Below are 115,343 nucleotides of genomic sequence, written 5' to 3'. Positions count from 1 at the left end.
CAGCATCCGGCTGCGTACCCCTTCCCTCTTCATCCGTTCATCGAGCTGAACCATCGCCAGCTTGATGATATCGGCCGCGGTGCCTTGAATCGGCGTATTCATCGCCGTCCGTTCGGCGAACGAACGCAGATTGAAGTTGGAGGCATTGATTTCCGGCAGGTAACGGCGGCGCTGCAGCAGCGTCGTGACGTAGCCGTCCTGACGGGCTTTTTTGACAATATCGTCCATGTAAGCCCGAACCCCTTGGAATACGGCAAAATATTGCTCGATAAACTTCGCCGCATCCTTCCGGGTAATGTTCAGGTTCTGGGACAAGCCGTAATCGCTGATGCCGTACACGATGCCGAAATTTACAGCCTTCGCCTGGCGCCGCATGTTCGAGTCGACCTCGGACTCCGTTACGCCGAACACGTCCATGGCGGTCTTCGTATGAATGTCCATGTCGTTGCGGAACGCTTCGATCAGCTTCTCGTCCTGTGAGATATGCGCCAGCACGCGCAGCTCGATCTGCGAATAATCGGCCGTCAGGATGCGCCAGCCCGGCTCGGAAGGCACGAACACCTTGCGGATCTTGCGCCCCTCCTCCAGCCGGATCGGAATATTCTGCAGATTCGGGTATTGGCTGCTGAGGCGGCCCGTCGCCGCGATCGTCTGTCTGTAATACGTATGCACTTTGCCGGTGCCCGGGCGGACCTCCTTGAGCAGTCCTTCCACATAGGTGGATTGGAGCTTCGCGAGCGTCCGGTAATGCAATATGTTACCGACCATCGGATGATACGGCTCAAGCTTCTCGAGCACCTCGGCATCCGTCGAATAGCCGGTTTTCGTCTTCTTCACAATCGGCAGCTCCAGCTTCTCGAACAAGATCTCGCCAAGCTGCTTCGGCGAATTAATATTGAATTCCATGCCCACCGATTCGTAGATCGACTGCATGATTTCTTCAAGCCGGCCCGCCAGCTCCTGCCCGTAGCGCTTCAGCTCCTCCGCGTCGACGCGGATGCCCTTGCGCTCCATCTCGGAGAGCACCAGCGCAAGCGGCAGCTCCAGCTCGTAGAACAGGCTGGCCATGCCGGCCGATTCTATCGCTTCCTTCTGCTTCGGAGCGAGCAGCTCCACCGCCGCCGCCTTCCGGCACAGATAGCCGCAGACTGTTTCGTCATCAGGCACCTTGAACTTCGCTCCCTTGCCGAACACATCCTCGTCGGCCGGAAGGGACGGAAGCCCGTAGCGCTTTGATAGGCCGCCCAGCGTCAGCGCCGAATCAGTCGGATCGAGCAGGTATCCCGCCAGCAGCGTATCGAACTTGACGCCCCCCAGCGTATAGTCTTCCCAGGAGAGCGCAACGAAGACGCGGTGAAGGTCATGGACGGCGATGCTTTTGTCTTCCGAGGCAAGCCATTGTTTCAGCGCGGCAACGCTGGTGTGAGCCGCCTGCTCCTTCAGCACCCGGAACGGCACATAGTAGCAAACCGGCTTCGCTGCCGCTTGCTCCGAGCCTCCTGTATAAAAGGCCAGGCCCAGCACCTCGCTGATATGCGGGTTATCCCCGATCACTTCCACGTGCAGGGCGCTGACGTCCTTAAGCGCCTCCGCCAGCGTGTCCAAACGGTTCGCTGTAATCAGCACCGGCTCGATGTCGAGTGCCTCTGAAGAGTCCTGGCCGGCCGCTCCGGCTCCCAAATCCATCTTCTCCAGCAGCGATTTGAACTCCAGCCTGCGGAACATATCTCCCAAGGCATATCCTTCATAGCCTGTATACTTCAGCTCGTCCCATCCCAGGTCCAGCGGCACTTCGCGGAAGATGGTCGCAAGCTGCTTGCTCAGCCGGGCGTCACCGGCGTGCTGGGCGACCTTCTCGCCCATCTTGCCCTTGAGGCTTGCGGCATGCTCCAGCACCTGTTCTACGGAGCCGTACTCATGGAGCAGCTTAAGCGCCGTCTTCTCTCCTACCCCGGGAATCCCCGGAATATTATCGGAAGGGTCGCCCATCAGCCCTTTCAAATCGATAATTTGGAGCGGCTTCAGCCCGTATTTCTCGTCGATATGCGCAGGATCGAATAGCTCCACCTCGCTGATGCCCTTGCGCGTCAAGGCGATCGTCACTTGGCTTGAAGCCAGCTGCAGCATATCTTTATCGCCTGTCACGACGACGACTTCGAGGCCATTCTGCTCATCGGCCATTTGGGTCAGCGTTCCGATGATATCGTCCGCTTCATAGCCGTCCAGCTCGAAATGCCGGATACCGAAAGACGACAGCAGCTCGCGCAGCACCGGGAACTGTTCGGACAGCTCGGGCGGCGTCTTCTCGCGTCCACCCTTGTATTCGGCGTAATCTTTATGTCTGAACGTCGCCTTCCCGGCATCGAACGCCACCAGGAAATGCGTCGGTTTCTGTTCTTCCAGCAGCTTCAGCAGCATCGTGGTAAAACCGAAGAGCGCATTCGTATGAAGCCCCTGCGAATTGCTAAGCAGCGGCAGCGCGAAAAAAGCGCGATACGCGATGCTGTTACCGTCGATCAAAACTAATTTGGACATCCCTGCACCCCAATCTGGCATACTAACTGCTTATACCATGATAGCATAGGACGGCAAAAGAAAAAAAGCTTTCATCCTGTCCTGACGAGGGGTGAGGAGCGTTCCGCCCGCATAAAATGACTTATAACTCGATCCTTGGAGCCCATGCGTCCCGTCTTAGGAGATCGGAGGTAAGTCCCGATGAACGAAAGAACCCCCCTGCCAGGCAAAAGCGTTATTTTTTTCGATGTGAACCAGACGTTGATTCGGCAAAATATCAGTTTTGAGACGAGCTTCCGCGAAGTATGGAAGGATTATACGGCGAGATGGTATTCCGATTCCGTGCCGAGCCCGGAGGAGCTCTGGCAGCATTACTTGAACGAGTGGCAGCAGCGCAAGAAGCTGCGTACCGCTTTGCTCCCTCTCGATGATGTGCAGCATCAATGCCTTGTCGAAGCGCTCCGCCCGTGGGACGTGCCCGTTTCCGCCTCCATGCTCCGCAGCTTTATGCAAGAGGTTCGCCTGCGCCAGGTCAGAGCCAAGACGCCCGCCCCCGGAACCCTGGAAACACTGGATGCGCTGGCCGGCAAATACCGGCTTGCCATCATCAGCAACAGCCCCAGAGACGAGGTGCTGCTGCTGCTCTCCCGCTTCGGACTGACGAAATATTTCCCCGAAGCCTCCATCTTCACCGCCTCGAAGACTTCCGAGAAGAAGCCGGCGCCCGCCTTGTTCAAGGCGGCCCTCAGCGCGCTTCAGCTTCCCCCGAAGCAGGCTGTTATGGTCGGCAATTCATGGAAGCACGATATCGTCGGCGCAGTGAAAGCTGGCATGGATGCCGTCTGGCTGAACGGTTCGGTCGAGCCTTACAGCCATCCGGAAGCAAAAAAAGTTTCCCGGCAGAAGCTCGGGAAACGGTATGTTTTTCTAATACGGACATTGACTCAGCTTCCGTCGCTATTGTCGGAGCCATAAAGGTCCTCATCTTCCGGCTCGCTGCCGATGCTAGTCAGGTAATAGATGCTTCCTTTTTGAGACTTGGCCTGCTTCTTCAGCCTGGCGGAAGCCTTGGAAATCTGCTCGGCCGTGATCGCCGCCGACGTCCGGCAGATGACGAGAGATAAGGAAAGCGTCACTCCTTCGCTCTTGATGCGGTTGCCGCTGCGGTCTTCCACATAGCTCCATTCTTCCGAATCATAGAAGATTTCGACGCCTTGATCGAAGCGCCGGATAATTTCCTCGCACAGCTTCTCCGGAGAGTCGGTCGTTGACATGATAATGAAGTCGTCTCCGCCGATGTGGCCGATGAAATCCAGCGGTCTTCCGAGCACCGCAATCGATTGCTGCAGGCAATCCGCCGTGAACTGGATGAGCTGGTCGCCCTTGTGGAAGCCGTAGCGGTCATTGTACCATTTGAAATAGTCAAGGTCCGCGTAGATGACGGAAAACATCTTACGGTTCGTCAGACGCTTGTTCAGCTCTCTATGGATTTGCATATTGCCGGGGAGCCCGGTGAGCGGACTGGCTACCTTGGCCGTCTCCATCCGCGCATTGGTAATGCACTCCAGGATGCTCCGGATGGAAGCCGTTCCTTTCATTAGTCCTTTGCTTGTAATGACGACCAGATCGTACAGATTGCTGATCTCCCGGGAGGTTGCGAGCTGGGATACATGCTCCACGGGCGTGCTCTCGTCCACAATGAGCGGCTTCGCGTCCATGATCTGCTCGATGGGCCGGTTCCAGAAGAGGGAGAAGCCGTATTGTCCCGCCAGCTGTTGAAACAAACGGTCCCGCATGATCAAGCCGACCGGAACGTCAGCCGATACGATAACGGCGCCCAGCGCATTCAGATTATCCTTGAAATATTGGGCAACCTGCGAAATGGGGGTCTTGCGGTCGAACCTCTGGCTCGGAGCGGACAGATCACCGATGGACCAAAGGCTTCCCGCCGTATCATACTGCTTGCGGTAGCGCAGAATCATGTCCTGCATCCCTTCCGGCAGCACCGCCATGTCCTTCCCCGGCCGTCCGAGCAAATAGCCTTGGCCGTAATGAACGCCCATTCTCGTCAGCTTGACGAGCTCTTCGGTCGTCTCGATCCCTTCGGCGATCAGCGAAATATCCAGCTTCTGCGCGAAAGTAACGAGTGTTTCCAATATGTATTCTTTGATTTTCTTCTGATGCACGCCTTCGACGAGCGAACGGTCCACCTTAATAAAATCCGGATGGAGCTCGGCTATCGCCTGAAGCGATGAATAACCGGCACCGGCATCGTCGATCGCAATCCGGTAGCCTTGGCTCCGGTAATGCTCCAGAATTTTCTTCGCGGATTCGAAATCCTCAATCGAGCTTCGCTCCGTGATCTCGAATACGACCTGCTGCGGACGCAGTCCCCGGCTCTCCAGAAGCTCCAGCGTTCTCCCCGGGACGAAATGCGGGTCTTTCAAGATATGGGCGGAGACATTGATGAAGATCAGCTGATCTCCGCCGCCGACGAATGCGTTCTGAATCGCCTTCTGCCGGGCCAACCGGTCCAAAGGATACAAAAGTCCTGCTTTCTCGGCTTCCTCGAAGAGAGGAAGCGGAGAGTGCAGGACGCTCTGCTCCGGTCCCCGGGTGAGCGCTTCATAGCCGAGAATTTGACCGTCGGTTAAGGAAACGATAGGCTGATACACGGAAACGATACGCTGATGATCCAGAATATCCGCCAGCTCGCGCCGAATCGCCTCGGCACTATGCGTAAATGATGTTTTCAACTCCTGCTGGATTGCCATCTTGCATCCCTACTTCATCCATTTCTTTTTTACTACTATACCATAGGAAAATAATCCTAATGTTAACTTGCAAGTCCCGGATTATTAAATTTGTGTAAACAGAGGAGGCTTGGCAATGGACGCCAGGATAAACGGCTACGCTGTCCAGGCTGCCCTGGAAACCCATGAAATAGAGAAATCTGCCTTGGTACTCCGGTGGGGTATCCCCTTCCGGCCGCTGTTGTTACCCGTAAAATTTTCAATTTATTCGCTATGCAGCGGTCATTTTCCGATAACAAAGGCGGACGCTATCGCTCCTACAGGGGATATCCCACCTACCACCATTGCATTTTTCTACTTATCCGGGTTTCACGTCAATCTGAACGGCTACGCCTTCCTTGTCTTACAAGAACCAGCGCGTTTATCAAGGTTGATGCGAAGCTATAAGTTGCGAAAACTAATAAATTTTTATCAACTGAAAAAACCGAAGGACATAAATTCGTCCTCCGGTTCGGCCTGCTAAATATTCAAATCCTTCCGCTTTCCCGTCACCATGTAAATAACGCCTTCGCCGATATTCGTCGTATGGTCCGCCACCCGCTCCAGGAAATGCGCCGTCAGGAGCAGCTGTGTCAGCTGGCGGTTGACCGCGATATCGGAGCCCATCAGCTTAAGCAGATCGTTCGCGAGGCCGCTATACAGCTTGTCGACCTCATCGTCCTTCTCCGCCAGCGTCGCCGCGCGGTGCACGTTGCGCTCGGTATATGCGAGCAGGCTTTCCCTCAGCATCGCTTGCGTCAGCTCCGCCATCCGCGGAATATCCACGAGCGGCTTAACGAGCGCTTCCCCATTCAAGCGCAGACAGATCTTGGCGATATCGACCGCATGATCGGCGATACGCTCCAGATCCGTTGCAATCTTCAGTGCCGTGCTGATGATGCGAAGGTCGCTGGCCATCGGCTGCTGCAGCGCGATCAGCCGCAGCGAATTTTCTTCGATGTGAATCATCATCTCATCGATTTGGTCGTCCGCTTCGATCGTCCGGCGGGCCAGGTTCTCGTCTTGACGAGCCAGAGCATCCACCGCCTGAAAGATCATGCTCTCCACTTGCTTCCCCATATGCAGAAGGGTTTCTTGCAATTGATCCAGCGATTGATGAAAGTTAATCCGGTTATCCAATCGTTACACCCCTTTACTGTACCGGATCGACGATTAGCCGAAACGTCCGGTAATGTAGTCTTCGGTCCGTTGATCCGTCGGCGTTGTAAAAATTTTATCGGTTTTATCTGATTCTACCAGTACTCCGTTCAGGAAGAAAGAGGTATAATCGGAAATTCGTGCCGCTTGCTGCATATTATGCGTTACGATAATGATCGTGTATTTGTCTTTGAGCACTTGCGTCAGCTCCTCCACCTTGAGCGTGGAGATCGGATCGAGCGCCGAGGTAGGTTCGTCCATGAGCAGCACATCCGGTTCAACCGCAAGAAGACGGGCGATACAAAGCCGCTGCTGTTGTCCGCCGGAGAGCCCGAGCGCGGATTTGTTCAACCGGTCTTTAACCTCATCCCACAACGCGGCTTGCTGCAGACTGCGCTCCACGATTTCGTCGAGGACGGCCTTCTTCTTTTGTCCGTGAATACGCGGACCGTAAGCGATATTGTCATAGATGCTCATCGGAAACGGATTCGGGCGCTGGAACACCATGCCGACTTTTTTACGCAAGGAAACGACATCGGTGCTGCCGTCGTAAATATTTTGCCCGTCTACGAAAATATTGCCGTTGATCCGGACATTGTCGATCAAATCGTTCATGCGGTTCAGCGTCCGCAGAAACGTCGATTTGCCGCAGCCGGACGGCCCGATCAGGGCAACGATGGAATTGCTGTCTATGGTGAGCCCGATATTATGCAGGGCATGGTTATCGCCGTAATATAGGTTCAAATTTTCCACTTTAATTTTATGCGCTTCAGCCATCTTTATTTCCCTCCGGACAATTTTTTCTGCAGGTACCGGCTAGGAATGCCGATGAGCAGGTTGAATACGAGCACGACAAGCAGGAGCAGCGCGGCGCTGCCTTGAGCGATGTCTTTGGCATCCGGAACAAGCGCCTCGGATTGAATATACCACAAATGCGTGGACAGCGTTTCGCCCATACTAAAGATATTGAAATCCGGCGTTTTTCTGGAAACGGACAAACCCGCAGTATAAATCAGGATGGCGGATTCGCCCAGCGCGCGTCCGGCCACCAGCGTAATGCCGGTAATGAGTGTTGGCAGCGCGGCAGGAATCAGTACCTTGCGGATCGCCTGCCAGCGGGTCGAGCCAAGCGCAAGCGAAGCTTCCCAGTACGATTCCGGAACGGCGCGGATCGCTTCCTCCGTTACCCGTACGAGAACCGGCAAATTCAGCAGAGAGACCGTAGCCGCGCCGCCGATAATCGAGAACTTCCAGCCGGCCCAGTTCACGAAGAGCAGGAAGCCGAACAAGCCGAATACGATGGAAGGAACGGACGAAAGCGCCTCGACTGAAATGCGGACAAGGTCCGTAAATCGGCTCTTTTTGGCGTATATCGCAAGATACACTCCGGCTCCGACGCCGATCGGCGAGGAAATAAGAAGAGAAAGGAATAAGATATAGAAGGAGTTGAACAACTGCGGTCCTACCCCTCCCCCGGCCATCAATTCCTCCGGACGCCCGGTGATGAAATGCCAGGACAGCTTAGGAAGCCCGTCACCCAGAATGCGGATCAGGAACCAGGCCAGAAGCAGCATAATGATAATGCCTGATGCCCAGAAAAAGCCTGTAGCGATACGGTCGGTCGTTTTGCTGTTCATTTCACTTCGCTCCTCTTTGCAACGATTCGGATAACCAGGATCAACAGCAGCGAAATCAACAGCAGAACGAGAGCCATCAGGAAGAGGGCATTGTTCCATGTACTTCCGTAATTCGTGTTCCCCATATCTTTCACGATTGCGGTGGTTAATACCGTGGTAGAATCCAGCAGTGACTTCGGCATCTGCGGGGAGTTCCCGATAACCATGAACACAGCCATCGTCTCGCCGATGGAGCGCCCCATGCCAAGAATAACGCCGGTCAGAATGCCGGGACGGGCGGCCGGAATAAGCACGCGCCAGATCGTCTGCCAGCGGGTGGCGCCAAGCGCCAGCGAAGCCTCTTCCAAGCGGCCGGGCAATGCGCGGATCGCGTCTTCGGTGATGGACAGAATCGTCGGGAGAATCATGACCGCCAAAATAATGGCCGCAGGCAGAATCCCGTAACCGAGGCCATCATTGAATTTTGCAAGAAAAGGTACGATGATCGTGAGGCCGATCAGACCGTAAACGACGGACGGAATGCCGACGAACAGATCCGTAGCCGGACGCATAATTTCGCGTACCCAACTCGGAGCGATCTTTGCCAGGAATACCGCCCCGGAGAGCGCCAGCGGCAAAGACATCAGCACGGAAAGCAGTGTAAGCAGCAGGGTACTGTACAGAAATGCAAAAACTCCGAATTTATTTTGTGAAGGAGTCCAATCCGAAGAGAAGAAGAACTCCAGTGGTGTCACTCCCGTGAACGTCTTAATGCCCTGCCATCCGACAAAGGCGATGATCGAAAAAATAATGACCGACACGAGCACGGCGCTTCCGACAAAGATCCAGCGCATGAGGCGGTCGTTCCGATTCTGCCAGCGGGTCCAGCGGCTTGTATTGGAGTTATTCTTATGGTGCTCGTTACTATCCGTCAGCTGGTCGGCGAACGAATTCATTTGCAATTCCCCCTGCATTCATGATTTCCTTGTGAAACCGGAATTTGTAAATCTAGGTCCGGTCAATCCGCGGTCCTTTATCAGGACATACTTTATCATCATAGAGGATGATTGTAAGGGCAGCAACATAGAATTGTTAAGAGAATGTAAAAATTATTGAAAATACGACATCTACGTCGCCGTTCTTCAAAATTCTCCAAAGCGCACAAAAAAAGCAGGGACTTAAGCGTCTCTGCTTTTTTGTGTGTAATTATAGCTTTATGATTATTTCTTCAACAGGTTGGCCGGCAGGAAGCCTGCTTTTTCAACAAAGTTGTTTTGGAAATCGTCGCTCATCATGTAATCCAGGAATGCTTTGGCTGCGCCTTTCGGCTCACCTTTCGTATAAGAATGTTCGATACCGAACAGCGGGTATTGGCCGCCTTTAATCGAGTCTTTGCTGAATGCAACGCCGTCGAACTTAACAGCCTTCACGTCGCCTTTGATGTATGGCGTATCTACATAACCGATAGAGTTTTTCGTTTGACCTACAGCCGTTGCCACCGCGCCGCTGGAATCTTGCGTTACGCCGTCTTTAGTAAACTCTTGTCCGCCAAGCACGATTTGTTTAACCAATGCTTTCGAGCCGGAACCGTCCGGACGGTGAACGAGTACGATCTTCGCGTCGTCGCCGCCTACTTCTTTCCAGTTGGTGATTTTGCCCATGTAAATGTCGGCTGCTTGTTGTTTGGTCAGGTTATCTACTTTCACGTCTTTGTTAACGATCAGAGCGAAAGGAGCCACAGCCACGATGTGGTCAACCAGGCCTTTGTCTTTGTATTCAGGACCAGCTTCGACGTCGGAATTACCGATATCAGATGTGCCGTCAGCTACGTTCTTCACACCTTGACCGGAACCGCCGGCGGTAGGATTGATTGTCGCTTTAGGATTTTTCTTCATGAATTCTTCGCCAGCAACTTTAACCAGGGGAAGCAGGGCGCTGGAGCCGGAAGCCGTTACCGTTCCTTCCACCGGAGCGGCGGAATCTGCAGGCTTCGTTGCGCTAGTGCTAGGAGCCGGAGTGGAAGCGCCAGGCGTTGTCGTTTTATCACCGGCGGCAGGTGTTTGTGTTTTGCCGCAAGCAGAGAGTACCCCCACGGATAATACGGTTACCATTGCGATTGTAAAGCCTTTTTTCGACAGCTGTTTAAACATTTCAGCTTGTCCTCCCTTTTTTTGTTCGTTTGTTGTTTACTTGGACATCTTATCAAGCATTTGTAAAGTTTAAACCCGCGAAACGTAAAGCGAATGTAAAAGTTTTGGAACGACAAAATTTACGCATGATTTACATAAACCGTCCATTCCCTTAATACTTTGGACCTATGATGTAGGCAGTATTCATATATTCATTAAACGGAGGGCTAGTATGAATCGGATTAACAAATTAGACGGGTCTCTGTTGAAGCGTTCTTTGGAAAGAACGGGCGGCCGGACATTAAAAGGTAAGCTGATCGCCGGCTTATCTGGCATCATGCTGATGTTCCTGCTGGTCGGTATGTACAATTTAATGCAGGTACACACGGTAGAATCGGAGCTGCAGCAGCAAAACGACAAGGTGGAGCTAAAGCTGATGGCGCTGGAGCTGAAGGAAATGGTTCAAGAGCTCAATATTATCGCCTCCGGCCTTGAGATCTCCAAGAAAACCGAATACATATCGAAATACAACGAGAAACGAAAATTGTACGACAGCATGATCAAACGCATCGGCGAAACCGCCGATACCGATGAGAAGGCGTTATGGCGCAGTAAACTGCTCCTGCTAACGGGCGAATATACCAATACGTTCGATACCGCCTCGAAGCTGATCCAAGACAAGAATATTACGCCGAAAGATTTGGATACGAATATGGAGTACTTATATAATGAATCGCAAAGGCTGATGGGTGAAATCTTCACCTATGTTGACCAATTTTACGTTTCTTATTCCAAGGATTCGGAGACCGCGATAGCCCGGACGAAGGATACCTTGAACGCAACGGTCAATCTGATGATTGCGGCGTTTATCCTCGCTGCCGTAAGCGGAGCGGCCATCGGCTACGTGCTTATCCGTTCGTTCACAGCACCGATTCAAAGGCTGCAGCACGCCGTCGGCCGGATCGCTGCGGGCGATTTGACACATACGATTCAGAGCCAAGCGCAGGACGAGCTCGGGATGCTGAGCCGGGGCTTCGATCATATGGTCCGTGAAGTGCGAAGCATGCTCACGAATACGCAATCAATCGCCTCTTCCTTGTCCGAGCATTCCCGCTCCTTCCGCGAGTTCTCCTCCGCGACGGCTTTATCCAATAAGGATATCGTCCGGGCGATCCAGGAAATCTCAACCGGGGCGGAGCAGCAGGCCCACCAATCGGAACAAAGCTCGTACATTATCACCGAGCTGGAGGAGCAGCTGGCAAATATCTCTTCCTTTACCGATACGATGCAGCGCAAGAGCCGCGAAGCCGCCTTCCATACGCATACCGGCTCCACGTCCATGGCAGCGCTCGGAGACGCGTCGAAACATTCTGAGACCGTGCTGTATAAGGTATATGCCTCCATGGAGGAACTGTCGCGCAACTCCGCCCACATCGGCAAAATCGTGGCGAGCATCACGGATATCTCGGCACAGACAAATGTGCTTGCATTGAATGCCGCCATCGAAGCGGCCAGGGCGGGCGTCCACGGCCGCGGGTTCTCCGTCATCGCGGACGAAGTGCGCCAGCTGTCCGCCCAGACGAACGAATCGTCCAAGACGATCGCCAAGATCGTACAAACGCTGCAGAGCCAAATGTCCGAGCTCGACGCCGCGCTGTCCGGGGCCAAGCAATCGTTCGAGCAGCAGAATGCCAAGATGTCGGACAGTCATGAAGCGTTTCAGCAAATTCGGGTTTCCATGGACGAGCTGTCCGGCCATATCGATCAGATCCATCTTCGGATTACGGATGCGAAATCGAAGAACGCCTCGCTGGTGGAATCGGTACAATATGTAGCCGCCATTGCCGAAGAAACGGCAGCCAGCGTACAAGAGGTTAACTCCTCCTCCGTCGAGCAGGATCAGGCGATCCACCAAATTGCCCGCGAGTCCGATGATATTCTAACCCTGGCGCAGCAATTGTTCAGTCAAATCCAGCGCTTCCAGATCGCCGGGACGGATGAGGATACGAATGCGGGTGGCCATCCTCCGGATGCCGCTAATCCGCATCTAGCAATGCCTGCTGAATCGGAAGACATGACACAAGCATCCGACCGCTCTTCCTCCGCGGCACCGGCCAAGGCAAATTCCGAAAAATCCAAGGACGAAGAGCAGGCCTGCAAGCAGGAAAAGGAGAAAGAGCTTGTCCCGGTATAATGCTCGTGTAAAGGAACGCTAAGGAAACGTCATCCTTAGCGTTCTATATATATTAAATAAGGATGCTTTACCCTTCCGGCGAAGAGTAAAGCATCCTTTTTTCTATTTCGTATGAGAGCACGGTGGATTAATTAATGGTAATCGCATCTTTTTGTCAGGTCGTGCTGCTGTCTTTTCTCAGCTTGATTGTTGCCGCTCCGGATACTCCTGATTTGATTCGGCCAATCGATGCTTTTCACGTCTTTCATGGAAGGAAAAGCCGCTTCATTATATGTATTGTATTCTCCCCTGGCAGCTCCCGATTAGTCCAATTATTGGAAAAATAGTTATATGCTATAGTCATTATATAATATTCGACATAATTCAACTTATTTACAAGAAATTAACGTGAATATTCAATTTAACTCAGTATAATTTTACGGGATAAAACAAAATTTATCCAAATAGAAAAAGGAGGATTGAAATATAGTAGAAATGTACTAATCAAGTAGTACTTTAGAAGCTTGCACCTTTTTCAACCTTTTCATGTAAACTTTTTATTAAAATATTTTAAAGGCGGGTTATAAGCTTGAAAATGTTTCGAAAGACGCTTAACTTGTTTCTAGCTGCTGCACTTATAGTTCCCAATGTTAAGGCCTTACCCCAGGAGCTTAGCAGCACCGGCATCAGACTTATCGAAGCATTGGGCTAAGGATCAGATTGGCGCTTGGACAGCACTTGATTTAGCCGAAGGCTATCTGGACGGAACTTTTAAACCGGACAGCAGCATTACTAGAACAGAATTTATGGCATTAGTTAATAGAGTGTTTAACTACACTGCGAAAGCAGAAATTAACTTTAAAGATGTAGCTGCTTTAGGATCTGGAAAGCAGGGCTCCTTTCTTGACGGCTCTTGAAATCGCAGACAATACGTCAACAAGATGGGCCTAACTGCGCTTGGAAGATGGGCAGGTACCGTCATGAGACTCCTTCATTGCTTCCTTTAGAGCTCGGCATGATCCTTCTGGTGCTGCTTTGCTACCCGATTACTCGTCTATATCCAAATCTTCCTGTAAAAAATTGGACCCCATTCTCGCTGATCTTCATGCTGTACCTGCCCCTGCTTCAGCTATGAGCTCTAGCGGTACGGGACTGGATGCGAAGAACGGGCGTCGCAATAATCGATAGGTTCTACCCCTTCCGGGCCCGGACGATCATCAACCAATAACAAAGTACCGCGCCCAGATCCGCAGCGGCAATGACGACACCCATCGGTACGGCCGTACCGCTTCCTCCGATGCCGACCAGAGGAGCTACGAGTCCCCCGGTAATAAGGGACAAAAGGCCTTGAAGCGCGGAGGCGCTCCCCGCCGATTTCCCCTGCTTCTGCATCGCCAGCGAGAACGAAGTCGTGCTCACAATGCCTACGCTCGATACGACCATAAAGAGCGAGGGCAGAACGGCATACAACCCTGCGCCCGTCGAGATGGCCGTCAGGAGCAACAGTCCCCCCGCCGCCGCATAGATCAATCCCGCAACGAGAAGCTTCGTCTCGCCGACCTTACCGGCCAGCCTGCCCGTTATTTGCCCGGCGATGATGATGCCAAGACCGTTCGTGGCAAAGATCAAGCTGAACATTTGCGGGGATGCGCCGAATAAATCCTGAATGACGAACGGCGAGCCGGAAATGTATGCGAACATCGCCGCGGATACGAGGCCTTGCGATAAAGCGTAGCCCATGAAGCTGCGGTCGCGCAGCAGACGCCAGAAGGTGGCTAACGTGTTCTTCATTCCCGCTTTGGAGCGCCGCTCCGCGGGCAGCGTCTCCGGCAAGCCGAACCATACGGCAACCATCATGATTGCGCCGATGACGCCGAGGACAACGAATACGCCGGTCCACGGCGTAACCTTTAGCAGCTGGGCACCCGCAATCGGGGCCATGATCGGAGCCACTCCGTTCACCAGCATGAGCAGCGCAAAAAATTTGGTCAGCTCCGTTCCGGAATACATATCTCTGACCACGGCTCTGGAGATGACGATGCCGGCGGAACCGGCCGCCCCCTGAATGAAACGGAGCACGATCAACGCTTCAATGGAACGGCTCATGGAGCATAGGAAAGAAGCCACGGCATAAAGGATAAGTCCGAGCATTAGCGGCGCGCGCCGTCCGCGCACGTCACTGAGCGGTCCGGCTACGAGCTGCCCCGTGGCCAGACCGACAAGGCAGGCGGTCAGGCTAAGCTGGGTAAGCGAAGGATTGGCATGCAGGTCCTGTGCAAGCGTAGGAAGCGCAGGCAAGTACATGTCAATGGATAAAGGCCCGAAGGCAGCCAGCGAACCGAGCACCGCAGCCATCCAAAGACGGCGCGAGCGGGCGGGCGATTCGGTTTGCAGCTTTGCATTTGGAATCATTCAGCTATTCCACATCCTGTCTTTTATTAGTCAAATTGCTATTTTCGTGCTTCAGTTGCTCCAGCTCGTCATGCATCTGCAGCAGCAGCCCCCGGAGCACCCGCTTCTCGTCTGCGTTAAAGCGAGCGAAGCAGCGATCCTCAATATCGCGCAGCACACTTTTGACCGCGGTGGTCGCCGTGCGTCCCTTATCGGTCAAATAGACGCGGGATACGCGGTAATTGCCGGCGTCCGGCCTACGCTCCAGCAGCCCGGATTTCTCCATCCGGCCGATCATCACGTTCAGAGTGGCCGGCTGAAGATTGACTTTATAGGCGAGCTCCTTCTGGATCTGCCCATCCTGCTCGGTCAGCCGCATCAGCACGGGCGGTTGGCCGGGATAGACGCCGTATTCTTGAATCAGCAGATCCACGTTAAGCCGGTACAGCCGGTACACGTGGCTCAATAAGTGCGTTAATGCCTGGGAATAGTCGAATTCCACAGCAGCACCCCCTTCCGATTAGCTGGCTAATCGACATTATTGTAGTGTGCTTCCCCCAAGGATGTCAATGCTTTTGTAAGCAAAAAAAGAGCTGCTAGAAGCAGCTCTGTGAAACTAGGGTCCTCATTGGTTCGGAGGTTCGTTATAGCCAGTCACTTGGCCGCCGGCACTCCGCTTGTGAATCCAGGTTCATTAGTATTGAACCTGGATTCACTAAAACCCGGCCGGCAGCCGTTTTGCGCGCTGTAGTGATCCTCCGTTCGCTAGTAATGAGCCTGTGGGTACCTATACGGCCCGGAGGTTCACTACAGCCTGTCACTTGGCCGTCGGCACATCGGTAGTGAATCCAGGTTCATTAGTAATAAATCTGGATTCACTAAAACCCGGCCGGCGGCCTTTTTGCGGACTGGGACCACGAGCCTTCAACTTGGCCCGTCCTCCCGGCACTCTAGAACAAGCTTAGAGCGCTGCAAGAAGGAGCTCCTCCTTACCAAGCCGCTAACCTTTGAGTCCCGTGGTCGCAATGCCTTCTACAAAATGCCGCTGCGCCAGGAAAAAGACGAGCACCTGCGGTGTAATCGAAACCAGCGACATTGCAAGCAATTGTCCCCACGAAATGGCGGCCTGCGTATCGATGAACATCCGCAAAGCCATAGGCACCGTATACATGCTTACGGAGTTCAAGTAGATCAGCGGCCCGAAGTAATCCTCCCAGTGCCACAGAAAGGAGAAGATCATAACGGTGATCAAGGCCGGCTTCGTGAGCGGCAAAATGATCCGCCAGTAAATGCCGAACCAGCTGCAGCCGTCCATTTTGGCCGATTCGTCCAGCTCCAAGGGAATGCCCCGTATGAACTGCACGAGCAAGAAGATAAAGAAGGCTCCTCCCATGGCGCTCGGCACGATAAACGGCAAATACGTGTTGACCCAGCCGAACTGATGGAACATCGCATACTGCGGAATCAGCGTCACTTGGCCCGGCAGCATGATTGTAAGGAGCAGCACCGAGAACAAGTATTTCTTGCCGCGGAACGGAATCCGTCCGAAGCCGAACGCCACCAGGCTGCTCGAGATAACGGTCAACAGCGTCGTCGTAATGTTGAGCTTCAGACTGTTGAGATAAAAGTAAGTAAACGTATATTTGGGCAGCGCCACCCAGCCGTCGGAGAAATTATTCCACATCCATTTGCTCGGGAATAAGGCAGGCGAGCTGAGCTCCGCATTGGATTTCAACGCTGCGCCGATCCACCATAAGACGGGATAGAACATGACCGCGCTGAACAGCAGCAGCACGATATGGATGAGCCACTTCGAGCCTGTCGTCTTCATGACTTCCCTCCCGCTTCATTCTCGTAAAACACCCAGTACTTCGACGCTACGAAGTTTAAGGTCGTGGCCGCCGCTACGATCGCGAGCAAAATCCAGGCGAGCGCCGAGGCATAGCCCATGTGCAGCGTGGCAAACGCTTTTTGATACAAGTAGAGGGCATACATTTCCGTCGAATTCAAAGGCCCTCCGTTCGTGACGACAAAGGCGGCGGTAAACGTCTGGAACGAACTGATCACGCCCATGATAAGGTTGAAAAAGATGACCGGCGACAGCATCGGGAGCGTAACGGAGAAGAAGCGCCTCAACCTCCCCGCCCCGTCCACGGCCGCCGCTTCATACAGCTCGTTTGGTATTTGCTTAAGCCCCGCCAGGAAAATGATCATGGCCGAGCCGAACTGCCATACGCTCAAGGTGACCAGCGTGCCGAGCGCCGTTCCCGGGGTGCCGATCCAATTCTTTGCCCCAATGCCGAACAGCGGAACGATATGGTTGATAAAACCGTTAATGCCGAAGATGTTCTTCCACAGAACCGCTACCGCAATGCTGCCGCCGATCAGCGAAGGGAAATAAATGATCGTACGGTAGAAGGAAATCCCGCGGATCTTGTGATTCAGCAGCATCGCCACCAGGAGCGCGAATATCAGCCTTAGCGGAACGGAGGTTACGACGAATGTAAACGTCACCCGAAGCGAATTGTAAAAGAACCGGTCCTGAGCGATTTCCTCGAAATTGCGAAGGCCGATCCACTTAGGAGCCTCCAGCAAGGAAAAGTCGGTAAACGAGTAATATAGCGATTGAATCATCGGCCAAAGCGTAAGAAATAAAAATCCGATCAGCCAAGGTGATATGAAGAGAAATCCGGCGATCGTATTGGAACGCAGGGTCCTGCTGCTCATCTTGCTTCCCGTAACCCGGCTTCCGGCCGAAACTACCGTATCTTGTGCCATAGTTACCTCCATCCTGCCCGTAGTTTATTTCTCGTATTTTTTGCCGGCCTTCGCGAGCTCGTCGTACGATTGTTCCGGGGTGATCTTTTCAAACATAAGGCGTTCCTTGATATCCTTCTCATCCTTGCCGAAATCGCTCCAGCCCGGCGCGCCCGGATTGAAGGTCTGCGAAGCGACTGCGGTTTTATTGATCATCTCCACGGTCAGCTTATCTCCGACATTGAATTTAGGCTGCAGCTGCGATACGATTTTGTTCGCTATCGGTACGCCGCGGGTCGTGCCCGCAATTTCGCCGACCTCCGGGTCGTTGATGAACCAATCGATAAACTTCTTCGACTCTTCTTTATATTTGGAATCCTGATTGACGCTGAAATAAAAGGTTGCTTTCAGCCAGCCTCCGGGCTGAACCCCTCGGGGGACGGCGGTAACGCCGATGCTGTTCGGCTTTAAGCTGTCATAGGCGGAAACCTGGGCCGCATGAAGGCCTTTGAAGATCAATTGATTGTTCAGCAGCATATCCTGCGTCGGGTCCAAATCCTTGTCCGCCAGCTGCACGTCGGGTGGCGGCACGACGCCTTTTTTCCGAAGGTCGGCAAATTTCTTGGTCCACTCCAGCCAGGTGTCCCGATCGTAGTTAAACTTCCCATCCTGCGTAATCGGCCATCCCTTGCCTTTACTGAGCTGATAAGCCGAATACATCGTACCGTCGTTCGTGCCGTCTTTCGCCGGGTACTGGCCCTTGCCCATCTTAGCTTTCAATTCTTCCAGTATCTTAAAGTAATCGTCCCAGGTCCATCCGTCCTTCGGCCCGCTCACTCCCAGCTTCTCGAGCGCCGATTTATCATAGATCATGCCCCACGCGTTATTGCCCAGCGGTACGGCGGTCAGCTTCCCTTTATATTTGCCGGTCTCCAGCAGATTCGTATCGACGTCCTTCGTATTGATTCCGCTTGAGAGATCAGCAAGCTGGCTTCGGCCGTTCCAATCCGCAAGCCAGGGAGCGTCCATCTGAATAATGTCCGGGGCGTTACGAGCGGCCGCTTCCGTCGTCAGCTTATCCAAATAACCGTCGTAGCCGGAATATTCCGTCTCGAACGTAATGTTCGGATTTTTTTTCGTATATAAATCAAGGATCTTCAGAGTCGCGTCATGACGGGCCTGGGATCCCCACCACATCACTCTCAGCTTGATCGAATTGTTTCCTTTGGCATCCGCATTGGCGGCTCCGCTATTCGCCTTTGCATCATCTTTTACTCCGATGGAGCTGCAACCCGAGGCTAAGGAAGCCAGCAGCAGCAGTCCGGCAAGTGCGGTGGAACGATTGGCATAGGTTCTCATTTTCTGCATCTCTCCTTTTGAATTAAAACGCTTTCATGTTCACATCTTATCAATCACCCTCATGACCGTCCATATGGGAAATGCACGGTTTTCTTTCAAAATATTCAGATTTTCTACAAAAGTTTGAAAAACGAAGGACAAAAAAAGAAGACCTCACCCTGCTTTAAACGAAGGTCACCGCATCATTGCAAGCCTCAGTCCCGATGAGGAAGCCGGGGCAGCCGTTCCATCAAATAAGTTCTCTGATCGACCGCCATGAACCCGCTCTTCGGAACCGGAGGATGCCGCCGGAGCCGTACCCATTCGCCGACGAACAAGACGGACCGGAAATGTTCCGGACAGTCTTGTCCGCTGGTCTATTCTCTTGTTCAAAGTAAGGTCTTCGATGCTATTTCGACAGCTCCGTAGGATTCAGGCCATGGAAATATTTTTTGAACGCCGTGCTGAAATAAGGGACGTTCGTGTAGCCCACTTTATTCGCAATTTCGTAAATATGCCACTTTCCTTCAAGAATTAAGCGCTTTGCCTGCTCCATTCGGACCTTGGTCAAATAGAAGTGGAAGGTTTCACCCGTCGCTTTCTTGAAAATTTCATTCAAATGATTCCTGGAAATGAACACTTGTTCCGCAAGCCCGGCTAAGGTGATGTCTTTCGCGTAATGCTCGTGAATATATTGAAGCATGAAGTCAACGGTTGGCTTATGCTTCTTCCATTCGCCCTTCGGCCCTTCACCGGCCTCTGGCGGCTCGTATAATCTCAGCTTCGATTCCAGCTTTTCCCTTTCTTCTCTTTTGTGCGCTTCCTCCTGAAGAGCCGCAACGAGCTTGGATAGCACATTTTGAAGCGTCGTGAGCGAGATCGGTTTGGTTAAATAGTCATCCACCTGCAGCCGCAGGGCTTCACGGGCATATTCGAAATCCGTATAACCGCTGAGAATGATGATCTTGCCTGCATAGCCGTCTTTCCGAAGCGAACGGATCATGTCAATTCCGTTCATCTCCGGCATGTAGATGTCGGTAATCAGGATATCCGGGTTGGATGCACGTACAAGCTCGATGCCCTGTTCGCCGTCGAGCCCTTCACCGACGCATTCGGCCTGAAGAGCTTGCCATGGAATTTGGCTGCTGAGTCCCCGGATGACCTGCCGGTCATCATCGACAATCGCGAGCTTCCACATAATAAACCTCCTTGCTATTCGTTAGTGATGTGTCATGATACGGATTCTCTGTTGCCGTAAAGATCGGATTCCTCGGAGATCAGCGGGAGCCTGATCGTCACCCTGGCGCCGCCTTCCGGTTGATTTTCTAAAATAAGCCCGTATGTTGGACCGAACAACGCCCCGATCCTTTCACGGACGTTCCGAATTCCGTAGCCGCCCTTGCGCCTGCTGCCTTTATCCCGCCATGTCGGCTTCAGCCCTCTTCCGTTATCCGAAACCGTTATGCATAGGACCTGCTCCTGCAACTCCGCCCGGATCACGATCAAGCCGGAAGCCCGTCCGTGAAACCCATGCAGAATTGCGTTCTCGACAAACGGCTGCAGCGTGATTTTCGGAATATAAAACGCTTTCAAATCCTCTTGAATTTCAATCCTGTATTCGAGTCCCTCCTGCCAACGGATTTGCTGAATTCCAAGGTAGCATTCCACATGCTGAAGCTCCTGCTCCAGAGGAATCAAGCTTTCCCCTCCCGACAGCCCGATCCGGAACATCCGCCCAACCAGCTCCAGAATATGACTGATGCGATGCTGCCCCGACTCCATTGCCATCCAGTTGATTTGGTCCAGCGTATTGTACAGAAAGTGCGGATTGATATTCGCCTGAAGTGCCTTGACCTCCGCTTCCCGCTGAAGCCGGTGCTGAATCTCGAGACTGCCGTACAGCTCGTCGATCCGTTCCATTTGGCGCCGATAGCCGTTAAATAAATAACCGAATTCATTCCGGTAATCGCTCGGGAGCTGCACCTTGCTGCTATCCAGCATATATTTGCTCATCGCTTGAACCAGCAGGCGGATCGGCTTCATTAGCTGCTTGGCGATGGACAAGCTTAAACAAAGTGCGGCGAGGACCGTGGAGAAGCCGACGATCAGCATGATCCGGGCGAGCTCGACGCTGCCCTGCGTCACAAGCTCCCAAGGCGTCACCTCGATCAGAACGAGATTGGAATTAAATTGTCTCGACCAAACCATCAGCGACAGATCGTCTCCGTTCTCCCGTTGGAGCCTCCTGCTTCCGACTCCCGCCTCGAGCAATTTGGTCTGCTGCTCGATCCGATGCTTCACTGGAACGTCATTGATTTGAGCGAGCAAGTGTCCGGCGGTATCGAAGAGAAGACGGTTTCCGGTATGGCTTTGTCCCTCCAGCACCTGATGGATAACCGATGCCTTCACATTGATGAGGATCAGGCCTTTGTATTCGTTTTTATTGGAATAAATTTTGCGCGCGAAGCTCACCACCGGAACCCGGCCTTGAAACGTTTGGATCGTATGCTCTCCAATCCACGTGAAATCGGTATTTTGAACGGAAGCGTACCACGGCTCCCTGCTCAATTGCTTGAAATCGATAAACTGCACGGATCGCTGCCTGTCGGAAGACACCGGATGGTCCACGTAAAGATGGATCGAATATATGCTTCCGGTGCTGTTCGTAATATTCGTTAAGTACTGCAATATATCGTTAAATTTCTTAATGCGTGCATATTCGTCGCCGTCTAAGGAGAGGTAGTCCAGGAAATCGATGTTGCGGGAGGTCGATAGGGAGATTTGTTCGATCGTATTCAGCTGAAGGACCATTTCTTTATTGAGCTCGGCTAACAGCCCTTGCTGATAGAACGAGGTCGTTTTTTGCAGCTGCTGGGAGGATACGCTGTAAGCGATCCATGTAACGATTAGCGTCAGCACCATAATTAACCCGGCGAAGCTGGCAAAAAACATATGGTCCAGCCGGAATTGCTTAATGGGGTTTACCATTCAGGACACGCCTCCCAAGGAAGAGGTAATCTTGTTGCAATCCGTCGATAAAGCACATTGTACCAATTGAATCTTCGGAATGCAACGCATTCGCTCAAAAAGAAAAGCTTCGGCTCATCCCGAAGCTCCCTGAATATTTTTGAACTGATTATGGAACATCCGGTGATAGGTTCCTTGATTTGCAACCAGCTCGTCGTGGCTTCCCGCCTCGACGATACGCCCTTGATCGATGACCATGATCGTATCGGCATCCCTGATCGTGTTCAGCCTATGCGCGATGATGAAGCTGGTTCTCCCCTGCATCATATTCAGCAACGCGTCCTGAATATGAAGCTCGGTCCTGGTGTCGATGCTGCTGGTCGCCTCATCCAGAATGAGAATGGAGGGCTTTGCCAGGATGACTCTGGCGATCGCAAGCAGCTGCCGCTGTCCTTGGCTCAGATTGCCGCCGTTCTCCGACAGCACCGTATCGTATTGATTTGGCAGCCGTTTGATGAACACATCGGCATTGGCCGCGGAGGCCGCGGCCATCACTTCCTCATCTGTCGCATCGGATTTGCCGTACTTGATGTTTTCCTTGATGGTGCCGGAGAACAGGTACGTGTCCTGCAGCACGATGCCGAAGCAGCGTCTCAGACTGTCCCGGGAATAGTCGCGGATGTCTTTTCCGTTGATCAGGATGCGGCCCCCCGTCACATCGTAGAACCGGGTCAGCAGGTTGACGATCGTAGTCTTCCCCGCCCCGGTGGGACCTACGAGCGCCGTGCTGCTTCCTTGGTCGGAGACGAAGGATACATTTCTCAGAATCGGCACATCCGGCCTGTAACCGAAGCTCACGTTCTCGAAGACGACATTCCCCTTCGTCCCCTCCAGCAGAAGCGCTCCGGGAGCGTCATCCGGCTCCTCTTCCTCATCCAGCACCTCGAAGGCCCGCTCCGCTCCAGCGACGCCCGATTGAAGCACGTTGTAAATATTGGCCAAATCGTTCAAAGGCCGGACGAACTGCCTGGAATAGCTCAGGAAGCTCGCGATGACCCCGACGGTAATATGACCCTTGACCGCCAGCACCCCGCCCACGACCGCCACTGCCGTAAACCCGATGTTGTTGATCACCGCCAGGAGCGGCATCAGGAAGCCGGACCAAATCTGCGCTTTCAAGCCGACCTCATACAGCTTCGCATTGACGCTCTCGAATTCCTCGATCGCTTTGTCCTCGTGGTTAAAGGCTTTGACCACTTCAATGCCGGAGATCGTTTCTTCGATATGTCCGTTGAGCTTGCCGAGCTGGACCTGCTGTTCCTTGAACATGACGCTCGTTTTCTTCGTAATGGTACGGGCAAGCAAATAAACAAGCGGCACGGTAACCAGGCTCGCCAAGGTGAGGAGCGGGCTCAAGACGATCATCATCGTGAGCGAACCCGCTATCGTAATAAGCCCGGTCATCAGCTGCGTCGTCGACTGCGAGATCGAGTTGCTGATGTTGTCGATATCGTTGGACAGCCGGCTCATGACCTCTCCGTGCCGCCGGGTGTCGAAATAAGCGAGCGGCAGCTTCTGAAGCTTCCCGAACAAGGCCTGACGAAGACGGGCCACGATCCGCTGAGATACGCCCGCCATCAGCCAGCCCTGCAGAAAGGTCAGTGTACCGTCTGCTGCATAGGCCGCCGTCAGCGCAATCAACAAAATCTCCAATAGTTGAAAATGCACGCCGCCGGACGCGGTCATAGCGTCGATCGACCGGCCGATGAGATAGGGGCCGGAGAGCGTCAGCGCCGCATCGACCAAGATCATCAGGAAGATGACGGACAGCAGGCGCTTCTCGCTGCCGATATAGCTCCACAGCCGTCTCATCGTGCCCCGGAAATTTTTCGGCTTGACCACCGGACCTCCCCGTCGGGCGCCGAAGCCTCCCGCAGGTCTGCCGGGACCGCCCGGACCCATGATCTGCGGAATTTCGGGAGCCGGGCCTTGAGGTCTCCGGGCCGTATCGTTAGGCCTAGACATGGGGATGCAGCTCCTTTCCCACCTGCGATTGGAAAATCTCTTGATATACGCGGCAGTCTCTCATTAACTCCCCATGAGAGCCAAGCCCGACGACCTCCCCTTGATCCAGGACGACGATTTTGTCCGCATCCATCACCGAAGTAATCCGCTGGGCGATCAACAGGCATGTAATGCCGGAAGCGTATTGCTTCAAGGCTTCCTTGATTCGCCCTTCCGTAGCGACATCGACGGCGCTCGTGCAGTCATCCAGGATTAGAACGTCCGGCTGACGGACGAGCGCCCGGGCAATGGACAGCCGCTGCTTCTGGCCGCCCGAGAAATTGACGCCGCCTTGGCCCAGATAAGCATCGTAGCCCTCCGGAACCGAGCGGATGAAATCGTGGGCTTGCGCCATCCGGGCCGCCTGCTCGATCTCCTCGAGTGACGCGTCGTCTTTGCCCCAGCGGATGTTCTCGGTCACGGTTCCAGTGAACAATACCGTCTTCTGGGGGACGACCGCGATCATCTCGCGCAGCCTGCGCGGATCCGTTTCCTTCACGTCTACGCCGTTCACCTTCACAACACCGGCTGTTACGTCGTAGAAACGGGGAACTAGGCTGACCAGACTGGTCTTGCCGGAGCCCGTAGACCCGATAATGCCCACCGTCTCGCCGGGCAGGCAGCTGAACGTCACATGACGCAGCACCGGCTCTCCCGCCGCCCCTTCATAGGCGAACGATACGTCTTCGAAATCAATTCGCCCGCGAGCCGCGGGAGCTTCCTCCTCCACCCGCTCGCTCCAGGTCATTTCATTGTGCTCCTGAAACACCTCGCCGATCCGGCCCGCGGAGGCTTTGGCCCGGACGAACATATTGAGAACCATCGAAATCATCATCAGAGAGAACAAAATTTGCGTCATGTAGTTGATAAAAGCGATAATATGACCCACTTGAATGTACCCGCTGCTTACGCCGAGGCCGCCGAGCCAAATCACGGTGACAATCCCGAGGTTGACCGCCAGCATGATGAGCGGATTAAAGATCGCCATCGCCCTCATGGCCATGGTCGAGAGGCTCCGGTATTCGTCGTTCGTCCTGCCGAATTTCTCCACCTCGTAATCGAACCGGTTGAAGGCCTTCACGACCCGCACACCGGACAAATATTCGCGCATTACGCCGTTCACCTGGTCCAGTGCCTTCTGCACCTTGATGAACCGTGGAAAGCCGATCTTCATGTTAAGAGCGATCAATACCCCCACCACGGGCACGACGACCGCGAGCACGGCCGCTAGCTGAAGATTCAGGCGCACCGCCATGATCAAGCTTCCGATGCACAGCAGCGGAGCCTTTACAAAAATCCGCATTAAGCCGTTCGTGAAGTTCTGCACCTGCGTCACGTCGTTCGTTAGCCGCGTAACGAGGGAAGCCCTTTCAAACTTATCGATATTGTTGAACGACAGCGTCTGGATTTTACGGAACAGGTCCAGCCTGAGCTCCGCGCCGAATTTCTGCGAAACGCGGCTTGCCAGAATGTTGCGTGCCGAGGCTGCGAGCGCGCCCATCGCGGTAATGAGCAGCATCAGCCCGCCCATATGGAGCACGTAATCCAGCTGCCTTGCGGCCACGCCCACGTCGATGATTCTGGCCATAATGGTTGGCTGCAGCAGATCGGCCAGCGCTTCCAAGGTCAGAAACAGTACAGCCAAACAGAACAGCTTCCAGTACTTTCTAACGTAAGGCAGTAGAAAGTGCAAGACGAATTCCCCCCGTGTAGTCATCCTTCCTTCAGTCGATTGGCAATAAAAGTATTTAGCTTCGCTATATAAAAAATACTCCTTTCCGGCCATTTTGTCACGCCACAAAAATAACGGCGCCCGTGTTTGGACACCGCTGGTTTCGATGATTCGACAGGCTCCTTCGCCGGAGCCTGATGTCTCTCCGCCCATACTTCTCTATGACGTCGGCCTGGACGGTTCTCATGCCTTCCACTCCTCTCCGTTCCCGATTCGGAGGATATCTTTGTCATGGTTGATTACCCTGATCGGGCGAAGGTTCAAACGCGCAGGCCGCTTTTGCCGGCAGGAGCATAACGGAATAAGCTGGAGGGCATAATTGGAAGGATCTTACGAAGGCGGTGAAATGCTTCTATCTGATGCCGGCTTCCAGTAACACGGGGGAGGGAAAAACGATCGCGCAGGAAGAAGGGACAAAACCGGAGCTAAGGCCGACGGTCATTTGGAAATGCAAGGATGCGGCATGCAAGGCATGGGTTCGCGAGGAGTTCACGGAAGCTGAATATCCTGCTTGCCCGATCTGCCAAGGGCCGACCATCCGCAGCTTCAAGCATTTGCCGATCATCGCCGCGAAATCGAAGAGAAAGGGAAAGAAACCGAAATGAAACCCTTCGGCTTATCGTTACGCCAATGAAAGAGTACGGGGGAAGAATGAGGGACAATAAGTCCCTCAGGCTGTAGAGAAACCCGGATATGCAGAAAAAATGCTAAAGGTTAGGTGGGGTTCCCCTGTAGGAGCGATAGCGTCCGCCTTTGTTATCGGAAAATGACCGCTGCAAACCGATAACAACAGCGGCCGGAAGGGGATACCCAACCGGGTACCAAAGCTGATTTTTCTATCTCATGGGTTTCTCGTCAATCTGAGGAACGATAAGTCCCTTTAGCTTCACCCGTTCCTCGAATGTCCGAAATCCCGCAGGCTCTACTCGTTCCCCGCTTCCTTCCAATGCTCCCTGCAAAAGGCGTCAACCGCTTCCAGCTCTTCGTCTTCCAAGTCAAATTCAAGATACTTCTCCGTCGTACGCTCGAAAATATCGTATTTGACGATCCCTGTGCGCTCTTCGCCTACCGTGTAAACGACGCGGATATACAGGCCCTGCTCCGAATGCAGCTCATCGTCTTCCGGCACATCGATATCCAGCAGAAATTCGTACCGTTCTCCCGGCAAAATGCCGAACGGATCTTTTACCTGTTCCACGCTAAATCCCGTAATGGTCAACAATGCAATCCTATCCTTTCTGAACAACCGATCAACGGACTCTATTATACATGCATTCGTCCCGATTCCCAAACTACGGCGAGCCGGGCCGGTTACTGCTTGGCGAGCCTAGGACTCCGAACCGCTTCCGGGTAATCCTTGGGCAGCAGTCCCACCTTCTTCTTGAACATGCGGAGGAAGCTCGTATAGTCGTTGAAGCCGCACTGCAGGTACGCCTCCGTCACGTTGCAGCCCTCCGAGAGCAGCTTCTTCGCGAGCGAAATCCGCTTGGAAACGATATATTCGTGAATCGTGCTGCCGGTATATTTTTTGAACAGCTTGATCAGGTAGTACTTGTTGATATAGAACAGCTTCTCGAGCCTGTCCAGCGATAAATCCTCTTCCAGATGCCGCTCGATATAATCGAGCACCGGCGATAGCTTATGATGCAGATCCAGGCCCGTATCGGGCTGCTTGTTCATCGAGAACAGCGCGTTGATATAAACGAGCAGCTCCATGAAGCAGCTCAGCTTCAGAATGGCGTCGCCGGGCGACGGGTTCTTCTGCAGTTGCTCGTATCGCAGGAATAGGCCGAGAAGCGCCGATGTCTCTTTACTGCTGAGACTGAGCTTGTTGCGCTCCCCCTTGGGCCGGTCGTAAAAGCAGCTTAAGGGCTGAAATTCCGCAGTTTGATACAGCAGCGCCAGCGTCGGAGGAAACTCCAGCGTGATCCGCTCATAGACCGATTCCGAGGAAAAGGACGGCTTATGAATTTCGTGCTCGTTCGTTAGGATCAAGTCGCCGAAACGGAGCGGATACACGGTTTTTTCCACAAAATAATGGACGTCCCCCTGCAGGAGAAAATAAATTTCACATCCGTGATGCAGATGAAAATCGACGTTACGTACTTTTTTGGTCGCATGCAGAAATCGGATATGCTCATCGATATGATTCAAGTACGTCTCAAGCACCGGTATTCCCCCATTTCGTTCAAAACCAACAAACGCCATTTTTTCACCAAAAATCGCAAGGAACTCGCTTTAATTATATAATACGATCTTCTTGCAAGGAAAGATATCGTTTACATTACCAGGATAAACGGCTACGCCGTCCTTGTCTTACAAGAACCAGCGCGTTTATCAAGGTTGATGCGAAGCGATAAGTTGCGAAAACTTATAAATTCTTATCAACTGAAAAAGGAGCCATCGAAATGAATCCCAACTCCGGCAAAATCAAAATCGGTCTGGTCGGTCTCGGCAATATCGGCAAAACCCATGTACGCTATTTGAGCCAAATGGAGCAGGTCGAGCTGGTCGGCGTCTGCGACGTCGTGAAGGAAAAAGCGGATAAGTTCGCGGAGGAGAACCATACCCAAGCTTACTACCGTCATCAGGACTTGCTGGAGCAATCGGGCCTTGATGCCGTAATTATCGCCGTCCCCCATTATGACCATCCGACTGTGGCGATCGACGCTTTTGCACGCGGCATTCACGTCATGTGCGAGAAGCCGATCGCTGTTCATTTGAACGATGCCCAGCGGATGCTGGATGCTTACGAAGAGGCTAAAGTCCGCTTCCCGAAGCTTGAATTCGGACTCATGTTCCAGGAGCGCACTTATCCGTTCTACCGCAAGATCAAAGAAATGCTGAACGAGGGCGTGCTGGGCAAGCTCACCCGGGCTACCTGGATTCATACCGAGTGGTTCCGGTCCCAGGCGTATTACGACAGCGGAGATTGGCGCGCCACCTGGGCCGGCGAAGGCGGCGGCATCTTGACGAATCAATGCCCCCACACGCTCGATATGTATCAATGGCTGTTCGGCATCCCTTCCGAAATCACGGGACACGCGCATATCGGCAAATATCACAACATAGAAGTCGAGGATGAGGTAACCGCTTATTTCGAGCATGAGAACGGCATGATCGGACACTTGATCGTCACGACCGCCGAGCTGCCGGGGACGAACCGCCTTGAAATCATCGGGGAAAACGGCAAGCTCGTCCTTGAGAATGGACAGCTCGTTCTATACAAGAATCCCGTGTCCATGCTGAAATACAGCTTCGAGACGACCGAAGGCTTCCGCAAGATGGATTCGGAGCGCATTGAGATTGACATCGACAAGGATGTGCCCACAGGCCACAAGGTCGTAACGGAGAAATTCGTCCGTCGCCTGTTGTCCGGCGAAGGCGAACTGATTGCGGAAGGGCCGGAAGGCGTCGGGGCGCTGACCTTGGCGAACGGCATCATGCTTTCTTCGTTCCGGAAGAGCTCCGTTTCGGTACCGGTCGATGCGGATGCGTTCGAGGCGAAGCTGAAGGAGCTCATCCAAACGTCCAAATATGTGAAGAAAGCCGTAAGCGCACCAGCAGCCGACGAAGATATGTCGCAGTCCTTCAGCAGCAGCAAATAATTTTCGCGAGGTGCCTTAATGACAATGGTTAAAATCACGTGCTTTGCCGATGAAATCTCTAAGGATTTATCCGAACAGCTGAACGTGCTGGAACAGGAAGGCTTGAAGTACCTCGAGCTCCGGGGCGTATGGGGAAAAAATGTGCTCCAGCTGGACGAAGCGGAGCTCGGACGCGTCCGTACGGAGCTTGATGAGCGTGGGTTCCGGGTCTCATCGATCGCGTCGCCGATCGGGAAATATCCGGTGACGGACGATTTCGCCCCTCAGTTAGAGGCTCTGGACCGTGCCGCGCATGCGGCTCGCTTTTTCGGGACGCCATACATCCGCGTATTCTCGTATCATCTGCCGAAGGAGGAGCCGGCGGAAGCCTACCGTGAGGAAGTGCTGCGGAGAATGAAGCGGCTCGCGGATGAAGCGGAGCGGCAGGGCGTCATCCTGGTGCTGGAAAATGACAGCAACCTGTACGGCACGACGGACGACCGCTGCCTGGACATCATTACCCACTGCGATTCCAAGAGCTTGCGGTCAGCTTTTGACCCCGGAAACTATGTCGTGAACGGCATCGATCCGATGGCCGAAGCTTACCCTAAGCTGGCCTTCTCCGTCGATTACGTCCACGTGAAGGATGCGAGAGACCACCATTTTGTCCCTGCGGGGCTTGGGGACGGCAGTTTGGAGCAATTGCTTGGCGAGCTCAAGAGCAGAGGCTACGACGGATTCCTGTCGGTAGAGCCGCATCTGAAGCATTATTTGCCGGAGGCAAGCGATCCCGAGAGAGTCGTTACCGCCATCCGGGCTTTGAAGGATTTACTCTCGCGCATCGGTCAGACCTGGGAGTAGGTTGACAACAATATGATCGGTAAAGAGTCCGAAGCCTTGTGCTTGCGGACTCTTTTGTTTCGCCGATGCTTTCAACCCTATCCATGCCGGTCACATCCGTGCCTCTATGGCGGAATTGTCCAAGGCAAGATGCCAACATGAAAAAATGCGAAGCTATGCAGCGCCGCCTTCAGGTTAAAGCATGCAGTGCGGCGACGGATGCCGCAGCGATGAGCACGCAAGGGGCCCACCAGTTCCATCGGCCGAGCAGCTTCATTAAAGAAGGCACGAGCACGAGCCGGATGATCGTCGCATCGATGACAATGGCGGCGGCAATCCCGATGCCCAGCTGCTTGACGCCGACAACGCCGGCGAAGGCAAAAGGAACGGTCACCGCAATCAGGATGGCGGCGGCCGATGTGATGATCCGGCTTGAGGCGCTCATGCCGAGCATGACGGCCTTCCGGTTATCGCCCGTGCGCAGGTAGGCTTCATATATTCTCGACAGCAGAAATACGCCGTAATCCATGCTGATTCCGAACACGAGCCCGAAGATGAATACGGGAATCATCACGGCGATCGGATAAGGCTCGAGTCCGAAGCTTCCGCTGCGGAACAGCCATGTCAAGATGCCGAAGGAGGCTGCCAGGCTGAGCAGATTCATCACGATCGCTTTGACCGGCAGCAGCACCGAGCGAAAGGCAAGGAACAACACCGCATAATTCGATGCTGCGAGAAACATCAGCACATATGGAATGCGGCGGAATATTTCATCGAACACTTCCTGCTGGTATTTCGCCTCTCCGCCGATTTGAAAACGCAGCGGGTACGTTACTCCCTCCCACTCCCAGCGGCGGACCCAATCCATCGTCTCCTGGGAGCCGGGCTCCCCGCGAATCGTCACCTGAATCAGTATTCGGTTCCGCTTCACCCAAGGCTCGATAGCCTGTTCCACCGGCCAAGCCTCATGCGGCCGCTGCAGCTGAGCATAAATTTGCTCGGCCGACAGCGGCAGGTTCGCAAAGACCGATTCGACCCGCAGCACAGCAGGATCGAGCGTTAGCTGCCGGGTGAGCCGGCTGGCAAACCGCCACTCATCGGCTTTCAGCGCCGCCCCCTTTCCTTGCGCCAGGAAGAAGACCTTCGTCGTTCCCGTGCCGGCGAACCGCACAGTATAGGCTTCCGCCGCCAGCCTGGACTCCGTCCCGCGCGGCAGCGACGTTGCATCCGGGATCGCAAGCCGCATCCCCCCCAAGGGCAGAAGGCAGCCCAACAGCAGCAGCACGGCCATCGTCCCGAGCAGAACCGGGCGTTTCATGACGAATCCGGACCAGGCAGCCCATACGGGACTGCCCTCTTTTCCGGGTGCACGAACGCTCTCACGCATGATGGCAGGACGGAATATGGCGAGCAGGGCCGGAAGCAGGGTCAGCGAAACCAGAACGGAAGTGGTCAGGACAGACAGGGCGCCGTAAGCCACAGTAGTAAACATCGGCAGACGGATGAACAGAACGGCCGTTAGGCCGAGAAACACGCTGGCGGCCGAGTAACCGACGGCCCGGAAGGCGGTTTGCATCGTTACGGAAAGCGCATCCTCCGCCGAACCGGCCGACAGCTCCTCACGGAACCGGCTGACTAGGAGGAGGGCGAAATCGATGCTTAGCGCCAGTCCGACCATCGGAATAACATTGAGCACGAAGTTGGAAAGGGCGATGTGCGTGCCAAGCCAGTACATGAACCCCATCGCGGCGGTCACGCTGAAGATGCCGGCGAGCAGGGGAAGCATGGCCGAGACGAACCCTCCGAAAGCAAGAAGCAGGATGATGAAAGCGGCAGGGAGGCCGATCTTCTCCGCCTGCTGCAGGTCCTGACGGCTTAGCCGGTTCACGTCCGCCTGGACGACCGACTTGCCCGTCATCCTTACCGTCATTCCCGGCTCCTCAGGCAGCCGCCGCTTCAGCTCGATCAAGACCGGTTCTATGCCATACGGCTTCTGCCGGAAAGCAAGCAGTGCATAGGCGGCATGCTCCGAGAGCATCTCTTCGCTGTCCAGCGGCGACTTGACGCCGGTCAACCCCTCCAGCCCCTGGATGGCGGACAGCGTCCGGCCGACGAACCGGCGCAGCTGCTCCGGGGAACCGCCCGGGACCTGCTCAAATACCAGAATTACGGGGTCAGCCGGAATCCCGTAGTCGGAGGCCAGGATCTTCTCTACCCGGACGAACGCGCCGTCGGCGAGAAGCCCGTGATTCTGCAGCACGGAAGGCAGCCTGACAGCGAAGAATCCCGTCGTTATCAGGACGAGGGTCCAAACGGCAAGAACCGTTCGGGGCCATCGAAACGAGAGAATGGCAATGTGATGGAATACCATGGGCTCAGGCACCTCCGGAATGAATTCGAAGGCTTAATTTGCGGCCCGTTTCCTAGAGGCGCGTCGCCCGAACGATCGCCGCGGGCAAGGAAGGGATCAACCGGGACAGGCCTGCCAGCATCCCGGGCAGAACGGGAAGACCGGATACCTTGTGGATCAGGCGGCCGACGCGCAGCGGTCCGCTGAACTCCGTCGACAGCGCACGGCTATACGCGTCTCTCCACTGCTCGAGCGTGAGCTCGCCCCGCAGGTAAGCATCCGCCCAAGCCGAGCATAGGCTCGCCGATCGCAGTGCCATGGACATCCCGTCTCCGCAGAGCGGAGGCATCATGACGGCCGCGTCTCCGATGCAAGGCACGGTGTCCCAGGCTAGCGGACGGCTGTGCAGCCGGACGGGGGCAACGGCAGCCTGCGTGCCCGGAACGGGTACCGCTCGCTCCAGCAAATCTCGCAGTCTCGGGTTACGCCGGCCGGCCGCGCGGATCCAGCCCAGCACCGACGACTCTTTGTCCCGGAACGCATCCTGCTTCAGCAAGGCGGCCACGTTGACCCGTCCGTCTTCAATGGGGGATATGCCCATATAACCGCCGGGGAAGAAGAATAATTCTACGGCCGAGATCCCCTCTATACCCTCGTAATGCGTTTTTACGCCGATATACGCTTCATTGGGCGGACGCGGCTCCTTAGCGCCCGTACCTCTGCGTCCTCCCCATGCGGCAATGACGGCCCGTGCCCTAATGGCTTGTCCCGGGAAGCCGCCGCCTTTAGCCGCAAGGCGGTAGCCCCCGTCCTCTGCGCATACGGTCGTAACCGTTACGCCCTGGAGCAGCTCCACACCCGCCTCAATCGCCGCAAGCTGCAGCGACCGGTCCAGCGCATAGCGGCTGACCCCCCAGGCACCGCCGGGGAGCGCAGCTTCAACCGGCCGGCCGCGGCTTAACCAAAGACGCGCCCGGTCGATTTCCGCCGGGCGCAGCGACTGTACGGTGTCAATAAGGCCGAACGCCTCCAGCATCCCCCGCGATTCGGGAGACAGGAACTCTCCGCACACTTTATGCCGGGGAAACCGGCGGCCGTCGATCAGGACGACGTCCCATCCCCGGTCCGCGAGCGCTTTGGCGGCACTGCTGCCCGCTACGCCGGCGCCGATCACAGCCGCATCCCGTACTCGACTTGTGATTCCCGGTTCCATCAGCTCAATCTGCTCAATCTGCTCCATTTGCTCCACTTACTTCACCCGCCCCCGTCATGCTCTCACCCCCGCTTGGGGATGATTACGGCATAGCGGAAAAGCGGCATCCAACGATATTCAAGCTCCCCCTCTCCGAGTCCGTCCCGCAGCGCCTCCCAATCGTCGGACCGGAAGCCCTTGGCTACGGAGAGCGGACCGTCATGGCGGATATAGCGGTTGCGCGACATAAGCCGGGTCGTGATCCAAACCGCCGCCCACGGAACCGCGTGGCGATGAATATCGTTGATGACGGTACCCCACCGGGAAGCCCGCACCATGTGCCGAACCGCTCCTTCCAGCCGCTTGTCCGCAAAATGGTGAAGAAACTGAGTTCCCGTCACTACCTCCGCGCATTCCTCCGGGAGCTCGTACAAGTCGCCTCGCCTTACCCGTACCCGGGAATCTCCCCGATAATAAGCTCTTGCCTCTTCGCAGGCTTCTTCCGTAACGTCCACCAATGTAAGGCTTAATTCAATCCCGTTCGCCTCCGCCCAGCGCAGCAGCCGGCGGTTGACGTCTCCGGAACCGCAGCCGATATCCAGAACGGAGAATCTCCTCGGTCTGTTCGCCCGATGCCACAGCCGCTGCACCCCGTAGAGTGTAGGAACGGCCGCCCGGTAAATCCGGTTCAAGCGCCGCAAATGCTGCAGCGCCTCCCGCAGTTCGGCTCCTCCCGCGGATAGGTCGTCCATCAGCTCCGGCGGTTCGGCCCGATCGCGCAGCAGGCTAAACATGCGCTTTCTCCAGAGCGCCGGCTTCCGTCAAGGAGCCTGCAGGGCAATAAGTCAGCCGGATCATTTCCGCCGTCACCCCTGGTCCGAAGGCGAGCGCAACCCCGCTCCGGCTTTCGGAGCCCTGAGCCGAGGCCTCCTGCTCCCGCCGAATGGCATCCAGCACGAATAGGAGCGTCGCGGAGGACATATTCCCATAATCACGGAGCGTGCTTCGGCTCGGCCGGGTTTGCTCCTCCGACAGCCGGAACAGCTCCTGCAGAGTATCAATAATCCCCCGCCCTCCCGGGTGGATGGCCCACAGCTCGGGAAGCACGCCGTCCCGAAGCAGCAAGCTAAGCTCTTGCGGAAGGAAGCGGCCCAGAAGCTTCGGAATGTTCGGGGACAAATACAGATCGAACCCGGTATTGCCGACCTCCCACACCATCTCGTCCGCCGAATCGGGGAGCAGCGCCGTATGCTCTTCGCCAAGCTCGAACAGCCGCCGGTGCCTTGTCTCAGGGAGTCCGATGACGCAGGCCGAGGCTCCGTCGCCGAAGAAGGAAGCGCCGAACAATGCCTCCCTTGTGCCGGAGGGTTGGATATGGAGCGTGCAGAGCTCCACACAAACGACAAGCACTTTGATCCCCGGCAGGTCAGATACGAGTTGTTTGGAAAGGCACACTGCTCTCAATCCGGCAGCACAACCCAAGAATTGGAGCGGGATCCGCTGGAGATGGGGCGATAGTCCAAGCCGGACGGTCAGAGCGGCATCCAGACCGGGCAGAAACTGTCCGGTGCAGCTCACCGTAATCAGATGCGTAATCTCCGACGGCTGCGTATGGCTGTCTTCAAGCGCCCGCACCGCCGCTTCGAAGGCCAAAGGAATCGAAGCCTGCTTGTACTTCTCCATCCGCTCCCTCGTAGCCGGCACGCCATCCTTCGGCCCTGTCGGAAAATACCTGCACTGCTCTGCAGGCTCGAGCAAATCCGCCTCGCACGTGTAACGGGTGTCCACGCCGCATTGCTTGAAGATGCGTTTGGCCCAGCGCATCGAATCAAGATTGTCCCGCAGCGCGTCGCTTAAGCGTCCGGATACCTCGTGCTGATCCAACCGATAAGCCGGAACCGCCGTGCCAATCCCCAGAATGGCCGCAGCCCGTTTGCGCTCTACTGGTTCATTGTCCATCCCCCAGCCTCCTCTCCAGCGTACAAGCTGCTTCTCCATACCTATTCCGACAACAGGCGCAATATGCCCCCGCTTCTGCACTGCCGGACATCTGTTACCGTGAAAATAGGAAAAACCGTCCGGGTGCCCGAACGGTTAGATTATTGACAAGGAATTATATTCCAAGGATTCCATGAGCTCTGTTATTCACAATGGTCTCGGAAGTTCATTACACCTTGCCACTCTGCGGCTGACACTACGATACTTAGCGGCCGACACTCCGCTAGTGAATCCAGGTTCCTTAGTAACGAACCTGGATTCACTAAAGCCTGGTGGTCGGCCGTGTTTCGGGCTGTAATGAACCTCCGTTCGGTAGTAGCGGACCTTGGGGTGCGTCGTAATGCCGGTTATGCCTGCGCCGACAATGTCCACATCCGCATGAATGTTCCGTGTCAGTCTCGGAAAGGAAGGAAGGCTGGTCGAAGCCAGCCAGTACGATTCGGGATAGACCGGCAGCGCCGGCGGATGAACGGACGGCGCGGTCATGGAGAATCCTTCTCTTCCTCCGTTTCCGGCCGGATCACGGCGCACGTTCCGGGGTAACCGTCGTTCTTCATCGTTTCGTCCAGATGCCGGCGCATTTCGTCGTCCCCCGGCAGATCCGCTGTCAGCTTGACCGCAGGGGCCCTGAATTCGACATGTCCTTGTCCATGCTGCTTCTTTTCCGTCAATGATCTCACTCCGTTTCGCTATTCGCTTCCTCCTTATTATTCCTAGAAACGAAAGGAATAACCGCTGCGAAAGACTAGGCTTGACCAAAAGGATTCGTCTCATAAGGTCCGACCGTCGCCATCCGCATCAATTGGCCGGCCATATATTTGGGCGTGTAGGGCATATCGTTCTCCAGCCACCACGTAATTACCCCCAGGAAAGCTGCAGCAGTGTACCGCAGTACGATTTCCCTAGATACAGCGAGTAGGCTCTCCTCGAGCATAAAGATCAGCCCACGGCCGACAAAAGCGGTCACCACTTCCGTCAGCTTGCGTGACAGCAAGGGCAGACTTTTTTCCGTAAGCAGCACTCGGTAAAATACCCCGTTCGCCGCAATTTGCTCGAACAAACGAATGAACGTCGGATGGGGCTCATCGGTCCGAGCCTGGTTGTCGAAGGTCTCAAGCAGCGATGCCTCGAGCGCCTCCGTCATCTCTTCGACGCTTTTCTCGAGCAGATCCAGCTTATCCCGATAATGCAGGTAAAACGTCGCGCGGTTCACCGCCGCCCGCTCGGCGATATCCTGTACGGTAATCTTCTCGTAATCCCGTTCATGAATCAATTGAATCAGCGCATCTCTGAGCCATTGACGCGTGCGCGCCACCCGCGGGTCGGGCTTTGAGTCTTTATTCGACATGCGGCTCCCCCTTGTCTAAGATATCGGACTTCCGCATCAAACGATAGGAGGTTTGTCGCATATGCGGCAATTCCTCCGAAGCTGATGTTTGTAAGGAAACGGCGTCCTCGATATAATATTAAACGACATCATGATGTTTAAACAATAACTTGTCGATTTTACAGACGATTTTAAATAAAACTGACGATTAAGGGAGGATGATCATCATGGGACGTTTACGTTTGGATGGCAAAGTCGTGATTATTACCGGGGCCGCTATGGGGCAGGGCGCAGCGGAAGCTCGGCTGTTCGCTGAAGAGGGCGCGAGAGTAGTCGCTACCGATCTTCAGGCAGGACCGCTGGAGGCGCTTGTAGCGGAGATAAAGCAGGCCGGCGGTGAAGCGATCGCCGTGCATCACAATGTCACCTCCGAGGACGATTGGAAGCTTGTCGTCGACAAGGCCGTCGAATCGTTCGGCAAGGTCGATGTGTTAGTCAACAATGCAGGCGTCAGCACGGATGCCGGGCTCAGCCAATTCACGCTCGAGGAGTGGAACAAGGTGTTGAACATTAACTTGACCGGCTGCGTGCTCGGAATGAAATATGTACTTCCGGAGATGAAGAAGGCCGGCGGCGGCTCCATTATTAACATTTCCTCCATCGCTGGGATCGTTGCGCTGAATTACACGAACGGCTATACCGCGTCCAAAGGAGCGCTCCGCGCCCTGTCCAAAGCCGCGGCCGTCGAGCTGGCCAAAGACAGCATTCGGGTCAACTCCGTACATCCCGGCATCATTGAGACGCCGATGATTCAGCAGGCTCTGGACGCGGGAGCACGCCAAATGTTCGAAGCCGGCACGCCGTTGCCCCGTCTCGGCAAACCGGAGGATATCGCTTACGGCGTCATGTACCTCGCTTCGGACGAGTCTTCCTTCGTCACCGGTACCGAGCTGATCATCGACGGAGGCTGGACCGCCCGCTAATTTACGCTTCACCATTGGAAAAAAGGCAAACTAACTTTCGTAACGTTCAAAAAGCCGCTGCCTGAGAATTTCGTCCGGGCGGCGGCTTTTACATACGCAAGCACTTCCAGAAAATGGTATAATGCTTTTATAGGGAGGCTGATGCAGATGCTGAAAAAATGTCTAATTCTATCGGGACTCTTCTTGCTCCTGATTATCATGTGGATCGTCGCAGGTGCCTGGCTCTCCTCCGAATTCGGCAGCGCCGGCCTGGGCGGTTCACTGTTGATCGGCTTCGTTACCGTGCCGCTGGTTCTTCGGTTCGCCGTCATGAAGCTGTTCCACTCCCGCGAGGGTTCCGCCTAGTCAATCCCAGGCGGGAGTTTTCCTGCGCGGACGAAGCTGCTCGAAGGCGTACGCAAGCTTGATCAGCACCGGCTCCGCGAACGCCGTGCCCGTGAACATGACGCCGAACGGCTTGCCGCTGCTTAAATAACCGGCCGGCAAGGCGATGGAAGGATAGCCGGCTTTAGCGGCAATGGCGTCGCCGTTTCCTCTGGGAAACAACAGCGCATCCAGCCTGTGCCGCTTGAGCACGGCGTCGATGCCCTCCTCCCGCGAAAGCCGGAGGTCCTTCAGCCGGTCCAGAATATACCTCGGCTCCGTCAGCGTTCCGGTGGTTTCCTCCGCCCACTCCAGCTTGACTTGACCGTATTTCAGAGCTTGCTCCGTATGAGCTTCGTTAAACGCAATCAGCTCCCGCAGCGACCGAACGGGAAGCTCCGGAGGCAGCTTGCTTAAGTAAGCGTTCAAATCGGCTTTGAACTCATGGCGGAATACCTCGGACCGGTAATTCAGCTCCTCGGCCGTCGCAATGTCCGCCGGATCGACGAGCTCTGCGCCGGCATCCGCTATTTCCCGCAGCAGGCCCTCGAACCGCTCCCGCTCTTCATCTCGGAGTGTTTGGTGATAAACACGGCGCGGAATGCCGATCCGAGCTCCTTTCAGGCCGTCTTTGTCCAAATAAACGCGGTAATCATGAACTTCTCGGCCCGCCGAAGCTCCGGTAGACGCATCCTCCCTGTCCTTGCCGCACAGAATGCCGAGCAGCAGAGCCGCATCGGCGACCGTTCGGGCAAGCGGTCCTGCGGTATCCTGGCTGTGAGCGAGCGGAACGATCCCGCTCCGGCTGATCAGTCCGAGGGTCGGCTTAATCCCTACGACGGAATTGTTAATCGCAGGACTCAGAATGGAGCCGGACGTCTCGGTGCCAACGGAGGCGGCGGCAAATCCAGCGGCGACCGCCGCTCCGCTCCCCGTGCTGGAGCCTCCTGCGGGGAATTCCGCCCCATAAGGATTCAGCACCTGCCCGCCGCGGGAGCTGTACCCTCCCGGCATGCCGTCGGTCATATAATTCGCCCATTCCGTCATATTCGTCTTGCCCAGAAGGATGGCTCCGGCCTCCCGAAGACGCTTCACGAGGAACGCATCCTCTCGTGCATAATGACCCGCCAGCGCAATCGATCCGGCACTCGTATGCATCCGGTCCGCCGTTTGAATATTGTCCTTCAGCAGCACCGGAATCCCGTGAAACGGCCCCCATACGTTCCCTTGACGCCGCTCAGCATCGGCGGCTTCCGCCAGATGCAGTGCATCCGGGTTCAGCTCCAGCACCGAGTTGATGCAGGGCCCCTGACGGTCGTACTGAGCAATCCGTTCCATATACTGCTGAACCAGCTCCAAAGACGAGCTGCTTCCTTCTTCCATGGCCTGCTGCAATTCTTCGATCGTCGCTTCGTAAAAAGGTTTCAATAAGATCACCTCTCTTCATTGTGAACAACATGCGGCCGGCTTGTTCATCATTCAGTTTCCGTTCATGCCGTGTTCATCTTATTTTAATATGCGCATAGTAGAATGGAAGCAAGGAGTGATAAAATATGATTTTTATTAACTTCAACGAATGGCTGGACGAATATAACGACTACATGAGACTTTATCGGATGTTCGGCGACGAGGAATATTTCATCGAAGCGCAAGAGGTGCTGGACAGCTTAAGAGTCGCGGTCAACCGCATGCAGGTTTCAATAAAAATCCGTTCCGGCATCAACCAAGACACGCTTCGCAAGCTGAAGATGCTGTGAAATGGGTTAGAACGTACCTATCGATTTGCCGCTTGACCTTCACGTTACGTCAGAGCTTATGGTAGATCAGGAAAGCGAGACGATCACGCAGGAGGAATCATTCATATGCCGAATCACGATCAAATTTATGAGCACGGAGTCTTGAATTATCATTTGATGATCTCGAAGCAGCCGGAGCTTGTCCCTTTCATCGAAGAAATCAAGAATATAAGAGGTCTTGATATCGTTGACCTGGGAGCGGGCACCGGACGGCTTACCGTCCCTCTGGCCCCCTACGCCCGTTCGATTATAGCCCTCGATGCGTCGGAAGCAATGCTGAAAGTGGCCGCGGCAAGGCTCGCAGAGGCAGGTTTATCGAATTGGACGACCGCTGCAGCCGACCACCGCAGCCTGCCATTGGAAGACCGGAGCGCGGACCTGGCCGTCGCCGGCTGGACGATCTGCTATTTGGCGAGCAGCAATACACCGGACTGGCGGCAGAATCTCCGGCAAATGATCGTGGAGATGAAACGGATTCTTCGCCCGAACGGAACGCTCGTTTTATTCGAGACGCTGGGTACCGGGGTGGAGAAGCCGAAGCCCCCCTCTTTCTTAACCGCATATTATGCCGCTTTAACGGAGGATTACGGATTCTCCCATCGGGCGATCCGGACGGATTATGAATTCGACTCTCCCCGGCAAGCCGAGGAGCTGACCCGCTTCTTCTTCGGAGACGAGCTGGCCGATCGGGTAGCGGCCGGAAAAGCTTCACGCGTGCCGGAGTGCGCCGGCATTTGGTGGCTTCACGTCTAACGGCACGGAGAGTGCAGACGATACCTATGCCTCTCCCTCTCCCTCTGCTACTCTGAACCGATGACCATTCAAATCCCGGAACGGGCGTAAATGGCATCCGCATTCTCGACAAACCAGTAAGAATGCGCCCGGTAAGTCTCAAACCGCTCCTGCTGATCCAAATGGATTTCCAGCTCTCCGCAGCGTACGGCGGCATAACCGTCACCCTCCCAGATCCAAGCCTTCTCAAATCCGAGCTTATCACGGTAGTAAGCGACGGTTTCTTTCACATCCCGGACGGGGAGAACGGGAATCTGACAACGGATGTACGAAGCCGGCATGTGCGGCACCTCCAGGTTAATGATGATATTCTCCATTACTTTCCTGATGAAGATAACGAAGCAGCTCCACCAGCTCACGAAGCCGCTCAGGCCCGGCGGAATCCTGCCGTACAGGCTCCCTACGTTTGATGGCTATGGCCTCGGAGATCAGTCCGTGCCATCGGCCCGGCAGCCGCTCAAGGCCGTACTCGCCTGCGCCGATTTTACTCGTCACATCATGCTCTCTCAAGGTATACCATTGTCTCAGCATCCCGAGAACACACCACTCTACCGCCTCATTCACGGCTTCAGGGGCCGGATTGTGCTCCGAGTTTACAAGCTGCTGTTCGAGCCGCCCGATCCAGCCCGCCCAATAGGTGTTCATATTGTACAGCGTATATTCAGTCAGCTCTTCGGCCGTGGCCGAATAAGTCATCGGCGTATTGGAACCGTATACGCAAATTCCGTGACGGCGGAGAATCCACCAGGTAACGGGGTTCAGATCCGCCCCGGTTCCGTCAAGATGCAGCCGGTTGCTGAAGTAGGTCGGGAACGGACGCATGGTGTGTGCCGGTTTCCCCAGATCTTCACGGCGAATATATGCTCCCATAATGTCAGTCCCGGGCATCGTCTGTTCTAGCTCGTGATGCGCGGCGGCTATAGCCCGATACTCGGAATCGGTGATGCGGCGGCGAAGGACGGCAATAAAATCAATGTCGCTGGACCCCTCGATATAGGCCCCCAGCGCAACCGAACCGTAGACGTAAACGGAATCCAGATTATCCGGCAAGACGGATTGCAGCCCTGCGCACAGACGGCTCATGGTCTGCTCAACCTTGTCCGGCAGCATGAGCGCACCTCCCTTTCTACTTGTAGTTCTCCGCAGCAATCCCACTTCATCGTGTCACGCCCCGCATGTGCCTATACCCGCTCCTCACATCGTATGCAAGCGGGGGAACGGCACAACCGGACGGTTCACAGAGAGTGTCCGGCGGATCTCTTCTTGCTGCATGAGCCGGACGAACGGAGAAAACCGTTTTTCCCGAACCCGCTTATCCTGAACACAGCGAACCCTGCCATCGTTAGCTCGGCCGCAGCGCCAAGCGATTGCGCCAGAGCGCCGATCTGCGCGTTCCAATCCGGTATCAAGGCAATGCAGCAGCTTAAGGTGACGAGGACGGTAACGACATTGCTCAATTGAGACCAGACAAATACCCTGGTCTCGTTCTTCAGCATCAACCAGCCGTTTAAGCTGTCCAGCACAGGAAAGATAAACGTCAAGAGCATAAAAACCCGCATGGCCGATAAGCATTCCATCATCAGCCGGTCGTTCAAACTCATCATGCGGGTCAAGAACCAAGGCCCGAAGGGCGTATAAACGAAGAAGGCGATCAATAGGCCGGGGATGGGGGCCAGCATAAGAATAAACCGCTTCACCTTCCGTGCGTCCTTATAGTAAAAATTCAATACGATCTGATGTATGTAAGAGAAGAAGCTTTGCACGAGCTCCGTCAATCCGGCCGCAATCGCGAAAGAGGCGACCGCCAGCTGAACTCCGCTCGTATTGGCCAGGAACGCATTGATCGAAGGCTCGGTAACAACAGCCAGGAAGGAAGAATAGAGCATCGGCTTATAAAATGCAAAGATTTGTTCGGGCTTCTCCATCGGATGACTAGGCAGCTTCTCAGGGAGCGCACGGAGCAAAAGCTTACGGCCTTCCCGCCAGCTAACCCCCGCTTCGATCATCATGCCGAATAGAAAGATGAAAGCGCCTACCATTCCGCTGGTCACCTGATCCGAATATATAAAATAAAGCGATAGAAGGTACATCCCGAAGAGCCGGATGCCCATGCCGATCGTGAGCCATTTGGTCTGCATATGAGAGATGAGGATGCCGTGAAAGACGCAGCGGATGCCGGAGAAAACCGTTACCAGCATCAAAACCCTGTACACGTGCAGCATCGGATGTACCATCTCCGCCCCCGCCCCGAACCACCCTGTAAAGACGGCCGGGCCGAGCGGCGAGTATCCGATGAGCATATCCATCAGGAAGATGGTGCCAAGCACATAAAAAGTAAGCCGGGCCATCGCCCGGAACGACGTTTGATCCCGCACGAGAACCGAGCATGTCTGCCGTAGCAGCAGCGCCGGCCGTTCCGTAACGGCCATAATGCTCATCGGCAGCGCATAAGTGGCAATAAGCCATTCCGGGTTGGCCGACCGGGCGAGCGTACTGTTAATGATGACGTGAGAAATGCTCACGAGGCTTGCGGAGAACCCGAGCGGGATAAAAAAGGCGAGCATCCGCCTGAAGGTAAGTTGATCCGAATCGGTAGTGGACATCACGCCGCCGCCTTTCCTTCCCGCTCTGCAGGGTATACATTGTACATCCGGTGAACAAAGTATATCACAACGCACAAGTAGAAAGCTTTGCATTTCTAGACTTGGCTGAATTTCGAACGGAGCGCTTCGAGCACCGGCTGTGGCACCAGGCCGCTGACATTGCCTCCCAGTCTCGCCGCACCCTTGACCACGCTGGAGCTTAAGAAGGAATACTCCTTGCTCGTCATCATGAGCACCGTTTCGATCTCGGGATCCAAGTGAAGGTTCGTATTGGCCAGCTGCAATTCGTACTCATAATCCGACACGGCACGCAAGCCGCGCAATATGAAGGAGGCGCCCCGCTGCCTGGCGTAGCTCACGGTAAGTCCGGTAAACGAGATGACGGAGGCATTCGGAATGTGCGAGATGGATTTACCGATCAGAACCATGCGTTCCTCCAAGGTGAACAGCGGATTTTTCTCCGCGTTCACGAGAACGGCTACGATAAGATGGTCGAATAATTTGACGCCGCGCTCGATAATGTCCATATGACCGTTGGTTAGCGGATCGAAAGAACCCGGGTAGATCGCAATTTTCTCCATCATGCTTCACCTGCTCCTTTTTTTTGACATCGGGAATGGAAAGCCGCTCCTTTTTATATTACCATTGAATCTAAAGAAACCAAAAGAAGGAGGGTTCCTATGCCCCAGATCGATCTGCCTTCCGTTATTCTGCTCATTTTCGCGGCGCTTGGCATTATCAGCAACAACAGCTCCATCACGATTGCCGTCGTTTTTCTTCTGCTGCTCCGGGTAACTCATCTTCACCAGGCGTTCCCGTGGATCGAGAAATATGGACTTACGATTGGCATCATTATTTTGACGATCGGCATCCTGGCGCCGCTGGCCAGCGGCAAAATCACGCTGCAGGCCGTATACGAATCGGTACTGCACTGGAAATCGCTGCTCGCCATACTTATCGGCATCGGCGTAGCCTATTTGGGCGGACGCGGCGCCATGCTCATGACAAATCAACCGACCGTCGTTACCGGACTCGTGCTCGGGACGATTCTGGGCGTCGCTTTCTTGAGAGGCGTTCCCGTAGGGCCGCTGATTGCCGCAGGCATTTTATCATTATTTCTCGGGAAATCATAAACAACGGCAAAAAGGAGAACCCGGGATGTTCCCGGAATTCTCCCTTTTATGCTATTCCCGAAGCAGGGCCTGAAACCGTTCGGGCCATTCCATTTTCGGGTGAAAATTGTAAAGCAGCCCGCGGGTGAAAAGCGTCGCATTGACCCAAAGCGATTTGAAGAGCAGCGGCTTGCGCTCCAGGTAAGCTAAGGGATCTACCGGGACGGAGAAGTCGGTGTACTCTTCAAACGATCCATCGAAGCCTTTCGGCCAGTGCCGTTTAAGCGGATGGTCCGGAACCCGGCCCCCTGCTTTCACATGCTCATATGTCATCTTCATCCAGTCCAGGCCGGAAATGTCCTTGAGCGGGATCGTCAGCTCCTCCCATCCTTTCAGAAGCGAGCCGTGCTTCCCCCATTCAATTCTCACGATCGGCCTTCCGCCGTTCTCGCGTGCTTCCTCTACAGCGTCCTGCGATTCGATAACGTAGCTGTGGAAGAAAGTCAGCACTTTCGTGACCGTTCCTTCCGCGGGGTCGTACTCCACCCAAATCTCCTCATGGTCGCACGGCTCATAATCGTCGGGAAAATCGTAATCGTCCTCCCAGAACAAATGATATCCGATCAGCGGGCGGAATGGATGGTGGACGGCCACCACGTCCTTCAAGGGAAAGATTTCCTTCGAAGTGGTCAGCAGCACCGGGCAAAATCGGCGTATGTGCTCAAGTTCCGACTCTCTAAGCTCATGCGGCGGAACCAGCTCCAATACCTGCTTATACAGCTCGCCGGCGCGGCGCAAATTACCGTCCAGGTGATAATATTCCGCCTCCCAGGCGGTAAATTCCGACCGTTCCGGGCTTACTCCGCGAAGCAGCTCGAGCACAGGAATGACAGCTTGGTAGAAGCTGCTGCCCGCCTTGATATCTCCGCTCTGCAGGCGGTCCAGGAGGGCAAGGCTCGCTCTTCTCCATTCATCGGCATAAATTCTCAATCATGGCGTCAAACCGCTTTCCGTCGCGCTTTTTAACCGGATTAAAGGGAGAACGTTTCTCGCCGTAATAGAGGCCGCGCCCAGCTCCACGAACCGCTTCATCACGGCTTCGTCATCCACGGTCCATACGTAAACCGGCAGCCCCTCGGCGGCGGCATAATCCATAAGCTCCCGGCGCACCAGCTGGAAATTGATGTTAATACCGAAGCATGCTGCGGATTTCGCGTCATGACACGTTTGCGCCATGGCCGCCCCGTATTCCTTGGACAGAAACAGGTCGGCATCCACATTGAGCAGCTTCCGAAGCTCCGGATGCGTCCGCTGTACCTTCATCGCCCGCTCCTTCTGGCAGCCCGATAAGAAGACGTTCCCCAGTAAATCGTGCTTCTTCACCAATGCAGCTACCGGCTCGATGCTTTCATCGACCTTCAGATCCAAATTGGCCGTTTTTCCCGACGCTTTGATGAGGAGCAGCATCTCCTCCAATGTACAAAGAGGCTGCAGCTCGCGGATTTCCGCCAAGGTCATTTGTGAAACGCGGCATTCCCGGCCATCCGGCGCCGTCCATTCATCGTCGTGGGCCAGAACCGGAGTGCCATCCCGGGTCACCCGCACGTCCTCTTCGACCACATCCGCTCCAAGCCGGATCGCAGTCTCGATCGAATGAAGCGTATGAGCTGTCGTATCCATACATCCGCTGTGAGCAGTAATTATCGGAAAACGCACTCCCATGGTAAGCATCTCCTTTATTCGTCAAAATAGACGGCATTTGTAAAAGCGATCAGCACGCGTACGCCGCGTACGATTCCCCAAAGCTCCGCACGGGTCCAGCGAAGCCCCGCGCCGTTAACGTCCATCAAGATCTCCTTATCGTTTCCCGATACGGATCGTTCTCCCAGAACTCCGGTGTTCCCCAGGATGCGGAGGGAATAATTTTGCTCGGGGTGCTCCCATTTCCCGGCTCTCGCCGAAAAGTCCAGCGATACCTTCATCCTGTATTCCGCCACATCAGCCGCGCAAGGAACCGCGCTTCCAATCCCGTACGAAGCGCCGCCCGATTCAACCTCCATAATCAATAACGGACCTATGGTGACGGACACCCTGCCGGAAGCGAGCGCTTGAAACGCTCTGTCGGCAACCGGGGCGTCTCCTTCCTCCAGACCGAGATAGGTTACCGATACCGGTTCATCCGTCCCCTCCTGGACATGCCAGTCGCGTCCCGAGGTAGCCGCAATCCGGAAGCCTTCGTTCAGCTTATCCGTCCATAACCGGTAGGCGCGGTGGTTGTCGCTCTTGATGGGCGGGAACGTCCCCGACCATACCTCGATATAATCGGGCGCATTCCAGTCCTTGATCTGAAACTCCCAGAAGCAGCCCGTACAGATGGGGCTTCCGATGCGGAATGGGTGCGCCAATCCGGCCAGGCCCCCTTGCGCATGCACCCGCTCTATGCCTGCATCGATATCGCCGGGGCCGGCCGGCCGCCAATCCACGAACGTCTTGACCCCGATCGTCACCATATGCCCGTAAAATGTCGTCCATTCCATGCCGGGCAGGATGGCAACGCCGGTTGCAAGCTCGACCGCCTCTTTGTCCTGCAGCCCGGTCATCGTATTATGATCGGTCAAGGCGATACAATCGAAGCCGAGCGCTTTTGCCCCGGAGGCTAGCTCAAGCAGCGTCTGCCTGCCGTCGCTGTGAAACGTATGGGTGTGTAATTCGCAAGCAATCCACTGCATTCCCGTCACTCCTCCTCCTGCCATATTTCCAGCGAATAATTGCAGATGTCCGTAACAATGGCATGCAGACTAAGCGTGACTTCCCACATGCCCGCGGGAATCTCTCCCTTGACGAGACCGGGAGAAGCGTCCTCCGCGGATAGAAACAGCAGCTGCTCGGGATCGTGGCGATGGCCGGCGCCGCGGTGATTGTCGGGATCGTCGACGGAAACGGTGATCAAGTTTTTGAGCGGCAGATATGATTCCCATTTCGCTTGAACGAGCGGAATCCTGCTTGGTTCGGTATATTTCTCAATGCTATCATAGATCAGGCTTTTCGCCAGCTCCATGTCGTCCAAATTTTTCGGCCCGTAAACGAACCGGATCCACAGCTTTCCACCCGGCTCGCCGAGATGAAACTTATACGAGATATGACTTCGGGAGCAAACCGCCGTAACTTGCCCCTGTACATCGAGCAATGTGCGTTTCATGAGGACCTCACGCTCTCTTCCTTGATCATGGTGCGAATGTAGAAGTAGCCCATGACCGAGCAGAGAAGGAATGTAAAGAAGGCGGTGGCGGCGGCAAGCGGCTTATTCTGGAAGACGCCGAAGATTTGCTCCATCGATACGCCCAGCATTTGCGGCGCATTGGCGCCGAGCAGGAAGGGAGCCGTAAAAGAGCCGATGACCCCCATGAAAACAAACGTGGCCGCAACGAGCAAGGTTTTGTAGGTCAGAGGCAGCACGAACCGGAAGAAGATGCTCCATCCCCTTGCGCCTACATCCTTCGCGCTTTCGATGACCGAGTTCGGCACCGCGGTTAACGCAGAGCCGAGCAGCATCGTCGTAAACGGAATATTAAACCAGAGATTGGCGATAATAATCCCTTTCATGTCGAAAATGATCCGCGGCATCGATTCCACATGAACCAAAGCGAGGAACCGGGATACCCATCCGCGGTTGCCCAGCATCTGAATCAAGCCGTACGTGGCGATAACGGAAGGTATAAAGATCGGAATCATATACATTTTGCGGATCCAGCGGACCGCAAATCCGTTATTGAACCTCATATATACGGCGAGCGCGTAGCTGACGATCAGCACGAGAACGACGGAAATGATCGTAACCTCGAGCGTAAAGATGATGTTGGAGCGCATCAGCTTATCGGTAAACAAGTACATGTAATTGGACAAGTCATAGCCGCCGGACTTGTTCGTTAAGCTTTCCTTGAAGGAAGTTAGGATCGGAATGACTACGATGACGAACAGCACCAAAAAAGAGGGGAGTACCAGAAGTAACCCCAGTATCCCCATTTTTACCTGCTTACTCATTGGGCAGCAACTTCACTTTGCCAGCGCTGGGACATATCTTTGTCCAGGTCGCCGATATTGAACGAACGGAAGCCTTCCGACGCGCCTTTGAACGAGTCTTGAATGTCCTTCGGCATATTCGAGAGCTGGATGCCCGGGAAGCCTTGCATTTTGGTAACGACAACCGTTTGCGCTTCCGGAGAAAGCACGAAGTTCAGGAATTTGTTAACGGCATCTTTCTTCTCCGACAGCTTCGGCACCATCAAGTAAGTCGGGCCGCCGTTGAAGCCTGGCGTCAGCTGCTTCATCTTCGTCGATTTCGGAAGCTGTCCCTTGGCGAGCTGATCCAGAACCATATCCGACCAGGCCGGGATCATGTCCACTTCGCCGCTGGCCAGAAGATCGAGCGTGCCTTGGTTTTTCTTCGGATAAATGCCTTTGCCGTATACATATTTACCAAGGTCCTTCAGCAGCGCAAAGCCCGGATCCCACTGCTTCTCGATAGCCGGATCGGAATTGTGAATCGCCTCTTCCGGCAAGTTCTTGTACAGCGCCGTCATAACGAAGGAGTTCCCGGAGCCGCCGGTGGAAGGATCGTTATAAGCGAACTTTTGCGGGTGCTTGCGGATCCAATCGTACAGCTCGTCCAGCGTATTCGGAACGTCTTTTACTTTATCGCTGTTATAGGCCAGGATAACGGCGGAGGAGCGGTAAGGAACCGCCAGGTTGGAAATGTCCTTTAACGTTTTTTGGTCCACTTTGGCCAAATTTTGAATTTTATCGGCGCTTAAGCTTTCCCACAGGTCGTCCTTTTGGCCTTTCGTAACGTTAGATAATCCGTCCTCGTACAAGTCGATGTCGCCGGACCCTTTGCCTGCCTGCTTGGCCGCAAGAATGCGGTCATAGGTCGGTTGGGCTCCCGTACCGGAAGGAATGTACACAGGCTTGACCTTGACGTCAGGCGTTTGTTTCTCGAACATCGGAATCAGCGCGTCCCACAGATCCTTTACGTTCTGCGAGCCGGTGTAATAAAAGGTGAATTCAACGGGCTTGGCGGCGGATGCATCCTTTGCTGGACTGGAAGCCGAGTTAGCGGAGCTTGCGCCTTTATCGGCGCTGCCGCAGCCGGACAGGATCGTGGAAGCCAAAGCGGCGACAGACAGAAGCGTTACAGCCGTTTTCTTGCGAAGCATGAATAAATTCCTCCTAAGAATGGGTTTAGACTGCCGGATATGCCAATGTTTTTGCAAAGCTCACTTTCACCTGTTGACCGGGCCATAGGTCCTTGACCTGATCGCGCGGTTGAAACGATCGAATCGTACCGTGCTCCGGGACATCGACGGACACTTCCGCATAATGCCCGAGTACCATGACGTGCTTGATCGTGCCTTGGAGCCCGCCCCCTTCTTCCTCCTGCAGAACGACATCCTCCGGTCGGATGGCCAGACTCACGCTCCCCGAAAGCTTCTTCGGATTAGGGAATGCGAGCTGATCTATCGTCACCCGACCTTCCGCCACCACCCCCTTCAAAAAGTTCATTTTACCGATAAATTGCGCGGCGAAGTGCGTCTTCGGCTCATCGTATATTTCTTGCGGGGAAGCGACCTGCTCGATATGGCCCTGATTCATAACGACGATCCGGTCGGATATCGACAGCGCCTCTTCCTGGTCGTGTGTAACGAAGACCATGGTCAAACCGGTATTCGCCTGAATCTCCCGCAGCTCTTCCCTCATTTCGTGACGCAGTTTGGCGTCCAGCGCCGAGAACGGCTCGTCCAGCAGCATAACGGCCGGCTTCAATAACAGCGACCGGGCCACCGCGATCCGCTGCTGCTGCCCGCCGGACAGCTCGCTCGGAAATTTCCGCTCCGCTCCCGATAAACGGACGAGCTGGAGCACCTCCGCAACGGCTTGATCGATTTCGGCTTTTTTCTTTTTGCGGATTTTTAAGCCGAAGGCCAAATTTTCATAAACCGACATATGCGGCCACAGGTTATAGCCTTGGAAGACCATCGAGGTCGGACGCTTTTCCGGAGGGGCCTTCAGAACGCTTCGGCCCTCGATAAGAATATCTCCCGAATCCGGCTCCAGGAAGCCGCCGATGCTGCGAAGCACCGTCGTTTTGCCGCAGCCGGACGGTCCGAGCAGGGTGACCAGCTCGCCTTTGCGGACCTCCAGCGAGATGTCCGTCACGCCGTCACCCGTCTTATAGCGTTTCGTCAAGTTCTGAATCGACAATTGAGTGTTCATAAGGCCTCCTTATTGAATGGCTTGCTGAAGCTGTGAGTTATTTCAGCTGGAATCCGCTGGACATGATATCCGCACTGACAAAACGCTGCGCAGCCAGCAGCAGAATGACGGTAGGCGCCGTTAAGATGATCGAGAAGACGGCGCCCGCGTAAGCGGGATAATCGCTGATGATCGAGTACATGACGACCGGCATCGTTTTATAGTTGGGAATGCCGACCAGGAAGGTGCCCTGTGCTTCGTCGAGCGAATTCAGGAAAGTAAAGATCGAAGCGACCAGAATCCCCGGCATCGCCATCGGCAGCGTAATGCTGCGGAACACGCGGAAGGGACTTGCGCCTACATCCCTCGCCGATTCTTCTTGAGCCGTATGCACGTTGCGGAAGGCGGCTGTCGGAATCCAAGTCATGAACATAAGGACATTGATGATATGAATCAGCACAACGCCAAGCAGCGTATTCATTAGCCCAAGCTTGTAAAACAGCACCGCGATCGAGACATAAAGCCCCATCTTCGGAAAAGCGTGCGTCAGCAGAAACGAGAACAGGAAGAATCGGCTCAGCGGAAATCGGATCCGGGCAAAGGCATAAGCCGCCGGGATACACAGCACGATAGAAAGTGCGGTGACGATCGAGGCGATAATAAAGGATAAGCCGATCGATTTAGCAATGTCCTGCTGCTGGAAAACAAACTTCCACCATTTTAACGACCATTCATGGGGGATGATATCCGGATAACTCCATTTGCCTGTGAAAGCCAGTATCGCCAAGTTCAGCAGCGGTCCCAGGAAGAAGACGACAAACACGACAAGCAGAATAAATTCGATCACTTTCCGAGGACCTAACGCCTTCAAATACCAACGCATGTGATCTTTACGCTCCCTTTCTAGGAATGAATTTCAGTGGATTGCCTGACGATCAATTGCGGCTCATACTCGACGTTTCTTTCCGTCACCGGTTCCTGCTGGATAAGCTTGTCCAGCAGTATGAACGCTTGACGGCCCATCTCCTCCATGTTTACCCCGATCGTCGTTAACGCCGGCGAGAACATGGCCCCGTAATCGACGCCGTCAAAGCCCATCACGGCGGCTTGTTCCGGGATGCGGACGCCCCGGTCCAGCAAGCATTTCATGGCCCCCAGCGCGATCATGTCGTTGGTGGCGAAGATCGCCGTGTAGCCCCCTTGCCGGAAATGCTCCCACTCCCGCTCCATCGTCCTGAAGCCTTCATCGAAGGTCGACGTGGACGGATAAGCAATGGAGGAAGGGTTAAGCGCTATATCCAGCAGTGTTAAGCCTTGCCGAAACCCTTTCAACCTTAAGGAATGGCTGCGGTGCGTCTGCGGACCGGCGAGCACGAAGATGCGCCGGTGTCCCAGCCCTGTTAAATATTCGGCCGCCTTCCGTCCCCCTTCATCGTCGCGATTGACGATATGAATCACGTCGTCCACATCGGTCGAGCCGTTAACCATCAGGTACGGAACCTGGAAGTTATTGATATAATCGATTACGTTTTGCTGGAGACGGCTGATCAGGATAAGACCGTCGACCCTTTTCTCGAACATGAAATCGGCGGAACGCAGCGACATCTCATGGTCCGTCGTAACGAAGACCGAATAATTCATGCTGCTCGCGGCCGTCAAGATCGAATCGAGAATTTTACCGTAAAAAGGATGGGAAGCGATCGGATGCTCCCTCCGGTAGATCAGCACGCCGACATTGTACGTCCTGTTCGATACCATGGCTCTGGCGACGGCATTCGGCTTATATTGCAGCTCCTCGATAATTTGAAGCACTTTCTCCCGCACTTCCGGGCTCGTATACCCTTTGCCCGATATCACCCGGGATACCGTCGACTTGGATACGCCGGCACGGAGCGCAATTTCTTTAATCGTATGAACCATGCTTTCTTTAACCCCATTTCCAGAGTGTGGGACCGTTCCCACATCTCTAATTTAACGTTTCTGTGTTATTCGGGTGTTAACTGAATCTAAATAAAATGTAAAGGTCGCGTTGAGGAGATCCATCAAGTTCCATGCCAGGATTGACAAGGAGGAAATGCTCATGCAATAATCAAACGAGAGTGATAATCATTATCATACATAGAGGTCGAGAGGGGAAAATATGGTTATGTTTGCTTCAAAAAGTAAATCTGTGCTCCTTATGCTGCTTATACTAACCACTGCACTTTTAGGCTGCTCCAAATCGAATTCTGTACAGAACTCCGAAGCCGGAGCGGCGCAAGCTGAAAAAACGATCACGGTATCATGGCCAAGAGATATCGGTACGATGAACCCCCATGTTTACAATCCTTCGCAATTAATTGCGCAATCGATGATTTACGAACCGCTGGTCAGCTATAAAGAGGGAGGCAAACTTGAGCCTCATCTGGCGGAATCGTGGGATATATCGAAAGACGGGAAAGAGTACACCTTCAAGCTCCGTAAAAATGTTAAGTTTTCAGATGGAACGCCCTTTAACGCCGCTATCGTAAAGAAGAACTTCGATGCGGTGATGAAAAACTTTAAAAATCATAGCTGGCTCGGCTTTATTAATGTGCTCGACAAGACGGAAGCTGTGGACGAGAATACATTTAAATTGACGCTGAAGGCGCCCTACTATCCGACCATACAGGAGCTGTCCGTCGTCCGTCCGGTGCGCTTTCTTGGCGAAGCCGGATTTCCGGATGACGGGGATACCTCCAAGGGCGTGAAGAAGGCGGTCGGCACCGGACCGTGGATGCTGTCGGATTATAAGAAAGACGAATATGCGGAATTTACCCGTAATCCGAATTATTGGGGCGATAAACCGAAAGCTGGTAAAATCGTCATCAAAGTTATTCCTGACGGAGAAACACGTGTGCTTGCCTTTGAGAAAAAGGAGCTCGACCTGATCTATGGAGAAGGCGTTATCAGTTTGGATGCCTTCAAGCAGTTAAAAGCCTCCGGCAAATATGAAACGAGCCTTTCTGAGCCTATCGCAACAAGAGAGATCGTTATGAATACCACCAAGGATATTCTTTCCGATTTGCGAGTGCGTCTAGCCCTTCAACACGGCTTTAACAAGCAGGCGATGGTGGATGGGATTACGGCCGGCTTGGAGGAGAAAGCAGACAACATTTTACCTAAAAACCTTCCGTACACCAATATGGACGTTAAGCCGCTCGAATACAATGTGGACAAAGCGAAAGCTTATTTGGAAGAAGCGGGCTGGAAGCTGCCTGCCGGGAAAACCGTTCGCGAGAAAGACGGAAAACCGCTTGAGCTGGAATTGCTGTATGAAAAGTCGGATCAAGTTCAAAAGCCGATGGCGGAGACGCTGCAAGCCGAATGGGGAGCCATCGGCGTCAAGCTGAACATTAAAAGTCTGGAGATCACCGAACAAGTGAAACGCTTGAAGTCAGCGGATTTTGATTTGTACTTCTGGAGCAGCTACGGATCGCCGTACGATCCGCATTCTTTCATTAATATTGCAGCCGAGAAGGGCTTCGGCATCTCGGAATCGCTCTCGAGCCTGCCAATGAAAAAAGACCTGGATCAGCAAATAAAGCAAGCTTTTGTCTCAACCGATGAGAGCAAGCGCCAACAGCTGTACAATTCTATTTTGAAGACGCTGCAGGAGCAGGCATCCTTTTTACCGATCTCTTATATTAAGAAAACGGCAGTTTGTCAAAAAGGCGTGAAGGGCTTCGTATTCCCGGCCAATCGGGATGACAATCCGTTCTTCGGGCTCGACATCGTGAAAAAGTAAACGGCAGGGAGGTTATGATTTGCGAAGCTATATCGGGAAAAGGCTCCTTGCCGTCATTCCCATTTTTCTCTTTGCCACCCTTCTTTCTTTCGTGCTGATCCATCTGTCGCCTGTCGATCCGGCTGAAGTATATCTGACTGTAGCCCATATTCACCCGACGGAAGAGCTTCTGGCCCAGGTAAGACATGAATTCGGCCTGGATCAGCCGCTGCTTGTCCAATATATTCAATCTCTTATTAAGATGTGCCGGCTTGATTTCGGCACATCTTATGTTACAAAGGAGCCGGTTTGGCAGGAGGTCGCGCATCGGATGCCCGCAACGCTCCAGCTTGCCTTCAGCAGCATTTGTCTGGCCGTGCTGATCAGCGTGCCCATCGGATTTTTATCGGCAATTTATAAAAACAGCGTGATCGACCATTTCAGCCGGCTGCTTGCTTTTTTTGGCGCTTCCATCCCGCAGTTTTGGCTTGGGTACTTATTGGTTTATTTCTTGTCCGTCAAGCTGGATTTGTTTCCTGTGCAAGGAAAAGGGACATGGGCGCATCTGGTTCTGCCTTCGTTCACGCTGGCTTTGGGGCTGATTGCTATCTATACCCGCCTGCTGCGTACCAGTATGCTGGAGCAAATGCAGGAGTCATACGTGTTATATGCCAGAACCAGAGGCATTAAAGAGAAGGTCATCATGGGCAAGCATGTGCTGAAAATCGCAATTTCTCCGATGATTACGGGTCTAGGTATGAACATAGGCAAATTGCTTTCCGGTACGATTATTGTAGAGGTCGTCTTTTCTTGGCCCGGATTCGGCCGTTATTTTGTTGACGCGATTCTAAACAGAGATATACCGGTCATTCAATGCTACGTGCTGCTCGCCGCTTGTATATTTATCGTGTGCAACCTGATCGTGGATCTTCTACAAATGGCGATGGACCCGCGAATTTCCCGGAAAGGAAGAACCAGCCTATGATCGCGAGTATACGAACAGGCCTTAGGAGTCAGAAGACTGCTCAAGTATGCTTGGGTCTATTGCTTGTTCTCTTTATCCTTACCATTCTGGCCCCATGGATCTCTCCGCACGATCCGATACAAGTGAATTTGGCGCTCAAGCTGAAACCGCCTTCGATCGACTATCCCTTAGGTACGGACCATTTGGGCCGCTGCATTCTGTCTCGTCTATTGTATGGCGCCCGGGTTTCGTTAGGCTTTGCGTCCTTGATCTTCATCTCTTCTTTAGGAATCGGGTTGTTCGTCGGAGCGATTGCCGGCTATAAAGGCGGACTGGTCGATTTTGTGCTGATGCGGTTCTGCGAAGGGGTGATGTCGTTTCCGAATCTAGTGCTCATTCTCGGGCTGGTCGGAATTTTTGGGACTGGACTGGCGCAGGTTGTTTTGGCGATGATGCTGGTGCAGTGGGTGTACTACGCCCGGATGTTCCGAGGCATGGTTCTCAGCTTGAAGGAACGGAATTTCATCACCGCAGCCAGAATCAGCGGCTCCTCCCAATGGAAGATTATTACGCAGCACATCATTCCGAACGTGCTTCCCCCCATTGTCGTTATGGGAACATTGGAAATGGGCTGGGCGATCATGGATATCTCCGCTCTCTCCTTCCTGGGGCTCGGCATTCAGCCGCCTGCGCCGGAGTGGGGGGCGATGATTCACGAAGGAAAATCGTTCATACGCAGCAATCCGGAATTAATGCTGTACCCGGGCATCATGATTCTTCTCGTCGTCGTTTCGTTCAATTTGCTGGGCGAAGCTCTATCGGACCGGTTTGGCGTTAAACGACGTTTTGAAAAGGAATGAGATCATTGAGTGAAAAACCGAACCCTGTTTTGAAAGTAAGCGGCCTGCACATAAAGGTAACAACGGCTCAGGGAACGCTTCCCCTTGTCCACAACGTTGAATTCGAGCTGAAGCCTGGTCGCGTGCTCGGTCTTATCGGAGAAAGCGGCAGCGGCAAATCGGTTACCAGTCTGTCTATTTTGCAGCTGCTGGACCGGAAAACAACTCATGTGGAAGGCAGTATTCAATTTAACGGCCGTGAGCTGAACGGGCTTAAAGCCGAAGAGATGCGGCGTATTCGCGGAAAAGAGATCGCTTTGATTATGCAAAATCCGATCAACGCCTACTCTCCCGTCTTTACGATTGGCGATCAATTCGTAGAAACGATCCGTACCCATACCCATCTTAGTAAAAAACAAGCGTTCGAGCTGGCCGTCTCCTCTTTGCACGATGTGAATTTGCCTGATCCTGCCGCACTTATGAGGCGTTATCCGTTTCAGCTGAGCGGGGGAATGCTGCAGCGTGTAATGATTGCCGTTTCGATGTGCTTACGGCCGTCCGTGCTTATAGCCGATGAGCCGACCACGGCGCTGGATGCAGCCAATCAAATGCAGGTGCTGCGCCAGCTGTACCGCATCCGCTCGGAATATGGCACGGCGATTCTATTGATTTCCCATGATTTGGGGGTCATATCGGAAATGGCTGACGATGTAGCCGTTATGCAGCATGGACGGATCGTGGAAAAAGCCGACGTATTCGAACTGTTCGATCATCCGCAGCATGCGTATACGAAATTGCTGCTCGATGCCAGACTCTCGTTGCCGATCAACCAACATACCAAGGAGCTTGTACTGTCATGACTGCCACGCAGCCGCATGTTACGGTTCCGCAGGACCGTCCGTTTGGGTCGAAAGCGATCCAGATTTACCTCGTATCACTATTATTTTATACCACCAGCCACATCCTTCTGATTTTGCTGCCGCTGAATTCACACGCGCTTGGAGCAAACCCGGCACAGATCGGTCTCATTATGGGCGCGTATATGTTTACCTCCATGTTCTTGCGGCCCGTAGCAGGTAAAATTGTCGACAAGTTCGGCACGAAACGAATATTTGCCGCAGCACTGATGATGAATGTGGTTGTCATATCCATGTATCTCATTCATGAGCTTTGGGTTTTCGCTCTGCTCCGAATGGTTCAGGGAGTGATCCTTGCCTTCTTTTCTATGGTATCGCATCTCCTGATCATCCAAGTCTTGCCTGAGAAAGCACGCGGACAAGGTCTGTCCCTTTTCTCGCTTTCGTCCATGCTGCCCTACACCTACGGTCCCTTTCTCGCCCTATATTTTGCGGATAGAGTGCCTATGCCGTACATCTTTATGACCTTGATCCCGATAAGCTTGACAACGCTCCTCATTGGCCTGAACCTCCGATTGCCGGAGCTTCACAGGCAGGATCATTTGCAAACGACGAATCAACACAGCAGTGAACCCTATAACGGATGGAAGGACCGGAAGCTGCTGCTTCCTTCGGTCATCATGCTTCTGGCTTCGGCCGTGATCGGAACGATCGCTGCCTTCCTTCCGCTCTATCTGGAGAAACGCGGATTGCCTTTTGCCGGATTGTATTTCTTGACCGAAACGGCGGTTCTTATCCTGCTGCGCTTCTTCGGCCGAAAATGGATTCCGACAAACGGCCGCTTCCCGATTCTTATGGTCGCTGTCCTGATATCCCTTATGACGACAGCTGTAGGTCTGGTTCGAATGGCCGAATCGCTGCCTATTATTCTGCTTGCAGCCGTTTGCAACGGGATTGCCTTGTCGATGCTGTATCCGACGCTGCTGACGTATGTTTCGTTTATCGTGCCGGAAAGGTTCAGAGGAAGAGGGATCGGTCTCTTCATTGCGGCTGCCGATTTCGGAACATCCGCTGGCACTTGGGGGCTAAGTCTGATTGCGAACGCGTATTCTTACGAGGTCATGTTTTCCGGCTGTATTGTCATTGGAGCGGCTGCCCTGCTGCTTATCCTGCTGCAGTCTAAAAAGGGAGGGATGAGGAAGTGAGCTTGTTGCAAGTAAAGGACGTTACTCATGCTTATGCCTCCTCTACTCTTTTCTGGCAGTCGAAGCGGCATGCGCCGGTGCTTTCCGGCGTTTCCCTTACGATTGAACCTGGCAAGTGTCTAGGACTTCTTGGAACGAGCGGAGCAGGGAAAAGCACGCTGGGCAAAGTGATTCTGGGGCTGGAAAAACCGCAAAAGGGGCAGGTTCTTTTTCAAGGAATGAATCTCTATGATACGGACGCCTCTGCCCGCAGACGGCTTCGCCGCGATCTTCAAGTAGTATTTCAAGATTGCTATTCTTCCGTAAATCCGCGCATGACGGCGGAACAAATCATCGGGGAGCCGCTTCAAAACTACGAGTCGCTATCCTCGAAGGAGCAAAAACGAACCGTCGGAGAATTGCTCGAAAGAGTCGGACTAAACGCTGACGACATGACAAAGCACCCTCATCAATTTAGCGGAGGCCAGCTGCAAAGAATCAATATTGCGAGAGCGATTGCCTTAAAGCCTAAGCTGATTGTACTCGACGAGGCAGTAAGCAGCTTGGATATGGTGACCCAATCCCACATTCTGGCTCTGTTAAGCGATTTAAAATCGACGTATGGTCTTTCTTACCTTTTTATTACGCATGATATTAAAGCCGCTTACTCCATTTCCGATGCTTTAGCTGTAATGGAAAAAGGAGAAGTGGTTGAATTTTGTGAGGATAAAGCCCAATTTTTACAATCGCCGCACCCCGGTGTGAGAAATTTGGTTCAATCCATTCTTTCAGAGCACCCTCGCTATCGTTCTCTCTAAAGCTGGAGGAGATTCATTCCGCGAACGGTCTTTCCAGCAATATAATGGCATGATCGTCAGGAAGAAGTCGAACCCGCCCGCCGATCGGCAGGATGAGCTTCGGATCGGTATGGCCGAAGTCGACGTCTACGGCAACGGGCAGCGATCCGGCTCCGAATTCGCCATGTATCACATCGAGGATGACCCGGTTCAGCTCCCGCTTCTCTTCCTCCGAATAATCCTTGGCCCGCCCGAACAGTACTCCCTTGACTTGGCGGAAGATCCCCTGCATTCCGTAATTCCGCAGCATATAGCCGACCTGCCTTGGGGTCGGCTTCTCTTCCGACGTTTCGAAGAACAGGATGCGCCGGTCCCAGAACTCCGGCTCCGGCCAATAGGCCGTCCCCTTTAGAAATTCCAGAACCTCGATGCATCCGCCCCATAAGAAGCCTTCGGCAATCCCGCTTCCCTGCAAAAAGCGCCAGCCCCGCTCGTTATCCGAGAACGGCAGGCACTCTCCCAGCGTCTCCCGCACGCTCCAGTCCTTGTACCCGTTGGTCCAACGGGAGAACGGCTTGCAGGTGTACGGGTAATCGTCCCGGAACAGAATCGATTCCAAATGCTGCAGGTACTCCTCCGGGAGATGCTGAAGCTGGGCGATTCCCGACATGACGGAGGGGCCGTAGAACGTCACCATGCCGAGCAGATTGAGATAGGTCAAGAACGTGGTCGAATCGGAATAACCCATGATGAATTTCGGATGCTTCAGGATCGCAGCCGTGTCCAAATAAGGCAATATCCGTACGGATTCGTACCCGCCGATCGTCACGATCATGCCGTCGATCCGGCCGTCAGCAAAACCGTCGTTGATGTCCTTCGCGCGAAGCTCCGGATGACGGTATAACTCTTCCGAAGACATTCTTGCGGTCGGCATTTCAACCACATGGAAGCCTAAGGCGTCCTGCAGATTTCGCAGCCCCAGCTCGTAATTGTCCGGAAAGGCGTGAGCCAAGCCGCCTGACGGCGCCAGCACGGCAATGGTGGAGCCCCTCTTCAACCGCCGCGGTTTGATCATACCAGTCCCCCCCTTACGCCGTTGCTTTAAGCTTCTTGGATGCTTCCGCCGTCTCGCCTGCCACCTGGCTCCGGCTCATCAGCCACAGCGTCGACCAGATGAGAAGGAAGCCGGCCAGCTGCCCCACCGTCAACGCCTGACCGAACACCATCCAGTTAATGAGCACGCCGACTGCCGGGAACGACAATTCCGCGAGCGTCGCCAGAAACGCCTTGGTAGACGTGAGTCCTTTATAATACAGCAGCATGCTCAGGAGTCCCGGGAAGAACGCCTGGAACAGCAGGTTGACCACGATCAGCGTCAATTCCCCGGGTGTCCCGTGCATGTGCCAGACGTCTCCGCTGACCAGCAAAATGACCGTCAGCAGAGGAATCGCCAGCAGGAACCGGAGCGACGTGACGAAATGGAAATCCAGCTGCTTCGAGAGCAGGAATTTGCCCATGACGGTCGAGCCGCCCCACAGCACCGCGGCCAGAATCGAGAACAGGCAGCTGAGCGTGCCGAGATCGTGAAGCCTAAGCGACGGGGAAGCAAAGCCGAACGTCAGCAAATACGTGCCGGCCATGGCGAAGATGATATAGATGAAGAAGCGGGACGGCAGCTTCTCCTTCAAGAGCAGACGGGCCAGAATAATCGCGAACAGCGGCTGCAGCTTCTGCAGCAGGAGCACCGCATTGGCGCTGCCGTGAGCGAATGCCGAAGTGAAGAGCATGGTCGCGATGGCCGAGCCGCCCCATGAAATAAAGAGCAGCGCGCCGATCACGGCCAGCGTCAGCTTCCCGGTCAAGCCGGACCGGTGCTTGATCAGCAGGGGCAGCGCGTAACAGGCCAGCAGCAGATGCTCGAAGAAGACGATTTGGGCGGAGCTGAACGTCTTCAGCAGCAGAATGCGGAAGAGTGGGTCCACCCCCCAAAGGGCAGCCCCCAGCGCGACATACCAGATGCCGTGGACGCCGCGGGCGTTCCATGACTTCAAGCCGTCGCGATAATGCAGCGTATTATCCAATTCAAAAACCTCCAGTCGGAATGTTTATTGAATTGAACCTTCTGAAAAGTGACGAAAACCCCCGCTGACAAGCAAGCGGGGGCAACGACAAACAAACGTGTTAAAATGCAATGTTTTAACAAGCTGTTCTTTACCTTCTCCCATCCGGACTATAACCGTCGGCTTTGGAATTGCACCAAATCAGTCCCGTCTTAAGCAAGCCGGGAGTCGCGGGCTCGGATACACGAACGTATCATCACCGCCGGTAGGGAATTTCACCCTGCCCCGAAGGTTCATATTCTGTTAAGGTGAATCTTATCACAATCCGAGTTTGACTGACAATACTTATTTTCAGAAAATTTTCAGAAAATACATCGGCCCCTCTCTCCCGATGGTGCTTAGTCGGACAACCAAAAAAACCGAACCCATAAGGTTCGGTCGGCGGTTCGGGCACCGGTTGGCGAAGCTCCGCGGCTTAGGTCTCGAATATCGCTGCACCGTTCGCGTAGGTAATATTTTTGCCGTAAAAGATTTCATCCATTTCCCACTTCAAGCTCTCCGTGATCTCTCTTTGCTCATCCGGGCTCAGCTTGTCCTTCGTGTAACCGAACAAATAATTGTTCAGATCGAATTCCCTCAGCTTGCATTTCGTGTGGAAAATATTTTCCTGATATACGTTCACGTCGATCATATCGTACAGGCTTTTGACCTTATCGGGAATGTAATTCTGGATGGAGCTGATCTCGTGATCAATGAACAGCTTATGCCCGGTAATATCCCGCGTGAAGCCTCGGACCCGGTAATCCATCGTCATGATGTCCGTATCGAAGGAAGAAATCAAGTAATTCAACGCTTTGAGGGGCGAGATCTCGCCGCACGTGGACACGTCGATATCGGCGCGGAACGTGCTGATCCCTTCGTCCGGATGGTATTCCGGGTAGGTATGCACCGTAATATGGCTCTTGTCCAGATGCATGACGACGTTGTCCGGGAGCGGACCCGGCGATTCCTCGAACGATTCGGTGGCCGCTTCGTCGATCGGGCCCTCCGAGACCAGCATTGTTACGCTGGACCCTTGCGGCACATAATCCTGTTTGGCGATATTGAGCACGTGGGCTCCGATAATTTCGGAGACGTGATTAAGAATTTTGGTTAAACGGTCCGCGTTATACTGCTCGTCGATATATTCGATATAGGCTTCCCGTTCTTCCTTCGTCTTCGTGTAGCAAACATCGTACATATTGAAGCTTAACGATTTCGTCAGATTGTTGAAGCCGTGCAGGGTGATCCGCTGTTCCGGCGTCAGTTTCATAGGGGCCAGCCTCCTTCAAGATCAGTTCTAGTCTATCCTACTTCGGTACAAGCGATTCCTGCTCTTCCGCCATCTACGTTCTTACCCGATCTTTGGAAAGCACAAACGCCCGGGAAGCACAAAAAAGACGGATGCCCTGAGGCACCCGCCGAGTAACCTAATGATTTATTTTACTTTCGTAATGCGTCCTTCGAGCTTAGGAGCGAATTGATTACATCTCCATCAATGCCCTTCAGGGGGCGTCAAGAGCGGGCAAATGTGCTGCACCGGGACTTCGGAAGGCATTTACGGCTTGACATGGCGCTTCGTTGTAACTATCATTATTGCATCGAGAGGTGAGTCTCATGAAAAAGATCAGCAGCCGATTTTCCATAGCCGTCCATATTCTTTCCCTGGTGACCCTCAGCACGTCGCCCTGCACGTCGGATTACATCGCGGCCAGCGTGAACACGAACCCGGTCGTCATCCGCAGGATTACCGGGCTTCTGAAGAAAGCCGGGCTGGTCACCGTTAAAGCCGGCACCGGCGGGACGTATCTCCGGAGACCGCCGGAGGACATTACGCTGCTTGACGTGTACCGTGCCGTGGAGGTCGTGGAGGAAGACGATTTGTTCCATTTCCACGAGCATCCCAATCCGGACTGTCCCGTTGGCCGGAACATTGAATCGACGCTCCGCGCCGATATGCACAGGGCTCAGTCCGCGATGGAGCGGGAGCTGGCCCAAGTTACATTAAGACAGGTCGTCTCCCGGATCGGAGAGACCTCTAAAAACTAGTTTACAGGAGGTGCCTTAAACATGAAAGTGGAAGTTTGGTCGGATTTTGCTTGTCCGTTCTGTTACATCGGCAAGCGCCGGTTGGAGGAAGCCTTGGAGCAATTCCCGGATCAAGAGAAGGTGGAGGTGGTATACCGCAGCTTCGAGCTCGATCCGAATGCGCCGCGGAGCGTGGACCATGACGTGCACGAAATGCTCGCCTCCAAGTACGGCATGAACCGCAGTCAAGCGATCGCGATGAACGAGAACGTGACCAAACAGGCGCAAACGGTTGGTCTAGACTACCATCTGGATACGCTCGTATTGACCAATACGTTCGACGCGCACAGGCTTGCCCATTACGCCGCAGACAACGGGAAGATGAAGGAAATGACGGAGCGTCTGCTCAAAGCCTATTTCACCGACTCGAAGCATCTTGGCGACCCGGCAGTCTTATCGGAGCTGGCGGCGGAAACCGGGCTTGATCCGGCGGAAGCCGCGAAGGTGCTGGCCGGAGACGCTTATGCGGAGGAGGTCCGCAGCGACGAGGCTGAAGCGGCCCGGCTCGGCGTACGGGGCGTGCCTTTCTTCGTGATCAACCGGAAATATGCCGTTTCGGGAGCGCAGCCGACCGAGGTGTTCCTGCAGGCGCTGCAGAAGGCTTGGGACGAAGACCATCCTTTGACTGTGCTGAATGAGCCGGCCGGAGGCGATGCGGATGCTTGCGCAGACGGCGTCTGTACGCCGCCAGGCGGCAAGAAGTAAGTCAAGTCCAAAAAAAGCACGATCCGGATGCCTGTCAAGGGCTCCGATCGTGCTTTTTTCATTTTAAAAAACGCGTCTGGCTCCGATATACTTCGATCCCCAATACGAGCTGGACAGGCTGTCGATTTTTGTCCCCCGTGAGGTGGTGGCGGAGACGAACTGGTTATTGCCGATATAGATGCCCACATGGGACGCTTTATTGCCGATCGAGAAGAAGACCAGATCGCCCGGCTGCAGATTCGTTACGGCCGTCCCGGTGTAATACATCTCAAGGGATGTACGTGGAAGCCAAACGCCTTTGGGGCCGTAAACAAAATTCACAAAGCCCGAGCAGTCAAACCCGTCCGGCGTTTCGCCGCCCCAGACATAGGGGATGCCGAGCAGGCTCTTGGCAGAGTTAATAATTTGAGTCGCCAAGGGAACCGGTTCCGGAGCTATGGCGGCAGCCTTTACCTGAGGCTTCGGCTTGTACCATGCCGGCGAATGATATTGCCCGTCCGCGTCGATAATGGCGACATCATTCTGGTCGTCCCATTGAATGCGATTGCCGAACGTCTCGGTAACGAAGCGCAGCGGAACGTAAGTCCGCCCCTCCTTGAATATCGCCTTACTTCCGAAAGAGACTTTCTCTCCGTTTACGCTGGCATGTTCCTCGCCAGTCTTCATGTTCAAGGTTTTGCCGTCGCCTTTCAGCGTAACGTTGACTTCCTTGCCTTCAAACGACCAGTCCACTTGATTGCCGAGCTTCTCGGCTACAAAGCGAAGCGGGACCTGCAGCGTACTGTTCTCATCAATGAACGGCTGGGCGTCCGGGAACGAAACTATAGAGCTGTTGACTTGAACCTTTACATCGGTTTCTTGAGCGGACGCGTGGGCGCTTCCGCTGGCGTACCATATTCCACCAAGCAAAGCAACGGTTGACAATAAGACCGGTTTGTTCCATTTCATATGTACGTCTTTCCTCCAAATAGCCTCCGAGGTTAGTTGACGGGTTCGGTAGAAGGTTGCTCCCTAAAACGCTTCGTGCGCCAGCGTTTATTCACCCCGATGAAATCAGTCCCCCGTACCTGCCGTTGTGCTCGGCAGGATTCGGCATTCTATTTTTATACCAGAGACTATACTAGCACGGTTGATCGAACCATTTCAACATGACCTTCTCTTAGGACCTCCTCACAATTATCGGCCAGCCTCCGCACGAGACGGGGCTATTGTCCTGTTCATGCAACGGACCAAAACGCTTCGCCATGCAGCTTTTTATGGGGTGAAACCACATTCAAATGCGGTTAGAACAATATTGCTGATTTGCATGCGTCGACGCCTCATAACAAAAAAACAGACATTCCGCCCGAAGCGGTCTGCCAGATTTGGTAGATTTTTCATATAGCCCCGCACGACTTCCGGATTGAAAGCGTGGGGTTGATCTCGATGCATTCGGGTTCCTTCGAAGTCATCCGTTCCTGCTCCTCGATCAACCGGAACATCAGGCTGACGGCCTTCGTCGTCAGCTCCTCCCCTTTGTAGGTAACCGAGGTGAGCGGAACCTCAGCGTACTCGGCCGCCTCCAAATCATCGAAGCCGATCAAAGCGACGTCCTCGGGAACACGCAGTCCCCGCTCACGGCACCACCGGAGCGCGCCGAGCGCCAAATAATCGCTGGACGCCAGGACGGCTCGGACCGGGCCGTTCGCCATCAGCTTCGAGGCGGCTTTGTAGCCCTGCTCATAGCTGAAATGGCTCACACGGGCAACCAGCTCCTCTCGGAATTCAAGCTGCCGGTCCCGAAGCACCGCTTGATAGCCGTCGAACTTCTCCACGTTCGCCGCCCCGCCGGTAATGAAGCCGATCTCCCGGTAGCCTAACTTGGCCAGATGCTCCGTAGCTTGATACGCACCGCTGAATTGATTCATATAGACGGCATCGCTTGAGGGCTTGTAACGCCCGCCGGAGAGCAGAACGAGCGGGATGCCGGCGCTGCGGATCGACTTGATCTTGTCTTGATTGTGCTTGTTCGTCGGGAACAGGAAGATACCGTCCACTTGACGTGACAGCAAAATGTCGAGCGCTTGAGATTCGTAATTCTTGTCGCTGTCCGTCGTCATCAGCATCATGTTGTAGCCGCTGGTCAGGAGCTTGCGTTCCATCTGCTGGGCGGTCTCGATCTGAACCGGATTCGTCATCTTCGGGAGTATAAACCCGATGACGTCGGTTTTCTTCTGAACAAGCGAACGGGCGATCGAATTCGGTATATAGTTCAGCGCCTTGGCCACCTGCTGTACCTTGGAGCGGGTTTCTTCGTTAATGCGGCTGCTGTTCTTCAGCGCCAGGGATACCGTATTAATGGACAGCCCCAGCTCCTTGGCGATATCCTCCTGCCGGATACGCTTGCTCAAATGACTCACCTCTGCGGATAGTTGGCCTAATGCGTTTCTAATGAAGTATAATATTCCACGAAGGAAGTCCGATACCCTCTTTCCTCTATTCCCCGGAGTGCGATGGGAGCGCAAACTTGTTGATCCAGCAGTATGCCTTAAAAAGCTTTCATCAACGATACCACGGGGTTACCTTGGTGTTGTCGATATGGACGGCCGGAAGACGCGTCACCAGAAATAGCCAGTTCCATCCTGCATTACCTAATATAGCTGAGACAATTGTATTTTTAATTAACTCGCAGTATAGTCAGGTTAAGCGCTACCGGAAGGATGGTGGAATCATGCAACGGGAAACCGTCCGGCGTACGGACGACTTCGTTAACCGTCAGCTGTCGAATTTGCCGCTTTCAATGAAGACGATCGGCATTATGATGACCAATTTTCTGCTTCAGACCCGAATCCATCATGCTAAGCTGATGTTGCAGCACACCGCCATGCCCATCTCGGAAATTGCGGAAAAAACGGGCTTCAACAGCTTCTCGTACTTCGGGAAAACGTTCAAAACCTATACCGGTGCGACGCCCAGGGAATTCCGGAAGACAAAGAACAGCTAACCCGCAGCAGTTGTAACCATAATCATAGAAAAGAGGAATGGACATGGATCTTGGATTGCAAGGGAAGGTCGCCCTGGTGACGGGCGGCAGCAAGGGAATCGGACTGGAGACCGCCCTGGTACTTGCGGCAGAGGGGGCGCACGTGGCGATTTGCGCGCGGGATCCGGAAGGACTGGAGAAGGCGGCTGCCCGCATCCTCGAGCAGACCGGAGCGTCAGCGCTGCCGATTCAAACGGACGTCACGTCGGCGGACGACTGCCTTCGGGCCGTCCGTGAAGCAGCCGAGCATTTCGGACGGCTCGATATCGTCATCAACAACGCCGGCACCTCGGCTGCCAGACCTTTCGACCAGGTGGCCGACGAAGCGTGGGGGTATGACCTTGATTTGAAGCTGTACGGCGCCATCCGCATCTCGCGGGCCGCCCTTCCTTATCTCCGCCAGGCGGGAGGGGGCGCGATCGTAAACCTGACGACCTCCGCCGCCAAAACGCCGCCCGCCTCGTCGCTGCCCACGTCCGTCAGCCGTGCCGCCGGACTTGCGCTCACGAAAGCGATGAGCCGCGATCTCGCGGCCGATGGAATCCGCGTCAATGCGGTGGGCATCGGCATGATCCGAAGCGATCAGATCGAGAAGCAGTGGCAGCTGAAGGCTCCCCACCTGAGTTGGGATGAGTATGCGCAGGATCCGAAGCATCAAATCCCGCTCGGGCGCATCGGCGAAACCGCGGAAGCCGCCAAGGTGATCGCTTTCCTGGCCTCCCCGGCGGCTTCGTATGTGACAGGAACCTCCGTCAATATTGACGGCGGGAAGGGCCCCGCCTTGTAAGAAGCAAGCCGGGGGCGTCCCGCTGCAAAGAATAAGGCCCGCAAATGACGTTTTGGCGCGCAATCGGATGCCGGAACGTCATTTTGAGGGCCTTTTTTCATTTGATAAGACTTTATAAATTTTTGCAACTTATAGCTTCGCATCAACCTTGATAAACGCGCTGGTCCTTGTAAGACAAGGACGGCGTAGCCGTTTATCCCGGTTTCATATGGATTTAAGTTCAGCCTAAACATCCTGCCAAGAGCGTTCCGGTATAAAATAGATCGTGCCATCCGATCCCTGTACGGCATAGCTAATGTCCTTCAGTCGATAGCCCTGCCGCCCGGCCTCCTCCCGAAGCCAAGCCTCCGACCGTCCCATCCCCTTCAGCGTTTCCTTAACCACGCTTCCTTGAAGCACCAGTTCTACAGGTACGTGGCCGTTCTTCATAAAGGACTTGATTGTATCCGGAGTAAGCGGCCGATACTGGGGTTTCTTCAAGACGGACAGCTGCCCGCTCTTCTCCAGCACCGCCTTCTCGACCTCGCTGGGATCGAAGATTTGCTCCGACCGCAGCTGCTGCAGAAGCGAGTCTTTCGTGAATTTGTGCTTCTTCATCGTTTCCTCCAGCATGCTGCCGTTCTCTATTACGGTAACCGCCTCCCCTTCGATCCATTTTCTCGTTCTGCGAGAACGCATTTCTACGAACAGCAGGCCAATGGACATTCCCCCTAAAATGACGATGGATAAGGTGAATAAGAAACTTCCGATCTTTATGTTGAATGCCATGTTGCCGGCCAGCGTGCTGAGCATCGTCCCGGTAATATAATCGTGGACACGGAGCTGTGCTACCGTTCTCCTTCCGACCAACCGGGCGATGATCAGCATAAGTACAAAAGCGCCCACCGTGCGCAAAATGACCTCGATTGCCTCGTTCATCCGGCTTCCCCCTCTCCTATTTTCTGCTGCTTGCCTGAGAGCCAGGCATTAAACAGAACGGAGCCCCTCGGTAAGGGAGGGCGCTCCGCAATTTTTAGTATAGGAAAAAGATATTCGTTTTATACCGGACCCCAAAAGCCGATTAAGCAGAACCGACTTTGGGCAGGAAATCTTATGAACTTAGCTTCTCAGCCAATTTGGGCTTCCATACGCGTATGAACTGTAACAATACATAGGAGCCTACGACAAAGACAAAAGCAAAGGCTTGTGCAGCTAATGTTTCAACCGTTGGGAAGACCGAGAACCAAACTCCCATCCATTCAGGAATGTCCAGATTCAGTTCTGTCGTCGGAATCCAACCGGCCAGCTGCATTTCTTGGGCCGTCTCGCCTATCATTACTAACAGCACCAATACAAGCAATGCGCCTGTCAGAATCAGCATTTTCTTGTAAGGGAGCTTTTGGTGGGCGACGAAGGTCAATAATGCCACGATACCGGTAAAGAACAATCCGATTAAGGCGCCGAGCAAAATAACATGGTTACCCGCTTGTAATCGTAAGTTTTGAAGGAACAGCACGACTTCAAAGCCTTCTCTATACACGGACGTTAATCCAACCACAACGAGACTCCAATAGGATGTAGAGGCACTAACGTTTACCTCGACCGGCGCATCCGTAATCTGACGTCGCTTTTTATTGTGCAAAGAAATCCATCCGGTCCAATACAGCTTGTGAAAAAACCAGTTCATAATGATCAGGAGTACGATATTTGCCAAAAGGCCGGTTGCCGCCTGGATATTGAGCTCAGACGTTGTGTTTCCCACAAGCGAAATAATGCCCACGACTACAAACCAAGTTACAATCGTTAAAAAGAACGAAATCCCCGACCCGACAAAGATGGGTTTCCAGGAATCCTTTTTGCTTCGGACTAGACCTGCCGTAATGGCCGATAAAACAAGGATGGCCTCCAATCCTTCGCGGAAGACTAGGATCGCCGTATTTAAAATGGCAGTGGTTGGAGTTATATTGCTTGCGCTTGGATCGGGTGCGCCGTTCGCAGAAACCCCTTGCCACACTAAGACACCAACGATAATGAGTGCCAGAATGCCGAACGTAACATTTTTAAGACTTAAGGATTTCATTATGCCTGCCCTCATTTTCCTTTTAATATACGATAATGAAAATCATTATCAATAAAGCGATTATAAGGGATTTTTATTTGCCAGGCAATAGGATTTGAGCAAATTAGAATCATTCTCATTTAGGTATTATTTCAATTTTCATGTGTAAAAAAAATGGCCATTCGGCGATACCCGCCGATGGCACGCGATCAAGACGAGATCGGCGGCAGCCTCTCTCCCCGGCCGATCATGGCAACCCCTTCCTCGCAGAGTCCCAGAGGCTGCCATCGGCAGCTTGCACACAGCACGCGGATGTCGCCCGGAGCCACGGCAATGCCGACCCTCTCGCACAGCTCGGACCAGCGGACGCGGCTTCCGAGGCCCGCGCCGATTTGGCTAAGCACCGCCGCATCCCTTTCGTATACGCTCCCGTTCTCGCAATGGGGGTGCTGATCGGAAGGATAAGCCCGGCAAATGTCGTCCGGCCCCTTCACAATTTCAACAACGGTATCCGGCTCCTTGCGCAGCGTCTCGTAAATCGAGGTCATATTGACGCAAAACGATTCCGAGTACCCTTTGCCGCGATAGCCCAGCAAACAGAGAAGATGATGTCCCCGAAGTCGAATGGCCATACCGCTGCCTCCTCACAATGAATTGTATACTTGCTCTTTTCGACGGCAATATTGTAAACCCATTGTATCACTTCATAGTTAACATTTCATGCTTTTTCTGCTCATATTGACTTTCCGATTGCAATCGCCTTCCTTCGTTCTGGCTGTGTAATATGGTATGATTATACAAGAAGTACATTTCTATTGGACAAGGAGTGACAGTTGATGGAACAAAGAGCTTACGGCAAAACCGGCCGTTCGTTCCCGCTTCTCAGCTTCGGCGCCCAGCGCATTGTCGACGAGCATCAGTGTACCGAGGAGGAAGCCATTCGCATCGTAAACCGGGCGATCGACGAGGGCATCACGTATTTCGATACGGCTCCCAGTTACTCCAAGGGCCAATCCGAGGAGCGGCTCGGTAAAGCGCTCGGCGCCCGGAGGAAGGACGTCTGGATCGCGACCAAGACGCACGACCGTACCCGGGACGGTTCCTGGCGGTTGCTGGAGGAAAGCTTGAAGCGGCTGCAGACGGATCACGTCGAGGAATGGCGGCTGCATAATATCATGACGCCGGAAGAGCTGGAACGATGCTTCGCCAAGGGCGGCGCGCTGGAGGCGCTGCAGGAGGCGAAGGAGCAGGGGATCGTGAAATCGCTCAGCATCAGCGGACACACGAATCCACGGGTGCAGCTCGAAGCGATCGAGCGCTTCCCGTTCGACAGCGCGCTCGTCGCCCTATCGGCCGCGGACCATTTCATCTACAGCTTCGCCCATGAATTTCTGCCCAAGGCCAATGAGAAGGGCGTAGCCGTCATCGGCATGAAGGTGTTCGCCCTCGGCAAGCTCTCGCCTTGGTATGAGCAAGCGCTCAGATATACGCTCTCGCTGCCGATCTCTACCGCCATTGTCGGGATGGAATCGATGGAACAGCTTGAGAAGAACCTAGCGGTAGCCAAGAGCTTCAAGCCGATGACGGATATCGAGCAGCTGGAGTTTTTCAAGGAAATCATTCATCTGGCGAACCCGGAAGTCCTGCGTTGGAAGGCCAGCGAATGGATGTCGGGCCAGTGGTACCAACGCGCTTGAGCCCTCGGTTCAGGCGAAAATGAAAAGCTTTATATCGGGATCCTCCCGAAAGCAATCAAAGTCCCCGTCAGGCACCTGACGGGGACTTTGATTGCTTTCGGACCATCTGCTTCCGTTCGGATGCGGGCATTCCTTAGCCTTGAGCCGTGCCCGGATCTGAACGATACAGCCGCAAACCGAGCAGCTCGTGCCGTCCGATAGTCGCGGACAGGATGCGCAGCTCTGAAGCCGGAGCTCGTACACCTGTTCTGTCACACAAGCGTCCGGTTCCGGCCGGAAAGCCGCCATCAGCCGCTCCACCCGGTCAGGGGTGATTCGGTAGCGGTCGTCACAGCCCTTGCAGCGGTTAACCCCGCTCATGGGACTATCGTTCCGCAGCTAGCTTCAATACGGCGACGGACATCGGCGGCAGGACGATCTCTATTTCATTGCCCTCCTGCTTGAAGCTGTCGAAAGCTCTAGGGGCCACCCTTGACGGATGCTCGAACGTATTATGCTCCTGCATGCCCGCTGCGGTCAGCAAGCTGCCGGACAACGGCCTTGCCGCCCCCTCCTTACCTCTAAGCTCAATCCGTACCGGTGCGTCCGAGGTATGATCCAAGTTGCATAGACTGATATGGATATGACCTTTGCCATCCCGCGACGCGGAGGCCGATATTTGCGGCAGACGCTCGTCGCCGAACGCATAAAGCGAGGCGTCGCAGCGGCTCTCCAGCAGCTCCGCGTCCTGATGCACCTTGAACATATGCATCACGTGGTACGTCGGCGTCAGGAGCAGCTTGTCGCCCTCCGTCAGAACAACCGCCTGAAGCACATTGACGATCTGAGCGAGGTTCGCCATATGTATCCGGTCGCAGTGCTCATGGAAGATGTGAAGCGTAAGACCGGCGACCAGTGCGTCCCGGATCGTGTTCTGCTGGTACAGAAAGCCGGGATTCGTCCCCGGCTCCGCTTCATACCAGGTACCCCATTCATCGACGATCAGACCGACCCGCTTCTCCGGGTCATACCGGTCCATGATCGCTTTGTGCCGCTTAATCAGCTCGTCCATATGGAGCGATTTCTTAAGCGTCGCAAACCATTCCTCTTCACCGAATTCGGTAGCCGAGCCTTTCGCGGACCAGGTCCCGGGTACGGTGTAATAATGCAGGCTAATGCCGTTCATGAACCGTCCGGCTATCCGCATCAGCTCCTCCATCCAGGCATAATCCCCTTCGTTAGGTCCGCAGGCGATCTTGTAGATTCGGTTGTCTCCGTAATTCCTCACATAGGTCTGGTATCTTCGGTACTCATCGGCGTAATACTCGGGACGCATATTCCCTCCGCAGCCCCAGTTCTCGTTGCCCACGCCGAAATACTTCAGCTTCCAGGGGTCCTGCCGCCCGTTCTCTCTTCTGAGGTTCGCCATCGGCGAATCTCCCGGAAAGGTGATGTATTCCACCCATTCCGACATTTCCTGTACCGTACCGCTTCCAACATTGCCGGAAATATAAGGCTCGCAATCCAGCAGCTCGCATAACCGCAAAAATTCATGCGTGCCGAAATGATTGTTCTCCACCAAGCCGCCCCAATGGGTATTCACCATGCGCTTCCTATGTTCCTGCGGACCGATGCCGTCCTTCCAGTGGTATTCGTCGGCAAAGCACCCTCCCGGCCAGCGCAGTACGGGGATTTGAAGCGCTTTAAGCGCTTCCAAGACATCGCTCCGCATCCCTTCGGTGTTCGGTATCGGCGACTCCTCCCCAACCCAGATTCCTTCGTAAATACAACGGCCGAGATGCTCGGAGAAATGTCCATAGATATGCCTGCTGATCTTCCCTCGGGTGTGATCCGTCTGAATCGTTACCTTGTTCATCCAATCTTCCGCCTCCATTAATTAATAATTTTGTTAATTGAATAATTATTATATTAATCATAATTTCATATTAATTTCCGTATGCCATTTGCGCAACCTTTTTCTTTTTGCAAACTGCCTCGCAGGCTTCTTGAATCCGAAACAACCCAGCCAACCCAGGATAAACGGCTACGCCATCCTTGTCTTACAAGGACCATCGCGTTTATCAAGGTTGATGCGAAGCTGGAAGCCCACGAAAACTTATAAATTCTTATCAACGCAAAAACATCGCCTGCCGCAGCGGCAGGCGATGTCGGTTTTCTTAACTTCGGCTTACGGGTAGAACGTGCTTTGAGGCGTGGTGGAAGGGCACCACCGGGAATTGAACAGGAAGCGGATGAGCACATCCTTCGCGGCATTCGTGCCGATGTAGTACAGCGCTTCCGCCGCATGACCGCGCACGTAGCGGTTGTCGTCCTCAAGCGCCGCCTCCAGCGCAGGAACGGCGGCATCGGCCGCAGCGCCGAGTCGGGCCAGCGACAGCCCGGCCATGAAGCGCACCTGCACGTCTTCGTCCTGAAGGCAGCGAATCAGACCGTCCACCGCTTGATCGACCGGGACTGCGATCATCGACAGCGCCTCGACAACGGCCTGCCGCACGACAACATCCGTGGAAGGCTTCAGCAGCGCCGTCAGCTTCGGCAGCACGGAGGAGGCCAAGTGTCTCAGCTCGCCGAGCGCGAATACGGCATGCACAACCGTTTCAGGCCGCTTCTCGCTGAGCGCGGCTTCCAGCATGGGTACCGCTTCGGCTCCGGCCGCCGACAGTCCATAGGCTGCCAGACGGGATACCTTCACGCTGTCGTGCCGAAGCGCCTGCTGCAGCGCCTGCACGCCTGCCGTACCCATGCAGGCAAGAGCATATGCCGCGTTCAGGGCCGTCGGCTCAAAGGCATCCTCGAGCTGTCTAGCGGTTTCCTGTACCTTCTCGCTGTCTGCCTGTGCCGTATTCGCCAGGCTGCCGATCCGGCCCGACAGCCAGTTCCAGGTTTCCTTCCACATGTTCTCATGCTCCACGATCTTCGTGCTGAAGGAGGCAGGCTGCTTCCACTCGGGATCAATGCAGTCCCAGCTCGGAGCCGAAGGCGCTTCCGTGCGCATGAACTCGAATTTAAGCATATAACGAGGCTGTCCGATAATGTTCGGCGTAGACCGGTGCCAAATGTCGTAGTGAATCAAAGCGAACGTGCCCGCCTTGCCGCTGGCCACCTGTTCGCCTTCCGACTCGTCCGATTCGAACGTACGGGACTCGTAATTTTGTGTGCCGGGCATGACCCCCGTCGGTCCCAGCTCTACCGGCGTATCCTGCGGGAAGTACATAACCATGGCCCACCAAGGATGATGGTTGCGCATTCTTTTGTAGCCCCAATAGCTGTCCTTATGCCAACCGCCTGCCTTGGGCGATGCATTGAAGTGGCCGTGTCTGTGCGTATGCATCATATAATTGGGTCCCAGCACGCTGGTGAGGGCGCCGGTCACGACCGGATGATCGAACACCTTCTGCAGGTCGCGAATACGAGGAAGCAGATTGTTGCCCGGATTGCCTTCCTTCTCGTAGACCTCGTTGAGCTGCTCGGTCAACCGTTTATGAAATTCCTCCGGAAAATCCGTCTTCAGGATCAGGAAGCCTTCCGTGATAAACTTCCTCATTTGTTCGTCGGTCAGCAATACTTGTACTGGACTGCTCATGAACTCTACCTCCTAGGGTTTAATGTTCTTGACCCTAATTATAATGATTCGGAGAACAGAGAACATGGAGAATGCTAATCGGAGTTTGCACAATAGTAAGGATGTTTCACCTAAAATTACTTATCCCGGTCAGGCCGACCCGGACAGATTCGTAAACAGATAAACTCGCCATAGATGACGTCAGATGACGATCAGGCTGTAGAGAAACCCATGGAAAAGAGAAGTCTGCCATGGTGCCCCGGTGGGGTCCCCCTCCGGCCGCTGTTGTTACCCGTAAAATTTTCAATTTATTTAGCGGTCATTTTCCGATAACAAAGGCGGGCGCTATCGCTCCTACAGGGGATGCCCCACCTACCATTTTCTGCATTTTCAATATATCCGGGTTTCTCGTCAATCTGTCCGTCATAGATGTCGTCCTGATTTTTAACGTTACCCATTCCTGCAAGGCCTCACTCCTATTTGACGTAAATTACGTCAATTACACAGCGCGCAAATGCATGTCAAGGCACGCACGCCTCTATAATTAAAAAAGCAATTAAAAAGAAACCGCAGCAAAGGTTATATGCTAGAATAAAGAATGCAAGTTCTCAGGGCACGGCTGCGAAGCACCGCGCTGCTGCTTGCCGCAGCATTAAAAAAGGAGTGTTGAAGCTTGACTATGCATCAAAACACCGTCAAAGGCCCGAGCCTTCTCGGCAACCGTTTCATTCAAACAATACTTCTGTCAAACGTCTTGCTGCAAATCGGCATCTGGGTGAGGAATTTTGCCATTCTGCTCTTTATCGCGGAAAAAACAAATAACAATCCTTATGCCATATCCTTGATCAGCCTCGCCGAATTCGCGCCGATTTTCGTGTTCTCGTTTATAGGCGGCACTTTCGCCGACCGCTGGCGGCCGAAGCGGACAATGATCTGGTGTGATTTGTTGTCTTCAGCCTCGGTATTCGTTGTATTGCTGATGATTCAGTTCGGATCGTGGCAGTCCGTATTCCTGGTCACGTTCATCTCGGCGATTCTATCGCAGTTCTCACAACCTTCGGGTATGCGGTTGTTCAAGCAGCATGTTCCGGGAGAACAGCTGCAGCAGGGGATGGCGCTGCTCCAGTCGTTGATGGCGATCTTCATGGTACTTGGGCCGATGCTCGGTACGTTCACTTACAGCACGTTCGGCCTTATAACGTCAATTGCCGTTATGGGGGTTGCCTTCCTGCTATCCGCGCTGACACTGGTACGGCTGCCCAAGGACAAGGAGGAACAGCGGCCTGCATTGAAGAAAGGCCAATTCCGTGAGGAGTTCATCGAGGGGTTCCGTTACGTCTGGCAAAGTCCCGTGCTTCGGATGCTGGGAGTCGCTTTCATTTTGGCAGGCCTTGCCGTGGGCCTCGCTCAAGCGCTCGGCCTGTTCATTGTAACGGAGCGACTCGGCCGGCCGAAGGAATTTCTACAGTACATCCTCATGGTAAACGGTGCCGCAATGCTGTTAGGAGGCGGCATTGTTGCCGTTTTTGCAAAGAGGGTCGCGCCGCAATTGCTGCTGGCCGTCGGTATGCTGGTGGGCGCCATATGCACGATCGTTATCGGCTACTCGACGAATGTGGCCTTAACGCTGATTGTGCAGTTCGTGAACGGACTCGTGTTCCCGTGCATCCATATCGGGATCAGTACGATGATATTGAAATGGTCACACGAATCGATCGTCGGCCGGGTTAATGGCGTACTGTCTCCGATGTTCGTCGGCATGATGGTCATCTCCATGTCATTCGCCGGCATGTTGAAGGACGCGTACTCTCTAGTATCGATTTACACTGGCGCAGGTATCCTGTTCATACTGGGAATGTTAGCCATGCTCCCGATCATGAGCCAGAAAGCGCCGGAGACATCCGAGGGCTCCCAGCCGGTTTGAGAAACAAACGGGTTCCCTGGTATGATGTCTTAAAGAAGAATAATATGGGAGGCATCTAATGAGTCAGCGTTATCGCATTACAAGGGAGTTTCAAGAAGATGGGAATACGCCGCAAACCATATCTTTGGAAGAGTGCAAACGGTATTTTGCGTCCAAACCTGATTTTTCCTATACATCCGTGTTTACGGTGACAGGCTCTACCACCATGTCCATTGAGGGAGATTTTTTCATGTGGAGCTGCGGCGATACAAAAATCCCGTTCCGGCATTATCAAGGAGATATTTACGTATCCGGCACCAATGAAGCCGTGATCCCCAAGATGATTGAGGTTGCGGGCGAATTAGGTGCGGATGTAGTGGAAGGGTAAATGTTTCAATATTGCCAACCACGAGGCTGCCGTGGGGAATGATCGGCAGCCTTATTAATAGGAGTAATAAAAAATATTGAAAATGGATCTTTATAAAAGAATGGTTCGATTTCATGTTCTTTGTCCCCCTAGATGATCCATATTGTCATTTCTTCATTGATCGAAGCAGCCCCTCGGCGCCATGGTCTGTGGGAATGAACCGTTCCCCGCTCCAGGAATATACCTTCCGGTCCTGCAGCGGCTTGCCTTGCAGGAGATGCTCTCTTACCAGAGCGCGCGCCGTGTCCGGGGTCATGTCCTTGTACCAGACGCCTTCAGGATAAACCGTCACGACGCAGGCATCCTCGCATCGGCCGTTGCACCGGGTTCTCGTCGTATGGATTCGGTCATCCGCTCCCTGTAGGGCAATTTCCTCGCGCAGGGCCGCCGTTACCTCCTCTCCTTGCCTGCGCAGACAGCTTCCTCCGTTACAAATCAGCACATGATGCATCGTCTTCGATAAATCCCAAGTCGCCATAGCTATTGCCCCCTTCATATGGACTTACAGCTTAAAACGCGCACAAAAAAAGCATCTTCACCCCGGCAAAATGAAAGGTAAAGATGCCCTATGAACGCCATCAAAACAGACGCAGGCTGTCTCTAACACTTCCCTATCTACCGTAGGTTACTGCAGTGTTGTCAGAACAGGCAGGTCTCCTGGCTCCGGAATCGGCATCATCAGCAGCCTTCCCGATCTTGGCTCAAGATCAGTGGCATTGTTGCTGTGACTCCTCCGTTACAGTGGCGGGACCACGTCGGCATTGCACCGAACTTCCCTTTTAAGCTTTAGCAGCGCTAAAGCACCTTGTTCCCACAGATGTTCAATTGTGTGCAAACAAGACCGATCGTAACCTATCCTGCAGTTTTCGTCAAGCTTTCCGGTTGAACTCTGCCCGAATTGAATAAGTTATTTAATAGTAATTTTTACTATTAAACATCATACTTGAGCGCTTCCTTCCTGTCAACCGTATGAACGAAAAAATGGAAAGCCGTACCCGTCCGCCTTCCACTCTATTTGTACCAACTTCAAATGAAGCTTCCATTAGAATCGGCAGGCTTGTCCGAACCGGGCCAGGATAAACGGCTACGCCGTCCTTGTCTTACAAGAACCAGCGCGTTTACCAAGGTTGATGCGAAGCTATAAGTTGCGAAAACTTATAAAGTCTTATCAACTAAAGAAACCGTTCCCCGGCTAAGACGCCGGGGAACGGTCTTCAACCAACCGGGGGACATCTCCATCGCAGTAAACCGGAATAAAAGGAATTAGATCAGGATGGAACGAGATACGATGACGAGCAGAATGAACAGTACCAGAATCACTGCCGTGGACGTGAACAAGCCTGCACAAGAACAGGAACCGAGACCGAAACCCATGAATCCTCTCCCCCTTCCGCCTTAATAGTCCATTGTATGCCATATTCTAAGGAGAGGATTGGACGAATTTCACGGCTGGCCCCTCATACCGCTATCACCTATACCTATGGAAACGGATGCGGATACGGATTCAGCTCCTCCGGCGTCAGTCTGTGATTGGCGTAACCCAGCTTCATCGGTACCTCAAGTACCCTGTCCAGGCCCGCCAACCGGGTAAGCTGATGTCCGAACGTCATAGGCAGCATTCCCGGAATCAGCACTTTGACGCAGTGCAGCCCGTTGCGGAGCGTCTCTCCCGACGACTGGTCGATGACAATGACCTCCAGCTGCAGGCTGCGGAATACCTGAAGGACCTGTTTCAGATCCTCCGTCAGATCGTCGTTCGCCGGTACGGAGCGGAACTCTTCCGCGAAAGTCCGGAGAGGACGATCTTCATCCAGCAGAAAACGGAGCCTCTCCTCCGCTTGCGGCAAGCTGTACAACAGAGAATGATCTCCCATATGCTGCACCAGGAATGAATCATGAAGCATGGCCTCGCCATCCTCACGACGTTCCCTCCAGCTTTCTTGAACCATCGGGATCATGCCCGCCAGCTCATGAAGGGCGCTCTTGGCCGCCCGGATCGGGTCAAGATGGGCTCCCGCGGCACAGACGAGATTCGCTCCCTGTTCCATCCCGTTCTTCGCTACGGCCCAAATGCTCGGAATTCCGTTTCCCATCGTCGTATTGTACAAACTTACCTCGTACCCCGTTACCGCCCTTAGCCGTTCAGTCATTAGCAGCAACTCCAGATCTCCCGACGAGCGGTAATCGAGCCGCGGAACAGGCAATCGGGCGTACCATGTCATCAGGAACGAATCCCGTTCGGCCACTTCCATTATCCCATACAGAATCGCCTCCTCGAGGCTCCCTCCTATGGCGCAGCCGTTAGAGGTTTCGTATACGAAGCCCCCTCCGTAGCCCAGACTGTAGTAAGCCAGCAGCTCCGGAACGAGGACCGGGCGCTCCTGCAGAAACGAATATCCCCATACCCAAGCCATCGGGGTATCGGGATCAAACGGCAGGAACGGAAAGTCAGGCTGTTCCAACTGCTCCTTCGCATGGAATCCCACCTTCGACGGATCCATCGCAGACAGCTTCAGGCGGGAGAAGCTGTCGTACACGACTGTCCTTTTGCCGCGGGGAGCAAGACCGCAATTTCGCTCCAATCCCTCCAGGATTGCAGCCAGCTCGCTGTCCGCATACGAATGCGAGCGGCCTCCGGTCACCTCATCGGACGTGCTCAAAGGAAGATTCGCGACCGCTCCGGCAAAGGCCGATACGAGATCAGGCTGCTTGCCGTTGAACAGTCCGGTCCGGCTGTCCCAATAATCGCCGGCCAGCACCTTCCGCAAATCGCTCATCGAACGGCTGCGGTAGCTGTTCGGGCCAAGCTTCTTGCACGGTCTTAGCGTTATTTCGGCCGCTTCGGCCGAATCGTCCGGCAGCCGGCCGCAAACCTGACAAGTCGGATCGGGCAGAATGTAGTGGATTGTCGTATTCAGATGATCCAGATCGACCAAATAGACTCGGCCTTCCGAATGCGCTCTCCCGCCCCGAAGCACTTTTGCCGTTTCCTCAGAGAGGATAGTCGCCATATGCCGTAATCCGGCATAAGGAAGCTCTGCACAAGGATGAGGACCCGGATAATCGGGCTGGGCCAGCCTCAGAAGCAGATCGTCCATCTCTTTGCGGCCCCGGCCGGCCATGGAACGCCGGAGCTCAGCACATTGGGAGCAGCCGGCCGTCCCGGGACGGACCAGCGGTCCCACCACCCCTTCTCCATGCGATACACAGGCGAACAGCCAAGGAATGCCTTGGTTCCGAAGCATCTCTTCCGCTTGAAGCTGAAAGGAGGAGCTCGCATGATCCTGCAGCGCCAATACCAGCTCTGCGGCCGGCAAGCCTTCACTGAAATCCGGTCTTCGTATGACCCGATACCCGGTCAAATGCTTGCATACCGTATCCGCGAGCATGCCCTCTCCAACGATGACGATCGTATTCACGGGGATACCTCCTCTCTGAGCAGTACGCCGTATACGCCAAACGGCCCGTCTCTCAGAAAAGATTCGAACCGCATATCGTACACCTCAAGACGCTTGCGGCGCGGCCTCAATGTCTGAACGGCGGACCTTACCCAAGAAGGATGCCAAGCCGTCCCGGCTGAGGGAATGGTTATGCTTTGCGGCTCGCGATCGCTCCGAATCAAGGGAGACGAAGCGGCGCGTTCGGTTTTCATCAAGGCCATCTGCAGCGAGCGGCGAAGCGCGAAAGTCATGCTAAGACCTACGCTGCCGTACCAATCGGAGCCTGACCGGACCCACGCCACCGGAAAGCCGAGCAGCGGCTCGCCCGCGGCAATTAGAGGTTCTCCCTCCATGAGGCTTAAGGCTTGCAAATAAAACCGGCACCGGACATCTTCGATCCGGATACAATCGATGGGCGAGGCAATCGGTTCATGTCGAAGCGTCCGTTTACCCAGTTCTTTGGTTAAACAAGCGCTCAACCCACGGAGAGCCGCTTCGGCGAAGGTGCAGCCTGCCCCGATGCCGATATCCTCCCGGTCGAACGGGGGCAGCCCGGAAACCAGCAGCGGCGTCAAGCGGGCAGCATAGGCCTCAAGCCCTGCAAGCGCCGACTCCCGCCGCGCCTCTTCATGTGTCAGACCGCTGCAGACGATCGCCGGCAGAAGCTCCGCCGGTCCTTCCGACAGCGGGTCAACGGGTTCGACGAGACATTGTGCCAGCGGAAGCTGGCTTAGCTCTCCCTCCTCCCATACATGGAAAATGCCCGATACCGTCGAAGTCATCCGGCTGAAGCAGGTGAACCATTCCTCCGCATTATCCGTATTCTCCGTATTCTTTGTACCCTCCGTATCCACAATATCTTCCGTCTCCACGCCTGCTTCGAGTTCGAGTTCCATATCCGCCACCGGGACAGCCGCTTCATATCCCGATACGAGCGGATGAGGCAGGAAAGGATGCCAGCTTCCCTCCAGCGTGACCGGATCCAGAATATAACACTCCCTGCTGACATCCCGCTCCTGCTCTCCCGCAGCCGTTCTGCGCCATTCGTTCACGATAAGATTCGATAACGCGGCTGCAGCCGCGGCGGAGGAGGCTTGTGGCTCCCGCTTCCCATGAAAGACGGGCGAATGCACGCGCCGCCATGCCGACTCCCAGCAGCCTTCCCCATCCGGCCGAAGCAGCGGTCCCGCCATGCCTCTTCCTCTCAGCATCACGGCAGGCAGCATCGGCTTCCGCTCCGCCAGGCAGGCAGACTGAAGCTCCCGAAGCTCCTCCAGATCGCCATGCTGCGTGACATACAAAATAAACGGAAACGGCCGAACGGCGGCCTTCCAGTCCCCGTCTTCCGCTGCCGCAACGATATCCAAAGAAGCCTCCGGATCGCGGCGAAGCGCCTGTTCCGCCAACGTCTTGAGCGCCTCCGCATCCGTATCCTGCGCACCGGTTACCGCAACGGCAAGCTTGCTAAAGCCTGAATCGTACCACGCTTCAACAAGCGAGACTAGAATCGGGCCGGAACCGACCGCCAGCACACATTCTCCCAGATAAGACATTCCGCTCAAACCTCCCTCTTCGGTTTGACGCCGCAGGACGACCGATCATGCCGGCAATCCCTCTTTTCCGGCAAAAATCTATTGTAAAACTATGTCGCCGCCCCCTTTTTTATTACGCCGCCGAACCGGTTTCTTCGGATGAAATTCGGCAACAGTCATCCGAGAATATGCAGGATGGGCGGATTCATCAGTAACAAGTGCGGAGTCCGTTACATACACATATCTTGTTACTAGGCATTCCGCCGATTCCGGCAAAATGGTTCATACTTTGAATTTAAAGTTCAAAACAAAAACTAACGGAGGTTTTGTAAACATGAGTATGAATGGTTTCCAGGAAGAAATTCAACAGCTGCCGATTTCCGATTTCAATGCAGGCGAGCTGACTCCGACAGCGTTTCAAGGCCAACCTCAGCCGTTTGATGCCCGTTTATGCGTAGGTATCGGCTTTGGAACATGCTTCTTCGGCTTTGGATCGTGCTTCTTCGGCGGTTTCTGCAGCACATTTTGCAGCACGTTCTGCAGCACGTTCTGCAGCGGCTTCTGTGGCGGCTTTTGCGGAGGATTCCGCTGCGGCTTCCACCGTTGCGGCTTCCACCGCTGCGGCCGCTGCTTCTGAAGCACGCGACGCTAATGAAGGAAGAGAGCCCCTGCGGCCGGATATTCATCCGGCGCTCAGGGGCTCTCCTTTTTTCCGTTTCAACGGGCATGAGGGACAAATAGCCGTACATACGAATAGAAAAGAGGAAATGTCGAATGACGTATCGATTGAACGAACGTCAAAAGGAGATGATCTCGATTGGACCCTTCTATGCGCCTGAAAGTGAACGGAGACGTATTTTATCTCCCTGAGGCTGACGGCAGCGTCTATTTTCGCAATAATGTCGGGTCCTTCCGTATGGAAGGCCGTGCGATCGACCAGTGGATCGAAAAGCTGCTGCCGGCGCTGGACGGAAACCAGGCCATGTCGGAGCTGACTTCTGGCCTGCCGGATGAGTATAAGGCAAGGATTTATGAACTTGCCGACGTCCTGCACCGGAACGGCTTCGTTCGGGATGTGAGCCGGGACTTTCCGCATCAGCTCCCGGAGTCCGTTCTCTCCAAATTCGCTTCGCAAATCGAATTTCTCGACGGCTTAGGCGGGTCGGGAGCTTCCCGCTTCGAGACTTATCGCCGCACCAAGGTTGCTGCCGTCGGCTCCGGGCCGTTCGCCGTCTCGCTCGTCCAAGCTTTGCTGGAATCCGGACTGCCCAAGCTGCGTCTGATCGTAACGGATGACGCGAACACAAACCGGGAGCGAATCGGGCAATTGGCCGCCCATGCCCGCCAATCGGATCCCGATGCCGATATCGAGACGATCTCGGTTAAAGAGGCCGGAACGGCTTCGTGGCGGGAAATGATCCGGCCGTTTGATGTGGTGGTGGCCGTATCGGAAAGGGGAGACGTCAGCACACTGAGGCAGCTGCAAACTGCCTGCAGCGAGGAAAAGAAGCTATTTATCCCTGCTCTATGCATCGAGCATACGGGGATGGCTGGCCCGGTGATCCGTCCGGGCTCGGAGACGGACTGGGAATCGGCATGGCGCCGCATTCATCGGGATGCGCTTAACCGGGATCCGGCTCTCCACACGTTCTCCGCCACCGCCGGATCGATGCTTGCCAACGTGACTGCATTTGAAATGTTTAAAGCCATAACGGGCGTGAGCCGTGCCGATGCTCCGCCGGAGTTCTATCTTCTTAATTTGGAGACGCTGGAAGGCGATTGGCATACGTTTCTTCCCCGCCTGTTCACGAATGAAGCCCGGTCTGCGGAGCCGGTGGGCGAAGCAAGTTCCTTGCTTGACACAGGACCGGACGGGATGAATTCCAATGAGCTCCTGATTTTTTTCAGCCGGTTGACATCGCCTGTTACAGGCATCCTCCATCAATGGGAGGAGGGGGACTTAATTCAGCTGCCGCTGGCCCAGTGCCGCGTTCAACCTGCCGATCCTTTGTCCGAGGGCCCCGCCGACTTGCTTCCGGAATGCATCGTCCTGAAGCTGACGCACGAGGAAGCCCGACGCGAAGCCGGGCTAATCGGCCTCGAGGACTATGTTTCCCATATCGCCGGCCGGCAGACCACGGAAGCCTTCATCGCTGTCGGAGTCGGAGCGAACGCCGCCGAGAGTCTGGGCCGGGGTCTGCTTAGCGCGCTGACGGAAGAGCTGCGCTTCCGGTTTGCGCAGCAGCCTCCAGCCCTATACCCGGCGTATCTTACCGATCCGGATGACGAGCGATGCCGGTTTTATCTGCGTGCGTTGACTACTCTGCAGGGGGCTCCGGTTATCGCCCGGAGCGAAGACGTTCATGGTTTCCCGGTTCTGTGGGCCGGCACAACATCGGGATGGTACGGCAGCACCGGTCTCCACCGTACGGCCGCGCTTCGAAGCGCGCTGGAGCTGGCGCTCCTTCAGGCTCAGAATAAGGGAATTGTTCCTCTTGCGCGGCAGGGCTTCATTCTTCCTCCGTTCTCATTGAAGCATCCGGGGATCGGGCAGCTTGACGTTCCTCCCATCGGAACAGGGACGGAGAAGGAGACGGTGCATTCCGCTTTGGAAGTTTTGAATCGACATGCCGTAACGCTTGAGCCGTACCGGATGCCCATAGAGCCTTTTATGAAGGATCAGCCCATTTCCGTCATCGGAGTCGCTCTTCGGAAGGAGGGGGACCGATGAGTGCGGAAGTCGTAACGGTCTTTGGCGAAGGCCGGTTGGCGGAGATGGTGTGCAAAGAACTGGCACCGGAATACCCTATTGTTCGACGCCGCAGTTTCGGCTCGGGAGCGCCGGGTGCCGCCGGGCTGGCTCTGGTCCTTCAGGACGGCTGGAATCCAAACGCGGCGCACATGGCCGAAGAATGGCTCGCGAAGGCCGGAATACCTTGGCTTGGCGCTTTCATCTCCTTCGGGGAAGGGATGATCGGTCCTCTTGTCCGCCCCGGCGTACCCGGCTGCTCCCGGTGTGCGGACAGCCGCCGCCTGATGGCCGACGGCTCGCGGAGAGAGACATGGGGGCTTCAGCAGCGGTTGGCATCGCAGGGAGGAACGGACCGAGACGCTTGGGCCTCGCCCTCCGGATTGCTGCAGATGGCCTATCTGCTCGCTGCGGAGGTACGGAGCGTGCTCTCCGGCGGGAACTCCCGCCTGGACGGCCGGGTGCAGTATGTTAGCTTAAAAACGCTGAGGAGCTCGATCCACTCATTTTTACCCGATCCGTCGTGTCCGGTTTGCGGAGATCTGCCCGACGACTCCCGGACCGCCGCGTCCATCAAGCTGAGCGCCAGTCCAAAGCTTGCACCCGGAACCTATCGCTGCCGGTCCATGGATGAATTGAAGAAGGTGCTGAGAAAAGACTACCTGGATTACCGGATGGGTTTGTTGAACGGCACCATGCAGGACCTCGTCTCCCCGTTTGCGGATACGGCCGTCAATCTCCCGCTGCCGGGAAGAGACGAGGCCTGCGGCGGCAGGTCGCACTCTTATGCCCATAGCGAATATACCGGAATTTTGGAAGGCTTGGAGCGCCACTGCGGACTCACGCCCCGCGGCAAGAGAACTGTCGTTCACGAGAGCTACGCCAATTTGGGAGACCAGGCACTTGACCCCGCCAAGGTCGGGCTTCACACGAAAGAACAATACGAACAGCCCGATTTTCCATTTATTACCTTTTACCCGGAGAAGCCGATCAACTGGGTTTGGGGCTACTCGTTCCTCGAAGAGCGCCCCATTCTTGTTCCTGAGCGGCTTGCCTATTACAGCACAGGCCGCGGTAACGACTTTGTCTTTGAAACGTCCAACGGGTGCGCCTTGGGCGGCACCTTGGAGGAAGCGATTTTTTACGGGATGATGGAAGTCGTGGAGCGCGATTCCTTCCTTATGACATGGTATGCAAGGCTGCCCCTTCCCCGGCTTGACCCGTATTCCTCAAGCGACCCGGAGCTGGCTCTTATGGTCGACCGCATCGAGGCGGTGGCGGGATATGAGGTGATGCTGTTTAACTCGACGATGGAGCACGGCATCCCCAGCGTTTGGGCGCTGGCCAGGAACAAGAAGCCGGCCGGAGTTCATCTGATTTGCGCGGCGGGTGCCCACCCGGACCCGGTGCGGGCAGCGACGGGGGCCGTTCAAGAAGTTGCCAGCCTTCTGCTCACGTATAGCGAGAAGTTCGAGAAGAACCGGGAGCAGTATGTCAGGATGCTGCACGATTCTTCCCTGGTTCGGCAGATGGAGGATCATTCCATGCTGTATGCCTTGCCGGAAGCGGAACACAGGCTGAAGTTTCTTACCGAAGCCGGCCGTCCTTGCCATGCTTTTAACCAACAATACAGGTCAGCGGAGGAGAGGCTCGATTTAGCGGAGGATTTAAAGGAAATGCTCGAAGCCTTCCGAAAGCTGAATATGGATGTCATCGTCGTGGATCAAACCGGGCCTGAGCTTCGCAGAAACGGACTGCATTGCGTGAAGGTGCTCATTCCGGGCATGCTGCCGATGACGTTCGGCCATCACCTGACACGGCTGACGGGCCTGGACCGGGTACTGCATGTGCCGTGGGAGCTTGGATATGCGAGACAGCCGCTTACGCCGCAGCAGCTTAATCCTTATCCACATCCGTTCCCATAAGCGAAGATCGGGGGAGTTAGGATGAGCCTGGATGCGTTTCTTTACGAATTGCATTTCGATACGGACAAAACCAAGCCCGTGGAGTGGGAGCCGGATTGGCAGAACGCGCCGCTGACCTACAAGCTCTATCGCCACTTGCCGTCGTTCCCTCTGTGTCCGGAGGTTCCGTTGACGCTGGAAGGACGGGGAGCGACGGTCTATCCGGACCTCCGCCGTATCGGTCATTTCCTATGGTATGTGTACGGACTGACCCGAGTAAGCCATTCCGTCTTCACCTGGAACGCGGCGGAACCGTTCACAGGTTCAGTACAGCAGCTCCGGCGGTTCGCCCCCTCCGGAGGCGGATTATATCCAAGCGAGCTGTACGTGTACTTGAAGCTGGACGATCTGCCCGCGGGCCTATACCATTATGATGCGGCGCACCACCGGCTTGTATTGCTGCGGCCGGGCCGCTTCGATTCTTATTTGGAACAGGCGACGGGATATGTCTGCGAAGGACCGGGCTGCTTCGGCGCCGCATTCGTTTCGACCATGTTCTGGAAAAATTTCTTTAAATATTATAATTTTTCTTACCGTCTGCAAGGCCTGGATGCCGGGGCGGTTCTCGGCCAGCTGCTGGTGGCGGCGGATCGCTTCGGCTTCGATGCGAAGCCGGTCTATCTGTTTTTGGACCGTGCGATCAATCATTTCCTCGGTCTACATGACGGGGAAGAGAGCGTATATGCCGTCGTTCCGCTGTCGGCTGCTCCCTCTCGCTTCCCCTCCTTCCGATCCGCTTCAAGGAATAGGGCGACAAGCTTTGAATTATGCGGGAGCTTGCCTATGCTGCGGCACGAGCGATTCATCCGCTCCGGCAGCATCACGCCGCATCCGATGCTGACAAGGATCAACGAAGCGTCCATGCTGGATACGCTTCCGCCAGTCCCTCAGGCAGGAGAAGCCGGCCCGCAGCCCAATGAGCGCCTAGGCCCGTCCGTCTTTTTGCCCCGGGCTGATCGTAGCTCTTACGATCTCGCAGCCGCCTGCCGGCTGCGCCATTCCCCGGAGCATGAATTTATACTGGGTCAGGTCACCTTATCTCAGCTAGCCTTCCTATTACAGCAAGCCGGTGCCTCAATGGCTCATCGCAACGATGTGAATCAAACGACCGGCAGGTCCCCCGTTTCATTGTATGTTTGCGTTCACGGCGTTCATGACCTTGCGGACGGTGCTTACCGTTATAATCCTTCGTCGCACTCGCTTTCCCTGATTCGCCCCGGAGACCAGCGCCGCCGGCTGCAGCAAGCCTCGACGTCGCACAATATAAGCATGCTTCAGATTCCGCTTTGCCTGCATATCATCGGGGATACGGATCATCTCATCCCTGCATTCGGATATCGGGGATACCGCATCCAGCAAATGCAGGCCGGTATTCTCGTACAGCATATTTTGCTGGCCGCTGCAGCCCTTGGCCTCGGAGCACGCCCTCTTCTCGGCTACGATTCGCTTCTGTGCGACGACATTTATCGTCTGGCGCCCGAAGGGAAAACCTGCCTGATCCAAATTCCGGTAGGACCTTACCGCCAGCGGTTAAGGCTGGAGGGAGGCCTGCACGGGTAACGTGCTTTGCGGGCCGTCCTTGCCTTGCCAAGCCGTGCTTTCACGGGTACGGGACGGATGCGAAGCCTTTTGTTTTATCAACTAAGAAAAACCGTCCGGAATTTGAATCTGAACTGCTCCCCGTCAAGTAGACAGTACAATAAAATAAAAGTAAGCTAAGCGGCCTTAGTCCTAAATTCCATTGGACTGAGGCCGTTCAATTTAGCCTGTAAACGCTCGTAATTGTAAAAGTAGAATAGAGTCAATGTCTCTTTTTAATTCCTCAAAGGTCCTATACGACGCGAACGGCCGGCCAATGAGCGACCGGCGGATGTTGGGGGCTATCCTGTTCATTACGCTCTCTTGCTATCCGATAGCGGTTAAACCATTTGCCATCTTCTTCCTCACCTGAAGCGAAGCCGCGATGGATTCCTTACGCAGTATGTTCCGCCGGGCATGCGGATCGGCTTCGAAGAAGCCGTCGCTTCTTATCAGTCTGCACAAAGCCTGCTTCGCCGCTTCCAAGGCGGCATCCTCGCGCTGCAATAGGTAATGGCAATAACTGTAGCAGTCCGTTTCGTAAGCTTTCATAAGGGTTAAGCGTTCCTTCAGCTCCATCCGCATCATCCTTGTAACGGCATCATGGTACTTCCTATTGTAGAGCCGAACCGGGGTCCCGGATAGTACTATATTGATCTAGTACCCCCTATTCCCCAAAAGGAAAAACGCCCCCTGTAAGGGAGCGCTCGCGTACGCCTGCTCGTTCATTGTTCCTTCCGCCGATCCTTAAGCGGACAGGCTGTCATTCTTCTTAAGAACGCCGTCCAGCGAAAGCGTGTAGCTGCCGCTCACAGCCAGCTGAAGCGCCATGGCGAGCAGCGCCAGATCCAGCTCCCAGCCTGCCATTTGCCCGTTGCCTGTGAAGCCTACGGCCAGCTTCACCTTTACGATCGCTCCCAGCATCATAGCGGCGATGATGACGGAGATCACTCTTGTACCGAAGCCCAGAATTAATCCGATGCCTCCCAAAATTTCAACGGCCGTTACCCCGTAGACCATGAACGTCGGCAGTCCGATACTTTGGAACCAACCCGCAATATCGTTTATTGCCTGAAATTTAATGATTCCGTGAACCAAAAACGTAATGCCCAGTACGACCCGGACGATGAATAAGCCAGCTTGATTTCTCAACGTTGTTCTCCTCCTTGATGGTCCGTTATTCCGGCATCTTGATATAGCCAGCGGATAACGTCCTGTTGATTCGCACTCGTAATGCCGTGATCCGAAGGATACGTGTGAAAGGTCAAATGAGGCGTCCGCTCCTTAAGATAAGCGGCCGTCTCTTGACCGATCCGGATCGGAAACACCGAATCGAATTGTCCGTGCGATACGAATACCGACACCTCATGGAGGCTTCGCAGCGGATATTCGTTCTTCACAAAGTCGGGAATATAACCGTTTAGAGCGGCTATCCCTTTCAGCTGATCCCCCATCGTCAGCGCCAGCGTCATTGACAGAATGGAGCCTTGGCTGAAGCCAAGCAGATATCTTCTTGCCGGATCGATCGGGTACAGACCGCTGGCTTGCAGTATAAATTCCTGAAGCTGCCGAACCGCCCGGTCGAACGAGTCCCGCAGCGGATGGCCGAGACTTTTCAGCTCGTAGTATTGAAAGCCCGGCCCCAGAGGAAGATCGCCGCGGATCCCAATCACGATAAAGTCATCGCCGGCCGACTCCAGTAAATCGAGCATAGACTGCTCGTTCGAGCCTTTCCCGTGAAGCACGAATACGGCCGGGTAACGTTTATCCGGTTCCATGGGCTCCGGCAACCGGACATCATAGGGGTAAGCCCCGATATTTTGCATGCTGATAACCTCCTTTGATTTTCAAATTCGAATCAAGTGAATAATCATTGATTATTTACTTATTTTTATATAGCATATATTAAAAGTATAACAGAAAATTGTCAACCATTTTATTTTTAATACAAATTTATTATTTACATTACAAATACTGTTCAAAGCAAAAAAAGGACTCGCTTGGAGTCCTTCGGAGTTGGAATGCATTTCCGGCGCATAAGCCTGAAGTGATGGGCAGTCCGCTTCTTCCGCTAACCGATCGAAGAGAGTTCCTCTACGATCGATTCGATTTGACTGGCCGTCACCTTGGCGAACGGCGTTTCCGTCAGCTTCGAGAGCGTCAGCATCTTTACGAACTGCGTCGTCTGCTCGTTGCCGAAGCTTGGAACATGCTTGATCAGCACCTTCCTCGCTTCTTCATGATCCAGCAGGTCCATGATGACCGTATCTTCATTGAAAGCGCTGCGGACCAGAGCCGGGTTGTCGTACACAAAACGGTACGAACCTGACCCGACCTTGAGCAGGACGGCCCCGTTCTCCTCACGGATCGACTGAATGCCTTCCGCCAGCGCCAAAGCTTGGTTCCCTTCGCGCAGGCCTTCTGCCGCCGCCCCGCGCAATACGATCACAGCCGTCGTATTCGCCGGAATCTCCGTCTCGACCTCAACCCGCGCTCCTCCCACCCTCCAGCCGGATACGATGGTGCCGTGCATCGATTGATGAACCGCCCGGGCATAGGTCAGGTGGCCTCCGGCGAAGAACGGATCGATCCGGATCTCCTTATAGCCGGGCCGCGTCTCCTCCATGCCCAGTCCCGCTATGACTCTGTACATCCAATCGCCGATGGTGCCGTACGCGTAATGATTATAGGAGTTCATGTCGTCGCTCCAGAACGAACCGTCGGGCTTGATGCCGTCCCAATGCTCCCAAATCGTAGTCGCCCCCTGTGCAACCGAGTACAGCCAACCGGGATAGCTTTCTTGAACAAGCAGGCGGACGGCCGTCTGGTGATAACCGTTATTCGATAACGCAAAGCAAAGATAGGGCGTTCCGACGAAACCGGTCGTCAAATGGTATTCGTTCTCGATGATCATCCGGTTCAATTCGGCCGCTATGCGCCCCCGCACGGCATCCGGGACGAGATCGAACATGAGGGCGAGCACATGCGCGGTTTGCGTTGGCGAAGCAAGGCGTCCGAGCGGGGTCACGAATTCCCGGTTAAATTCTCCCTTTATCTGATCCAGCAGCTCTCCGTAGGCGCGTTCGTCCCCGGCTTTCCCAAGCACGGCCGCGGCATCTCTCAGCAGCCGGGTGGAATAGGCGTAAAAGGCGGTCGCGATCAGATCCCGAGGCGTCGCCCCGATGTAGCTTCCTTCCTTGGCATCCAGGCCGAGCCAATCGCCGAAATGAAAGCCGGTGTTCCAGAGGAGCTCGTTGTCGCCCTGGGCGCGGATGTACTCCACCCAAGCTTTCATGCTCTCATATTGCTCGGCGAGCAGACGCTTATCCCCGTAGCATTGATATACTGTCCACGGACATATGACCGCCGCATCTCCCCAGGCCGCTGAAGAGGCTCCGTCCGCCACATCGGGGATCACATAAGGCACCCCGCCGTCCGGCAGCTGCTCCGCCTTGAGGTCTCGCAGCCATTTTGTAAAAAAGGGACCTCCCTGGTAATTAAACAAGGCGGTACGGATAAACACCTGAGCGTCACCCGTCCAACCGAGCCGTTCATCGCGCTGAGGGCAGTCGGTCGGCACATCGACGAAATTGCCGCGCTGTCCCCAACGGATGTTGCTCTGCAGCTGGTTCACCAGCGGATGCGAACACTCGAAGCCCCCTGCGCTCTCCATGTCCGAGTGAATCACTTCGCCGATAAAACAATCCGGGTCAAGTCCCTTGTCTTGATCCGGATAGCCCTCGACCTTGACGTAACGGAAGCCCTGGAAGGTGAAGTGCGACGCATAAACCTCCGTCTCCCGCCCCTTCGCGATATATTCCACCGTCTGCTTGGCCGAACGCAGATTGCCGAAATAAATGTTGCCGTTCTTGTCGAGCACTTCGGCGTGCTTAAGCACAATGCGCGTACCGGCGGCAGCTCCGTTCAGCACGAGACTGATGCGGCCGACCATGTTCTGCCCGTAGTCCAACACGGTATCGCCTGCGGGAGTTACAAGAACCGCGATCGGACGTACCGTCTCGGTCACCCTGACAGGCCAATTCTCCTGTGCGGTTAAAGGCTCGAAGGGCAGATCCAAAGCCAGGACGCTCCTCCAGCCCTCCTCGTTCAGGTCCGCTCCGCTCCAGTACTCGATTTCCAACCGGGCGTCATAGGTTTCACCGTGATAAATCTCGGAATATCGTACGGCTCCCGTGGCTGCCAGCCAATCGGTATCTGTTCCGATCAGCTCTTCCGTTCCGTCTATGTAGTGGACATGCAATTGAAGAAGTGCGGCTCTCCGGTCGCCGTAACGGTGCCTGTTGCCGGTAAACCCGATCGTACCTTTATACCAGCCGTCCGCCAGCATGATCCCCAGCGCATTTGGCCCCGCTTGAAGGGCGGCCGTGACGTCATAGGTCTGGTACTGCAGCCGGTTCTTGTAGCTGGTCCAGCCCGGGCTTAACAAGTCGATCCCGACGCGGACGCCGTTTAAATACAGCTCATACAGCCCCGCGGCGGTGGCATAGATCCGGGCGGATGCAATGCCATTCCTCAGCTCAAAGCGCTTCCTCAGAAGAAACGCCGCCTCCGACAAAGGGTTGATTTCGTCCGGATCCGGCGTGATCCACCGGGCCTTCCACTCCCCGGAGTGGAGCAGCCCGGTTTCCCACCAACCGGCGTCCGCCCACTCGGACTCCCGTCCGAAGTTATCCCAAGCCTTCACACGATAGTAATAGCGTGTACGGGAAGCAAGTGCCGGACCGTCATAGCGACTCCTCGGAATCCACGATGCCGGTATCCCAGATCGGGCTGGCGAAGTCCGGGACCCGGACGGCGACCTGAATGCGGTAAGCTTGCTGCAGCGTGCCTCTCCGGTGCGATTCGAGCCGCCAGCTGATCCGCGGTTTTGTAACATCCGTTCCTAACAGCTCCGTGCGGTACTCGCATTTGACATGGGTTACCTTTAAGCCTAACATGGGACACCTCCAAAAATGATGATTGCGGATGATTTATCCTTTCACCGCACCGGCCGTCATTCCGAAAGCGAGGGAGGAATGGCGAGCGCGATCATGCCGCTGAGAAAGCGGTTACGAATCGTTTTGGGACGAAGCCGGAACAAGGCAAGCTTAAACCAAACGAGCATAGAGCTATCCGCCTCTCGTTTTTTTGTATGTATTCGCTGCCCGTTTCAGAATATCCTCCCGACCGGAGGAAGAGAGCGTGCCGGACCAGGATTAACATCTACGCGGTCCTTGTCTTACAAGGACCAGCGCGTTTATCAAGGTTGATGCGAAGCTATATGTGCGAAATACTTATAAATTCTTATCAACCCAGGATAAACGGCAACGCCGTCCTTGTCTTACAAGGACCAGCGCGTTTATCAAGGTTGATGCGAAGCTATAAGTGCGAAATACTTATAAATTCTTATCAACTGACAAAAACCTGACGGATTAAACACCGTCAGGTCCCTGGATTAAGCCCCGTAAGCGCGATGCTCCGGATGATTTGCTTCGGAAGAAACAGCCGGCGAGGAGCAGACTGAATAAAGCTTAAGCCTCGACAAAATGAAGGCCGGCCGCGCCCAGCAGCCCGGCTTCCCCGCCTAAAGAGGCGAGGCCGATACCCGTAATCTGGTTGTATAAGGCCGGAATACAGCGCTGCTTGATCGCTGCGATCACTTCGGGAAGAAGGAACGTCTCCGAGTCCATGACGCCGCCAGTAAACAAGATCTCTTCGGGATTGAACAGATGAATCAAGTTCACCACGCCCATCCCCAGGTAATAAGCGGTTTCCTGAATGATTTCCTGAGCCAGGGCATCCCCCTCCAGAGCCGATTGCCTTACCTCGACTGCGCTCGGCCAAGGCGCGGTACGGATGCCCGCCCGGCCTTCGGCCAGCGCGGCGACGCGTCTCTCTTCCGCCCGGCGGCCGATCGCCGTGCCGGAGGCATATAGCTCCAGACAGCCGCGGTTTCCGCAGCCGCACTCGGGGCCGTGGATGTCGACGGACATGTGGCCGATTTCGGAGGCCCCGCCGCCCACACCCTCAAGCAGTCTGCCGCCGCTGATCACGCCTCCTCCGACCCCTGTCCCGATGGAAACCAGCAGCAGGTTGGATTTGCCTTTAGCTTTACCCCACAGCCATTCGGCCAATGCCGCCGCATTCGCGTCATTGGCCAGACGTAAGGGAAGCTGGAACTTCTCCTCCAAGAGGCGGCCAAGCGGTACGTTGTTCCAGCCCAAATTCCCCGCATACAGCACCGTCTTCTCTCTGACATCGATAAGCCCGGCAGAGCCGATGCCGATGCCGGCGATAGCCGGAAGCTTCGCCTTATTGTCGTTAAGCAGTTCTTCAATCGCCGCTTCCACACGGCGGACTACATGCTCTCCGCCCTGTGCGGATTCCGTCTTGTGCACGGCTTTGGCCTGAACCCGGCCTTCCCGGTCCACCAGGGCTACCCGGATATTTGTTCCCCCGAGGTCTACACCCAAGGTAAGCTGCTTGTTCAAAAATGATCCGCTCCTTTTCTGCAATAACTACCGTTGGAATTCGAGGCTGCCAAAATAACGGGGAAGATGAAACTGAACGGCTCCCGTCGGCGACCAGGCCGAGTAGTGGCGTACGCCCTGCAGATCCTCGTCGATGCGATAAACGTTCCAACGCCACCGTGTTCCATGGGACGGCGCTGCTCCCAGGCTTGAAAAAGGCACCGCAAGCTCATACACGAGCAGCGAATCCGTTTCCTTCTTCACCGAGGTTTGCAGTCCAGCGGCATGCCAAGCCGTATCAGCCGTAATCCGGCCCTGAAGGTCATTGTGGACGACGGCGTCGAAGATCACGTTCCGCGGGCTGACCTCCAGCTCATAATAAACCTCTCCCGTGCCCGACAAATCAAGGAACACCTCGACGACATCCTCCAGATACAGCGGTTCGTCATGACCGCTCATCGTGGCGACGGTATGGTCGTCCTCACACTCGAATCGGATGTGAAGCGCTTCCGCAGTCCAGCAGGCTCTCACCAGGGTTTCAAGCTTGGGCCTGCCGCTGGTGACAACCTCCCGAAGAGGAATCGCTTTAAGCTCCGCCCATGGCACGGAAATCGCTTGTTCCCCAACATACTTACAATCATACTTCATTTATCGCCGCTCCTCTATAGTCATCCTGGAAGTTCCTAGGACTTCCCCGATATATAGATAAAAAACCGGCCCGATGAAGCTCGGGTCGGCCTAATTAGCCAGGTTCAGCCTATTATAGCTTCACAGTAATCCATTCGCCCTTCCGGTCCGCAGATTCAAGCTCCGCTTCGAGGATCCGGATGCTGTCCATCGTACTTGCCGGCGATGCTGTTGTGACAGGGCGCTGCTGTATCACCGACTCAACAAAGTAGCGCAGCTGGTAATAGTACCCAAGCTCAGGCGATAGTTCAGCGACAAACCCCGGCGCATCGTTCGGATTCACTTTCAGTTCGTTTGCGGAAAACACGAGATTGCCGCGCTCGAAATTGACCCGATATGCCATTTCAAACCCGTAATCTCCTTGAAGCGTCCAGTCCGCCTGCGCGTTGATCACTTTACCGTCGGCATATTTATAATGCGTCGATACGACGTCGTACCCGCTGCCCGGGATGATAATGCGCGCATGAGAGGAAACCTCCTGCGGCATGCCGAACACCCAGTTGATAACATCGGTGTCATGGATATGCATATCGACCATGGCGCCGCCGCTCTTCTCCCGCTGCGTGAGCCAGCCACCCCAGGTCGGCGTCGAGCCTCCCCGATAGAAATACCCGCTCATGGCCTGTCCGAAGGTTCCCGTATCCACGACATCCTTCAAATATACGTAAGCCGGCCAGAACCGCAGGCAATGTCCGATCATGAGCAGCTTCCCTTTTCGTTCGGACGCCTCGATCATCGCTTCGCAATCTTCCGAATTCAGCGCCATCGGCTTCTCGCAGAGCACGTGAACGCCGCTGTTTAAACATTGCACTGCAACCTCCCGATGGAGGAAGGTCGGCAGCGTAATATCCACCATATCCAGCTGCTCCTTCTCCAGCATTTCGGATAACGAGGTATATTTAACGAACCTGCTGAAATCAATGGCCGATGATCCTGCATCGAGGTTGCCCCCGGACGACTGTCCCTCCAGCTTCCCGGGATCGACATCGCACAGCGCGGCCACGTAAATGTCGGCCCCCTCCCGCTCCAGACGCAAGTAATTTTCCAGATGGGCTCTACCCATAAAACCTAATCCGATTAATCCGATTCTTAGCATTAGCGTACCGTCCTTCCCAAAATAGCATCCATCGATGCCGAAGTATTGAATACGATTTGATTGCCGTGATGCGTATAGCCGGGAATCATCTCGCCGATGACGTAGCCGTCATAGCCGATTTCCTGCAGCGCCTTGACGACTTCGGGGTAATTAACATCTCCGGCGAGCAGATCGACGAAACCGTACAAGCCTCCAGCCTCGCGGCGGTAATCCTTGAAATGCACCTTCTTGATCCGTTCGCCCAGAATCCGAATCCAATGTTCCGGGTAACCCGAGTACAGCACATTCCCAACGTCGAAGTAAGCGCCGACATAAGCCGAGTTCACGCTATCGATAAAACCGCGCATTTCTAGCGGAGAGAGAAGAAATTTATTCCATACATTCTCGATGCCGATCGAAACCCGATGGGCCTCGGCGTCCGCGGCCAGCTTGGAAATTCCCTCCAAGGCATACTCGTAGGCGGCGTCGTACGGAACGACCTCGGAACCTGGGATAAAGTCGACGCCGACGGCACCCGGAACGACCAGAATCGTATCGACGCCGAGCGCCTCCGCAAACTCCAGCTGCTTCTTTACGATATCCTGTGCTTTTGTGCGTTTGGCAGCCTCGCTGCTGGTCAGCGAGTACGTCCAATATAAACCGCTTGCCAGGCTAGTCATCTCGATGCCGGTCTCGTCCGCCAGCTTGCGGTAGCCCCGGACCTCCTCCGCCGAGCTTTCCAGGCTTAGCGGTCCGGTTTCATTCAGCGCGAGCTCAATGCCCTCGAAGCCGGCTTCCTTGGCCAACGCGATGCAAGAAGCGATATCCGTTCCGCCGGAGAACGACCATATATTGATCCCTTTTTTCATGCGAATTCCTCCTAGTTTTAACTAATGTTGTTTCTCGATAATGTGGCCCGTGGAAACGAGCTCTAAGCTCGAAAGCATTCATTACAGGTGGTTCCTTCTGTCCATATTATAAATGGAGCCGCTTTCTTCGCATTTAGCAAATAAGCCGATTTTTTTGCACTTTCATGGTATGATACAAGGAAATAACCTATATAGCTGAAACGATTCCAGCTTCTTTTCCGAAAGGATGATCCCCCATGATTTTCGATAGGACGGCATTGACCGAATCCTTGTCCATTCGCGAGCTGATATCCTTTCATTACTTTGAATTTGCCAAAGGCTACCGGTTTGAAGGGGAGCAGCATGATTTCTGGGAGTTCTTGTACGTAGATAAAGGAGAGGTGGAAGTCCGCGCAGACGAACGAACGGCCCTACTGAAACAGGGGATGATCATATTCCATAAGCCGGGGGAATTCCATACCGTCAAGGTGGGAGAGCAGCACAAGCCGCCTAATTTGTTCGTCGTTTCGTTTGTATGCGATTCCCCGTTTATGAAAGTGCTTGAACAAACAGTGCTGCAGCTGGGCAGCCCGGAGCGTGACCTGTTGTCGCTTATTTTGCAGGAGGGCCTCCAAGCTTTCACTCCGCCCTTCGACCACCCCATGGAGCATCGGCTGCACCCGAACCCGCATGCGCCGTTCGCCGCCGAGCAGCTGATCCGCGCCTATCTGGAGACGCTCATGATCCGTCTGATCCGGGGGCAGACAAGCCCTGCGGCGAAGCAGGACGTCCCGAAGCTGACCTCGATGCAGCAAGAGAAGGCGGAGCAGCGTATTGTACAGCAGCTGATTGCGTATATGAAGAGCAACCTCTCCTCCTCAATCACGCTGGAGACGCTCTGCCGCGAGGCCCATCTTGGAAAAAGCCGCTTGAAGGAAATATTCCAGGCGCATACCGGCCTCGGAGCACTGGAATATTTCAAGCAGCTGAAGATCGACGAGGCCAAGACGCTCATGCGGGAGCAATCGTACAACATGACGGAAATTGCAGCGCTGCTCGGATATGCCAGCATTCACTATTTCTCCAGGGATTTCAAGAAAACGACCGGCATGGCCCCTTCCGAGTATGCCCGCTCGGCTAAGGCGCGTAGCATGCGGTAAGTTGTACATGGATGCCGATTCATTCGTCAATGGGTGCGGGGCCTGAGGGAGCCAACAAATATTTTTGGATCACGGCTGCCACGCCGTCCTCGTGATAACTTGGAGCCACAATATCCGCGGCAAGCTTTACGGGTTCCTGCGCATTCCCCATGGCTACCCCCAGACCCGCGAAGCGTATCATCGGTATATCATTAAGACTGTCTCCTATGGCCACCGTATCCGACGCCTCAATGCCGAGCATCGCGCACACCTCCCGTAACCCGCTTGCCTTGCTGATTCCGGGAGGATTGCATTCGACATTCGAAATATGCGAGTTACTGAGCTCAAACCGCCGCCAAGCATCCAGCCGCTGCCGGATTTCCGATAAACGCGACACATCCTTGCTTTGGATTGCAAACTGGAGCCACCGGACCTTCCGGATATCCTCCGGATGATTGGCGCGAGTAATCAAGCCCTCAACGGTATGCGCCCAATAATTAAGGTCTTCTCCGTACTTCCCTATAAGCTCGAACATTTCGATCATGTGTTCCGGTTCCAGTTCATACCTTTGATGCAGCTTGTCAGGGTTGCTCCAGATTTCACTGCCGTTATTCACCACTAAAGGCAAATCCAGCTGCAGCTTTCGCGCATAGCTTCTGACCTCTCCGATGGGTCTCCCGGTCGACAAAATCACCTTGATCCCCAATTCCGATGCTTCCCGGATGGCCCGGATATTTTCTTCCGAGATGTCTTTATTCTTATTCAGCAGCGTACCGTCCATATCTACGGCAATCAGTTTATAAGACATGGCGTCCTCCCGGTTCATGGCTTCCGTTAAGCGAAAGGGTCACAATGCGGAATGGAGATAGGCTCAAACGCAATTCATCGCCGGATACATATGGCAGACGCTCCGCCCTTTCCTCGAGCACGCTGCTCATATATACGGACTGCGTTCCATTCGGGCAATCGAAAGCAAGCTGTTCCTCGCCGCCGGACATATTAAACCAGCGGACGATAAGATCATTCGTCTCTTCGCTGCATTTCAGAGCCGATAAACCGAGTGCGGAACCGGACCACCGAAACAGGCCGGCTTCTCCAGGAAGCGGTCCCGAGTGGACCCCTGTCTGCTTTGCGAACAAAGGCACCTGGAATTGATAGGCCTCCGCATAGGCATCGTATGCTGCCGCTTCGCCGCCATGAGGGATCAAGGCAAAGTGAAGCTCATGATTTCCGAGGCATTGGGCTTCGGGAGTAGGAAATACCCCCCAATCTCCAAGCTCGGCCACAGACCGCAGTAAGGTGAGAGCGATGGTATTGCGTCCGTCCCGCAGAATCTCATACTCGGGAAGTCCGCGGTTGGCTACAGCAAGGCCGGCTCCTTTCCCGCGAACATCAATAAAGGCCTGTTGATGCTGACAGTTGCTCGGATTGGTCCATTCGGGAGAAGGCGCGTTCGAACGCTCCGCGATCTCAAATATCGAATCGGCAAAATGCGTCTCCGATGACAGTTCGGTTGGAAGCAGTACCCGAAGACGATGATCCTTGGCCTGATTATCGAACGAAACGGAGATCGCGACGCTTTTCGCATTGTTTTCCAGCGTAACCCGGGTAATCACGGTAAACGGGACTTTTTGTTTGCTGCGCCCGCCCGTTCTTTTACGGAAAGGAACCATCCTCCGGATGTCCTCCTCGTGGCCCGCATGCGCCTGAGCCGGCAGCTCCCATTCATGAACGATCTCAAATACGGCCCGTACCGGCGAGCATTCGGCAAGGCGAATGTCGGCTTCCAGCCGCGCTGTCGTTAAAGCATCATCCTCGGTTTGCTTAAACATATATTCATTCCCGAGATCGCCAACATCTTCGTAAATGCACAAGTCTTTAAAGATGACACCGGTCGCTTTATCAAGCAAAGTCAGCGATCCGTTCCCCGCGATCGTCACCTTGATGTGCCCGTTTTCCATTTCCCGTTCGCGTGCCTTCAGGTGGATCCCGAAGCCTGCTGCCTCATCTTCCGGGCTTTCAAAAGGATGGAACACATACGACCGGTAGCCCATGGCCGGAATATCGTTAGCCTCGAACGCGATCTGCACTCGACGCGACCAGAATCGCTGCCTGAAACCGTTATCCGGGAGCTCGTACGAAAACTGAACTCCCAAATCCTCCATAACAAACGGCAGCCGCTCTCCCTTGGCGTCGGTGAGTACGCCTTTGTCCAAAAACAAATTTTCCAATTCGCTTCGTATCTCCGAAGAATCCCGGCCATCGAACCGGATCTTTTTAATATCCAGCTCGATGGTGACCGCGTTTGTTCTATTCCAGCCGGTGGAATTAAATACGGCGAAAGGCACCGATTTCGCAGAATCAGACGCAAATCCTGAAGTATTTATCTGTTCGGCAATGCATGTCATGCTATCCGAAATCACCAGCTCGGCCACTTGACGCGACTTCTCGAATCGGGTCATCATTTCTCGGTGCACTTCGTCGATGCTGCAGCCGCAAATGCTGTCATGGGGATGATTCTGCATCAGCGTTTTCCAAGCATAATTTAACAAATGATGCGGATACGGACGTCCATGACGTGCCGCTAGCGCCGCCAGCGGTTCCGCCACCTTTTCGAGCAAGGCCTGACACGTTTGATTCCGTTGTTTCATATAGATTCGTGCAGAAGCCGTGTTTACCAAGGTTCCCCAGCCGTCCGTCCGCTGGCTTCTGAGTTCGCCGGTAATGGTTGTCAAGCGGGCAGGCAGCCGTTCTTTTACTCGTTGGATGTATTCCTCAAAGTTGGAATGAACAAAATCGAGTTCGGGAAACAGCTCTCTTGCAAGCTCCAGCGCTTCGGCCAGATTCGTCTGAACCGGTTGGTGGTCACACCCGTTCATAAACAAAAGATGGGGGGTAGACGCATACCTTTCGGCTTTTGGGATACGGGTTTCCCAATAAGCTCTCACCGCCTCATTCTCTGCCGGAATTTCCATTCCGTTATGATACCAATTGCTGAACAATATGCCGAGAACGCTGCTGCCGTCCGGAGATTGCCACCGCATTTCCGAGTACGGGGATAGAAATTGTCCCCCGGCCTCTTCCGTTTGATTATTAAACCCCGTAGCCTTAACCCCTCTGCCGAACACCGCGCAATCCATGCCCGCCTGGCGCAAAATTTGCGGAGCCTGCCCGATGTTTCCGAAGGAATCCGGAAAATAACCGATCCTGCATACGGAACCGTATGCCTTGGCCATACGGAGCCCGGTTTGTAAATTCCGGAGGTTGGCTTCGCCGCTGGTTAAAAATTCATCTTGAAGTATATACCATGGGCCGATGTGCAGCTTCCCTTGCTGAATCAGACCCTTTATCTTCGCACTGTTTTCCGGCCGAATTTCCAAATAATCGTCCAACATAATGGTTTGCCCGTCCAGATGAAAGCTTTGAAACGCCGACTCTCCCTGCAGCAAATCAATCAGCGTATCCATCAATTGTACAAGCCGGGCTCTGTGCTGCTCAAATGGAAGATACCATTCGCGGTCCCAATGGCTATGAGAAATCACGTGTACGGTCGTCTTATCGTTCGTCAAGATTTACACGCTCCTTATATATGTCATTCTGCGAAACAGAGCTCGAATCGGATACGTTCTCCCCCTGTGATTTGAACGAAATTACTGGATCCCCAGCGGTCCCATTTATTTGTATTGGCGTAATAATCCGAAACCGTGCTGCGAACCCAGCCCTTTTCCGTTTCCACTTCCAAAACTATAGCGCCGATCGTCATCGGTTCGTCCGGCGTATGAATCGTAAGCTCGTTCTTGCCTTTCAGTAACGGCCAATGCTCCGGCGCAATCTCCAAATACTGGCGGGCATCGAAATATTCCAGTCTTGGGAATATTCCGATTTCCGTTCCGTTCAAGGAAACGCGGTAAATGTCCGGAGTTCTGCAGCTGTCCCCGGCGGCGCGAAGCCGGACGGATCGAATCTCCGCCAGCTCGGGCAGCGGCCGCCCGCCGGTTGCTTCGAACGGCGGCCTCTTCGTAATAACGACCTTCTCGCCCCGCTTCCAGCAAAGCTGTCCCTGCACTCCCTTGTTCAGCACATGCCAATCCGCCCGCACCTCCGGACCGGTAACTTGAATCACCCACCATCCGGGAGCGGAGTCCTCCAGATACCCCCAGCCATATTCTATGGTGTCCGGAGCCGGCAAAATCGGCCTCACGTCCGTCGCCTAAGACCTCTTCTCATGCTTGCCTTGTGCCTCCTACATAACTTGTATTAGTTATATTATGTAAGTCCTAACACTTTATAATACAACTATAGAAACATCCTCTGTAAGAGTCAATTTAATATATTGTAAATAAGTACAAGTATGGTTTACAACATCGCCGACAACTTGTTATATTAGTTGTATTACTCAGTCCATCTATAGCCAACAAATTCCATTAAAAAAGGTGAATGCCGTGAACCCGATCTCCTCAAATTCTAGGCCCCCTCTATATAAACAATTACGTCAGTATATCTTGGATCAGATCCAGCAAAAGGTTTGGCTGCCGGATCAACAAATTCCATCTGAAAATGAGCTTGCCGAGCAGTTTCAGGTAAGCCGCGTAACGGTTCGAGGCGCATTGAGCGAGCTTGTGGACGAGGGCGCGATTTATCGGATACGAGGCAAAGGATCCTTCGTGCAATCAGGCACTCTTACTTCAAGGTTACCGGATCCAATCGCCGGTTCGGAGCCGGGGTCCGGAAAAATCGTAGCTTTTCTCATGCCGCGGCTGGATAACCGGTTTACGGCCAACGTCGTAAGCGGCATCGAGAGCGAGCTTTCCAAGCATGGATACCATTTGCTTTTTTGCAAGACGCATGATTCGAAAGAAATCGAGAAGCAAAAGCTTCAAGAAATGATTTCATTTGGCGTAGACGGGATCATTGTGTATCCGGTTGCGGATGAAAGCTATAACGAGGATATATTAAAATTAAGCCTTGACCGGTTTCCGCTTGTCGTCGTGGACCGTTATTTGCGGGGAGTCGATACCAATTGCGTCTGCTCGGACAATATGGAGGGCGCCCGCCAAGCAACGAGCCATTTAATCAAATTAGGTCACCGGAGGATAGCCTATATCAATTCCGATCTTCAAACGACAAGCCTGGAAGATCGGTTGACCGGATATCAGAAAGCGCTTGGAGAAACCTCTCTTCCAATCGATTACCGGCTGCAGGTGAGTTTGAAAGGGAGGTCGGGGAAAACGGACCCGGGCAACGTAGAAATATTAACTCATTTTTTCCAAAGCAATCCGGATGTCACAGCTTGCTTCGCCGCCCATTACGCATTGGCATTTGATGTAATCCATGTCCTGAATCAGCTTGGAAAAAAGCTGCCGGAGGAGATGTCTCTGGTATGCTTTGATGAGTACGAATCGGCCGAGCATGCCGCCCTGCCCTTAACCTGCGTGGAACAGCAGGAATACCGGCTGGGTGAGGAAGCCGCCAAACTATTGATCTCCAACATGGAGTCCCCGGGACAAGAGCGTAAAATGACATTGATCCCCACCCGGTTTATTAAACGAAGTTCAACAGCACCTGTCTGATGCAATGATGATAAAGCCGACCTGCCCAGGTCGGCTTTGTGCTACATCTCGATCAACAGCGTTTTTATTTCGTACGGCTTCATTTGTATTATAAAGCTGGAACTATTTCGTATACGGCTCCGGCCGTCGTTTCAAAGGCCATTTCCCCGGAAATATTCGACGTGAAAGCAACCGGCTTACCTTCCTTCGTAACGTTCAGCGGAAGCTCCGATTGAAGCGTGCACAGCCCGCCGGCGAGCGAACGGATTCCCCCCGCTTCCAGCCGGTTATCGTGCCATCAAAGCTCAATCTCAAAGCCTCCTCTGGCGCGCAGCCCCTTCACATAGCCGCCGGACCACGAAGCCGGCAGCGCCGGGAGAAGCCGAATCCGACCCTCATGGGATTGAAGCAGCATCTCGGGAATGCCTGCAGCCGCTCCGAGGTTCCCGTCGATTTGAAAAATTTGCGGCGGATGAAGATCCAGCAGGTTATCAGCCGTGCTGACCCGCAACAGCTTTGTCATCATTTCGTTCGCGCGGTCGCCTTCCCCGAAGCGGGCCCATAAGCTGATAATCCAGGCAAGACTCCAGCCAGTTCCGCCGCCTCCGTATTCCAAACGCCGCTTCAGAGCGGCTCTTGCCGCATTGGCCCACTTATCCTCGCGGAGAAGCTGAAGAGGCCTCTAGCGATCTGGATATCCGAAGCAGGATTGATGCACAATCTCCCTGTTTGTCCGTTCGGCAGCTTAAATCCGTTCTCCGGCGATACGCTCGGCCCGAGGTTCAGCTGGCCTTGCTCGTCCTCGAACAAGAAGTCCAGAATGAACAGCGCCGCTTCCTTCATCAGCGGATAAGCGCGCTTAGCGAGGAACTCCTTATCCAGGCTGTACGTATAATGCTCCCACAGATGGAAGCAGAGCCAGGCCGCTCCCATTTGCCACAGTCCTGCCCAGGCAAAATCGGTCGGCGCGGTATCGCCCCACAGGTCGGTGTTGTGATGGCACATAAAGCCGCGGGCTTCGTAATTCACCTTCGCGGTTTCGCGGCCATTCGGCAGCATGGCGTCCAAATGGTCGAACAGCGGCAAATGCAGCTCGGACAGGTTGCATACTTCCGCGGGCCAGTAATTCATTTGAATATTGATGTTGATCGTATATTTGGAATCCCAAGGCGGAACGTAGCCGTCGTTCCATATGCCTTGGAGATTGGCCGGAAGGTTCCCCGGCCGGCTGCTGCCGATGAACAAATAACGGCCATAATGGAAGAACAGAGCCGTAAGCCCGGGATCCTCCTCTCCTTGCTTCACGCGGGCAAGCCGCTCGTCCGTCGGCAGCGCTCCGGTCCTCGCCATCCTTGCCGGAAAGCGCAAGCTCCATCCGTTCAAACCAAGCCTGGTGCTCCGAGACATGCCGGCTGCGCAAACGATCATAGGTCGTCCCACTCACTCTTTGCAACTGCTCCGCACAATGCTCCCGGTAATCCTGGCGGCGGAAGTCGGTCGATACGGCCAGGACCAAGGTAACGGCATCCGCTCCTTCCATCACCATGTGATCGCCAAGCGTTCTGCGGGTGCCTCCCTCTTGCAGCGTCCGCAGGCGGGCATGGAACTTTGTGCCCCGGGTGCCGCATTGCCCCTTCAGGCACAAGGTGTCTTCCCCTTCGATCTCGGTGAACGCATCCAGCTTGCGGAACGGGTTCACCCCTACGCGGATCCGGTTCGGCTTGTCCGCGGTAAGCCGCACGACCAGTGCCTGATCGGCCGCGCTGGAGAACACTTCTCTCGTTTAAACGGTATCATTTATACAGTAAGTCACTTTAACAATGCCGGTAGCCAAATCCAGCTCCCGGAGGTAGTCCGAAGCCTCGCCCTCCCGGTGGCTCGGGAACAATAGATTGAGCTCTCCGAGCGTCTGGTAAGGCGGCTGACGGCGCGAAACGCCCATCAGCCCCATATCCGCGATGTCGTGGGCCTCCTCTAGCCGGCCTTCCTTAAGCAAACGGCGCACTTCCTGTATCGTATTCGGAGCATCCGGATTGTTCCGGTCCTTCAGCCCCCTCGTCCAAACGGTGTCTTCATTGAGCTGAATCACTTCGCGGTTGATCTCTCCGTGTACCATAGCTCCGATTCGGCCGTTTCCGACCGGGAGCGCTTGCAGCCATCGCTTGGCGGGCCTCCGGTACCATAGCTTCGTCTCCTGTACCTGCGTTTGCGAACTCACCAGTTTCGTTCCTCCTTGGCCAGGGCTATACCCCTAATATTCACTTAGTGATAGACATGCCCATTATGATAAACGGTTTTGCGCGAGTCAGCTATAGAGAAAATTCAGCTCTTTTTGCACAATCCTCATGACTTGATCGGACAATTTACCCGGCGGAATGCTCCGTTTCCCAGCCATCCGACAGCGTGTCGCCTAATTCAGGTGTCCGAACAAGCCCATTTTTGTCGAAAATCATTCCCAGCACCTTGCATTCGACAGGTCCAGCGCGTAGCATAGAAGTATAGCCCTTTACACGGGAATGAATTCATGATTAAAGGACTGATCTGATGAATAACATCTTGCTGGAATATTTGTGCATCAATATTTGGATCGCCTTAATGGTCGTGCTCCTGTGGGTGAATGACGGCGTATTCTCTCTCGTGGACCGAAATATTATCTTGCTGTTATCCGTCGCCGGTCTGGTGCATATAAGAACGAAGATAAAAGCCCATCGAAAAAGCGGCAGATATACGGAATAACCGGTCCAGGATAAACGGCTACGCCGTCCTTGTCTTACAAGGACCAGCACGTTTATCAAGGTTGATGCGAAGCTATTAGCCCGCGAAAACTTATAAATTATCAACTAAAAAAGGAAACGGCTGCCTCAGCCTTTTATCGCAAAAACCACGACAGCGCCATCTCGCTCTTTCGAGATGGCGCTATTGCGGTTTTCCTCGCCGCGCAATGGCATTTAGCGGTCGCGGCAGCCTGGACTTAAGTCCAGTGCCGTGCTTCCCCCGAGAAGGGTGACAGATTATTCCGGATTTGTTAATCTGGTTTCAATAAAGTTATATAGAAGGGAAGTCACGTATGAACCGTTTCGTCTTAGGGATTGTCCTCATCCTGCTCGGGGTCGGCTTATACTGGAACCAGGGCCATCCGATCGGGGCCGGCACCATCTTCAGCTATTATTGGCCGAGCTTATTCGTCATTCCGCTAGGCCTGTTCTTCCACTGGCTTTATTTCAGCATCACCGCTCCTAGAGCCTCGGGGCTATTGATTCCAGGGGGAGTGCTGCTAACGGCGGGAATCGTATGCCAAATCTCCATGCTGTTCGACAGCTGGGGATTCATGTGGCCCGGCTTCCTCCTGGCGCCGGCCATCGGGCTGTTCGAGTTTTATTGGTTCGGCCTGAGAAACCGTTATTTGCTGATCCCCATTACCATTCTGACGGGGCTCTCGATACTGTTTTTTGCAGCATTCACGCTTGGTGCGATATTCAACTACCTGGTAGTCAGCGGACCGGTCATCGCCATCGCGCTGGTCGTGATCGGGGCGTTTACCCTGCTCGGCGGGAAAAGCAAAGCGTAGCCGCTTGCTTCAAAGTGGCTTCGCCTCCCGCCTTGAATTCGGAGGGCGACATACCCGTATATTTCTTGAAGCATACGCTGAAGTATTGCGGATTGCTGAAGCGTAAAAAAAGCGCAAACCTCGGCTGGAATGAGGTTTGCGCTTTATACGTTTCTTAGTAAGCCAGGGCAAACAGGCCGTTAATGTGCGAAAGGTAACGGGCGTTGCTCGCCTTTTTCATCAAGGATGCCGGCGTGCCTTTCAGCTCGATGCCGCTTCCGCCGATGGAGCCGATGCCGTCCTTGCGGCCCAAGCTTGCCAGCGTACCGGAGAAGACCGGACTAAAGGCATCCATCTTGCTGCCCTTGAAGGCAGCCGCGATGTTGGCGCCTGCAAGCTCGCCCATCTGCCATGCCAATTGAGCGGTCGGCGGGTACGGACGGCCTTCCGGTCCGAACACTACCGCGCAGTCGCCCGCGAGGAATACGTCCGAATGCGAGACGGATTGCAGATGCTCGTTCACGGTAGCGCGGCCGCGGTTCACTTCGATGCCGCAGTTCGCAACGAGCGAGCTGCCTTGAACGCCGCCGGTCCAAACCAGGGTGCCGGTTTCGATCGTCCGGCCGTCCTTCAAGCTGACCGTGTAGCCGTTCACTTCCGTGATCGCAAGACCGGTCAGGAACTGAACGCCGCGCTTCTCGAGGCTCGTTGTCGCTCTTTCGATCAAATCAGCGGAGAAGATCGGCAGAATGCTTGGCATCGCTTCGACCAGATAGAGCTTGACATCGGCAAAATCTACGCCGTTCTTGCGGCAAATGCCAGGGAGCTCGTCCGCCAGCTCGCCTACAAGCTCAACGCCGGTCAGACCGCCGCCGCCGATGACGAAAGTGGCGTCTGCTTGATTTTTGGACTTGGCGTATGCGCGGATCCGTTCGTTCACGTGTGCGAAAATGCGGTTTGCATCTCCAACGGACTTCAGCGTAAAGCTGTTTTCCTGAAGCCCCGGAATGCCGAAATAGTTCGTTTCGCTGCCGAGAGCGAGCACCAGAGCGTCGTAGCCGTAGGAAGTTCCGTCATGCAGCAATACTTTGCGGCCTTCCGGATCGATCGATTCGACCGTACCGATCTTCAGGTTGATGCCCTTGTCCTTCAGCAATTTTTCGAGCGGCAGGGCAACGGCCTTCTCATCGACGTTCCCGGCCGCAAGACGGTGCAGCTCGGTAATGATTTGGTGCGAGGGAACACGGTTGATTACAGTAATGGTTGCTTCTTCCGGCGTTAAGTTGGCACGTGCGGAAAGGGCGCTCAACAAACCGCCGTAGCCGCCGCCAAGAATCAGGATTTGTTTGCTCACGTCTGTATACTCCGTTCTTATTAAGTAATGGGGTTAGTTTTATCTTTTTCTTTCGCCAAGGATATCCAAATAAGCTTGGGCGAAGCGAAGCATCTTCTGCAATTCCGGATCTTTCAGCAGCTTGAGCATGCCAAACAGACCGATTGTCGCATCGCTGTTCTCGGCACGGTCACCCGCTTCGATCGCAGCAGAGGCATAACCTTTTACTTTCTCCTCGATCGGCTTGTACACTTCCTGGATGCCGCCCACCATATCTTGAATGAGGATGCGGTCCGACGCTACCTTCTGGGCAAGATCATACGTTTTCGTCAGCAGAGTCATCATTTCGGTCAATTTCGGCAGCTGCTCCACCAATACCGTCAAAGACTCCTGCACTTCCGGCTTCAGCAACTGGTCCAGCACATCCGCTTTTGCGATCGCTGGTACCGTAGCAACTTCTGGTTCCGTAACTGTAGTTTGTGGCATTTCTTCGTCCCCTTCATTGGTGAGTATACCCTGTTAGCACAAATTCAGGTATTTCATATTTAAAAGGAATCGAAAACGACCCCTCTTAGTGAAAACCTTCACATAGAATCACAAAAGATGTTCTGTTCTTCTAAGCTGCCGCCTTCAGAGTATTTGTTAATATACTATAATATATACCTTATTTAAGTTTTTGCAATAGCTTTTACAATATTTTTCCCATCAAAATAAAGATAGGGCCGGATCCTTCTACGGTATATCCGCAGCCCGCGGCCATAAGAGGAATTCGGGTCCGATTCAGCCCCGTTTGGCCATCGAAGATTCTCTGACAATCAGCTCGGATTCAAGGATCAGCACCCGGTCCTCCGAAACGGCATCCCGCTCCAGCTGATGAAGCAGCTTCTTTACGATAGCCCGCCCCATCCGGATTTTCGGCTGATCGACCGTGCTGAGCTTCGGGCTGATATAGCGGCCGATCCGGTTATTGTCCACGCCTACGACCGCAATCTCATCAGGTATGAGTGCGTGAGCGGTTTGCGTAGGAGCTGCAATCCGTCCTGCGGGGGTGATGAACTCGTCCCGGAATGCCTTCTTGATCCTTTCCAAGAGCTCCCCGTAATGCCGCACATCTGCCGCGTTCCCAAGCACTACAGCGGCATCCCGCAGCAAGCGCGCTGAATGTGCGTAATAAGCAGTGGCAATCAAATCTTTCGGTGTCGCACCAATTAAGTTGTTCTCCTTGGCGTCAAGTCCGAGCCAATCGCCGAAGTGGAAGCCGGTATTCCATAAACATTCATGCTTTCCCTGACGCCGGATATACTCCACCCAAGCCTTCATACTGCCGTATTGCTCGGCAAGCAGCCTTGTGTCCCCGTAGGTCAGGTACATCGTCCATGGACAGATCACAGCGGTGTCGCCCCAAGCTGCGGAAGAGTGATGAAACGTATCCTGAAACGGAAGCAGGTTTTGTAGCAACAAACTTGATATCCATGATCGAGATCATCCTTATATATTGAGATTTTGAAGAACTTATCAACCTGTAATAAGTTTTATGTTATTATCTAATCAAGCATATATCATATTTATTTAGATTTCATCGACTTTATTGATAGTTGCATATCTTTTCTTAATTTTTATGCTGTTATGAAAGAGCAATTATTTAGTGGAGGGAGAATAAAATGCCGCCAAAGAATGATAGCCCTCTATCAGGAATTCAATACGGTTATTCTAATTCAGTTATGATTAAAACCAGTTATCATTATCATGACAATTATCAAATCTATTTTCTTATATCAGGTAGTAGTGAGTACTTTGTAAAAGATAAATCTTATTCGGTTTCTAATCATGATATACTTTTTATTCCTAAAGGAACGTTACATAAGAATAATTATATTTCTCAAAGTTATGAGAGGGCCGTAATCAACTTTACAGAGGAATATATAGGTATTGATTACATATTGAAAATGAAAGACCTTTTTGAGCAGTGTATATACAAGCCACAAAATCCTGAACTGATAAAAAAACTATTCTTTATAATAGGAGAGGAAATGGATAAAAATGATGATTTATCCTCTGATCTTATTAAAAGTTATTTCATCCAGTTACTTTCCTACTTCATTAGAAATAAGTCAGAATTCGTCTATCATAGCAACAACCATGCAAACCCCACTATAGAAAGACTTATTCGGTTCATTAATGCAAATTATCATTTATCGATAACATTAGACTCTGCGTCTGACATGCTTAATTTAAGCAATTCTCATCTTTCTAGACTTTTTCTTAAAACTACAGGATTGGGCTTTAAAGAATATGTACGGATCATAAGAATAAACAACGCAAAAAATATGTTAAAAACTACAAATCATTCTATCAGGCAAATAGCTTTTGATTGCGGGTTTAATGACAGTAATTATTTTTCAAAAGCTTTTAAAGAATCAACAGGGTATTCTCCTTTGCAGTTTAAGAAACATCAAAAACGGAAAAGTCCATGATATTCATGGACTTTTCCGGTACCGAATGATTTATTTTTTTACTGTTTTCAATTTTTCCTCAATAGCTTTATTCCCAGCTTCCTCCGCTGCCCGTAAGGCCGTATTAACATCTTTCCCCGCTGCTAACTCTTTGACCTGAGCATCGATGGCTGAACGGACTAAGACGTCATATTCAGTAAGGGGGTCGTTTATTTTGCGTGGTTTTGACTTAAATATACCGGCTATGTTCTTTCCTTTGAGATAAGGTACATTTGCGCCATACTGTGTTTGTAAATCCCCTTTGGTCAGAACGGAAATTTTTCCACTTCTGCTCAGTTCTGATTGTACCTCATCGGAAGTGAAGATCTTCATCACTTCAAAAGCTTCATTCTTATATTTGCTTTGCTTATTCATAATGATCGTATGTGGGGAAATGACGCGGCCTGTACCGATGGCTTCAGCGTAGTTGGGAAGCGAGACGAAATCCCATGGCACTTTATCAGCGATACTCGGATCAAGGCTCGCTACCATATCGGGAACCCATTGGGTAAACATGGCTACCCTTCCCTCCTTAAAGAATTCATTGGTACCATAAGTGAGTTTCTTATCCTCTCCGAGAAATCCAGGGACATCGAGCATATCTTTCATCGTGGTGAAAGCTTTTTTCCAATTATCGTTATTAATTGACGCTTTGTTCGTAGACGGATTAACGTAAGGTAAAGAAAGTCCATAACCTAAACGGGAAATGTTATCAGGACTCAATCCAATGTATCGGATCCCGTTATCTGTTCTGGTTATCTTACGGGCTAACTGGATGATCTCATCCCAGTTCATCCCGTCTTTCGGATACGGGACAGCGAATTTATCAAAGATATCTTTATTATAGAGAAGAGCTGCGATGTTTTGCATGACCGGTAAAGCATACATTGCACCTTTTCCACCACTGTAAACTTTAATGGAATCTATGGCATTAGGGTCGAAACGGTTCAAGTCGAAGTTGTTGCTCTTAATCAGAGTGTTCAGATCCTCTGGTACATCAAGATCCCGCCAAAGAGGAGTATTAGCGTCTGTCGTATAGATCAGGTCCGGAACGATGCCTGCAGCCACTAAGTCCTCCGGATTGGCGCCTGTCCCTTTACGTACAATATTAATCGAAATATTAGGATATTTCTTTTTTACAGGCTGAACTACAAATTTGTCGATTTCCTCATTACTAATCGCCGCGTGCTGGTAGAGAGTAAGGGTAATCGGTTCATTTGAAATTTTCGTTTGAACACTCCCTTTGTCGACACTACCTTTGTCATCCTGTGTGCCTGTTCCTTGACTGCAACCTGCAAGCGCTGTCATCAATACAACTGAAGATACAATTCTAACCCACTTCATCTTTTTCCCCTCCAAGTTGTGTCACTAACTAGCGAAAACTTTGGTAAGCGGTTTCAATTGTCGTTATCAATGATTTCTGCACTCTGGGATCATCACTTGAGATAAAGCATATATCATATTTATTTAGAGTTCATTGAGTATTTTGATCATCATTTGCCCATTTCTTTAATTTTTTGCTATAATTTTCTTCTTTTCGATCAATGTGGTAATTTTAGTTTTATTTTCGGCTGCGGACAGTTCGAGACCGGCTTCCATCAGGGCGTTGACCTTGAGGCGATTTATTTACTTGGCGATTTTGGTGTCCGGATAGATGGAAGCAAAAAAAGTCACAAAATTGCAAAATTACCCAAGCGTTTGTCGGCAGGAAATTTAACAGTGAGATTAGACTGCAGGTCGTTTTGATACGTAGAAACACCTTTGGACCCCTGCATCAAATTCCACTTTTCGCCCCAAGTTACGGTCTCCGCACTATTTGGAGGTTCTAACATGACAAGTGTGACCGTAGAAGCCTCCGACATATCGGCAGCCTTGCTAGATGATACTAAATGACATCATGAAGTTCCGCAGAGGAAATGTCGGCTTATATATATTCAAAAAAAGGAGATACCGGCTTTGAGCAAAAAGGGTGCCTGAAATTGTGGTAGTGCCGAGGATGCCGGTTTTTCCACTTGAGGGCGAATGGGACTTGCTTGATCGGTCAAAACCAGACGGTACGATGGCCCAGCCGAATGAAGCGGGGAGGAGCTGAACGCCAGGGTTAGAACCAATAAAAGAAGCAGTGTTTTCTTGCCTTGCATAAATTGGATAACCTCCGATTGTCAAATTTGAAGAACGCGCGGTGAACCATGCACCGTGCTTTATTGCGAAATATCAGCCCTTTAGACTCATGAATATGTAACTAAAGTCTTATAGAGCGACAAAATTCAGCAATATTCCGGACGTCATTTTACCACACTCGGTCTTAACAAAATCTGAACAAACGGAAGCCGTCTTTATTTCAATGCGTAAGGAACGCGGACCGTCATTTTGGTTCCTTGGCCAGGCGAGCTTTCCGCCCGCAAGGAAGTACCGTAAGCATATTTCAAGCGCTTGCCGATATTTCGCAATCCGACCCCTTGATGTCCCGAAGTTCGCAATGCGGCATCATTCGCCATAACTTGCTCGAGCTGCTCCCCGGTCAGGCCGTCCCCGTCGTCCTCTACCGTAAAGACGTATTCCGTCCCCTCCTCATAAGCCCTCACTTTGATGGTGCCCCCTTCCACGCGGTTGCCGATGCCGTGCCGTATGGCGTTCTCGACAAGAGGCTGGATCAGCAGAGGCAGCAGCCTGACATTCCCGGCCGAATCCGCGATATCGTATTCGACGCGAATCCGGTCCTGGAAGCGTGCCTTTTCAATCTCCACGTAAGAGCGGATCAAATCGAGCTCGGTCCGGAACGGGACGTCCTTCTGAACGTTGCCGAACGAGAAGCTGCCCCGCAAATAGTCGGCCAAATTCGCCGTCACGTTCCGTGACTCGCTTGCATCGGTATAGCTCAGAGACATAATCGTGCTTAACACGTTAAATAAAAAATGCGGCTTGATTTGCGATTGGAGGAAAGCCACCTCCAGATCAACCGCCTTTCCCGCCAGTTCCTTCATCAAGAGGAGCCCCTTGACGCGCGCGGTCAGCTCGGACCGGTCAAACGGCTTCGGCAAAAAATCGTTGGCCCCCGCATCGAAAGCGGCGAGCTTGTCTTCGGATAAGATCGAAGCGGTGACCATCAGCACAGGGAGCTCCACCAGACTGTGCCGTTGGCGTATCGTCCGGCAAACGTCAAACCCCGACATTCCCGGCATCATCAGATCGAGAATGACCAGATCGACGGTTTGCTTACCTTCGAGCACCCGCAGCGCTTCTTCTCCCGTATTCACCGCAATGACCATATAATCCAGGCGCTCCAGTGAATCGATCAACACCCTGAGATTGGAGAAGTGGTCATCCACCGCCAGAATTGTGTACAAGCCCTTCTGCGGCGATACATACGGCGTGGGAAACGAATAGCCGGGAGACGCCTGGG

The 115,343-nt window shown here is 53.9% G+C and carries 105 protein-coding genes, 5 pseudogenes and 3 riboswitches (2 of these 113 cut by a window edge); of the genes and pseudogenes, 34 read left to right on the top strand and 76 right to left on the bottom strand.

Annotation, left to right across the window (positions count from 1 at the left end; all coding sequences use genetic code 11):
- Window positions 1-2,535, bottom strand: partial view of a DNA polymerase I gene (polA, locus tag O9H85_RS05645; protein ID WP_269880310.1) — the 5' portion only. 156 nt of this gene lie to the left of the window's left edge; only the first 2,535 of its 2,691 coding nucleotides appear in the window; it begins with the start codon at window positions 2,533-2,535; the stop codon falls past the left edge of the window.
- A 180-nt stretch (window positions 2,536-2,715) separates the two neighbouring features.
- Between polA and O9H85_RS05640 the strand changes: the two genes are divergently transcribed.
- Window positions 2,716-3,489: an HAD family hydrolase gene (locus O9H85_RS05640; protein WP_269880309.1), complete on the top strand. Its 774-nt coding sequence runs from the start codon at window positions 2,716-2,718 to the stop codon at window positions 3,487-3,489.
- Here O9H85_RS05640 and O9H85_RS05635 read toward each other — a convergent pair.
- Window positions 3,459-5,288 carry a bifunctional diguanylate cyclase/phosphodiesterase gene (locus O9H85_RS05635; RefSeq protein WP_269880308.1) on the bottom strand — a complete coding sequence of 610 codons (1,830 nt, stop codon included), beginning with the start codon at window positions 5,286-5,288 and terminating at the stop codon, window positions 3,459-3,461. The genes O9H85_RS05640 and O9H85_RS05635 overlap by 31 nt on opposite strands.
- Before the next feature lie 115 nt (window positions 5,289-5,403).
- On the opposite strand from O9H85_RS05635, the gene O9H85_RS05630 reads away from it, so the two are divergent.
- Window positions 5,404-5,790, top strand: a complete 387-nt coding sequence (locus tag O9H85_RS05630) for a hypothetical protein (RefSeq protein ID WP_269880307.1) — start codon at window positions 5,404-5,406, stop codon at window positions 5,788-5,790.
- On the opposite strand, the gene phoU is transcribed toward O9H85_RS05630, so the two are convergent.
- The 5 genes from phoU to O9H85_RS05605 form a co-directional block, all read right to left on the bottom strand.
- On the bottom strand, window positions 5,787-6,446 hold the full coding sequence (gene phoU / locus O9H85_RS05625; RefSeq protein ID WP_269880306.1) for a phosphate signaling complex protein PhoU: 660 nt from the start codon (window positions 6,444-6,446) through the stop codon (window positions 5,787-5,789). The genes O9H85_RS05630 and phoU overlap by 4 nt on opposite strands.
- 33 nt (window positions 6,447-6,479) lie before the next feature.
- Window positions 6,480-7,241 carry a phosphate ABC transporter ATP-binding protein PstB gene (gene pstB / locus O9H85_RS05620; RefSeq protein ID WP_269880305.1) on the bottom strand — a complete coding sequence of 254 codons (762 nt, stop codon included), beginning with the start codon at window positions 7,239-7,241 and terminating at the stop codon, window positions 6,480-6,482.
- Window positions 7,242-7,243: 2 nt separating this feature from the next.
- Complete coding sequence (gene pstA, locus O9H85_RS05615) at window positions 7,244-8,101, bottom strand: phosphate ABC transporter permease PstA (RefSeq protein WP_269880304.1); 858 nt, start codon at window positions 8,099-8,101, stop codon at window positions 7,244-7,246.
- Entirely contained in the window at window positions 8,098-9,036 is a 939-nt protein-coding gene (gene pstC / locus O9H85_RS05610) for a phosphate ABC transporter permease subunit PstC (protein ID WP_269880303.1), read from the bottom strand. The genes pstA and pstC overlap by 4 nt, the downstream gene beginning before the upstream one ends.
- Before the next feature lie 264 nt (window positions 9,037-9,300).
- Window positions 9,301-10,230, bottom strand: a complete 930-nt coding sequence (locus O9H85_RS05605; protein ID WP_269880302.1) for a phosphate ABC transporter substrate-binding protein PstS family protein — start codon at window positions 10,228-10,230, stop codon at window positions 9,301-9,303.
- Between the two features lie 211 nt (window positions 10,231-10,441).
- Here O9H85_RS05605 and O9H85_RS05600 point away from each other — a divergent pair, with 211 nt between their 5' ends.
- Both O9H85_RS05600 and O9H85_RS37695 read left to right on the top strand, forming a co-directional pair.
- A complete protein-coding gene (locus tag O9H85_RS05600; RefSeq protein ID WP_269880300.1) occupies window positions 10,442-12,403 on the top strand; it encodes a methyl-accepting chemotaxis protein in 1,962 nt (653 codons plus the stop codon).
- 626 nt (window positions 12,404-13,029) lie between these two features.
- Window positions 13,030-13,299: an S-layer homology domain-containing protein gene (locus O9H85_RS37695; protein ID WP_409348108.1), complete on the top strand. Its 270-nt coding sequence runs from the start codon at window positions 13,030-13,032 to the stop codon at window positions 13,297-13,299.
- Window positions 13,300-13,573: 274 nt separating this feature from the next.
- On the opposite strand, the gene O9H85_RS05595 is transcribed toward O9H85_RS37695, so the two are convergent.
- The 9 genes from O9H85_RS05595 to O9H85_RS05555 all read right to left on the bottom strand — a co-directional run bounded on the left by O9H85_RS05595 (window position 13,574) and on the right by O9H85_RS05555 (window position 25,592).
- Window positions 13,574-14,794, bottom strand: a complete 1,221-nt coding sequence (locus tag O9H85_RS05595; RefSeq protein ID WP_269880299.1) for a multidrug effflux MFS transporter — start codon at window positions 14,792-14,794, stop codon at window positions 13,574-13,576.
- Between the two features lie 4 nt (window positions 14,795-14,798).
- Entirely contained in the window at window positions 14,799-15,275 is a 477-nt protein-coding gene (locus O9H85_RS05590) for a MarR family winged helix-turn-helix transcriptional regulator (protein WP_269880298.1), read from the bottom strand.
- Window positions 15,276-15,773: 498 nt separating this feature from the next.
- Complete coding sequence (locus O9H85_RS05585) at window positions 15,774-16,604, bottom strand: carbohydrate ABC transporter permease (RefSeq protein WP_269880297.1); 831 nt, start codon at window positions 16,602-16,604, stop codon at window positions 15,774-15,776.
- Entirely contained in the window at window positions 16,601-17,500 is a 900-nt protein-coding gene (locus O9H85_RS05580) for a carbohydrate ABC transporter permease (protein WP_269880529.1), read from the bottom strand. The genes O9H85_RS05585 and O9H85_RS05580 overlap by 4 nt, the downstream gene beginning before the upstream one ends.
- A gap of 75 nt (window positions 17,501-17,575) precedes the next feature.
- Entirely contained in the window at window positions 17,576-18,889 is a 1,314-nt protein-coding gene (locus O9H85_RS05575; protein WP_269880296.1) for an ABC transporter substrate-binding protein, read from the bottom strand.
- A 388-nt stretch (window positions 18,890-19,277) separates the two neighbouring features.
- Window positions 19,278-20,066: a response regulator transcription factor gene (locus O9H85_RS05570; RefSeq protein ID WP_269880295.1), complete on the bottom strand. Its 789-nt coding sequence runs from the start codon at window positions 20,064-20,066 to the stop codon at window positions 19,278-19,280.
- A 32-nt stretch (window positions 20,067-20,098) separates the two neighbouring features.
- Window positions 20,099-21,856: a cache domain-containing sensor histidine kinase gene (locus O9H85_RS05565; protein WP_269880294.1), complete on the bottom strand. Its 1,758-nt coding sequence runs from the start codon at window positions 21,854-21,856 to the stop codon at window positions 20,099-20,101.
- Between the two features lie 114 nt (window positions 21,857-21,970).
- Entirely contained in the window at window positions 21,971-23,797 is a 1,827-nt protein-coding gene (locus O9H85_RS05560) for an ABC transporter ATP-binding protein (protein ID WP_269880528.1), read from the bottom strand.
- Between the two features lie 55 nt (window positions 23,798-23,852).
- On the bottom strand, window positions 23,853-25,592 hold the full coding sequence (locus O9H85_RS05555) for an ABC transporter ATP-binding protein (protein WP_269880293.1): 1,740 nt from the start codon (window positions 25,590-25,592) through the stop codon (window positions 23,853-23,855).
- 380 nt (window positions 25,593-25,972) lie between these two features.
- On the opposite strand from O9H85_RS05555, the gene O9H85_RS05550 reads away from it, so the two are divergent.
- Window positions 25,973-26,236: a cold-inducible protein YdjO-related protein gene (locus tag O9H85_RS05550; RefSeq protein WP_269880292.1), complete on the top strand. Its 264-nt coding sequence runs from the start codon at window positions 25,973-25,975 to the stop codon at window positions 26,234-26,236.
- A gap of 317 nt (window positions 26,237-26,553) precedes the next feature.
- Here the strand turns inward: O9H85_RS05550 and O9H85_RS05545 are convergent, their stop codons facing one another.
- Together O9H85_RS05545 and O9H85_RS05540 are read right to left on the bottom strand one after the other, a co-directional pair.
- Entirely contained in the window at window positions 26,554-26,853 is a 300-nt protein-coding gene (locus tag O9H85_RS05545) for a DUF6509 family protein (protein ID WP_269880291.1), read from the bottom strand.
- An 89-nt stretch (window positions 26,854-26,942) separates the two neighbouring features.
- Window positions 26,943-27,800 carry an AraC family transcriptional regulator gene (locus tag O9H85_RS05540; protein ID WP_269880290.1) on the bottom strand — a complete coding sequence of 286 codons (858 nt, stop codon included), beginning with the start codon at window positions 27,798-27,800 and terminating at the stop codon, window positions 26,943-26,945.
- 239 nt (window positions 27,801-28,039) lie between these two features.
- Between O9H85_RS05540 and O9H85_RS05535 the strand changes: the two genes are divergently transcribed.
- Complete coding sequence (locus O9H85_RS05535; protein ID WP_269880289.1) at window positions 28,040-29,239, top strand: Gfo/Idh/MocA family protein; 1,200 nt, start codon at window positions 28,040-28,042, stop codon at window positions 29,237-29,239.
- An 18-nt stretch (window positions 29,240-29,257) separates the two neighbouring features.
- Window positions 29,258-30,079, top strand: a complete 822-nt coding sequence (locus O9H85_RS05530) for a sugar phosphate isomerase/epimerase family protein (protein WP_269880288.1) — start codon at window positions 29,258-29,260, stop codon at window positions 30,077-30,079.
- A 169-nt stretch (window positions 30,080-30,248) separates the two neighbouring features.
- On the opposite strand, the gene O9H85_RS05525 is transcribed toward O9H85_RS05530, so the two are convergent.
- From O9H85_RS05525 to O9H85_RS05495, 7 genes are all read right to left on the bottom strand, one after another.
- Complete coding sequence (locus O9H85_RS05525; protein WP_269880287.1) at window positions 30,249-32,429, bottom strand: MMPL family transporter; 2,181 nt, start codon at window positions 32,427-32,429, stop codon at window positions 30,249-30,251.
- 52 nt (window positions 32,430-32,481) lie between these two features.
- On the bottom strand, window positions 32,482-33,648 hold the full coding sequence (locus tag O9H85_RS05520) for an NAD(P)/FAD-dependent oxidoreductase (RefSeq protein WP_269880527.1): 1,167 nt from the start codon (window positions 33,646-33,648) through the stop codon (window positions 32,482-32,484).
- 35 nt (window positions 33,649-33,683) lie between these two features.
- On the bottom strand, window positions 33,684-34,394 hold the full coding sequence (locus O9H85_RS05515; protein WP_269880286.1) for a methyltransferase domain-containing protein: 711 nt from the start codon (window positions 34,392-34,394) through the stop codon (window positions 33,684-33,686).
- The gene (locus O9H85_RS05510) at window positions 34,387-35,559 is read right to left on the bottom strand and encodes a type III polyketide synthase (RefSeq protein WP_269880285.1); all 1,173 of its coding nucleotides are present in this window, start codon (window positions 35,557-35,559) and stop codon (window positions 34,387-34,389) included. The genes O9H85_RS05515 and O9H85_RS05510 overlap by 8 nt, the downstream gene beginning before the upstream one ends.
- 186 nt (window positions 35,560-35,745) lie before the next feature.
- The gene (locus O9H85_RS05505; protein WP_269880547.1) at window positions 35,746-36,084 is read right to left on the bottom strand and encodes a hypothetical protein; all 339 of its coding nucleotides are present in this window, start codon (window positions 36,082-36,084) and stop codon (window positions 35,746-35,748) included.
- The gene (locus tag O9H85_RS05500) at window positions 36,081-36,269 is read right to left on the bottom strand and encodes a hypothetical protein (RefSeq protein ID WP_269880284.1); all 189 of its coding nucleotides are present in this window, start codon (window positions 36,267-36,269) and stop codon (window positions 36,081-36,083) included. Before O9H85_RS05500 ends, O9H85_RS05505 begins: the two co-directional genes overlap by 4 nt.
- 74 nt (window positions 36,270-36,343) lie before the next feature.
- The gene (locus O9H85_RS05495) at window positions 36,344-36,946 is read right to left on the bottom strand and encodes a TetR/AcrR family transcriptional regulator (protein WP_269880283.1); all 603 of its coding nucleotides are present in this window, start codon (window positions 36,944-36,946) and stop codon (window positions 36,344-36,346) included.
- 206 nt (window positions 36,947-37,152) lie between these two features.
- Here O9H85_RS05495 and O9H85_RS05490 point away from each other — a divergent pair, with 206 nt between their 5' ends.
- Together O9H85_RS05490 and O9H85_RS05485 are read left to right on the top strand one after the other, a co-directional pair.
- Window positions 37,153-37,908 (top strand): glucose 1-dehydrogenase, encoded by a 756-nt coding sequence (locus O9H85_RS05490; protein ID WP_269880282.1) that lies wholly within the window; start codon window positions 37,153-37,155, stop codon window positions 37,906-37,908.
- A gap of 147 nt (window positions 37,909-38,055) precedes the next feature.
- A complete protein-coding gene (locus O9H85_RS05485) occupies window positions 38,056-38,253 on the top strand; it encodes a hypothetical protein (protein WP_269880281.1) in 198 nt (65 codons plus the stop codon).
- On the opposite strand, the gene O9H85_RS05480 is transcribed toward O9H85_RS05485, so the two are convergent.
- Complete coding sequence (locus O9H85_RS05480) at window positions 38,254-39,699, bottom strand: amidase family protein (protein ID WP_269880280.1); 1,446 nt, start codon at window positions 39,697-39,699, stop codon at window positions 38,254-38,256.
- 125 nt (window positions 39,700-39,824) lie between these two features.
- Between O9H85_RS05480 and O9H85_RS05475 the strand changes: the two genes are divergently transcribed.
- On the top strand, window positions 39,825-40,028 hold the full coding sequence (locus tag O9H85_RS05475) for a hypothetical protein (protein ID WP_269880279.1): 204 nt from the start codon (window positions 39,825-39,827) through the stop codon (window positions 40,026-40,028).
- Window positions 40,029-40,133: 105 nt separating this feature from the next.
- Window positions 40,134-40,820 (top strand): class I SAM-dependent methyltransferase, encoded by a 687-nt coding sequence (locus tag O9H85_RS05470; protein WP_269880278.1) that lies wholly within the window; start codon window positions 40,134-40,136, stop codon window positions 40,818-40,820.
- Between the two features lie 68 nt (window positions 40,821-40,888).
- On the opposite strand, the gene O9H85_RS05465 is transcribed toward O9H85_RS05470, so the two are convergent.
- The 4 genes from O9H85_RS05465 to coaD all read right to left on the bottom strand — a co-directional run bounded on the left by O9H85_RS05465 (window position 40,889) and on the right by coaD (window position 44,043).
- A complete protein-coding gene (locus O9H85_RS05465) occupies window positions 40,889-41,140 on the bottom strand; it encodes a VOC family protein (RefSeq protein WP_269880277.1) in 252 nt (83 codons plus the stop codon).
- A 16-nt stretch (window positions 41,141-41,156) separates the two neighbouring features.
- Entirely contained in the window at window positions 41,157-41,969 is an 813-nt protein-coding gene (locus tag O9H85_RS05460; protein WP_269880276.1) for a nucleotidyltransferase domain-containing protein, read from the bottom strand.
- Between the two features lie 125 nt (window positions 41,970-42,094).
- On the bottom strand, window positions 42,095-43,462 hold the full coding sequence (locus O9H85_RS05455; protein ID WP_269880275.1) for a multi antimicrobial extrusion protein MatE: 1,368 nt from the start codon (window positions 43,460-43,462) through the stop codon (window positions 42,095-42,097).
- A 95-nt stretch (window positions 43,463-43,557) separates the two neighbouring features.
- The gene (gene coaD / locus O9H85_RS05450; protein WP_269880526.1) at window positions 43,558-44,043 is read right to left on the bottom strand and encodes a pantetheine-phosphate adenylyltransferase; all 486 of its coding nucleotides are present in this window, start codon (window positions 44,041-44,043) and stop codon (window positions 43,558-43,560) included.
- A 99-nt stretch (window positions 44,044-44,142) separates the two neighbouring features.
- Between coaD and O9H85_RS05445 the strand changes: the two genes are divergently transcribed.
- Entirely contained in the window at window positions 44,143-44,595 is a 453-nt protein-coding gene (locus O9H85_RS05445) for a DUF441 domain-containing protein (RefSeq protein WP_269880274.1), read from the top strand.
- A gap of 51 nt (window positions 44,596-44,646) precedes the next feature.
- Here O9H85_RS05445 and O9H85_RS05440 read toward each other — a convergent pair whose 3' ends face one another.
- The 9 genes from O9H85_RS05440 to O9H85_RS05400 are packed head-to-tail and all read right to left on the bottom strand — an operon-like array spanning window position 44,647 to window position 52,743.
- Entirely contained in the window at window positions 44,647-45,564 is a 918-nt protein-coding gene (locus O9H85_RS05440; protein WP_269880273.1) for a hypothetical protein, read from the bottom strand.
- Window positions 45,565-46,296, bottom strand: a complete 732-nt coding sequence (locus O9H85_RS05435; RefSeq protein ID WP_269880272.1) for a glycerophosphodiester phosphodiesterase — start codon at window positions 46,294-46,296, stop codon at window positions 45,565-45,567.
- A 14-nt stretch (window positions 46,297-46,310) separates the two neighbouring features.
- Window positions 46,311-47,303 (bottom strand): CehA/McbA family metallohydrolase, encoded by a 993-nt coding sequence (locus O9H85_RS05430; RefSeq protein WP_269880271.1) that lies wholly within the window; start codon window positions 47,301-47,303, stop codon window positions 46,311-46,313.
- A 5-nt stretch (window positions 47,304-47,308) separates the two neighbouring features.
- Window positions 47,309-47,773 (bottom strand): hypothetical protein, encoded by a 465-nt coding sequence (locus O9H85_RS05425; protein WP_269880270.1) that lies wholly within the window; start codon window positions 47,771-47,773, stop codon window positions 47,309-47,311.
- Complete coding sequence (locus O9H85_RS05420; protein ID WP_269880269.1) at window positions 47,770-48,615, bottom strand: ABC transporter permease; 846 nt, start codon at window positions 48,613-48,615, stop codon at window positions 47,770-47,772. Before O9H85_RS05420 ends, O9H85_RS05425 begins: the two co-directional genes overlap by 4 nt.
- Window positions 48,612-49,787: an extracellular solute-binding protein gene (locus tag O9H85_RS05415; protein WP_269880268.1), complete on the bottom strand. Its 1,176-nt coding sequence runs from the start codon at window positions 49,785-49,787 to the stop codon at window positions 48,612-48,614. Before O9H85_RS05415 ends, O9H85_RS05420 begins: the two co-directional genes overlap by 4 nt.
- A gap of 25 nt (window positions 49,788-49,812) precedes the next feature.
- On the bottom strand, window positions 49,813-50,844 hold the full coding sequence (locus O9H85_RS05410) for an ABC transporter ATP-binding protein (protein ID WP_269880267.1): 1,032 nt from the start codon (window positions 50,842-50,844) through the stop codon (window positions 49,813-49,815).
- A gap of 37 nt (window positions 50,845-50,881) precedes the next feature.
- The gene (locus O9H85_RS05405; protein ID WP_269880266.1) at window positions 50,882-51,706 is read right to left on the bottom strand and encodes an ABC transporter permease; all 825 of its coding nucleotides are present in this window, start codon (window positions 51,704-51,706) and stop codon (window positions 50,882-50,884) included.
- A gap of 20 nt (window positions 51,707-51,726) precedes the next feature.
- Window positions 51,727-52,743, bottom strand: a complete 1,017-nt coding sequence (locus O9H85_RS05400) for a LacI family DNA-binding transcriptional regulator (RefSeq protein ID WP_269880265.1) — start codon at window positions 52,741-52,743, stop codon at window positions 51,727-51,729.
- Window positions 52,744-52,969: 226 nt separating this feature from the next.
- Here O9H85_RS05400 and nikA point away from each other — a divergent pair, with 226 nt between their 5' ends.
- From nikA to nikE, 6 genes are read left to right on the top strand one after another with little or no spacing between them, the layout of a single operon-like run.
- The gene (gene nikA, locus O9H85_RS05395) at window positions 52,970-54,589 is read left to right on the top strand and encodes a nickel ABC transporter substrate-binding protein (protein ID WP_409348107.1); all 1,620 of its coding nucleotides are present in this window, start codon (window positions 52,970-52,972) and stop codon (window positions 54,587-54,589) included.
- A gap of 19 nt (window positions 54,590-54,608) precedes the next feature.
- Window positions 54,609-55,553: a nickel ABC transporter permease subunit NikB gene (gene nikB, locus O9H85_RS05390; protein WP_269880263.1), complete on the top strand. Its 945-nt coding sequence runs from the start codon at window positions 54,609-54,611 to the stop codon at window positions 55,551-55,553.
- Window positions 55,550-56,392 (top strand): nickel ABC transporter permease subunit NikC, encoded by an 843-nt coding sequence (gene nikC / locus O9H85_RS05385; RefSeq protein ID WP_269880262.1) that lies wholly within the window; start codon window positions 55,550-55,552, stop codon window positions 56,390-56,392. The genes nikB and nikC overlap by 4 nt, the downstream gene beginning before the upstream one ends.
- Window positions 56,393-56,397: 5 nt before the next feature.
- Window positions 56,398-57,231 (top strand): nickel import ATP-binding protein NikD, encoded by an 834-nt coding sequence (gene nikD, locus O9H85_RS05380; RefSeq protein ID WP_269880261.1) that lies wholly within the window; start codon window positions 56,398-56,400, stop codon window positions 57,229-57,231.
- Window positions 57,228-58,433, top strand: a complete 1,206-nt coding sequence (gene cntE, locus O9H85_RS05375) for a staphylopine family metallophore export MFS transporter CntE (RefSeq protein ID WP_269880260.1) — start codon at window positions 57,228-57,230, stop codon at window positions 58,431-58,433. The genes nikD and cntE overlap by 4 nt, the downstream gene beginning before the upstream one ends.
- On the top strand, window positions 58,430-59,230 hold the full coding sequence (gene nikE / locus O9H85_RS05370; RefSeq protein WP_269880259.1) for a nickel import ATP-binding protein NikE: 801 nt from the start codon (window positions 58,430-58,432) through the stop codon (window positions 59,228-59,230). Before cntE ends, nikE begins: the two co-directional genes overlap by 4 nt.
- A 13-nt stretch (window positions 59,231-59,243) precedes the next feature.
- Here nikE and O9H85_RS05365 read toward each other — a convergent pair whose 3' ends face one another.
- From O9H85_RS05365 to speD, 3 genes are all read right to left on the bottom strand, one after another.
- Window positions 59,244-60,284 carry a S66 family peptidase gene (locus tag O9H85_RS05365; protein ID WP_269880258.1) on the bottom strand — a complete coding sequence of 347 codons (1,041 nt, stop codon included), beginning with the start codon at window positions 60,282-60,284 and terminating at the stop codon, window positions 59,244-59,246.
- Between the two features lie 13 nt (window positions 60,285-60,297).
- Entirely contained in the window at window positions 60,298-61,290 is a 993-nt protein-coding gene (locus O9H85_RS05360) for a DMT family transporter (RefSeq protein ID WP_269880257.1), read from the bottom strand.
- Window positions 61,291-61,418: 128 nt separating this feature from the next.
- Window positions 61,419-61,566: riboswitch (FMN riboswitch) on the bottom strand.
- A 178-nt stretch (window positions 61,567-61,744) separates the two neighbouring features.
- Window positions 61,745-62,581 carry an adenosylmethionine decarboxylase gene (speD, locus tag O9H85_RS05355; protein ID WP_269880256.1) on the bottom strand — a complete coding sequence of 279 codons (837 nt, stop codon included), beginning with the start codon at window positions 62,579-62,581 and terminating at the stop codon, window positions 61,745-61,747.
- A 344-nt stretch (window positions 62,582-62,925) separates the two neighbouring features.
- Between speD and O9H85_RS05350 the strand changes: the two genes are divergently transcribed.
- Together O9H85_RS05350 and O9H85_RS05345 are read left to right on the top strand one after the other, a co-directional pair.
- Window positions 62,926-63,357, top strand: a complete 432-nt coding sequence (locus O9H85_RS05350; RefSeq protein ID WP_269880255.1) for an Rrf2 family transcriptional regulator — start codon at window positions 62,926-62,928, stop codon at window positions 63,355-63,357.
- A gap of 21 nt (window positions 63,358-63,378) precedes the next feature.
- Entirely contained in the window at window positions 63,379-64,101 is a 723-nt protein-coding gene (locus O9H85_RS05345; protein WP_269880254.1) for a DsbA family oxidoreductase, read from the top strand.
- 63 nt (window positions 64,102-64,164) lie between these two features.
- On the opposite strand, the gene O9H85_RS05340 is transcribed toward O9H85_RS05345, so the two are convergent.
- Both O9H85_RS05340 and O9H85_RS05335 read right to left on the bottom strand, forming a co-directional pair.
- Window positions 64,165-65,049 (bottom strand): C40 family peptidase, encoded by an 885-nt coding sequence (locus tag O9H85_RS05340; protein WP_269880253.1) that lies wholly within the window; start codon window positions 65,047-65,049, stop codon window positions 64,165-64,167.
- Between the two features lie 6 nt (window positions 65,050-65,055).
- Window positions 65,056-65,206, bottom strand: a riboswitch (cyclic di-AMP (ydaO/yuaA leader).
- A 271-nt stretch (window positions 65,207-65,477) separates the two neighbouring features.
- A complete protein-coding gene (locus O9H85_RS05335) occupies window positions 65,478-66,491 on the bottom strand; it encodes a LacI family DNA-binding transcriptional regulator (protein WP_269880252.1) in 1,014 nt (337 codons plus the stop codon).
- A 320-nt stretch (window positions 66,492-66,811) separates the two neighbouring features.
- Between O9H85_RS05335 and O9H85_RS05330 the strand changes: the two genes are divergently transcribed.
- Window positions 66,812-67,084, top strand: coding sequence for a helix-turn-helix transcriptional regulator (locus O9H85_RS05330; protein ID WP_269880251.1), 273 nt, complete (start codon window positions 66,812-66,814; stop codon window positions 67,082-67,084).
- A 43-nt stretch (window positions 67,085-67,127) separates the two neighbouring features.
- The gene (locus O9H85_RS05325) at window positions 67,128-67,910 is read left to right on the top strand and encodes an SDR family NAD(P)-dependent oxidoreductase (RefSeq protein ID WP_269880250.1); all 783 of its coding nucleotides are present in this window, start codon (window positions 67,128-67,130) and stop codon (window positions 67,908-67,910) included.
- Window positions 67,911-68,135: 225 nt separating this feature from the next.
- On the opposite strand, the gene O9H85_RS05320 is transcribed toward O9H85_RS05325, so the two are convergent.
- The 3 genes from O9H85_RS05320 to O9H85_RS05310 all read right to left on the bottom strand — a co-directional run bounded on the left by O9H85_RS05320 (window position 68,136) and on the right by O9H85_RS05310 (window position 70,580).
- The gene (locus O9H85_RS05320; RefSeq protein WP_269880249.1) at window positions 68,136-68,828 is read right to left on the bottom strand and encodes a DUF421 domain-containing protein; all 693 of its coding nucleotides are present in this window, start codon (window positions 68,826-68,828) and stop codon (window positions 68,136-68,138) included.
- A 172-nt stretch (window positions 68,829-69,000) separates the two neighbouring features.
- Entirely contained in the window at window positions 69,001-69,969 is a 969-nt protein-coding gene (locus O9H85_RS05315) for an FTR1 family iron permease (RefSeq protein ID WP_269880248.1), read from the bottom strand.
- 188 nt (window positions 69,970-70,157) lie between these two features.
- Window positions 70,158-70,580 (bottom strand): DUF1284 domain-containing protein, encoded by a 423-nt coding sequence (locus O9H85_RS05310; protein WP_269880247.1) that lies wholly within the window; start codon window positions 70,578-70,580, stop codon window positions 70,158-70,160.
- Between the two features lie 204 nt (window positions 70,581-70,784).
- Between O9H85_RS05310 and O9H85_RS05305 the strand changes: the two genes are divergently transcribed.
- Entirely contained in the window at window positions 70,785-71,645 is an 861-nt protein-coding gene (locus O9H85_RS05305; protein ID WP_269880246.1) for an aldo/keto reductase, read from the top strand.
- 9 nt (window positions 71,646-71,654) lie between these two features.
- Here the strand turns inward: O9H85_RS05305 and O9H85_RS05300 are convergent, their stop codons facing one another.
- The 3 genes from O9H85_RS05300 to O9H85_RS05290 form a co-directional block, all read right to left on the bottom strand.
- Complete coding sequence (locus O9H85_RS05300) at window positions 71,655-72,005, bottom strand: DUF6171 family protein (RefSeq protein ID WP_269880245.1); 351 nt, start codon at window positions 72,003-72,005, stop codon at window positions 71,655-71,657.
- Window positions 72,006-72,009: 4 nt separating this feature from the next.
- Window positions 72,010-73,500, bottom strand: coding sequence for an alpha-N-arabinofuranosidase (locus O9H85_RS05295; protein ID WP_269880244.1), 1,491 nt, complete (start codon window positions 73,498-73,500; stop codon window positions 72,010-72,012).
- Window positions 73,501-73,812: 312 nt separating this feature from the next.
- On the bottom strand, window positions 73,813-75,228 hold the full coding sequence (locus tag O9H85_RS05290) for a HEAT repeat domain-containing protein (protein WP_269880243.1): 1,416 nt from the start codon (window positions 75,226-75,228) through the stop codon (window positions 73,813-73,815).
- A 658-nt stretch (window positions 75,229-75,886) separates the two neighbouring features.
- Between O9H85_RS05290 and O9H85_RS05285 the strand changes: the two genes are divergently transcribed.
- The gene (locus O9H85_RS05285) at window positions 75,887-77,131 is read left to right on the top strand and encodes an MFS transporter (protein WP_269880525.1); all 1,245 of its coding nucleotides are present in this window, start codon (window positions 75,887-75,889) and stop codon (window positions 77,129-77,131) included.
- A gap of 58 nt (window positions 77,132-77,189) precedes the next feature.
- Window positions 77,190-77,498: a hypothetical protein gene (locus O9H85_RS05280; RefSeq protein ID WP_269880242.1), complete on the top strand. Its 309-nt coding sequence runs from the start codon at window positions 77,190-77,192 to the stop codon at window positions 77,496-77,498.
- A gap of 145 nt (window positions 77,499-77,643) precedes the next feature.
- Here the strand turns inward: O9H85_RS05280 and O9H85_RS05275 are convergent, their stop codons facing one another.
- The 4 genes from O9H85_RS05275 to O9H85_RS05260 form a co-directional block, all read right to left on the bottom strand.
- Window positions 77,644-78,015: a (2Fe-2S) ferredoxin domain-containing protein gene (locus O9H85_RS05275; protein WP_269880241.1), complete on the bottom strand. Its 372-nt coding sequence runs from the start codon at window positions 78,013-78,015 to the stop codon at window positions 77,644-77,646.
- Between the two features lie 152 nt (window positions 78,016-78,167).
- Window positions 78,168-78,361: riboswitch (cobalamin riboswitch) on the bottom strand.
- 439 nt (window positions 78,362-78,800) lie between these two features.
- Window positions 78,801-78,911 (bottom strand): YjcZ family sporulation protein, encoded by a 111-nt coding sequence (locus tag O9H85_RS05270; RefSeq protein WP_269880240.1) that lies wholly within the window; start codon window positions 78,909-78,911, stop codon window positions 78,801-78,803.
- A gap of 104 nt (window positions 78,912-79,015) precedes the next feature.
- Window positions 79,016-80,956, bottom strand: a complete 1,941-nt coding sequence (locus O9H85_RS05265) for a TOMM precursor leader peptide-binding protein (RefSeq protein ID WP_269880238.1) — start codon at window positions 80,954-80,956, stop codon at window positions 79,016-79,018.
- Entirely contained in the window at window positions 80,953-82,530 is a 1,578-nt protein-coding gene (locus O9H85_RS05260) for a TOMM precursor leader peptide-binding protein (protein ID WP_269880237.1), read from the bottom strand. The genes O9H85_RS05265 and O9H85_RS05260 overlap by 4 nt, the downstream gene beginning before the upstream one ends.
- A 313-nt stretch (window positions 82,531-82,843) precedes the next feature.
- Here O9H85_RS05260 and O9H85_RS05255 point away from each other — a divergent pair, with 313 nt between their 5' ends.
- The 4 genes from O9H85_RS05255 to O9H85_RS05240 all read left to right on the top strand — a co-directional run bounded on the left by O9H85_RS05255 (window position 82,844) and on the right by O9H85_RS05240 (window position 88,782).
- A complete protein-coding gene (locus tag O9H85_RS05255) occupies window positions 82,844-83,146 on the top strand; it encodes a hypothetical protein (protein ID WP_269880236.1) in 303 nt (100 codons plus the stop codon).
- 180 nt (window positions 83,147-83,326) lie between these two features.
- Window positions 83,327-85,240 (top strand): putative thiazole-containing bacteriocin maturation protein, encoded by a 1,914-nt coding sequence (locus tag O9H85_RS05250; RefSeq protein WP_269880235.1) that lies wholly within the window; start codon window positions 83,327-83,329, stop codon window positions 85,238-85,240.
- Complete coding sequence (locus O9H85_RS05245; protein WP_269880234.1) at window positions 85,237-87,183, top strand: TOMM precursor leader peptide-binding protein; 1,947 nt, start codon at window positions 85,237-85,239, stop codon at window positions 87,181-87,183. The genes O9H85_RS05250 and O9H85_RS05245 overlap by 4 nt, the downstream gene beginning before the upstream one ends.
- A 21-nt stretch (window positions 87,184-87,204) precedes the next feature.
- Window positions 87,205-88,782 (top strand): SagB family peptide dehydrogenase, encoded by a 1,578-nt coding sequence (locus tag O9H85_RS05240; RefSeq protein ID WP_269880233.1) that lies wholly within the window; start codon window positions 87,205-87,207, stop codon window positions 88,780-88,782.
- 155 nt (window positions 88,783-88,937) lie between these two features.
- Here O9H85_RS05240 and O9H85_RS37690 read toward each other — a convergent pair whose 3' ends face one another.
- The 9 genes and pseudogenes from O9H85_RS37690 to O9H85_RS05200 form a co-directional block, all read right to left on the bottom strand.
- A complete protein-coding gene (locus O9H85_RS37690) occupies window positions 88,938-89,027 on the bottom strand; it encodes an IS3 family transposase (protein ID WP_409348106.1) in 90 nt (29 codons plus the stop codon).
- Window positions 89,028-89,127: 100 nt separating this feature from the next.
- Window positions 89,128-89,379 (bottom strand): hypothetical protein, encoded by a 252-nt coding sequence (locus O9H85_RS05235; RefSeq protein WP_269880232.1) that lies wholly within the window; start codon window positions 89,377-89,379, stop codon window positions 89,128-89,130.
- A 168-nt stretch (window positions 89,380-89,547) separates the two neighbouring features.
- Complete coding sequence (locus O9H85_RS05230; RefSeq protein WP_269880231.1) at window positions 89,548-89,952, bottom strand: DoxX family protein; 405 nt, start codon at window positions 89,950-89,952, stop codon at window positions 89,548-89,550.
- Window positions 89,949-90,626, bottom strand: a complete 678-nt coding sequence (locus tag O9H85_RS05225; RefSeq protein WP_269880230.1) for an alpha/beta hydrolase — start codon at window positions 90,624-90,626, stop codon at window positions 89,949-89,951. Before O9H85_RS05225 ends, O9H85_RS05230 begins: the two co-directional genes overlap by 4 nt.
- 245 nt (window positions 90,627-90,871) lie before the next feature.
- Window positions 90,872-93,758, bottom strand: a pseudogene (locus O9H85_RS05220) (family 78 glycoside hydrolase catalytic domain).
- Window positions 93,759-94,331: 573 nt separating this feature from the next.
- The gene (locus O9H85_RS05215; protein WP_269880229.1) at window positions 94,332-95,291 is read right to left on the bottom strand and encodes an ROK family protein; all 960 of its coding nucleotides are present in this window, start codon (window positions 95,289-95,291) and stop codon (window positions 94,332-94,334) included.
- 27 nt (window positions 95,292-95,318) lie between these two features.
- Window positions 95,319-95,918: a carbohydrate-binding family 9-like protein gene (locus tag O9H85_RS05210; protein WP_269880228.1), complete on the bottom strand. Its 600-nt coding sequence runs from the start codon at window positions 95,916-95,918 to the stop codon at window positions 95,319-95,321.
- 112 nt (window positions 95,919-96,030) lie between these two features.
- Complete coding sequence (locus tag O9H85_RS05205; protein ID WP_269880227.1) at window positions 96,031-97,053, bottom strand: Gfo/Idh/MocA family protein; 1,023 nt, start codon at window positions 97,051-97,053, stop codon at window positions 96,031-96,033.
- Window positions 97,053-97,901 (bottom strand): sugar phosphate isomerase/epimerase family protein, encoded by an 849-nt coding sequence (locus O9H85_RS05200; protein ID WP_269880226.1) that lies wholly within the window; start codon window positions 97,899-97,901, stop codon window positions 97,053-97,055. The genes O9H85_RS05205 and O9H85_RS05200 overlap by 1 nt, the downstream gene beginning before the upstream one ends.
- 236 nt (window positions 97,902-98,137) lie before the next feature.
- Here O9H85_RS05200 and O9H85_RS05195 point away from each other — a divergent pair, with 236 nt between their 5' ends.
- Entirely contained in the window at window positions 98,138-99,040 is a 903-nt protein-coding gene (locus O9H85_RS05195; RefSeq protein ID WP_269880225.1) for an AraC family transcriptional regulator, read from the top strand.
- A gap of 19 nt (window positions 99,041-99,059) precedes the next feature.
- Here the strand turns inward: O9H85_RS05195 and O9H85_RS05190 are convergent, their stop codons facing one another.
- The 3 genes from O9H85_RS05190 to O9H85_RS05180 are packed head-to-tail and all read right to left on the bottom strand — an operon-like array spanning window position 99,060 to window position 103,220.
- Window positions 99,060-99,827 (bottom strand): HAD family hydrolase, encoded by a 768-nt coding sequence (locus tag O9H85_RS05190; protein ID WP_269880224.1) that lies wholly within the window; start codon window positions 99,825-99,827, stop codon window positions 99,060-99,062.
- The gene (locus O9H85_RS05185) at window positions 99,817-102,588 is read right to left on the bottom strand and encodes an alpha-mannosidase (protein ID WP_269880223.1); all 2,772 of its coding nucleotides are present in this window, start codon (window positions 102,586-102,588) and stop codon (window positions 99,817-99,819) included. The genes O9H85_RS05190 and O9H85_RS05185 overlap by 11 nt, the downstream gene beginning before the upstream one ends.
- 23 nt (window positions 102,589-102,611) lie before the next feature.
- Window positions 102,612-103,220, bottom strand: coding sequence for a hypothetical protein (locus O9H85_RS05180; protein ID WP_269880222.1), 609 nt, complete (start codon window positions 103,218-103,220; stop codon window positions 102,612-102,614).
- A gap of 232 nt (window positions 103,221-103,452) precedes the next feature.
- Between O9H85_RS05180 and O9H85_RS05175 the strand changes: the two genes are divergently transcribed.
- On the top strand, window positions 103,453-104,589 hold the full coding sequence (locus tag O9H85_RS05175; RefSeq protein ID WP_333474167.1) for a GntR family transcriptional regulator: 1,137 nt from the start codon (window positions 103,453-103,455) through the stop codon (window positions 104,587-104,589).
- Window positions 104,590-104,677: 88 nt separating this feature from the next.
- Here O9H85_RS05175 and O9H85_RS37685 read toward each other — a convergent pair.
- The 3 genes and pseudogenes from O9H85_RS37685 to O9H85_RS05160 form a co-directional block, all read right to left on the bottom strand.
- Window positions 104,678-105,172, bottom strand: a pseudogene (locus tag O9H85_RS37685) (glycoside hydrolase family 95-like protein); the annotation flags it as partial.
- A 20-nt stretch (window positions 105,173-105,192) separates the two neighbouring features.
- Window positions 105,193-105,996, bottom strand: coding sequence for a glycosyl hydrolase family 95 catalytic domain-containing protein (locus O9H85_RS05165; RefSeq protein ID WP_269880545.1), 804 nt, complete (start codon window positions 105,994-105,996; stop codon window positions 105,193-105,195).
- 67 nt (window positions 105,997-106,063) lie between these two features.
- Window positions 106,064-106,786: pseudogene (locus tag O9H85_RS05160) on the bottom strand (glycoside hydrolase family 95 protein); the annotation flags it as partial.
- 326 nt (window positions 106,787-107,112) lie between these two features.
- Here O9H85_RS05160 and O9H85_RS05155 point away from each other — a divergent pair.
- Window positions 107,113-107,304 carry a hypothetical protein gene (locus O9H85_RS05155; protein ID WP_269880218.1) on the top strand — a complete coding sequence of 64 codons (192 nt, stop codon included), beginning with the start codon at window positions 107,113-107,115 and terminating at the stop codon, window positions 107,302-107,304.
- Window positions 107,305-107,635: 331 nt separating this feature from the next.
- On the top strand, window positions 107,636-108,136 hold the full coding sequence (locus O9H85_RS05150) for a hypothetical protein (protein WP_269880217.1): 501 nt from the start codon (window positions 107,636-107,638) through the stop codon (window positions 108,134-108,136).
- On the opposite strand, the pseudogene O9H85_RS37680 reads toward O9H85_RS05150, so the two are convergent.
- From O9H85_RS37680 to O9H85_RS05130, 4 genes and pseudogenes are all read right to left on the bottom strand, one after another.
- Window positions 108,105-108,242, bottom strand: a pseudogene (locus O9H85_RS37680) (AraC family transcriptional regulator); the annotation flags it as partial. The gene O9H85_RS05150 and the pseudogene O9H85_RS37680 overlap by 32 nt on opposite strands.
- 48 nt (window positions 108,243-108,290) lie before the next feature.
- Window positions 108,291-109,469: an NAD(P)/FAD-dependent oxidoreductase gene (locus O9H85_RS05145; protein ID WP_269880216.1), complete on the bottom strand. Its 1,179-nt coding sequence runs from the start codon at window positions 109,467-109,469 to the stop codon at window positions 108,291-108,293.
- A 39-nt stretch (window positions 109,470-109,508) separates the two neighbouring features.
- Window positions 109,509-109,934, bottom strand: coding sequence for a DUF1641 domain-containing protein (locus O9H85_RS05140; RefSeq protein ID WP_269880215.1), 426 nt, complete (start codon window positions 109,932-109,934; stop codon window positions 109,509-109,511).
- A 294-nt stretch (window positions 109,935-110,228) separates the two neighbouring features.
- A pseudogene (locus O9H85_RS05130) lies at window positions 110,229-110,864 on the bottom strand (alpha-L-rhamnosidase-related protein); the annotation flags it as partial.
- Between the two features lie 245 nt (window positions 110,865-111,109).
- On the opposite strand from O9H85_RS05130, the gene O9H85_RS05125 reads away from it, so the two are divergent.
- Window positions 111,110-111,922, top strand: coding sequence for an AraC family transcriptional regulator (locus O9H85_RS05125; RefSeq protein ID WP_269880213.1), 813 nt, complete (start codon window positions 111,110-111,112; stop codon window positions 111,920-111,922).
- A 30-nt stretch (window positions 111,923-111,952) separates the two neighbouring features.
- On the opposite strand, the gene O9H85_RS05120 is transcribed toward O9H85_RS05125, so the two are convergent.
- The 3 genes from O9H85_RS05120 to O9H85_RS05110 all read right to left on the bottom strand — a co-directional run.
- Window positions 111,953-113,284 (bottom strand): ABC transporter substrate-binding protein, encoded by a 1,332-nt coding sequence (locus tag O9H85_RS05120; protein ID WP_269880212.1) that lies wholly within the window; start codon window positions 113,282-113,284, stop codon window positions 111,953-111,955.
- A 590-nt stretch (window positions 113,285-113,874) separates the two neighbouring features.
- A complete protein-coding gene (locus O9H85_RS05115) occupies window positions 113,875-114,081 on the bottom strand; it encodes a hypothetical protein (protein ID WP_269880211.1) in 207 nt (68 codons plus the stop codon).
- A 195-nt stretch (window positions 114,082-114,276) separates the two neighbouring features.
- Window positions 114,277-115,343: the final stretch of a hybrid sensor histidine kinase/response regulator gene (locus tag O9H85_RS05110; RefSeq protein ID WP_269880210.1), read on the bottom strand. It continues 1,987 nt past the right edge of the window; the window shows 1,067 of its 3,054 coding nt (coding positions 1,988-3,054); its start codon lies beyond the right edge, outside the window; its stop codon occupies window positions 114,277-114,279.

The sequence above is a fragment of the Paenibacillus gyeongsangnamensis genome, assembly GCF_027533625.1.
Lineage (GTDB): Bacteria > Bacillota > Bacilli > Paenibacillales > NBRC-103111 > Paenibacillus_G > Paenibacillus_G gyeongsangnamensis.
The sequence above is the reverse complement of the archived record's forward strand: the minus strand, read 5'-3'. Positions and strand labels throughout refer to the sequence as shown.

Coding starts and splice junctions, on each gene's coding strand:
- O9H85_RS05640 (WP_269880309.1), top strand. CDS start 2,716: ATGAACGAAAGAACCCCCCTGCCAGGCAAAAGCGTTATTTTTTTCGAT.
- O9H85_RS05635 (WP_269880308.1), bottom strand. CDS start 5,288: ATGGCAATCCAGCAGGAGTTGAAAACATCATTTACGCATAGTGCCGAG.
- O9H85_RS05630 (WP_269880307.1), top strand. CDS start 5,404: ATGGACGCCAGGATAAACGGCTACGCTGTCCAGGCTGCCCTGGAAACC.
- pstB (WP_269880305.1), bottom strand. CDS start 7,241: ATGGCTGAAGCGCATAAAATTAAAGTGGAAAATTTGAACCTATATTAC.
- pstA (WP_269880304.1), bottom strand. CDS start 8,101: ATGAACAGCAAAACGACCGACCGTATCGCTACAGGCTTTTTCTGGGCA.
- pstC (WP_269880303.1), bottom strand. CDS start 9,036: ATGAATTCGTTCGCCGACCAGCTGACGGATAGTAACGAGCACCATAAG.
- O9H85_RS05605 (WP_269880302.1), bottom strand. CDS start 10,230: ATGTTTAAACAGCTGTCGAAAAAAGGCTTTACAATCGCAATGGTAACC.
- O9H85_RS05600 (WP_269880300.1), top strand. CDS start 10,442: ATGAATCGGATTAACAAATTAGACGGGTCTCTGTTGAAGCGTTCTTTG.
- O9H85_RS37695 (WP_409348108.1), top strand. CDS start 13,030: ATGTTAAGGCCTTACCCCAGGAGCTTAGCAGCACCGGCATCAGACTTA.
- O9H85_RS05595 (WP_269880299.1), bottom strand. CDS start 14,794: ATGATTCCAAATGCAAAGCTGCAAACCGAATCGCCCGCCCGCTCGCGC.
- O9H85_RS05585 (WP_269880297.1), bottom strand. CDS start 16,604: ATGAAGACGACAGGCTCGAAGTGGCTCATCCATATCGTGCTGCTGCTG.
- O9H85_RS05580 (WP_269880529.1), bottom strand. CDS start 17,500: ATGAGCAGCAGGACCCTGCGTTCCAATACGATCGCCGGATTTCTCTTC.
- O9H85_RS05575 (WP_269880296.1), bottom strand. CDS start 18,889: ATGAGAACCTATGCCAATCGTTCCACCGCACTTGCCGGACTGCTGCTG.
- O9H85_RS05570 (WP_269880295.1), bottom strand. CDS start 20,066: ATGTGGAAGCTCGCGATTGTCGATGATGACCGGCAGGTCATCCGGGGA.
- O9H85_RS05565 (WP_269880294.1), bottom strand. CDS start 21,856: ATGGTAAACCCCATTAAGCAATTCCGGCTGGACCATATGTTTTTTGCC.
- O9H85_RS05560 (WP_269880528.1), bottom strand. CDS start 23,797: ATGGGTCCGGGCGGTCCCGGCAGACCTGCGGGAGGCTTCGGCGCCCGA.
- O9H85_RS05535 (WP_269880289.1), top strand. CDS start 28,040: ATGAATCCCAACTCCGGCAAAATCAAAATCGGTCTGGTCGGTCTCGGC.
- O9H85_RS05530 (WP_269880288.1), top strand. CDS start 29,258: ATGACAATGGTTAAAATCACGTGCTTTGCCGATGAAATCTCTAAGGAT.
- O9H85_RS05525 (WP_269880287.1), bottom strand. CDS start 32,429: ATGGTATTCCATCACATTGCCATTCTCTCGTTTCGATGGCCCCGAACG.
- O9H85_RS05520 (WP_269880527.1), bottom strand. CDS start 33,648: ATGGAGCAGATTGAGCAGATTGAGCTGATGGAACCGGGAATCACAAGT.
- O9H85_RS05515 (WP_269880286.1), bottom strand. CDS start 34,394: ATGTTTAGCCTGCTGCGCGATCGGGCCGAACCGCCGGAGCTGATGGAC.
- O9H85_RS05510 (WP_269880285.1), bottom strand. CDS start 35,559: ATGGACAATGAACCAGTAGAGCGCAAACGGGCTGCGGCCATTCTGGGG.
- O9H85_RS05505 (WP_269880547.1), bottom strand. CDS start 36,084: ATGACCGCGCCGTCCGTTCATCCGCCGGCGCTGCCGGTCTATCCCGAA.
- O9H85_RS05495 (WP_269880283.1), bottom strand. CDS start 36,946: ATGTCGAATAAAGACTCAAAGCCCGACCCGCGGGTGGCGCGCACGCGT.
- O9H85_RS05490 (WP_269880282.1), top strand. CDS start 37,153: ATGGGACGTTTACGTTTGGATGGCAAAGTCGTGATTATTACCGGGGCC.
- O9H85_RS05485 (WP_269880281.1), top strand. CDS start 38,056: ATGCTGAAAAAATGTCTAATTCTATCGGGACTCTTCTTGCTCCTGATT.
- O9H85_RS05475 (WP_269880279.1), top strand. CDS start 39,825: ATGATTTTTATTAACTTCAACGAATGGCTGGACGAATATAACGACTAC.
- O9H85_RS05470 (WP_269880278.1), top strand. CDS start 40,134: ATGCCGAATCACGATCAAATTTATGAGCACGGAGTCTTGAATTATCAT.
- O9H85_RS05465 (WP_269880277.1), bottom strand. CDS start 41,140: ATGCCGGCTTCGTACATCCGTTGTCAGATTCCCGTTCTCCCCGTCCGG.
- O9H85_RS05460 (WP_269880276.1), bottom strand. CDS start 41,969: ATGCTGCCGGACAAGGTTGAGCAGACCATGAGCCGTCTGTGCGCAGGG.
- O9H85_RS05455 (WP_269880275.1), bottom strand. CDS start 43,462: ATGTCCACTACCGATTCGGATCAACTTACCTTCAGGCGGATGCTCGCC.
- coaD (WP_269880526.1), bottom strand. CDS start 44,043: ATGGAGAAAATTGCGATCTACCCGGGTTCTTTCGATCCGCTAACCAAC.
- O9H85_RS05445 (WP_269880274.1), top strand. CDS start 44,143: ATGCCCCAGATCGATCTGCCTTCCGTTATTCTGCTCATTTTCGCGGCG.
- O9H85_RS05435 (WP_269880272.1), bottom strand. CDS start 46,296: ATGGGAGTGCGTTTTCCGATAATTACTGCTCACAGCGGATGTATGGAT.
- O9H85_RS05430 (WP_269880271.1), bottom strand. CDS start 47,303: ATGCAGTGGATTGCTTGCGAATTACACACCCATACGTTTCACAGCGAC.
- O9H85_RS05425 (WP_269880270.1), bottom strand. CDS start 47,773: ATGAAACGCACATTGCTCGATGTACAGGGGCAAGTTACGGCGGTTTGC.
- O9H85_RS05420 (WP_269880269.1), bottom strand. CDS start 48,615: ATGAGTAAGCAGGTAAAAATGGGGATACTGGGGTTACTTCTGGTACTC.
- O9H85_RS05415 (WP_269880268.1), bottom strand. CDS start 49,787: ATGCTTCGCAAGAAAACGGCTGTAACGCTTCTGTCTGTCGCCGCTTTG.
- O9H85_RS05410 (WP_269880267.1), bottom strand. CDS start 50,844: ATGAACACTCAATTGTCGATTCAGAACTTGACGAAACGCTATAAGACG.
- O9H85_RS05405 (WP_269880266.1), bottom strand. CDS start 51,706: ATGCGTTGGTATTTGAAGGCGTTAGGTCCTCGGAAAGTGATCGAATTT.
- O9H85_RS05400 (WP_269880265.1), bottom strand. CDS start 52,743: ATGGTTCATACGATTAAAGAAATTGCGCTCCGTGCCGGCGTATCCAAG.
- nikA (WP_409348107.1), top strand. CDS start 52,970: ATGTTTGCTTCAAAAAGTAAATCTGTGCTCCTTATGCTGCTTATACTA.
- nikC (WP_269880262.1), top strand. CDS start 55,550: ATGATCGCGAGTATACGAACAGGCCTTAGGAGTCAGAAGACTGCTCAA.
- cntE (WP_269880260.1), top strand. CDS start 57,228: ATGACTGCCACGCAGCCGCATGTTACGGTTCCGCAGGACCGTCCGTTT.
- O9H85_RS05365 (WP_269880258.1), bottom strand. CDS start 60,284: ATGATCAAACCGCGGCGGTTGAAGAGGGGCTCCACCATTGCCGTGCTG.
- speD (WP_269880256.1), bottom strand. CDS start 62,581: ATGAAACTGACGCCGGAACAGCGGATCACCCTGCACGGCTTCAACAAT.
- O9H85_RS05350 (WP_269880255.1), top strand. CDS start 62,926: ATGAAAAAGATCAGCAGCCGATTTTCCATAGCCGTCCATATTCTTTCC.
- O9H85_RS05345 (WP_269880254.1), top strand. CDS start 63,379: ATGAAAGTGGAAGTTTGGTCGGATTTTGCTTGTCCGTTCTGTTACATC.
- O9H85_RS05340 (WP_269880253.1), bottom strand. CDS start 65,049: ATGAAATGGAACAAACCGGTCTTATTGTCAACCGTTGCTTTGCTTGGT.
- O9H85_RS05330 (WP_269880251.1), top strand. CDS start 66,812: ATGCAACGGGAAACCGTCCGGCGTACGGACGACTTCGTTAACCGTCAG.
- O9H85_RS05325 (WP_269880250.1), top strand. CDS start 67,128: ATGGATCTTGGATTGCAAGGGAAGGTCGCCCTGGTGACGGGCGGCAGC.
- O9H85_RS05320 (WP_269880249.1), bottom strand. CDS start 68,828: ATGAACGAGGCAATCGAGGTCATTTTGCGCACGGTGGGCGCTTTTGTA.
- O9H85_RS05315 (WP_269880248.1), bottom strand. CDS start 69,969: ATGAAATCCTTAAGTCTTAAAAATGTTACGTTCGGCATTCTGGCACTC.
- O9H85_RS05310 (WP_269880247.1), bottom strand. CDS start 70,580: ATGGCCATTCGACTTCGGGGACATCATCTTCTCTGTTTGCTGGGCTAT.
- O9H85_RS05305 (WP_269880246.1), top strand. CDS start 70,785: ATGGAACAAAGAGCTTACGGCAAAACCGGCCGTTCGTTCCCGCTTCTC.
- O9H85_RS05300 (WP_269880245.1), bottom strand. CDS start 72,005: ATGAGCGGGGTTAACCGCTGCAAGGGCTGTGACGACCGCTACCGAATC.
- O9H85_RS05295 (WP_269880244.1), bottom strand. CDS start 73,500: ATGAACAAGGTAACGATTCAGACGGATCACACCCGAGGGAAGATCAGC.
- O9H85_RS05290 (WP_269880243.1), bottom strand. CDS start 75,228: ATGAGCAGTCCAGTACAAGTATTGCTGACCGACGAACAAATGAGGAAG.
- O9H85_RS05285 (WP_269880525.1), top strand. CDS start 75,887: ATGCATCAAAACACCGTCAAAGGCCCGAGCCTTCTCGGCAACCGTTTC.
- O9H85_RS05280 (WP_269880242.1), top strand. CDS start 77,190: ATGAGTCAGCGTTATCGCATTACAAGGGAGTTTCAAGAAGATGGGAAT.
- O9H85_RS05275 (WP_269880241.1), bottom strand. CDS start 78,015: ATGGCGACTTGGGATTTATCGAAGACGATGCATCATGTGCTGATTTGT.
- O9H85_RS05270 (WP_269880240.1), bottom strand. CDS start 78,911: ATGGGTTTCGGTCTCGGTTCCTGTTCTTGTGCAGGCTTGTTCACGTCC.
- O9H85_RS05260 (WP_269880237.1), bottom strand. CDS start 82,530: ATGTCTTATCTGGGAGAATGTGTGCTGGCGGTCGGTTCCGGCCCGATT.
- O9H85_RS05255 (WP_269880236.1), top strand. CDS start 82,844: ATGAGTATGAATGGTTTCCAGGAAGAAATTCAACAGCTGCCGATTTCC.
- O9H85_RS05245 (WP_269880234.1), top strand. CDS start 85,237: ATGAGTGCGGAAGTCGTAACGGTCTTTGGCGAAGGCCGGTTGGCGGAG.
- O9H85_RS05240 (WP_269880233.1), top strand. CDS start 87,205: ATGAGCCTGGATGCGTTTCTTTACGAATTGCATTTCGATACGGACAAA.
- O9H85_RS05235 (WP_269880232.1), bottom strand. CDS start 89,379: ATGGAGCTGAAGGAACGCTTAACCCTTATGAAAGCTTACGAAACGGAC.
- O9H85_RS05225 (WP_269880230.1), bottom strand. CDS start 90,626: ATGCAAAATATCGGGGCTTACCCCTATGATGTCCGGTTGCCGGAGCCC.
- O9H85_RS05210 (WP_269880228.1), bottom strand. CDS start 95,918: ATGAAGTATGATTGTAAGTATGTTGGGGAACAAGCGATTTCCGTGCCA.
- O9H85_RS05205 (WP_269880227.1), bottom strand. CDS start 97,053: ATGCTAAGAATCGGATTAATCGGATTAGGTTTTATGGGTAGAGCCCAT.
- O9H85_RS05200 (WP_269880226.1), bottom strand. CDS start 97,901: ATGAAAAAAGGGATCAATATATGGTCGTTCTCCGGCGGAACGGATATC.
- O9H85_RS05195 (WP_269880225.1), top strand. CDS start 98,138: ATGATTTTCGATAGGACGGCATTGACCGAATCCTTGTCCATTCGCGAG.
- O9H85_RS05190 (WP_269880224.1), bottom strand. CDS start 99,827: ATGTCTTATAAACTGATTGCCGTAGATATGGACGGTACGCTGCTGAAT.
- O9H85_RS05165 (WP_269880545.1), bottom strand. CDS start 105,996: ATGATCGTTTGCGCAGCCGGCATGTCTCGGAGCACCAGGCTTGGTTTG.
- O9H85_RS05155 (WP_269880218.1), top strand. CDS start 107,113: ATGAATAACATCTTGCTGGAATATTTGTGCATCAATATTTGGATCGCC.
- O9H85_RS05150 (WP_269880217.1), top strand. CDS start 107,636: ATGAACCGTTTCGTCTTAGGGATTGTCCTCATCCTGCTCGGGGTCGGC.
- O9H85_RS05140 (WP_269880215.1), bottom strand. CDS start 109,934: ATGCCACAAACTACAGTTACGGAACCAGAAGTTGCTACGGTACCAGCG.
- O9H85_RS05125 (WP_269880213.1), top strand. CDS start 111,110: ATGCCGCCAAAGAATGATAGCCCTCTATCAGGAATTCAATACGGTTAT.
- O9H85_RS05120 (WP_269880212.1), bottom strand. CDS start 113,284: ATGAAGTGGGTTAGAATTGTATCTTCAGTTGTATTGATGACAGCGCTT.
- O9H85_RS05115 (WP_269880211.1), bottom strand. CDS start 114,081: ATGCAAGGCAAGAAAACACTGCTTCTTTTATTGGTTCTAACCCTGGCG.